Origin of the sequence: Leptospira wolbachii serovar Codice str. CDC (assembly GCF_000332515.2) — a bacterium.
GTDB classification, from domain to species: domain Bacteria; phylum Spirochaetota; class Leptospiria; order Leptospirales; family Leptospiraceae; genus Leptospira_A; species Leptospira_A wolbachii.
Map to the genome: position 1 here is coordinate 460,676 of NZ_AOGZ02000014.1, position 115,343 is coordinate 576,018.

At 40.6% G+C, this 115,343-nt stretch carries 101 protein-coding genes and 2 tRNA genes (2 of these 103 running past the window's edge); 26 read left to right on the forward strand and 77 right to left on the reverse strand.

Going from position 1 to position 115,343, the window contains the following annotated elements:
- The 3 genes from LEP1GSC195_RS07740 to LEP1GSC195_RS07750 form a co-directional block, all read right to left on the reverse strand.
- On the reverse strand, positions 1 to 203 hold the beginning of the coding sequence (locus tag LEP1GSC195_RS07740) for a peroxiredoxin (RefSeq protein WP_002973954.1). Its footprint begins 391 nt before the window's first position; only the first 203 of its 594 coding nucleotides appear in the window; its start codon is at positions 201 to 203; its stop codon lies beyond the left edge, outside the window.
- A 35-nt stretch (positions 204 to 238) separates the two neighbouring features.
- The gene (locus LEP1GSC195_RS07745) at positions 239 to 1,747 is read right to left on the reverse strand and encodes an ATP-binding cassette domain-containing protein (RefSeq protein WP_015681491.1); all 1,509 of its coding nucleotides are present in this window, start codon (positions 1,745 to 1,747) and stop codon (positions 239 to 241) included.
- Between the two features lie 182 nt (positions 1,748 to 1,929).
- A complete protein-coding gene (locus LEP1GSC195_RS07750; protein WP_015681000.1) occupies positions 1,930 to 4,539 on the reverse strand; it encodes a hypothetical protein in 2,610 nt (869 codons plus the stop codon).
- A 162-nt stretch (positions 4,540 to 4,701) separates the two neighbouring features.
- Here LEP1GSC195_RS07750 and LEP1GSC195_RS07755 point away from each other — a divergent pair, with 162 nt between their 5' ends.
- Positions 4,702 to 5,106, forward strand: a complete 405-nt coding sequence (locus LEP1GSC195_RS07755) for a PaaI family thioesterase (protein ID WP_002973585.1) — start codon at positions 4,702 to 4,704, stop codon at positions 5,104 to 5,106.
- A gap of 5 nt (positions 5,107 to 5,111) precedes the next feature.
- Positions 5,112 to 5,198 (forward strand) — tRNA-Leu (locus LEP1GSC195_RS07760).
- Between the two features lie 8 nt (positions 5,199 to 5,206).
- Here the strand turns inward: LEP1GSC195_RS07760 and LEP1GSC195_RS07765 are convergent.
- The 7 genes from LEP1GSC195_RS07765 to LEP1GSC195_RS07795 are packed head-to-tail and all read right to left on the reverse strand — an operon-like array spanning position 5,207 to position 12,642.
- Complete coding sequence (locus tag LEP1GSC195_RS07765) at positions 5,207 to 5,980, reverse strand: hypothetical protein (protein ID WP_015682601.1); 774 nt, start codon at positions 5,978 to 5,980, stop codon at positions 5,207 to 5,209.
- A gap of 8 nt (positions 5,981 to 5,988) precedes the next feature.
- Complete coding sequence (locus tag LEP1GSC195_RS07770; RefSeq protein ID WP_015682469.1) at positions 5,989 to 7,329, reverse strand: hypothetical protein; 1,341 nt, start codon at positions 7,327 to 7,329, stop codon at positions 5,989 to 5,991.
- Between the two features lie 53 nt (positions 7,330 to 7,382).
- Positions 7,383 to 8,129, reverse strand: coding sequence for a hypothetical protein (locus LEP1GSC195_RS07775; protein WP_015680658.1), 747 nt, complete (start codon positions 8,127 to 8,129; stop codon positions 7,383 to 7,385).
- Between the two features lie 58 nt (positions 8,130 to 8,187).
- Positions 8,188 to 8,847 (reverse strand): O-methyltransferase, encoded by a 660-nt coding sequence (locus LEP1GSC195_RS07780; RefSeq protein ID WP_015681661.1) that lies wholly within the window; start codon positions 8,845 to 8,847, stop codon positions 8,188 to 8,190.
- Entirely contained in the window at positions 8,844 to 9,683 is an 840-nt protein-coding gene (locus LEP1GSC195_RS07785) for an MBL fold metallo-hydrolase (protein ID WP_015682623.1), read from the reverse strand. Before LEP1GSC195_RS07785 ends, LEP1GSC195_RS07780 begins: the two co-directional genes overlap by 4 nt.
- On the reverse strand, positions 9,683 to 11,095 hold the full coding sequence (locus LEP1GSC195_RS07790; protein WP_015681422.1) for a M16 family metallopeptidase: 1,413 nt from the start codon (positions 11,093 to 11,095) through the stop codon (positions 9,683 to 9,685). The genes LEP1GSC195_RS07785 and LEP1GSC195_RS07790 overlap by 1 nt, the downstream gene beginning before the upstream one ends.
- Positions 11,092 to 12,642 carry a M16 family metallopeptidase gene (locus LEP1GSC195_RS07795; protein ID WP_040506554.1) on the reverse strand — a complete coding sequence of 517 codons (1,551 nt, stop codon included), beginning with the start codon at positions 12,640 to 12,642 and terminating at the stop codon, positions 11,092 to 11,094. The genes LEP1GSC195_RS07790 and LEP1GSC195_RS07795 overlap by 4 nt, the downstream gene beginning before the upstream one ends.
- Before the next feature lie 21 nt (positions 12,643 to 12,663).
- Between LEP1GSC195_RS07795 and LEP1GSC195_RS07800 the strand changes: the two genes are divergently transcribed.
- Positions 12,664 to 13,350 carry a hypothetical protein gene (locus tag LEP1GSC195_RS07800; RefSeq protein WP_015682520.1) on the forward strand — a complete coding sequence of 229 codons (687 nt, stop codon included), beginning with the start codon at positions 12,664 to 12,666 and terminating at the stop codon, positions 13,348 to 13,350.
- Positions 13,351 to 13,782 carry a lipoprotein gene (locus LEP1GSC195_RS07805; RefSeq protein WP_015680582.1) on the forward strand — a complete coding sequence of 144 codons (432 nt, stop codon included), beginning with the start codon at positions 13,351 to 13,353 and terminating at the stop codon, positions 13,780 to 13,782. It begins immediately after the preceding gene.
- A gap of 8 nt (positions 13,783 to 13,790) precedes the next feature.
- Here the strand turns inward: LEP1GSC195_RS07805 and mpl17 are convergent, their stop codons facing one another.
- From mpl17 to LEP1GSC195_RS07845, 9 genes are all read right to left on the reverse strand, one after another.
- A complete protein-coding gene (gene mpl17 / locus LEP1GSC195_RS07810) occupies positions 13,791 to 14,219 on the reverse strand; it encodes a cell surface protein MPL17 (protein ID WP_015681126.1) in 429 nt (142 codons plus the stop codon).
- Between the two features lie 13 nt (positions 14,220 to 14,232).
- Positions 14,233 to 15,390, reverse strand: coding sequence for a DNA methyltransferase (locus LEP1GSC195_RS07815; protein ID WP_015681836.1), 1,158 nt, complete (start codon positions 15,388 to 15,390; stop codon positions 14,233 to 14,235).
- Between the two features lie 75 nt (positions 15,391 to 15,465).
- Positions 15,466 to 16,422 carry a pseudouridine synthase gene (locus LEP1GSC195_RS07820; RefSeq protein WP_015682254.1) on the reverse strand — a complete coding sequence of 319 codons (957 nt, stop codon included), beginning with the start codon at positions 16,420 to 16,422 and terminating at the stop codon, positions 15,466 to 15,468.
- A gap of 6 nt (positions 16,423 to 16,428) precedes the next feature.
- Entirely contained in the window at positions 16,429 to 17,670 is a 1,242-nt protein-coding gene (locus LEP1GSC195_RS07825) for a PilZ domain-containing protein (protein ID WP_015680586.1), read from the reverse strand.
- Positions 17,671 to 17,672: 2 nt separating this feature from the next.
- Complete coding sequence (locus tag LEP1GSC195_RS07830; RefSeq protein ID WP_015680943.1) at positions 17,673 to 19,925, reverse strand: alpha-hydroxy-acid oxidizing protein; 2,253 nt, start codon at positions 19,923 to 19,925, stop codon at positions 17,673 to 17,675.
- Positions 19,922 to 21,064, reverse strand: coding sequence for a tRNA 2-thiouridine(34) synthase MnmA (gene mnmA, locus LEP1GSC195_RS07835; RefSeq protein ID WP_040507011.1), 1,143 nt, complete (start codon positions 21,062 to 21,064; stop codon positions 19,922 to 19,924). The genes LEP1GSC195_RS07830 and mnmA overlap by 4 nt, the downstream gene beginning before the upstream one ends.
- Position 21,065: 1 nt before the next feature.
- A complete protein-coding gene (locus tag LEP1GSC195_RS07840) occupies positions 21,066 to 21,947 on the reverse strand; it encodes a hypothetical protein (protein WP_015681266.1) in 882 nt (293 codons plus the stop codon).
- A complete protein-coding gene (locus LEP1GSC195_RS19500) occupies positions 21,911 to 22,138 on the reverse strand; it encodes a hypothetical protein (RefSeq protein WP_015681758.1) in 228 nt (75 codons plus the stop codon). The genes LEP1GSC195_RS07840 and LEP1GSC195_RS19500 overlap by 37 nt, the downstream gene beginning before the upstream one ends.
- Before the next feature lie 22 nt (positions 22,139 to 22,160).
- Positions 22,161 to 23,222, reverse strand: a complete 1,062-nt coding sequence (locus LEP1GSC195_RS07845; protein ID WP_015682282.1) for a sensor domain-containing diguanylate cyclase — start codon at positions 23,220 to 23,222, stop codon at positions 22,161 to 22,163.
- 167 nt (positions 23,223 to 23,389) lie between these two features.
- On the opposite strand from LEP1GSC195_RS07845, the gene LEP1GSC195_RS07850 reads away from it, so the two are divergent.
- Positions 23,390 to 23,462 (forward strand) — tRNA-Met (locus tag LEP1GSC195_RS07850).
- A 6-nt stretch (positions 23,463 to 23,468) separates the two neighbouring features.
- Here the strand turns inward: LEP1GSC195_RS07850 and proC are convergent.
- From proC to LEP1GSC195_RS07865, 3 genes are read right to left on the reverse strand one after another with little or no spacing between them, the layout of a single operon-like run.
- Complete coding sequence (gene proC, locus LEP1GSC195_RS07855; RefSeq protein WP_015681049.1) at positions 23,469 to 24,260, reverse strand: pyrroline-5-carboxylate reductase; 792 nt, start codon at positions 24,258 to 24,260, stop codon at positions 23,469 to 23,471.
- Complete coding sequence (locus LEP1GSC195_RS07860; RefSeq protein ID WP_015681550.1) at positions 24,241 to 24,939, reverse strand: YggS family pyridoxal phosphate-dependent enzyme; 699 nt, start codon at positions 24,937 to 24,939, stop codon at positions 24,241 to 24,243. The genes proC and LEP1GSC195_RS07860 overlap by 20 nt, the downstream gene beginning before the upstream one ends.
- Before the next feature lie 2 nt (positions 24,940 to 24,941).
- The gene (locus LEP1GSC195_RS07865; protein WP_015682054.1) at positions 24,942 to 25,748 is read right to left on the reverse strand and encodes a hypothetical protein; all 807 of its coding nucleotides are present in this window, start codon (positions 25,746 to 25,748) and stop codon (positions 24,942 to 24,944) included.
- A 69-nt stretch (positions 25,749 to 25,817) separates the two neighbouring features.
- On the opposite strand from LEP1GSC195_RS07865, the gene LEP1GSC195_RS07870 reads away from it, so the two are divergent.
- The 3 genes from LEP1GSC195_RS07870 to nadE are packed head-to-tail and all read left to right on the forward strand — an operon-like array spanning position 25,818 to position 29,769.
- Positions 25,818 to 26,567: a flagellar filament outer layer protein FlaA gene (locus LEP1GSC195_RS07870; RefSeq protein WP_015682602.1), complete on the forward strand. Its 750-nt coding sequence runs from the start codon at positions 25,818 to 25,820 to the stop codon at positions 26,565 to 26,567.
- Positions 26,568 to 27,845, forward strand: a complete 1,278-nt coding sequence (locus LEP1GSC195_RS07875; protein ID WP_015680750.1) for a 3-deoxy-D-manno-octulosonic acid transferase — start codon at positions 26,568 to 26,570, stop codon at positions 27,843 to 27,845. It abuts the gene before it with no gap.
- Entirely contained in the window at positions 27,832 to 29,769 is a 1,938-nt protein-coding gene (gene nadE / locus LEP1GSC195_RS07880; RefSeq protein WP_015681732.1) for an NAD(+) synthase, read from the forward strand. The genes LEP1GSC195_RS07875 and nadE overlap by 14 nt, the downstream gene beginning before the upstream one ends.
- On the opposite strand, the gene LEP1GSC195_RS07885 is transcribed toward nadE, so the two are convergent.
- A complete protein-coding gene (locus tag LEP1GSC195_RS07885; protein ID WP_015681288.1) occupies positions 29,766 to 30,461 on the reverse strand; it encodes an LIC_20245 family lipoprotein in 696 nt (231 codons plus the stop codon). The genes nadE and LEP1GSC195_RS07885 overlap by 4 nt on opposite strands.
- 42 nt (positions 30,462 to 30,503) lie before the next feature.
- Here LEP1GSC195_RS07885 and LEP1GSC195_RS07890 point away from each other — a divergent pair, with 42 nt between their 5' ends.
- From LEP1GSC195_RS07890 to LEP1GSC195_RS07920, 7 genes are all read left to right on the forward strand, one after another.
- Complete coding sequence (locus LEP1GSC195_RS07890; RefSeq protein WP_015681697.1) at positions 30,504 to 31,241, forward strand: LIC11073 family putative lipoprotein; 738 nt, start codon at positions 30,504 to 30,506, stop codon at positions 31,239 to 31,241.
- Entirely contained in the window at positions 31,231 to 31,953 is a 723-nt protein-coding gene (gene rsmI, locus LEP1GSC195_RS07895) for a 16S rRNA (cytidine(1402)-2'-O)-methyltransferase (protein WP_015682390.1), read from the forward strand. Before LEP1GSC195_RS07890 ends, rsmI begins: the two co-directional genes overlap by 11 nt.
- Positions 31,954 to 31,974: 21 nt before the next feature.
- Entirely contained in the window at positions 31,975 to 32,301 is a 327-nt protein-coding gene (locus LEP1GSC195_RS07900) for a flagellar biosynthesis anti-sigma factor FlgM (protein ID WP_002973649.1), read from the forward strand.
- A gap of 83 nt (positions 32,302 to 32,384) precedes the next feature.
- Positions 32,385 to 33,551, forward strand: a complete 1,167-nt coding sequence (locus tag LEP1GSC195_RS07905; protein WP_002974314.1) for an iron-containing alcohol dehydrogenase — start codon at positions 32,385 to 32,387, stop codon at positions 33,549 to 33,551.
- 6 nt (positions 33,552 to 33,557) lie between these two features.
- Complete coding sequence (locus tag LEP1GSC195_RS07910) at positions 33,558 to 33,803, forward strand: hypothetical protein (RefSeq protein WP_015680818.1); 246 nt, start codon at positions 33,558 to 33,560, stop codon at positions 33,801 to 33,803.
- Positions 33,800 to 34,978, forward strand: coding sequence for a FliG C-terminal domain-containing protein (locus tag LEP1GSC195_RS07915; protein WP_015681378.1), 1,179 nt, complete (start codon positions 33,800 to 33,802; stop codon positions 34,976 to 34,978). Before LEP1GSC195_RS07910 ends, LEP1GSC195_RS07915 begins: the two co-directional genes overlap by 4 nt.
- Before the next feature lie 61 nt (positions 34,979 to 35,039).
- The gene (locus LEP1GSC195_RS07920) at positions 35,040 to 35,711 is read left to right on the forward strand and encodes a hypothetical protein (RefSeq protein ID WP_015681121.1); all 672 of its coding nucleotides are present in this window, start codon (positions 35,040 to 35,042) and stop codon (positions 35,709 to 35,711) included.
- A gap of 27 nt (positions 35,712 to 35,738) precedes the next feature.
- Here LEP1GSC195_RS07920 and glpK read toward each other — a convergent pair whose 3' ends face one another.
- Together glpK and LEP1GSC195_RS07930 are read right to left on the reverse strand one after the other, a co-directional pair.
- The gene (gene glpK, locus LEP1GSC195_RS07925) at positions 35,739 to 37,235 is read right to left on the reverse strand and encodes a glycerol kinase GlpK (RefSeq protein ID WP_015682681.1); all 1,497 of its coding nucleotides are present in this window, start codon (positions 37,233 to 37,235) and stop codon (positions 35,739 to 35,741) included.
- A gap of 1 nt (position 37,236) precedes the next feature.
- Positions 37,237 to 38,193, reverse strand: coding sequence for an MBL fold metallo-hydrolase (locus LEP1GSC195_RS07930; RefSeq protein ID WP_015682430.1), 957 nt, complete (start codon positions 38,191 to 38,193; stop codon positions 37,237 to 37,239).
- Between the two features lie 85 nt (positions 38,194 to 38,278).
- On the opposite strand from LEP1GSC195_RS07930, the gene LEP1GSC195_RS07935 reads away from it, so the two are divergent.
- Positions 38,279 to 38,596: an STAS domain-containing protein gene (locus LEP1GSC195_RS07935; protein ID WP_040507014.1), complete on the forward strand. Its 318-nt coding sequence runs from the start codon at positions 38,279 to 38,281 to the stop codon at positions 38,594 to 38,596.
- Here the strand turns inward: LEP1GSC195_RS07935 and LEP1GSC195_RS07940 are convergent.
- The 10 genes from LEP1GSC195_RS07940 to LEP1GSC195_RS07985 all read right to left on the reverse strand — a co-directional run bounded on the left by LEP1GSC195_RS07940 (position 38,593) and on the right by LEP1GSC195_RS07985 (position 49,554).
- Entirely contained in the window at positions 38,593 to 39,348 is a 756-nt protein-coding gene (locus tag LEP1GSC195_RS07940) for a CDP-alcohol phosphatidyltransferase family protein (protein WP_015680610.1), read from the reverse strand. The genes LEP1GSC195_RS07935 and LEP1GSC195_RS07940 overlap by 4 nt on opposite strands.
- Complete coding sequence (tsaD, locus tag LEP1GSC195_RS07945; RefSeq protein ID WP_015681539.1) at positions 39,345 to 40,370, reverse strand: tRNA (adenosine(37)-N6)-threonylcarbamoyltransferase complex transferase subunit TsaD; 1,026 nt, start codon at positions 40,368 to 40,370, stop codon at positions 39,345 to 39,347. Before tsaD ends, LEP1GSC195_RS07940 begins: the two co-directional genes overlap by 4 nt.
- Positions 40,370 to 41,734, reverse strand: coding sequence for a S41 family peptidase (locus LEP1GSC195_RS07950; RefSeq protein WP_040507016.1), 1,365 nt, complete (start codon positions 41,732 to 41,734; stop codon positions 40,370 to 40,372). Before LEP1GSC195_RS07950 ends, tsaD begins: the two co-directional genes overlap by 1 nt.
- A gap of 1 nt (position 41,735) precedes the next feature.
- On the reverse strand, positions 41,736 to 42,026 hold the full coding sequence (locus LEP1GSC195_RS07955; RefSeq protein ID WP_051122379.1) for an LA_1448 family UV-C exposure upregulated protein: 291 nt from the start codon (positions 42,024 to 42,026) through the stop codon (positions 41,736 to 41,738).
- Between the two features lie 36 nt (positions 42,027 to 42,062).
- Entirely contained in the window at positions 42,063 to 42,671 is a 609-nt protein-coding gene (gene lexA / locus LEP1GSC195_RS07960) for a transcriptional repressor LexA (protein ID WP_002981304.1), read from the reverse strand.
- A 50-nt stretch (positions 42,672 to 42,721) separates the two neighbouring features.
- Complete coding sequence (locus tag LEP1GSC195_RS07965; RefSeq protein ID WP_015682422.1) at positions 42,722 to 43,903, reverse strand: efflux RND transporter periplasmic adaptor subunit; 1,182 nt, start codon at positions 43,901 to 43,903, stop codon at positions 42,722 to 42,724.
- Between the two features lie 6 nt (positions 43,904 to 43,909).
- Positions 43,910 to 45,235, reverse strand: coding sequence for a TolC family protein (locus tag LEP1GSC195_RS07970; protein WP_015680665.1), 1,326 nt, complete (start codon positions 45,233 to 45,235; stop codon positions 43,910 to 43,912).
- The gene (locus tag LEP1GSC195_RS07975) at positions 45,232 to 45,855 is read right to left on the reverse strand and encodes an inorganic pyrophosphatase (RefSeq protein ID WP_015681317.1); all 624 of its coding nucleotides are present in this window, start codon (positions 45,853 to 45,855) and stop codon (positions 45,232 to 45,234) included. The genes LEP1GSC195_RS07970 and LEP1GSC195_RS07975 overlap by 4 nt, the downstream gene beginning before the upstream one ends.
- Complete coding sequence (locus LEP1GSC195_RS07980) at positions 45,856 to 49,152, reverse strand: efflux RND transporter permease subunit (protein ID WP_015681184.1); 3,297 nt, start codon at positions 49,150 to 49,152, stop codon at positions 45,856 to 45,858.
- Positions 49,153 to 49,227: 75 nt separating this feature from the next.
- Positions 49,228 to 49,554 carry a hypothetical protein gene (locus tag LEP1GSC195_RS07985; protein ID WP_002981287.1) on the reverse strand — a complete coding sequence of 109 codons (327 nt, stop codon included), beginning with the start codon at positions 49,552 to 49,554 and terminating at the stop codon, positions 49,228 to 49,230.
- A gap of 151 nt (positions 49,555 to 49,705) precedes the next feature.
- Between LEP1GSC195_RS07985 and LEP1GSC195_RS07990 the strand changes: the two genes are divergently transcribed.
- Positions 49,706 to 50,026 (forward strand): bactofilin family protein, encoded by a 321-nt coding sequence (locus tag LEP1GSC195_RS07990; RefSeq protein WP_002973855.1) that lies wholly within the window; start codon positions 49,706 to 49,708, stop codon positions 50,024 to 50,026.
- On the forward strand, positions 50,014 to 51,966 hold the full coding sequence (gene recJ, locus LEP1GSC195_RS07995; RefSeq protein WP_015681505.1) for a single-stranded-DNA-specific exonuclease RecJ: 1,953 nt from the start codon (positions 50,014 to 50,016) through the stop codon (positions 51,964 to 51,966). The genes LEP1GSC195_RS07990 and recJ overlap by 13 nt, the downstream gene beginning before the upstream one ends.
- On the opposite strand, the gene LEP1GSC195_RS08000 is transcribed toward recJ, so the two are convergent.
- The 12 genes from LEP1GSC195_RS08000 to LEP1GSC195_RS08060 form a co-directional block, all read right to left on the reverse strand.
- Positions 51,963 to 52,496: a cupin domain-containing protein gene (locus LEP1GSC195_RS08000; RefSeq protein ID WP_015681997.1), complete on the reverse strand. Its 534-nt coding sequence runs from the start codon at positions 52,494 to 52,496 to the stop codon at positions 51,963 to 51,965. The genes recJ and LEP1GSC195_RS08000 overlap by 4 nt on opposite strands.
- 93 nt (positions 52,497 to 52,589) lie before the next feature.
- Positions 52,590 to 54,032, reverse strand: a complete 1,443-nt coding sequence (locus tag LEP1GSC195_RS08005; protein ID WP_015682402.1) for an NADH-quinone oxidoreductase subunit N — start codon at positions 54,030 to 54,032, stop codon at positions 52,590 to 52,592.
- 3 nt (positions 54,033 to 54,035) lie between these two features.
- Entirely contained in the window at positions 54,036 to 57,704 is a 3,669-nt protein-coding gene (nuoL, locus tag LEP1GSC195_RS20275) for an NADH-quinone oxidoreductase subunit L (RefSeq protein ID WP_015681890.1), read from the reverse strand.
- Between the two features lie 4 nt (positions 57,705 to 57,708).
- Positions 57,709 to 58,029: an NADH-quinone oxidoreductase subunit NuoK gene (gene nuoK, locus LEP1GSC195_RS08020; RefSeq protein ID WP_015681100.1), complete on the reverse strand. Its 321-nt coding sequence runs from the start codon at positions 58,027 to 58,029 to the stop codon at positions 57,709 to 57,711.
- Positions 58,026 to 58,643: an NADH-quinone oxidoreductase subunit J family protein gene (locus LEP1GSC195_RS08025; RefSeq protein ID WP_015680528.1), complete on the reverse strand. Its 618-nt coding sequence runs from the start codon at positions 58,641 to 58,643 to the stop codon at positions 58,026 to 58,028. Before LEP1GSC195_RS08025 ends, nuoK begins: the two co-directional genes overlap by 4 nt.
- Positions 58,622 to 59,692, reverse strand: a complete 1,071-nt coding sequence (nuoH, locus tag LEP1GSC195_RS08030) for an NADH-quinone oxidoreductase subunit NuoH (RefSeq protein WP_015680518.1) — start codon at positions 59,690 to 59,692, stop codon at positions 58,622 to 58,624. The genes LEP1GSC195_RS08025 and nuoH overlap by 22 nt, the downstream gene beginning before the upstream one ends.
- A 16-nt stretch (positions 59,693 to 59,708) precedes the next feature.
- Positions 59,709 to 60,980: an NADH-quinone oxidoreductase subunit NuoF gene (nuoF, locus tag LEP1GSC195_RS08035; RefSeq protein ID WP_015682202.1), complete on the reverse strand. Its 1,272-nt coding sequence runs from the start codon at positions 60,978 to 60,980 to the stop codon at positions 59,709 to 59,711.
- Position 60,981: 1 nt separating this feature from the next.
- Positions 60,982 to 61,470 carry an NADH-quinone oxidoreductase subunit NuoE family protein gene (locus LEP1GSC195_RS08040; protein WP_015682141.1) on the reverse strand — a complete coding sequence of 163 codons (489 nt, stop codon included), beginning with the start codon at positions 61,468 to 61,470 and terminating at the stop codon, positions 60,982 to 60,984.
- The gene (locus tag LEP1GSC195_RS08045; protein ID WP_198012773.1) at positions 61,470 to 62,690 is read right to left on the reverse strand and encodes an NADH-quinone oxidoreductase subunit D; all 1,221 of its coding nucleotides are present in this window, start codon (positions 62,688 to 62,690) and stop codon (positions 61,470 to 61,472) included. Before LEP1GSC195_RS08045 ends, LEP1GSC195_RS08040 begins: the two co-directional genes overlap by 1 nt.
- 16 nt (positions 62,691 to 62,706) lie before the next feature.
- Positions 62,707 to 63,228, reverse strand: coding sequence for an NADH-quinone oxidoreductase subunit C (locus LEP1GSC195_RS08050; protein WP_015682265.1), 522 nt, complete (start codon positions 63,226 to 63,228; stop codon positions 62,707 to 62,709).
- The gene (locus tag LEP1GSC195_RS08055; RefSeq protein ID WP_002981516.1) at positions 63,225 to 63,785 is read right to left on the reverse strand and encodes an NADH-quinone oxidoreductase subunit B; all 561 of its coding nucleotides are present in this window, start codon (positions 63,783 to 63,785) and stop codon (positions 63,225 to 63,227) included. The genes LEP1GSC195_RS08050 and LEP1GSC195_RS08055 overlap by 4 nt, the downstream gene beginning before the upstream one ends.
- Complete coding sequence (locus LEP1GSC195_RS08060) at positions 63,776 to 64,153, reverse strand: NADH-quinone oxidoreductase subunit A (protein WP_002981657.1); 378 nt, start codon at positions 64,151 to 64,153, stop codon at positions 63,776 to 63,778. The genes LEP1GSC195_RS08055 and LEP1GSC195_RS08060 overlap by 10 nt, the downstream gene beginning before the upstream one ends.
- 401 nt (positions 64,154 to 64,554) lie before the next feature.
- On the opposite strand from LEP1GSC195_RS08060, the gene LEP1GSC195_RS08065 reads away from it, so the two are divergent.
- Complete coding sequence (locus tag LEP1GSC195_RS08065) at positions 64,555 to 66,945, forward strand: SpoIIE family protein phosphatase (RefSeq protein WP_015680715.1); 2,391 nt, start codon at positions 64,555 to 64,557, stop codon at positions 66,943 to 66,945.
- A 13-nt stretch (positions 66,946 to 66,958) separates the two neighbouring features.
- On the opposite strand, the gene LEP1GSC195_RS08070 is transcribed toward LEP1GSC195_RS08065, so the two are convergent.
- Genes LEP1GSC195_RS08070 through LEP1GSC195_RS08115 form a run of 10 tightly spaced genes read right to left on the reverse strand, consistent with a single transcriptional unit; the run spans position 66,959 to position 75,991 of the window.
- A complete protein-coding gene (locus LEP1GSC195_RS08070; protein WP_015682596.1) occupies positions 66,959 to 68,218 on the reverse strand; it encodes a replication-associated recombination protein A in 1,260 nt (419 codons plus the stop codon).
- A gap of 1 nt (position 68,219) precedes the next feature.
- Entirely contained in the window at positions 68,220 to 68,441 is a 222-nt protein-coding gene (locus LEP1GSC195_RS08075; protein WP_015681939.1) for a hypothetical protein, read from the reverse strand.
- Entirely contained in the window at positions 68,442 to 69,026 is a 585-nt protein-coding gene (locus tag LEP1GSC195_RS08080) for a YqaA family protein (RefSeq protein ID WP_015681309.1), read from the reverse strand.
- A gap of 52 nt (positions 69,027 to 69,078) precedes the next feature.
- Positions 69,079 to 69,645 (reverse strand): aminoacyl-tRNA hydrolase, encoded by a 567-nt coding sequence (pth, locus tag LEP1GSC195_RS08085; protein ID WP_015682045.1) that lies wholly within the window; start codon positions 69,643 to 69,645, stop codon positions 69,079 to 69,081.
- Positions 69,642 to 71,177: a (R)-citramalate synthase CimA gene (cimA, locus tag LEP1GSC195_RS08090; RefSeq protein ID WP_015681426.1), complete on the reverse strand. Its 1,536-nt coding sequence runs from the start codon at positions 71,175 to 71,177 to the stop codon at positions 69,642 to 69,644. Before cimA ends, pth begins: the two co-directional genes overlap by 4 nt.
- On the reverse strand, positions 71,174 to 71,449 hold the full coding sequence (locus LEP1GSC195_RS08095) for a Smr/MutS family protein (protein ID WP_002981228.1): 276 nt from the start codon (positions 71,447 to 71,449) through the stop codon (positions 71,174 to 71,176). The genes cimA and LEP1GSC195_RS08095 overlap by 4 nt, the downstream gene beginning before the upstream one ends.
- A 21-nt stretch (positions 71,450 to 71,470) precedes the next feature.
- A complete protein-coding gene (locus tag LEP1GSC195_RS08100) occupies positions 71,471 to 71,887 on the reverse strand; it encodes a response regulator (RefSeq protein ID WP_015681719.1) in 417 nt (138 codons plus the stop codon).
- A complete protein-coding gene (locus tag LEP1GSC195_RS08105; RefSeq protein ID WP_015680901.1) occupies positions 71,884 to 74,613 on the reverse strand; it encodes a sensor histidine kinase in 2,730 nt (909 codons plus the stop codon). The genes LEP1GSC195_RS08100 and LEP1GSC195_RS08105 overlap by 4 nt, the downstream gene beginning before the upstream one ends.
- A 20-nt stretch (positions 74,614 to 74,633) precedes the next feature.
- Positions 74,634 to 75,710 (reverse strand): A/G-specific adenine glycosylase, encoded by a 1,077-nt coding sequence (mutY, locus tag LEP1GSC195_RS08110; RefSeq protein WP_040506559.1) that lies wholly within the window; start codon positions 75,708 to 75,710, stop codon positions 74,634 to 74,636.
- Positions 75,707 to 75,991, reverse strand: coding sequence for a hypothetical protein (locus LEP1GSC195_RS08115; protein WP_015682159.1), 285 nt, complete (start codon positions 75,989 to 75,991; stop codon positions 75,707 to 75,709). The genes mutY and LEP1GSC195_RS08115 overlap by 4 nt, the downstream gene beginning before the upstream one ends.
- Before the next feature lie 139 nt (positions 75,992 to 76,130).
- On the opposite strand from LEP1GSC195_RS08115, the gene ispG reads away from it, so the two are divergent.
- Genes ispG through LEP1GSC195_RS08130 form a run of 3 tightly spaced genes read left to right on the forward strand, consistent with a single transcriptional unit; the run spans position 76,131 to position 81,148 of the window.
- Positions 76,131 to 78,182 carry a (E)-4-hydroxy-3-methylbut-2-enyl-diphosphate synthase gene (gene ispG / locus LEP1GSC195_RS08120; protein ID WP_015681381.1) on the forward strand — a complete coding sequence of 684 codons (2,052 nt, stop codon included), beginning with the start codon at positions 76,131 to 76,133 and terminating at the stop codon, positions 78,180 to 78,182.
- Positions 78,183 to 78,224: 42 nt separating this feature from the next.
- Positions 78,225 to 79,910 (forward strand): DUF2339 domain-containing protein, encoded by a 1,686-nt coding sequence (locus LEP1GSC195_RS08125; protein ID WP_015680636.1) that lies wholly within the window; start codon positions 78,225 to 78,227, stop codon positions 79,908 to 79,910.
- Positions 79,907 to 81,148, forward strand: coding sequence for a hypothetical protein (locus tag LEP1GSC195_RS08130; RefSeq protein ID WP_015681055.1), 1,242 nt, complete (start codon positions 79,907 to 79,909; stop codon positions 81,146 to 81,148). Before LEP1GSC195_RS08125 ends, LEP1GSC195_RS08130 begins: the two co-directional genes overlap by 4 nt.
- A gap of 57 nt (positions 81,149 to 81,205) precedes the next feature.
- On the opposite strand, the gene LEP1GSC195_RS08135 is transcribed toward LEP1GSC195_RS08130, so the two are convergent.
- Positions 81,206 to 81,709 (reverse strand): TetR/AcrR family transcriptional regulator, encoded by a 504-nt coding sequence (locus LEP1GSC195_RS08135; RefSeq protein ID WP_015682565.1) that lies wholly within the window; start codon positions 81,707 to 81,709, stop codon positions 81,206 to 81,208.
- A 341-nt stretch (positions 81,710 to 82,050) separates the two neighbouring features.
- On the opposite strand from LEP1GSC195_RS08135, the gene LEP1GSC195_RS08140 reads away from it, so the two are divergent.
- Positions 82,051 to 82,500, forward strand: a complete 450-nt coding sequence (locus tag LEP1GSC195_RS08140; protein ID WP_015681888.1) for a DUF1499 domain-containing protein — start codon at positions 82,051 to 82,053, stop codon at positions 82,498 to 82,500.
- Between the two features lie 44 nt (positions 82,501 to 82,544).
- On the opposite strand, the gene carB is transcribed toward LEP1GSC195_RS08140, so the two are convergent.
- From carB to LEP1GSC195_RS08200, 12 genes are all read right to left on the reverse strand, one after another.
- Positions 82,545 to 85,865, reverse strand: coding sequence for a carbamoyl-phosphate synthase large subunit (carB, locus tag LEP1GSC195_RS08145; RefSeq protein ID WP_015680895.1), 3,321 nt, complete (start codon positions 85,863 to 85,865; stop codon positions 82,545 to 82,547).
- A gap of 21 nt (positions 85,866 to 85,886) precedes the next feature.
- Complete coding sequence (locus tag LEP1GSC195_RS08150) at positions 85,887 to 88,145, reverse strand: sulfatase family protein (RefSeq protein ID WP_015682313.1); 2,259 nt, start codon at positions 88,143 to 88,145, stop codon at positions 85,887 to 85,889.
- A gap of 41 nt (positions 88,146 to 88,186) precedes the next feature.
- The gene (locus LEP1GSC195_RS08155; protein WP_040506561.1) at positions 88,187 to 93,787 is read right to left on the reverse strand and encodes an alpha-2-macroglobulin family protein; all 5,601 of its coding nucleotides are present in this window, start codon (positions 93,785 to 93,787) and stop codon (positions 88,187 to 88,189) included.
- Between the two features lie 163 nt (positions 93,788 to 93,950).
- On the reverse strand, positions 93,951 to 95,216 hold the full coding sequence (locus LEP1GSC195_RS08160; protein WP_015680545.1) for a porin: 1,266 nt from the start codon (positions 95,214 to 95,216) through the stop codon (positions 93,951 to 93,953).
- Positions 95,217 to 95,369: 153 nt separating this feature from the next.
- Entirely contained in the window at positions 95,370 to 96,053 is a 684-nt protein-coding gene (locus tag LEP1GSC195_RS08165; protein WP_015682646.1) for a response regulator, read from the reverse strand.
- 12 nt (positions 96,054 to 96,065) lie between these two features.
- Positions 96,066 to 98,642 carry a sensor histidine kinase gene (locus LEP1GSC195_RS08170; RefSeq protein ID WP_015681839.1) on the reverse strand — a complete coding sequence of 859 codons (2,577 nt, stop codon included), beginning with the start codon at positions 98,640 to 98,642 and terminating at the stop codon, positions 96,066 to 96,068.
- The gene (locus LEP1GSC195_RS08175) at positions 98,635 to 99,213 is read right to left on the reverse strand and encodes a potassium-transporting ATPase subunit C (RefSeq protein WP_015682290.1); all 579 of its coding nucleotides are present in this window, start codon (positions 99,211 to 99,213) and stop codon (positions 98,635 to 98,637) included. The genes LEP1GSC195_RS08170 and LEP1GSC195_RS08175 overlap by 8 nt, the downstream gene beginning before the upstream one ends.
- Positions 99,210 to 101,264: a potassium-transporting ATPase subunit KdpB gene (gene kdpB / locus LEP1GSC195_RS08180; protein ID WP_040506565.1), complete on the reverse strand. Its 2,055-nt coding sequence runs from the start codon at positions 101,262 to 101,264 to the stop codon at positions 99,210 to 99,212. The genes LEP1GSC195_RS08175 and kdpB overlap by 4 nt, the downstream gene beginning before the upstream one ends.
- Positions 101,265 to 101,273: 9 nt before the next feature.
- Positions 101,274 to 102,911: a potassium-transporting ATPase subunit KdpA gene (gene kdpA, locus LEP1GSC195_RS08185; protein WP_015680627.1), complete on the reverse strand. Its 1,638-nt coding sequence runs from the start codon at positions 102,909 to 102,911 to the stop codon at positions 101,274 to 101,276.
- 88 nt (positions 102,912 to 102,999) lie between these two features.
- Positions 103,000 to 103,788, reverse strand: coding sequence for a hypothetical protein (locus LEP1GSC195_RS08190; protein WP_015682418.1), 789 nt, complete (start codon positions 103,786 to 103,788; stop codon positions 103,000 to 103,002).
- A 3-nt stretch (positions 103,789 to 103,791) separates the two neighbouring features.
- Positions 103,792 to 104,940 carry an LIC10775 family protein gene (locus tag LEP1GSC195_RS08195; protein ID WP_015681899.1) on the reverse strand — a complete coding sequence of 383 codons (1,149 nt, stop codon included), beginning with the start codon at positions 104,938 to 104,940 and terminating at the stop codon, positions 103,792 to 103,794.
- Between the two features lie 3 nt (positions 104,941 to 104,943).
- Positions 104,944 to 106,410, reverse strand: a complete 1,467-nt coding sequence (locus LEP1GSC195_RS08200; RefSeq protein WP_015682016.1) for a hypothetical protein — start codon at positions 106,408 to 106,410, stop codon at positions 104,944 to 104,946.
- 93 nt (positions 106,411 to 106,503) lie between these two features.
- On the opposite strand from LEP1GSC195_RS08200, the gene LEP1GSC195_RS19505 reads away from it, so the two are divergent.
- Positions 106,504 to 106,773, forward strand: a complete 270-nt coding sequence (locus tag LEP1GSC195_RS19505) for a hypothetical protein (protein WP_232227735.1) — start codon at positions 106,504 to 106,506, stop codon at positions 106,771 to 106,773.
- A gap of 25 nt (positions 106,774 to 106,798) precedes the next feature.
- Here LEP1GSC195_RS19505 and LEP1GSC195_RS08205 read toward each other — a convergent pair whose 3' ends face one another.
- The 3 genes from LEP1GSC195_RS08205 to guaB are packed head-to-tail and all read right to left on the reverse strand — an operon-like array spanning position 106,799 to position 109,793.
- Entirely contained in the window at positions 106,799 to 107,479 is a 681-nt protein-coding gene (locus LEP1GSC195_RS08205; protein WP_015680708.1) for a 16S rRNA (uracil(1498)-N(3))-methyltransferase, read from the reverse strand.
- Positions 107,480 to 107,483: 4 nt separating this feature from the next.
- Complete coding sequence (locus LEP1GSC195_RS08210; RefSeq protein WP_015681085.1) at positions 107,484 to 108,257, reverse strand: outer membrane lipoprotein-sorting protein; 774 nt, start codon at positions 108,255 to 108,257, stop codon at positions 107,484 to 107,486.
- 9 nt (positions 108,258 to 108,266) lie between these two features.
- Positions 108,267 to 109,793 (reverse strand): IMP dehydrogenase, encoded by a 1,527-nt coding sequence (guaB, locus tag LEP1GSC195_RS08215; protein WP_015681191.1) that lies wholly within the window; start codon positions 109,791 to 109,793, stop codon positions 108,267 to 108,269.
- A gap of 97 nt (positions 109,794 to 109,890) precedes the next feature.
- Between guaB and LEP1GSC195_RS08220 the strand changes: the two genes are divergently transcribed.
- The gene (locus LEP1GSC195_RS08220; protein WP_015681522.1) at positions 109,891 to 111,045 is read left to right on the forward strand and encodes a DUF1577 domain-containing protein; all 1,155 of its coding nucleotides are present in this window, start codon (positions 109,891 to 109,893) and stop codon (positions 111,043 to 111,045) included.
- A gap of 4 nt (positions 111,046 to 111,049) precedes the next feature.
- On the opposite strand, the gene LEP1GSC195_RS08225 is transcribed toward LEP1GSC195_RS08220, so the two are convergent.
- From LEP1GSC195_RS08225 to LEP1GSC195_RS19830, 3 genes are all read right to left on the reverse strand, one after another.
- Positions 111,050 to 112,987, reverse strand: a complete 1,938-nt coding sequence (locus LEP1GSC195_RS08225; protein WP_015681417.1) for a B12-binding domain-containing radical SAM protein — start codon at positions 112,985 to 112,987, stop codon at positions 111,050 to 111,052.
- Positions 112,988 to 113,032: 45 nt separating this feature from the next.
- Positions 113,033 to 114,292, reverse strand: a complete 1,260-nt coding sequence (locus tag LEP1GSC195_RS08230; protein ID WP_015680882.1) for an EAL domain-containing protein — start codon at positions 114,290 to 114,292, stop codon at positions 113,033 to 113,035.
- A 191-nt stretch (positions 114,293 to 114,483) separates the two neighbouring features.
- Positions 114,484 to 114,648: a hypothetical protein gene (locus tag LEP1GSC195_RS19830; protein WP_015681875.1), complete on the reverse strand. Its 165-nt coding sequence runs from the start codon at positions 114,646 to 114,648 to the stop codon at positions 114,484 to 114,486.
- Between the two features lie 79 nt (positions 114,649 to 114,727).
- On the opposite strand from LEP1GSC195_RS19830, the gene tmk reads away from it, so the two are divergent.
- Positions 114,728 to 115,333: a dTMP kinase gene (gene tmk, locus LEP1GSC195_RS08235; protein WP_015681243.1), complete on the forward strand. Its 606-nt coding sequence runs from the start codon at positions 114,728 to 114,730 to the stop codon at positions 115,331 to 115,333.
- Here the strand turns inward: tmk and LEP1GSC195_RS08240 are convergent, their stop codons facing one another.
- On the reverse strand, positions 115,334 to 115,343 hold the 3' portion of the coding sequence (locus LEP1GSC195_RS08240; protein ID WP_015681139.1) for a class I SAM-dependent methyltransferase. The gene runs 872 nt beyond the window's last position; only the last 10 of its 882 coding nucleotides appear in the window; its start codon lies off the right edge, out of view; its stop codon occupies positions 115,334 to 115,336.

Below are 115,343 nucleotides of genomic sequence, written 5' to 3' on the forward strand. Positions count from 1 at the left end.
ACTTCTGCTCCGATCTTTTTAAAGTCTTCGAGTTTCGCATCGTATTCAATAATTTCTGTCGGACAAACAAATGTAAAATCGAGTGGATAGAAAAATAGAACCACCCATTTTCCTTTGTAATCGGACAATTTGATTTCTTTGAAACTGTCCCCGATCACAGCGGTTGCTTTAAAATCAGGGGCATGTGATGTCACTTGTGGCATAGAGTCACTCCTTAGAATTATTCTAAGTACAATCCTTAGATTCTGTCTAGATGTTTTTGGGTCACAGACAGGTTTTCCAAAGACCACTCTTCCTTTGCAATGGATTCCAAAAACCGCCGATCATGACTTACAACGACCAACGCGGTGCTAAGTGGTTTAAGAGAACTCTCCAGGGCTTCCAAAGATTTTATATCCAAATGGTTCGTCGGTTCGTCTAAGAGAAGAATTTCTGGATTCGCATCTAGGTGGAGAGATAAAAACATTTTTTTGATTTCTCCCGGACTAAAACTTTCTGATTCAAAAACACGTTTCGGATCACTTCCAAGTCTATGCACTCCAGAAAGAACTCTGGCTTTTGCTTCCGGAGATAAGTGTTGAAACTCCCATTTTAAACTTTGAATTTCTTCTTTGGAAAACTCTTGGGGCAAATACAAATAGGAAATTTGTTTTTGTTTTAATTCTTTTACTAAAAACTTTAGCAGTGTAGACTTCCCCGATCCGTTTTTTCCAGTGATGGCAATTTTTGACTCTGGATGGATTTGTATATGGGACTGAATCTGTAATTCCATAAAACCAAAATCGATTTTCTCCCCTTCCCATAAAAACAAATGTTTCCTTTTAGAGTTTTGCGTTTTCCAAACAATTCCTAAATTTTCTTTTTCAGGAAGTTTGGCGAAGATTTCCTTTTCCTTTCGTTCTAAATGTTCGGCTCTTTTATCTAACTGTTGTTTGAGTCTTCCCGCTTGCCCATCCTTCCCACTCACCCTTGCTAAGTTCTTTTTCTGTCGACCATCGTGGTCATGGAGATCCAATCCTTTTTTTGATCTATGTTTGTGAGATAAACTTGCCTCTTCTCTTCTGCGACCAAGTTCTACCTCTAGTTTTTTTCTCACGAAACGTGCCTCTTCCCATTCGTGGGCCCTCTCCTTCGCTTCTCTTTCCATCTCTTTTTTGCCCTCGGAATAGTTTCCGGGCCTTTGAGAATAAAAGTTTTTCTCAAGAAAAACACAATTAGTTACGAGATCATCTAACAAAGACCTATCGTGACTAATTAAAATTCCAATTCCTTTATAATGGGAAAGGCTACTACCAATGATCTGGATACTTTCGAAATCCAAATGGTTTGTGGGCTCATCCAAAATCAAAACTGCAGGAGATTCCGAAAGCGCCACAGCAAGAAGAATCCTTCGTTTTTCTCCAAAACTTAAAGAATCGTAGTCTTCTGACGATGCGATTCGAATCTTCAAAAGATTTTTAAACCGACCTGATTCTTTGGAATCATCATACAAAAAATCTTCCAAAACTTCCTTCGCGATGTAGGTGTCTTGGGAGACGTAACGCACAGATCCATTGCCTTGGATGATTCCGCTATGAGGATCCATCTCACCGGTAATGAGTTTTGCTAAAGTGGATTTTCCACTTCCATTTTTTCCAACAATTCCTGTCCAACCAGGGCCAAAATGAAGGTTTAAGTTTTGGAATAAAAAGTCAGATTGTGATTCGTAAAGAAAGGTTAAATTTTGAATGGTGATATGTTGGGACATGCGACAAGCTCCTGTTGTTTCCAAATGGGGAAATAGGTAAGCAAGTCTCGTCCTAAAGTGTTAGGAGAAGAATGGATTTAGTATTTTTGTTTTTGCTTACCTAGTTTTGGCTTCGCAATCTCATCGGATTACACCTCTCTTATGAATGTTAGACTATGAAATTAGAAAAAAGTTGTCAAGAGTTAGTTTCCCTTAGCCATAAGGAATTTTTCCATAAACTCGGTGATGTCCCGAATGTTTCGGTTGATCATCTTACGTAGTTCAGGTGGGATGTTTTGTGATTTGATCACTCGGTAGTAGTTCAAGGCATTTTTTAACATCTTACGGCGAGCAAACTCTTGTGCCTTCATGAGCATTGGTTTGTATTTATAATACGAATATTCCATAATCGAATAGTTCTTCGACAAACGAAACGCATGCGGTATCTTTCCAAAGTCATAAGTGAGAGTTAAGAAGGGGGCATCATCCGCTTCGGGGGGCTTTAGTTCCAAAACCCCGTGAATGATTTTTTCCGGTTCTTCCTCTGCCGCTTTTTCGGCCATCTCATCGGGGGAAATGGGAGATTCTTCTTCAGCAATCTCACCCAAGTTTCCATCCACGATTTCAATCTCTGGTGCTTCTGCATCTTCGAGGGCTGGTCCTTCACCCGCAGCAGCCGGCCCACCTGCTTCCTCTCTTAGTTTGCGTTCGCGAAAGACTTCGTCCGCATCAGGAAGCCCAATTTTTAGATCTTCACTCGTTAACGGCCGATTGGTGAGTTCTACCTGGATTGGTAGATCCGTTTCGATAATGGTTTCTGATTTCTGTTGGTTTGGATCCTGAGCCGCAGGTAAATCAGCCTTTGGTGAAATTAACTTTTCAGTTTGCGGATCAATAGGATCCGGGAGTTCTAACTCTTTGCGAAGAGCATCGGTTGTGGAGTCAAACCAATCCGGTTCTCCTTCTGGACGGCCTTGTTCCCTTGGATGGAGAGGTGGTTCTTTTTCGTCCCTACGTAAATCATCCGCATCAGGAAGGCCAATGGGTTCTAAGTCCCACTCAGGTAGTTTTAAACCCGGTTGGTCTGGAAAGTAAGGTTTTAGTAAATCATTAAGAGAAGATTCCTCTCCCTTGGCTTCTAATTCCTTTGCTTTCTTTTCTATCTTCTTTAAGGCTTGGTTTTTTAAAAAATCTTCCCGTTCCTGAAAACGATCTTTCTTTCTCCTATCTTCCCCAGACCTTCTGTCTTTCCTTCCAGCAATGTTCGTTCGTCTGTCAGCATTCTTTCTCCGTTCGTCACCACTACGTCTGTCTACAAGAGGAAGGTCTTTGAATTGTTTCCAATCATTGGAAAAGAATGTATCTTCTGGAAGATCAAGCTCGGATACATCCTTTTTCGAAATTTGGTCAGCAAGCGTCTGTAAGTCGAGAGGTTGGCGAGGCCCGCCGGGAGATCCAGTACCTCCCATACCACCCGGCATACCCACGCCCGGCATCTCAGGAGGAACATAGAAGGGACCTACGATTCCTGAACCTGGTGGCGCCATAGGAGCGCCAGGAAATCCTCCTGCCAACCCCCCTGTCGTCAAACCTTGGTTTAGTGATTGTAAGAGTTGGTCTTGGTTTTGGATGACCTTGGGGTCAAATCCTGGCGATTGGGGTGATGATTGTAAAAACTGGTAAACGATTGGATGGACTAATTGGTTTCCACCGGAAACGTTTTGATTAATCTGAGGGCCAGAGATGGGACTGGGACCTTGCCCAGCTGACGGTTGTATTGGTTTTCCTGCAGGTGGTGCCGTCTCTACAGTGTTTGGTGGAAGTGGAGGCAGAGGTAATTGCGATCCCTGCTGTGGAGAAGGACCAGCACTTTGTGGGAAGGATTGTTGCGTTTGTTGAAAGTTAGGTGGTGGAGAACTTTGTGCAAATTGAATGGCACGTGCTATCGATTCTGCAAATAGTTCAGACACTTCTTTTAAGGCACCCACAAGATCCGAAAGATCTTTGTCTGGTTTTGTGCCAGAACCAGGTTTCGGATCTTTTTTCTTTGGTTTCTCTTTTCCTAACGAATCCGGTTTGGGTTTCTCGTCTTTCCCTGGTTCGCCTGGCTTAGCAGTAGGTGGATTGTCTTCTAAAAACTCCTCTAAGTCCTGGATGTTTTTCTTTATTTTTTCTTTGATCTCTTGGTCAGGAATTCGATTCCCTGTCCTTTCAAAAATCTCGATGGCTTCTTCTACTTGTTCGGCTTCGACAAGAGCTTCCGCATTCAGGAGTGGCCTTCTATGAAAAGAATACTTCGAGTTTTTGGAAATGATATCATCTGCAGAAAAACTAATATCTGGTTTTTCCCGTCTCGGTCTTTCACCAGAGGAAGGAGATTCGGAGCTCTCTTCCCCAAATTCACCTAACGGAAGATCGCTGAGAGATTTAGGAGGTTTTTGTTTCTCTCGTCTGTTTCGTCCAGGTTTCGGCTCTTTCTCTGAAAGGGCATCACTAGATTCCTCTGGTTCGTCATCATTATCAAAATCAGATAACCTTTCCGAAAGAGGTTTTGGTTTGGATTTGGGTTCCTTCGGATCTGTTTGGAAATTTAATTCTTGCCCACGACCACCACGAGAGGGCCTTTCATTTTTTTGAGATTTTGATTGTGGTAGTGGTTCCTCAACTTCTGCGGATTGTCTTTGTTTTTGCCTCCGTTTTTGGCGAGGACTTAAGTCAGCATTGGGCCTACCACCCCCTTCGCTCCCAGCGATATCATTGAGGTCGGCACCAGCGCCGGAAAGACCGAGTAACATCATTAGGGTGGTTAACATAAAAGGGTTCTACTCTTTATTTTCGAGGTTTCCTATACAGTAACTTAAGGTATATTCAAAGAATATTCGATTTCCTAGCATTTTACGGGGGTTTTTGAGCCAAAATGACCGCAAGTTCTTTTTCTGCTTGACACAAGAGAAATTCTTGCGTTCCATGGTGGCATGAAATCCGTTGCGAAAAAAAATCTCAGCTTTGCCTCCTCACCGGACAATGCAGACGGGTTGCAGTTAAAAATCACATTCGACGAAGACACAAAAACTGCCTTTGGTGATTATACCTGCCCCGAAAAATACCAGGGTTTACCGGATCAAATCCACCCAGGAATTATATCCACCATCCTAGATGAAATCATGGTTAAGATCAACGAAGCGATGAATTTCGAAACCACAACAGGTGAATTAACTATTCGTTTCTTGCAACCTGCAAAAGTGAATGAACCATTACACTTACGTGGATGGTTTGTGAAAAAGAACAAAAAAATCATAGAAAACAGGGCTGAAATAGAAAATGAGATCGGCAAAATAGTGGCCCGCGGAAAAGGTAAATATATCGAAGCTGAAGACTGATTTATGCCGGTGTGGTGGAATTGGTAGACGCAGTGGATTCAAAATCCACCGATGGTAACATCATGCCGGTTCGATTCCGGCCATCGGTACCAACAGTAATTTAGTTCGAATCCCGGGTGCAAGCCTTTTGATAAAAATCTTCTTCGATGGTATCAATGGCTTGTAAAACGAGGTTTATCTCACTTTCCTTCATCTGATCAAAGATCCCTCTCCCCTCTTTTAGAATCGAAACACCTAAACGAATTCCTTTTCGATCCTCTTCCGTATAAACTCTACCCTTTGATTCCATCTTAACTAGTATATCTTCCATAATCAAAATGATTTTTCGAATGAGTTCTGCATCCGAAAACACTTTGAATAAAGCACCAATGTCTTTTCGAAAAGCATCCGCTTTCTTTTTTTCGACTTTGGCAATAAGTATCTCCATGGCAAATTCCGATTCTAACAAACTGATTTTGTTTTCCCTTCTGTCGAGTTCCATCACAAGCTCTTCTTCAAACTGATGAGCAGTCACATAGGAATGGAGGGAAGCAAGTCCTGCTTTCAATGCCATAGGGAAATGTTTCCCAAAACGAAAGATAGACAAGGTTAGATTTCCAAGAATTCCCCAAATTTTTGTCGGATGGTTTACAAAACCGGATAACGCATCAAAGGCGGCATCTAGTTCCTTCCGTTTGGAATATTCAGGATACAGGTATTCTAAAAAAAAATGAAGGAGTTGGTCTATTTTAGCGCGAGGGATAGAACTAAACTCTGGATAATTTTTAAGATTCTCTTCTGAATACCGCCTCTGAAGAGATTTTTGATACATCGTAATCAATTCTTGAAAGAGAGGGTGGTCTAGAACTTTTGAAGATTCTTTTTTGGGTTTCATATCTTTGTTTAAAGAACCTCATCAAAATAATTTTCATATCGTTCCCAATTGACTTTTTTTCCTTTCGGGTTGTATGGAAGATTTACATTTTTTTTCACATCCAAACCAACAAACAAAGAGTAAATGCCCACAGCTAGGGAAATAGCTGTCTCTTTTTTATTCTGAGTTAAGTATTTCATATCGCGGCTCCGGTTTACATAACCAATTTCGATAAAGGCACAGAGAGCATTCGTATAAGTGGGGAGACTATAGGTAGAAATATAAGGTTTTTGGATGGGGCCAAGTTCTGGATAAGGCGCATCTTTTTCTTTCAGTTGGATGGGAAGGCCATATTGCACAAAACGCATGAGTTCCTTGGTTACATAGTGGTTATCACCACCAAACCCTTCTTTTCCCCCTTCCCTTCTCCATTCCTCTTTTTTTCCTTTTTCTCTCTCCCAAAACTTTCCTGTTTCCAAAAAGTCCGCATGAGTTGTGGCATAGGGTCCTGGTTTCCCAATTTGTTTTTCCCAATTAGCGTCATCGGCATAACGCCAGCTAACCATGTTTTGTCGGTAACCTTCAAACTTGGAAATATCGGTTTCTTTTCCATTCTTTTTGGACCAATACCCGTGCAGGTAAATCCAAGTATCTGCCGTGGCATTCTCCAACTTGGACCAACCCGATTGGAAAACGAGCCAGTCCGACCAAGGGCCATTCAGAAATGAATTCTGTGATTTTTTCTTTTCTGAGATTTTTTTGATTTGGGAAAATGTTTTGAACCCAGGTGTGAGGACAGCCCCCATCCCCCCTGTCTGGCCTTTACTAGCAGGATTCAAATGCAGTGACAAAACAAGATGTGGTTTTTGTTCATTGATTTTGGAGAGCCTTCCCTTCCGACGAACGCCTGTTTTTGGATCAGGAAAATCATACAATCGGTATATGGCATTGGGATCATCGGAGGCCGGATCCTCATCAAAAGAAGTTTCACGAGTGAGTTTACTTTCAAAGGTAACTCGCGGGAAATCGGTTCTTTTAGAAAATAATTGTAGATACCCTTCAAACTCCTTCCAACCCGCATCTGTCTCTGTTAGTTTTAAAATGCGGTGAACTTCTTTGGCTAAGTCGAGTACTACCTTTCTTTCGGTGATGTTTCCGTGTTCCGTTCCTTGTTTGTAAGTTTCTAAATAGGTTTGGGTGACACTGTCATATTTATCGCCATGTTGTGCCTTGGGATCTTTAGCAATTCCCCCGTGGCCTGGATCCACAGCAATACGAAAGACGGGAACAGCTCCTAAGGAAACAGAGAAGAAACCGAAACCAAGTAAGAAGAGAAATCTACGAAAGAATAATGATGATGAAAAAAGCACGATGGGTCATTCTCCGCACCCAGGGGGGCGGAGAAAAGAAAAAGTTTAAAGTTCTATTTTGTAGTTTGGCTAAAGATTTGGTTTCTGTTATCGCTTAAGTCTTTACCGTATTTATCAGTGATGGTTTTTTTGTCCGCTTCAGCTTCTTTGAAGTCAGTAAGGATTTTGATTCCATAGTCTTTTGCAATTCGGTAATGTACGATCGCATCGTAGAACCTGTCATCTCGAGACATGTCCGTTGCCAAACCCATTTGTCCATAAGCAATGCGAAGTTTTTGTTGGCCTTCTGCAATCTCACGGTAAGGAACCACAACCTTCGATCCTTCCCCAGAAGTTTCTACGAGTTGGGATTGTTCTTGGCCTGTAATTAAATCGGCACATTCTGCAAGTAAGTTCTGCGTTTTGGTATCATAGTTTTTTGAAAACTTACCCATGAGAGTAGAAATATCTTTTTCCAAAGCAACCATAGCTTTTCCAGAAGCAATGTAAGCGCGTCGGTAGTAATAACGTAACACCACTTGGTAGTCTTTTTTGATTTTGTCTAGAGCCGTTTTGGAATCAGGGACTTCATCACCAAAGTTAGCTGTAACTATAGTTAATAGTTTGATCGCGTTGATGACACGATCCTTGTTATTTTCAGAAATATTCTTATACTGTTTACGTTCTAAGTTGTTCCCTTGGTCTAGTTTGTCGAGCTCCTCAAAGGACTCTTTCCCCTTTTCAGGAGCTCCGGACTCTTGTGCAGACAAAGACAAACAAAAGAAACAAAACGAAAGGATGATGAAACTATTTTTTAACACGAAACTTGCTCTCCTTAAACCAAGGAGCAGAATAGCCGAGATTACAGAGGTTTGACTACTATTTTTTATCCTTTTGGAAAAAGAGTAATCCATCTCCCACAGGATACAAGGTATAACGGAAAACTTGGGATTTCACCTCATCCCAAAGAGACATGACGGCCAAATCAGATGGTTTCTTCGGATCGGGATGGAGGACTCGCCCATGCCATAACATATTATCAAATAAAAAACTGGCTCCTGGTTTCGCATCTTTCCAAAGAATTCGAAAAATATCTGGGTAGGTAATTTTATCACAGTCTACAAAAAAAAGATCCGATTGTATCCATTCCTCTCGGTTCTCCTGTAGATAATCCATAACTGAAGCGGTGATCCGCTTAACATGGATTTGTTCCCAAATCCCCATTTTTTTTGCATACTCATCCAAGAGGGCAGCTTGTTCTTCATGCCGATCCACAGTAACAAACTGCGAGTTCGGGGAACCGACAGCCATCCAAAGAGTGGAATACCCAAGGCCTGTTCCCAATTCTAAAACTTGACTCGGTTTCAGTAGAGAAAGCAAATGAGACAACACAGCTCCCGTGGCTGCTGTCACAATGGGAATATTCTTTTCTTTGGCGTAAGTTTCCATTTCCGAGAATATAGGATTTGGTTTATAGACCAAACTAGAATCTATAAAAGATTCCAATTCTGGGATATAGATACTTGGTCTTGGTTTCATGATTTGGGAGGTAAAAAAAGTGAAATGCGGTCTTTGAGAATTGGCGGAACTTTTTTACGGAGGATGTCGTTTAACTCGCGATAACTATAACGTTTGGAAGGGTGTATGAGAACAATGGCTTCATTTTCAAAAGCAGTTGCATGTTCGACGATTTCATCAAAATGAGTATGCCCCCATTCCCGAGCCCGACTCACATCCCTCTTCTCGCAGTAGTAAGTGCATTCCATAAAGAGAATTTTACTTTTACGAACATCTTCATTTTCTAATACGTATTCAATTTTTGTATCCCCGGAAAAGGAAACCAAGGGAACAGAAATTTCTTCTGTAGGATCTTCTCCCAAATCTTTTTTGTTCCGAATTTCCTCGGAATTGAGACTTGTCCATTCTTTCTTTAACTTACGTTTGGTTTCATAAACCGTATAACCTTGCGAGGGAACTCTATGAAAACTTTCCCAAGGTTTAAAAAAATAACCCGGTTTTAAATCTACTCTGGTCCCGAACTCAAGGCCGATGAGTTCACACTCGTAATCGAAACCTTCAATTTCGGAATATAGTTTTAGAATTTGCGACATTTTAGGTTCCAATGATTTTGGAAGATAAATTTTCGGAACGGGGAGTTTACGAAGGCTCCGTTGCGACACATAGTATGGGATCCCACAAGAATGGTCTAGATGAGCATGCGATAATAGAATTTTTCCGATATGGATTTTATCAGGATTGATAAACCCAAAATCAAACATAAAGTCAAGAGAAGGACAAATGATGGAGGTCCGAATCCCACCTTCGGACAAACCTTCAAATTTGGTTCCTTTGTATTCGAAACTTGCAGTTAACATCAATCTTCCGGATTTATAACCTTTACCGATCCCTGAAAGGAGGATTCCAAAGTTTTCGGCCCAACAACGGTAACCAGTAGTTTGTCCTTTTGGAAATAAAGTTTGCCAACTCGTTTTAAATCAGAAAGAGTCAATCGGTCAATCTCTCTTCTAAAGTTTTGTAAGTATCCTTCTGGCATTTTATGATCACGCCTACGGACTTCACTCGCAAGAGTTCGTTTATCATCTTCAAATTGAAATACAAACTGGTTGATGATGGCGTTTTTCGCACGTGTCAGTTCTTCTTCTGTTAAGGAGTCAATGAGTTTGGGTTGGATGAGCTCTCGCATCAGAGAAAGAACTTCCTTTGCAGATTCGGTTTTAGTCATCGCAAAAAACTGAATGGTTCCATAGCTTTCTTGGAATTCCGTATTACTTCCCGCCGAATAAGCAAGTCCCCTATTGTTTCGAATTTCTCTCATATAATAGGAGTTAAATCCACCAGCCCCGATGATATAATTCAAAACCTGGATGGCATAAAAATCAGGATGGTTGTGTTCTGGTAGGACTCCTATCATAGAAATAAAAGTTTGGTTTACATCTTTTACTACCAACCGAATTTCCTTTCCTTCTTTTTTTACATTCTCAGATAATAGAGAAGGAGTGATCCGTTCAGAGTCCTGCGTTTTCGATCCTTCGGAAAACTTCGGAAAAAAATTCTCCCAGGATTTCAAATCGAAATCACCAGTCACAAGAAACCTTCGTTTAGGTTCACTTAAGATTTCTTTTTGAAATTGGGCGAGGTCTGCGAGTTTCAGAGATTCCAAAGAAGAAAGTTGCATGGAAGTGCCCGCAATCGTTCCACGAAACAATGCTTCCTTTGCTTTTCTCGATCCGAGTGCCGTAGGATTATCATTTCTACGTTTGATTTCCTCGCCGAGCTTTCCTTTAGTGGTCACCATCAAGGACTCATCCAAATTCGGTTCTGCAAAAAAAGACTGCAATACAGGAAGGACTTCCTTCTCTGTAGATTTAAGATAAGCGATGCTAAATATAGTTTTTTCGTAATCAATAGAAACAGAAAAAGAAGCACCATAGAATTCTAGTGTTTCTAAAAACTTTTCCTTCGGAAACTTTGCCGATCCAGACAACTCCCAACTATCTTCCAATAGTCTAGTAATCTCGACAGAACGATTCCTCAAATGTTTTTTCCCATGGTAAACATAAATGTCCGCATACACTATAGGAAACTCTGCATTTTTTAAAGAGAATACTTCTACACCTGATGATTGTTCTACGGATGTGATTTTTGGGACCTCAAACTCCAATGGTTTGAACTGTAAATCTCGAACAAACTCCCCCATCTCCCGGCCTGAGATTGTTGAGAATGCCGAAAAACTAAGAGCCAATAAAATTAAATAAATACGTTTCATTCTGATTTTTTCCTTACATCTTCCAATACACCCACAACCACTTTATCTTTGGAAAGATAAGTGGGAATGAGGGTTTGGATATCATTTGATGAGGTTTTCATGATGGCAGAATATTGGCGGAAAAGCCCAGTCCAATCCCCATATAACAACTGATAATAACTCAAAAGATCTGCAATACTTCCATTTTCATCTAAGGTTTTGATAAAGTCAGAAACCATCTGGTTTTTTACCTTATCCAATTCTTCTTTAGGAATTCCCGTTTCCTTAATTTTGTTCAGTTCTTCCCAAATGATTTTTTCGATCGTCTCCGGTTTGGCATCCTCTTTGGGTTTGATGAAGAATACAAAATAGTTTTGGTATCTTTCTCCTGGATATCCGTTGGCGGCTCCCACACTCACTGCCAGCTTTTCTTCCAAAACCAATCGTTTGTACAACCTAGATCCCGTTCCTGAAGTCAGTATCGTTGACAATACATCGAAAGAGGAATTATCTTTATGAGGATAAGGGGGCTTTAGCCAACCCACCATCATCTGACTTCCCGAAGGGTGATAGACTTTGAATCGTTTTTCCCCTGGAAAAGATTTTTCTTCCACTTTATACGTAGGCCTTGGTTTGCCGGGTTTTAGGTCAGAAAAATACTTACGAATGATCGACTCTGTTTCTTCAAAATCAAATTGCCCAACGATAGAAATTACCATTCGATCTGGTGTGTAGTTTTTCTGAAAGAAAGCCTTAGTATCTTCAATTTTCAAAAAAGGAAGGCCTGTAGAATATCCAATTACTGGTTTTCTATAGGGATGGCTTTCAAAGGCCAAAGAGAAAAATTTTTCTCGTAAAACACCTGCTCCACTGTCGTCAGTGCGCATCCGACGTTCTTCGATCACAACATCTCTTTCTGTATAATATTCTCTTAAAATAGGATTTTTTAATCGGTCCGATTCAATCTTTGCCCAAACTTCAATTCGATTGTTAGGAAGTTGGATTTGGTAGTTCGTGACATCCTGTGAAGTATAGGCATTGAATCCAACCTCACCATTTTGTTCATAAATATAGGAATCTTCGTTTTTAACAATAAACTCATCCTGGAGTTGGATGAGATTTTTTAACCTTCGATTTAAGGTTTCGGCCTCTTCTTGTAAAGAAGGAGGAATGGTTTCGCCACGGGCCGTGAGGTCTCGAATTTTCAGTTTGAGATCATCTAGTTCTGTTCCCCAAACTTCGATTTGTTTTTGGTATTTTTCTTCTTTCTCAAAGTCTATGGTCCCTACATTTTTTGTTCCTTTGAAAAGCATATGTTCCAAAAGGTGGGCCGTTCCCGCTTCTTCTGGAGTTTCATCCACAGCTCCCACTAGGAATTTGATGTACAAGGCAACTGTCGGCGAAGTTCCCCGTTTCATCAGCACAACGGTGAGCCCATTGTCCAAATGGATGGTTTTTATCTTTTCACGAAATTGGGATTCTGAGGTTCCGAAGAATTGGTCCTGGGAAAAAAGAGGTAAAAATTGTAGTGAGAAACAAAGGAAAAAGATTCGTAATTTCGACATCATCTACTAGTCTTGAAGGTGGAAATGGTTCGTAAACTTCTAATTTTAAGCCTCTTTTGTTCCTGTCGTCTCTTCACGATTGCTGATCCCAATTATGTAGAACAAGCTCTCCTCAATGAAAAAGAGGAAGGGTTTATTTCTCGGGAATTTTTCCAAATCAAAGTCGAAATCCCAGTCACATACAAAGAAGTTTCAGGAATCGCAAGACGCGAAGATTGTAAACGCAGAGCGTTTGTAGAAAGAGAGAAATTGAGTATGCCCTTCCTTCTGCAAATCCAAAGGCAAAAACATAGGTTCGGGGAAGGGTTCGATGAATATGCAGCATCCTTAGAAGGGAAAGATAGACAAACGAGGGTCATTGCCAATACACCTCAAAATACTACAGCCACGGGCACTCAAACGAGTGCGACCACTGCCGCAAATCCAATAAACCTACAAAACACTCAGACTCCCCAAGGGCAATCCACTACAAATCCTTCACAGTCGCCAATTACAGGACAGAACCTAGGCGAAGTTAGGGGGAATCCCCAAGACAAAAAAGAGAACCCTGTTGAAAACTTACACAACTTTGCCTGGTTCTTTGACGGCCTTACCCTATACAAAGAAGATTACACAGATCGCACAAAATGTGCTTTCCTATTCCGCATCATCCAACCTAAATTAATGGAACGTGTGGAAAAAACTCACATTTCAGAACCTAGGAAATTGTAAATGAACAAAACTCTAACAAGGATTATCCTTTCTTTCGCTATTGTAACTCTCGTATGGAATTGTAAGTCCAAAGAAACCAAAGAAGTTGGTCCGCAGGCCAAAGACACAGAAAATGAAGCAGTTTTAGAATTTACTAAAGCAAAAGAAGGATTTATTTCTGAAACCTTGTTTCAAGTAGCGGTGTCCAGTGTTCTACCAACTGAATCCGAAAGAACAGACGAAGCCAAAACTATCGCAGAACAAAAGTCGCTAAACTTATTAAAAACATACACCATCCCCAATCTTTCTGACAAGGGACGTAAAGAACTACGTGAAATTTCTAAAGAAGGCAAGATCGTTGATAAAAACATTTCTATTGGCGGAAGGTATTTTTTCTTATACCAAATTCAAAAATCCAATTTAAAACGCCTTGTTACCAAAGACTTAGAATGATTTAAAACTTAAATAGAAAACGATTTGTTTACTTTTGCTGGGATACAAATGTTTTTTACAAAGTTACAATAAAACAACTTAGCATCTAGTTGTAACTTACCTTTACCTTCCACTTGGAAGGTAAAGGGTTTTAAGTATTCAAAGTATTCTGGTTTTTTAGAATGAACTGGTCCTTTTAGTTTTAAATCAGCATTCAAAACTTTAAGTCCTTCCGTACCTGATAAAAATATTCGATGTGGTGCTTCCATTTGGAACCCAAAGTCTTTCGGCAAAAACAATTCCAACTCATACTTTCCCGGTGATTTCTGTTTAATCGATATTTCAATTGGATGCGAATCCAAAGGATCGGCAGACAACCCAAAGAAAGAACCACTACTGTTAACAAATCCCAAAGAAACTAGAAAAGAGAGTAAGGCAAAAAACCGAATTTGTTTCATACAAAGATTAGACTTATAAAACTTTCCGTAAAACGACACAACGATTGGAATTTGTGCCTTTTTCGTTATTGGAAACTTGCCAACAATTCGAAAGTTTTGTGAAACTTTGCGTATGGACATAGGTTTTGTTCCAAACAAGACCCGTTCCCTCTGCCATCCGTACCACATCCTCATCCAAATACAAAATGGAATTTCCCTTTTTAACTTCCCCTACTTCCATAACCATGTAAGCACCTTTTTTTAGAACCCTTGCCGATTCCTTTAAGGTAGAACGAATGAACTCATTCCAATCGTTCAAATTGCTGAAGATACTCAGCTTTCTATCTTTTGACTTTTGAATGTCCAAAAACCAATGACGTAGCCAATTGTCCCCTTCATAGTCCACCTTATCTAAGAATGGTGGTGAAGTTACAATCAAATCCACAGATTCCGAATCCACATTGGGAACAGAATTTGCTGAATTTAACGAATACAAATTGTTCTTCGAAAATTCATGATAAAACGGAGGAATGGGAAGTGCCAAATCTCGTCTCATCTTTTGGTAAATTCTCGGTTTGATAGGACGATATTCTGGAGTTTGACCTCGTTTGATGTTATTCTTTGCCTGTGATTCAGGGGGAATCGAAACTTGAGGAAAAGTATATACGGAAAAGAATCCTGTGCTATGCCCATGCAACCGAGACAATGCAATAAGAGAAATGAATTTCATTTCTACAGATGGATCTTCTGCCATATACTTCTTCAGGTTTTTAATTTCCTTTAAAGTGCGCGGGTGGAAAAAAGGAAGGAGATTTATATCAAAGGGATCCTCCTCCACTTCCGCTTCTAAATCCAAGGAATTTAACTTCTTTTCTAAATCCTCGAGTCTAGGAACATACTGCCTTGCACTCGCAAGAAAAATAGACAATGGGTGAATATCATTATGAACTGCAACATGCCCTTCAATATTAGCCTGAATTGCTGTAGTTCCTCTTCCACCAAACGGATCATATACGACCCTATTTTTCTTTTTCAAAAATTCCTTCATAAAAAAAGAAGGAAGTTCCGGTTTAAATGATGCTCTATAACTTACGGTATGATGAATTGGATGTCCTTGGCGTTGTTTTGCAGTCCAAAACTCACCAAATACAATCTTATCGGAATCCTTTAATAGTCTGCCTGCTCCTGCCATCCTTTGCAAAAGCCTCCTCTCTCTTTATAGAAAGATCGGAGGAAAGGCGATTCTTGAGTTAGATTTTATTAAAACCTATGGGACATAGTCTTTATAATTTGGGAAGAAGGATTCTATCTCTGCGAGTGGATTCGATCTGATAAGTATATCTTTTCCAATGCGTTCATCCATATAACCAATGCTATGTGCATGTAAGAGTTGCCGATCAAACCCAAGTTCTACAAGTAAGGAATCGGTAAGTCCCGATTGAACAAAATCTAAAAACATTGTTTCTCTTGGTCCATACAATTTATCCCCAAGAATGGGAAACCCTAAATAGAGAAGGCTTGCCCGGATTTGATGAATCCTTCCTGTAATGGGCCGCACAAGTACCAAACTAATATTTTGTGACTCATTGTAGTTTAGTGGGATAAAACGAGTAGAGACTGATTTGGAATCTACAAATTCAGAAGGTGAAAATTTCATTTTTTTGCGAATGGCCGAATCCAAATCACGACCAATAAAACCCTCGAGAGAAACTTCCTTTTGAAGATAACCTCGAACCACAGCCAGATATTCTTTTTTCACAACTCTGGATTCAAATTTTTTTTGGAGCCAAGTGCGACCCTCTTCCGTTTTGGCAAAGATCACAATCCCGGAGGTTTCCCGATCGAGCCTATGGACCGGAATCACTACAGGGTAGATCTTCTCCAAAAGGTTGAGTAGTGTCCTTGTGCGATACCTTCCCGCTGGATGCATAGGTAGGTTTCCCGGTTTGTCCACAAAGAGGAAATCCTCTGTTTCTTTTAGGATGGTGTAGTTTGTATCAACTTCAGGTTCCTCAATCCGACCGGGGATGGGTTCATAGATTAGGATATCTCCTTCTTGAAGAACCAAATGAGGTAAGGCCACTTTGTCTTGGACTTTGACACGACTTTCCCCGAGTAAGAAGGCCCATTCCCCTGGGTCATGGTACGGAAATTTTGTCGTTAAAAATTCGAAAACTGTCTTACCCGTATAGGGATAACGAATCAATGACTTGTAGACAGTCATGATTACTTAAGGTTCGGAAATGGGTTCATCCGTAGGGAAATCTGCATCCATAGCGTCTCCGAAGGGATCCCCAGGTTCATCCGTAGCACCCACCACAGTTGATCCTTCCTCTGGTGTTTCCGAGCCGGCCGCTTGCTCTCCATCCTGATTGGTATCTGCTGATGGTTCCACTGTCGGAGCATTTGCCTCTTCTTCTGCTTTACCTGCATCTAGAAAAATACCGAGAACTTCTAAATCTTTTTCGGTTAGGTTGTAGAACTGGCAACCAACACGGAAATTGGTTTCTTGGTTACGGATGTTTTTTATGATTCCACGAATTGTAACTCGTTTGCCTTCTTCCAAGTTCAAATCAAAAAGAATGGTCCCATTTAAAGTTACTGATCTTGAGAAAGAACGGGATGGAGCATGGATAAAACTAATACCGCCCATACTTAAATCCATTACCTGACAGACATCACGAGATTCCTGGAAAACTCCAGTGCTTATGATATCACGGCTTACTGCATTGGAAAAGTTTTGAATTTGTTTGTATATTTCGAAGTCGAGAGGTTTTTCTGCCAAAACTTGTACGTAACCAAGATGTACATAACCTTTATACTTAATAGGTACGCAGATTTCTGAAGTATATGTATCAGGTATTTTAGAACTATCGAAAATTCTCAAATACTCATCGAATGGAAAAAAATCTGCCGATGCAGTTGATTTTTCCTTACGGTCAACAATGAAAATATCTTTATCATAGTGGTGCATCATGCGCAGACGATTGTCCATACGACCAGCAAAGAATATAGAAGATAAAGGGAATGCTTTGGTGAGTTTAGCTCTGTAAGCAAGAAGGATGGTATCCACCTTTTTATCATCAAATCCAATGGCTTTGGATACGTCGTTTACATTGATGATATTGGAAACAACCATACCAGTTTGGATTTGACTGGCTTCCACACGAGATCCTTGTCTTGATGCGGCTGTGATTTGGATCTTAACAGGTGTTAGGATCTCCACTCCATTTCCATCTCCACCAGCTACAATAAAATGTGCTAAAAACTTACTACCGTTATGAACGACTGTTAGTATTCGATCTCTATTAGGAAATTTAAGAGTCGTATTGATGATTAGGGCTTTATTTTTTAATGCAATGATCTTAGCAGGGTATTCTTTGTCAGAATTGATAATATATGCCGGAAGTTTGCCGAAAAGTGCAGTAATTACCTTTAAAATACCATCGGGGTCTTTGATTTCCTTATCCATAGTCAACCGTGAAGTTTATGAAGCAACATAGATCGCTTGATGTCCACCAAAGTTTTGGCTCCGGTAACACTCATTGATTGTTTTAGTTCTTCCGAATATTTTTGTAAAAGAAAACGAATTCCTGCATCCTCACCACCGACTAGGGAAATGGCTACGGGTCTTCCCAAAAGCACGGCATCGGCACCGAGTGCTAACATCTTAAAAACATCCATACCCGAACGAATGCCACCATCAACAAGGAGTGGAATTTTACCATTTACTACCTCGGCAATTTTTGGAAGGACACGAGCCGTCCCCGGCATTCCATCCAATACTCTTCCGCCATGGTTAGAAACGACGATGGCAGAAAACCCGCCTTCTATGGCTAGTTTTGCATCTTCCGGATTCATGATTCCTTTAAGAATAAAAGGTAATTTTGTTTTTTCTTTCAAACGAACCAAACGATCCAAAGGTCTAGTAATGCTGGATAAATTCTTTTGTACCATGGTTTTAAAATTCACAGCATCAATGTCCATTCCCAGAGCGAACACTCCGTCCGCCTCGGCCTCGGAAAAACGATCCACTAACATCGATTCGTCTTCTCTAGGTTTACAAATCAAAATTCCCTTTCCAGAAGACTTCTTCAATGCCTCTAACATGATTTTGTATTTTTCAGGAGAGGCTCCGTCTCCAAGCCAAGCCAGGCTTCCGTTTTGGACAAACGAACGTACGACCAAATTTGCATAATCTGCATCAGTCATCACAAAGTTCATATTCGTTCCCACCCCAGTCATAGGAGCTGCCATGATAGGAGTTTTTAGATCAAAACCGAGAAACTTAGTTTGGATCTCAGGTATTACATGATCCCGAATATAACCAGGAAGAATTGAATATTCGGAAAGAGCAACACTGTTGTCATGGAAGGTTTCCATTCGGCCTACTCCACCCATTCCCGGAATTCCAGAGGCACAATTGCTACCATCACATTGTTTACAAACCCAACAAATGTCTTTTCCAAAACGAATTCTTGCTTGGTCGCCTATTTCCTTTTCTGTAATGGAAAATTGTTCATCTACTTCGAAACGAATTGTATCTTTTACTTTTTCAAATACAAGTTCTGCATCTTTTAAATTGTCTGCGACAATGATGACATGACCCGACTTATCGATGTTATTTGTTGGTTCTTTAATGATATCGCCAGATTTGGATTGGATAAAAACTTCGGAAACTCCATCGATTTTTTTTGTTTCTTCCACTCCGCCAATCGATACTAGTTTTCCCGGTTTAGATAGTAACGAACGTTCTATAGAGACTCGGGAAAAAACAGGATCTAAATTATCGGGAGTTTCTCCGAGAGAAATCAAAAGAGCAGCCCGGTTTAAATTCACACCGCTGGACAAAGGATAAGTGAACGCTGACATAAATCCACCAGAGAGTCTTGCAGCAATTTCACCAATTTTTACGCCATCTTTTGTGACTTTGATGTCACCTTTTCCGGCTCCCAGATGGATCCCCAGAGCCCGCATTCCACCTGCCATCACACGTTCCACTTCATTCAAAATCTCTTTGGACATCGCAGAAGGCATGTTATGCCCTACTTCAATAAAATATGGTTCTCTTTCTATGATCCGGTCGGCAATTCCCGTCATTCGGATCTGACCTTGGAAAGCTAAGGCATCAACGGAAAGTTCAGGGCCTTCCATATATTCTTCTAATATTAATTCTCCCGTAGGGCAAAACCTTTTGGCATGGCGGAAAGCAGTGGGAAGGTCATCTTTGTTTGTGACTTTGATCACACCACGTGCTCCCATATTGTCAGCAGGTTTCATCACAAGCGGGAAGGTCAATGAGTCGAGGGCATCTTTGGCATCTTGCAAAGACCAAACAGCAGCAAACCGAGGAATGGGCATTCCAAATTCCTTTAGCCTTTGGCGCATCTTCACTTTGTTAGATGCAGCTTCCGCATCCACAAAACGAATTCCTGGAAGTTGTAAGGCAGAGGCTACGGCCGCCACAGTCATACTAGCATCGGTGCCCGCAGTGATCACACCATGAATGGAAGAATTTTGCGCAAACTTTTTCGACTCCCGAACCATACCTTCCACATCCTTTGTGGACATGAGAATGGCTTCATCAGCAATCTGAAATCCTATGGAAGATGGATTCATGTCGGCAACAACCGTATGGAGCCGCATGGTTTTTGCGGTTTGGATGATGGGAACTTGTAACAACCCCCCACCAATGATGAGGATTGTTTTACCTTCTACCGATTTCAAATGGTAACACTCTCCGCCTCTAAAACAGAACTTTTCTTTACCTTACGAGTAATAGAGCCTTTTTGAATGATTCCACCAGCTAAAAGATAATCTCCGTTCGGTGCATAAAAAGTTGCCGATTGTCCCGGAGTGACACTTTTTACATCTTCCAGAAATTCCACCTTCCAAGTATTTCCAAGAGAAGTCACCAAACAATGAACAGGTGCACTCCTGTAACGAATTTGGACTTTCATTTCTTTAGTTTCCCCAACTTCCATAGGACTCAGTGCTTGGTAGGTGATTTCTTCTAAAACAAAAGATTCAGAAACAGTTTCTTCTTCTTCACCAAGTACCACAGTTCCATCATCTTCAATGGACAGAACATAAAGGGGATTTTTCCAAGCAATCCCAAGGCCTTTCCTTTGGCCGATAGTAAATCCTTCTTTTCCTTGGTGTTTGCCAATGATTTGGCCGGATGCCAATTTGAAAAATCCAGGAGTGAACTCCATCCCCTTTTTTTTAAGGAAAGATCTATAATCGTTTTCAGGAATAAAACAAATTTCTTGGGATTCTGGTTTTTCCGCTACAGGCAGACCCATCCGTTTTGCAATTTCACGCACTTGAGTTTTGTCCATTTCACCCAAAGGGAAAACTGTATTTCTAATATTTTCTTGGGACAAACCGTACAAATAGTACGCTTGGTTTTTTTTCATATCCACAGCATTACGAATGGCGAAACGTCCATCCACTTCGATCACACGAGCATAATGACCCGTTGCGATTTTTTCTATTCCTAATACTTTTGCTTGTTCAAAAAGAGCGCCAAACTTTACGAAGGTGTTACACTCCACACAAGGGTTTGGTGTCCTTCCATCTTTATAATCATTAATAAAACGATCGATCACCCGTTCTCCAAATACCTTTTCCATTTTGATTACATAAAAAGGAATGTTTAAAGAAAGACCTACATCCCTTGCATCACGGATGTCTTCTGGAGAACAACAGGACTTTTTAGTGGTATCGCAGGCAGGAGCTTCATATTCCCAAGTACGTAGGTTCACACCTATCACGTCGTAGCCGGCTTCCATCAGAAGTCCTGCAGCTACAGCGCTGTCTACCCCGCCACTCATCGCCACTATGATTTTTTCTTTTTCTTTCACCTTAGTTTTTGGTGTGAACAATTCCCACACGCCCCCGAGAGAAGTCCCAGAACAAGGGACGAGTCCGAAGTATGTCGAGACCGATCACCCAATCCTCTTCCCTATCCTTGTCCCCCGGCAAATGGAAATTCTCAAGTGAAATTCCTGTGAGAAACTGGACTTGTCTATATTCTTCTCGAATCCCTGACTTGGTCACTAAATAGAACGGAGAAGCCGATTCCCTCTGGATCGCTGTTTGGATCTTATTTCCGGCAAGAAATACCTTCTTTTCTCCCAGAAATCGTTCGTTGGAGCCCTTGGGTAAAAGGTTTAAAGAAGATCCGGTGTCGAGAAGTCCAAAGGAGGTATATCCTTCTGGATATTCAAATTGGACATAAAAATGAGCCCCTTTCTTCTTTGTATTCAGAAGTTTTAGATCTGTAGATAAGTAAGCATCCGGGTGTTCACAAAAGGGAGAATCTTCGGGAAATCGTTTTAACTCTTTGCCAAACCAGAAGATACAACTTCCGGAAAAGAAATCGATTCCAAGGAGGCCTGGAATGGATTCCGGAAGGATTCCATTTTTCTTTTTCAAAGTAAAATGGCGACCTCCCAAGCGAAATTCCGAAACTTCCTCTTCATCAGCCGATTCATAAAAACTCAAATCAGATCCAGTGTCCCATAAAAAAGACAGTGTCCTTTGGTTCGATTCAATTCCTGAAAGGAGGAGATGGGTTCCTTTGTCGACTACAGTGATACTTGTATGGGGAGGAAGAGTTTTGGTTGTGGGAAATTGGTATGAAACGGGTGTTTGGTGAGGGCGCACAGGGCCTGGGATACAAGCCCCAAAAAAGGATAAAGTAAGAATTACACTAACTTTTTGATACAGCGAGAATTGGAACATCTTGTGTAATCTACAATACAATCTCGATATTCAATGCCCGTATTTTGATCCTTAGTCTTGTATTCAATAAAACAAGAATAGGGCTGGAAATCATACGAAGAAAGACCCAAAGCTCGATTGCGTATGGATTCATATACATCGGAAGGAACCGATGTTGAGAGGTCGTTGAGTAGGTATGCCGGCTCTGCCATACTCTACCCATCGGCAAATTTCCTAATCTTTATAACAAATTGTGCGGTTTCTACCAGAATGTTTTGCCTGGTACAAGGCTTTGTCGGCCCTTTCGATCAGATCTTTGTTGTTGCGGTCGGTGGTGCGAAAACTGGATACACCCACAGACAAAGTGACCTTAAGGTCTGTTCCATCATTGGGATTTTTGACAACCATGGATTCGACAGCCTTTCGGATCTCTTCTCCCTTCACCATCGCCTCTTCTTCCGAAGCACCAGGCATGACCAAACAAAACTCTTCCCCACCGTATCTTGCAGGTATGTGATGGCGCTGGGCTGCATTGATCACTTGTTTTGCGACTTCAATGAGAACCACATCCCCCGCTTGGTGACCATAGGTATCATTAAAACTTTTGAAATGATCCACGTCGGTAAAAAGCAAACATAACTGAGTTCCTTTTTTACGGCAACGATCCATTTCTTCTTTGAGTTTGGTTTGGAAGTAATGATGAATTTTAAGGCCTGTCATCATATCAACAGTTGCCAACTCATACAAACGAGCGTTATCTACGGCAATCCCTGCGAGGTTCGCAAGGGTGGTCATAAATTCTTTTTCGTCTTCCAAAAACTCTTCGGAAGTCATTTTGTCACCAAGGACAAGTAACCCATTCACCTTTCCCTTAGCATTGAGTGGAACCAGAATCTCGGCTCCCATCTTACGAAGGTAAGTAATGTCAGGAATCGACTTTAAAGAATCCATAAGTAGGATCTGGTCCATGGTGATGGCTTTGGGTTTTTCTTCAAAATAATGGATGAGAGGGCTATCGATTTTGATTTCGTAGTTTTGTTCTTCCACACTTAACTCGAAACCTTTGATGGACTGGGGTTCAAGTTTGAATAAACCTAAGTCAATTTCTGGCTCTAAGTACATGGCTGCATGGAGAGTCTGTAACTGCGCCAAACAAATGTTAAGAATAGCATCAATTAAATATTTATAGTCTAACGTGGAATTCAGGGCACGAGAGATTTCCAGTAGTTGTTTTTGGTCGTAGATTTTTTTTTCGTAATGCTCAAAAACGATATCAGTGTTTTCTTTAAAAGACAAAACGCACCGCCAGAATTCTGTATAAGATAGGAATCATTCGTCTTTTTTGACTACTGTAAAGTAAGATTTTGGCGGAAATCGATAAATTTACCATTGGGAGAAAATAGCAAAGTTTTCATAATGTTTACGTTGACAATTTACCAATCTTTAAAATAATGGTTTTATACCGCGCGGTGGAGCAGCTGGTAGCTCGTTGGGCTCATAACCCAAAGGCCACAGGTTCGAATCCTGTCCGCGCAACCGTTATTATCCTTTCCCTAATTCCTTACTTCTCTCCGTCGCTCGTTTGATTGCATCTCTTACGGCGGTTGAGAATCCTCCCCTTTCCAAAGCATCTAAACCATGAATGGTAGTTCCTCCGGGAGAAGTCACCCAGTTTCGCACTTCCATCGGATGAAGGTGGTTATCTTCCTTACGTAATGTTCTAAAATACACGAGAGTTCCTTCGATAGTTTCCATTGCCAAGGACAAAGACTCCTCGTAACTCAAACCCTCTTGTAACCCCCCTTCCGCCATTGCTTGCAAAAAGGTTAATACATAAGCTGGCCCAGAACCAGAAAGACCTGTGACCGCATCCATTAACGATTCTTTTGTCACCCGAATGGTTGTACCCATTCCGTAAAACAATCGTTCTACGTTTGGAGCAGCAGTATCTTCACAAAAGTACGCTAAGGCTCCTCGTTCAGAAACCAGTGGTAGGTTTGGCATCACTCGCACAGATTGAGATCCTTTGGGAACGGCTTCTGTAATTTGCGAAAAAGAAATTCCGGCCGCAATCGAAACAAAAGTAGATGGTTTGGAAAATTCTTTTAGCACAGGAACAACCAGGTTCGGCTTTACTGCGATGACGATCACCTCGGCCTCTTTACTGATGACCTCAAGTGTATTTACGAGGTTCACACCAGCCACAGGAGATTCCTTTAGGTTCGGGTCAAATCCGTAAACCTTAGTTCCTTTTTTCACAAGCGCTGCTGCAATCGCCGTCCCCATCTTTCCTAGTCCCACAATTCCTACAGTTTCAAATGGATTCCGTTGCATAGTCCCTCTCTCCAAAAATCTTTGATCCGATCCGCAAATAATCGGATCCTAACTCAGCTGCAAGTTCATAATCACCACTCATTCCCATGGAAAGTTTTTTATCAGGAAAATAAGTATCTCGTAATTCTGCCAGGAGCGAAAAAACTTCCCTGGTTTCCGCCAAATCTCCTGTAGACGGTCCCATTCCCATAAACCCCTCCCAAATACAAAATTCGTTTTGGTAACCTGAGAGAGTATCTTTCATTGTACGTAAAGTTTCAAAACCCATTCCATGTTTTGTGTTTTCTTCGGTGAGATTGGTCTGGATAAAATAACGAATGAGTTTTTTTTCCTTTTCGGCACGTTTTAGAAGTTCCTTTAAAGTAGAGATACTTCCTACTCCATGTGTATGGGAAAAAAAACCAAATAACTTTCGTAAGGTTCCGGATTGGACAGGACCAATATGGTGTAAATGAACGGTCGTGGCAGATTCGGGAAACTCTTCTCGGAGTTTTGTGAATTTAGAAATGGCTTCGGGAATGTAGTTTTCCCCAAACTCACGAATTCCCTGTAAATAGGCCTCTTTCAGCACTTCATAGGGTTTGGTTTTGGAAACAGCAATGATTTGGTGAGATCTCTTCGGATATAAATCTTTCAGAGAGTTTTGAATGGAAAAATACAAAGAACCGTAATCGGACACGATTACTTAGCTAACGCTTTTTCTAAAGACTCAATGCGACGTTCGATCTCCACAAAGCGTTTTTCATTTCGATCGTTTTGCGTAGAAAGTTTTTGTTCCACGGTGCGCATCCGAACTTCCATGGTGGAAGATCCCGTTTCCTCATAGTGATTCTTTTGCGACTTTTGGGAATAGGATGATTTTTTTGATTTAGTTCCTTGTCTCTTATCCGTAGCAGAACTAGATTTTTTTGAACGACTTTGTTGTGTTAAGACCTTAGAAGTTTTAGAAACTCTCGACTCTGATTTTTTAGTTTGTTTTACAGAGTCTTTTGTATCGACTTTCGGTTGTTTTGTGGAGGAAGTGGTGTCCACTCCTTCGGAGATTTGGTCTTCTTTCGAAGATGGTTTCTTTGTTTTTTTAGTTTCTTCTTTGGGAGTAAAAGACTCTTCCACTTGGTCCAACTTATCTTGCAAACGAGAAGAAGGATCTGTCTTTTCTTTGGATTTAGTGGAAGCGGCGACAGACACAGAACGTGGACGTTCTGGATCAGGTTCCATATCGTCCAAGCTAGGCAATTCGGGAAGTTTAGAGCGATCCTCTGCTGACTCTTTGCCATCATTTTTGGCAAAGTCTTCTTTGGGTGCGGGGATCTGGGGGGATTCTCTTTCAATTTCCCGATCCACCATCTCCACATCTCGGTTTTTTCCGATGGTTTGGAGCTTTTGGTAAATTTCGTTTCTATAGATAAATGCAAAAATGAACGATGAAAGAAGTAGGACCACTAGAATGGCAGTTGTGAGTATTTTCAAATTGTCGCGGCGGCCCATGACGTGCGGATTCCTTTCCTTTGATAAGAATAGAGTACACGTTTTTGGTCTTTCGAAAAGTGAGAAATCATGAAAACTGCAAAAAAAATCACATTCTCTTTGGGTTTCCTACTCATGATTTCCAGTCTTTTGTCTCTTCCGAGGCCCCATGATCCTGACGAAGCCGGCCGAGTCCAAATTTTAAAATCTGCCCTCACCATAGATTCTAGTTACCGTCTTTTCCTTGTGGAAGATTTTGAAGGAGAAAGGCCTTGGGATTTTTACCGGGTGGATTCCTTTTTGGCAGTGACTCAGTTTGCTGCTTCCGTTCCGAAATCCGAAGCATTTATGCAAGAAACAAATATCCTAAAAGAATCGGGTTATACAAACCTCCAAAACCAAACCAGTTTCCTTTTGCAAAGTTATGTAGAAAATCCCAGGCTTGACCACTGGGAGGTGAGGCCCAAAGAACCCATCCTTCTTCCACTCGGAATGCCCATCCAAGGAATCCTTTGGGTGTATTCAGAAGGTCATCATATCAATTTGAGTATGGGGCTTTCTCAAAAAAAATCCAAGGATTTGTATTTTGATTTGGGCACTTTGAATTTTGTGGGATGGAGACGATTGGAATTTACGATCAGCCTTCCCAAAGAAAACACAAGGCTCATCCAATCCATGTCTTTCCCTATATCCTTTTCTTCGTTTCGATTGAAGAGTTTAACCTCACAAAAGAAAGGAGAGTTTCATTTATACTTTGACAATTTGAGTTTTGTCATTGATAAAAGAACTTTCATCTACCCTGGTTCGGAAGTAAACGATACCTGGGGTAAAAAACGCTAAATGGTATATTTTTTTTACAACATCCTTACCTTCATAGTTTTCTTTGTTTTAAAATTTCTTTCCTTATTCGTAAAACCGGTTCGCAAAGAATTAGAAAAAAGAGAACGGTCTCTAAACAAAATCTTTTCGAAAACGGCAGAGGGGAAATTTGTGGTTTGGCTCCATGCGGCAAGTGTGGGAGAACTAGACCAAGCACGAGCTCTTACAGAAACCATTCGTAAAAAACATAAAAATGTTTTCATCCTCCAATCAGTTTTTTCCTCTTCCGTGAAAGAAACATCCTTCCAAGATCCCTTGGCCGATTTGTATTTTTATCTTCCTTTAGACCTGCCTCATGCTTATGACCAAATTTTTACTCATTTTAAACCCCAAGTTCTACTCGTGATGGCTTGGGATACTTGGCCGAATCTTTTAAAGAGGACATCGCACTTCAAAACCAAGTCTTATCTTGCCTGCGCGAGTTTGTCTTCCCAGTCTTCAAGGAAAAATCCTCTGATCCAATCTTTGACAAAAGCCTCTTTCCAATACCTATCTGGAATTTATCCAAGCCATGAATTGATGGCAAAAGAGTTTACTGGCCTTGTTTCTGAAAAAACAGACTTCTCAGTGTTAGGGGATACAAGATTTGAATCGGTTCTTGGAAAGTTGGAAACTAAATCCCCAAATCCCAGCTTTACCGAATTTGTTTCTGACCAAAAAGAATTCTTAAACAAAAACAAACCCATCATCCTAGGCTCCACTTACGGGGTCTGTGAAGATCGGTTTACAGCTTATTTGAAAACACATAAAGATGATGCCTACTATTGGATCTTTCCTCATAAATGGGAAAGTGATCGAATGGAGGTTTGGATCCCGACTTTAAAACAGTATGGAACCGTAGGAGTTTTTTCCAAACTAGAGAAAGGCGAAGTTTTACCCAAATTCCTTCTCTTTGATCTTATGGGAATCCTTGCTTTTGCCTATCAGTATGGAAGTTTTGCTTATGTGGGAGGAGCCTTTACGCACCGCGTTCACAATACCATTGAACCCGCTGCCCTGGGTTTACCTGTGATCACTGGCCCAAAAATCTCCAATGCACCCGAAGCCATCGTTATGCAAGAATTAGGTGGACTTTTTAAAACCGAAAACGAATCCGAATTTGTCCAACAATTTGCACTTTTAGTCAAAGACAAAACCCTCAGAGAAAAGATGGGAAAAGGAAATCGAAACTTTGTTGTAGAAAATAGAGGTGCGTCGGAAAAGATTTATAACCGAGTTTTCTCTAATGCCCAAAATTAAAATTGCCGCCGTTACCCTGAATACAACTCCCCTAGACTTTCTTGGGAACTATGAATCCATATCTGAGGCAATCGGCAGTAAAGAATCCAAAAATGCAGACTGTATTCTTTTTCCCGAACTTTGTATTTCTGGGTATGGGTGTGAAGATGCATTTTACAAACCTTTTGTTTGGACTCGCTCCGAAGAAATCATAAAAGAACTAAAAACACTAACACCAAACCAAATAGTCATGGTGGGCCTTCCTGTTTTTGTGGATTCATTTTTATACAATTGTATGGCTGTGCTTTATGGCGGTAAGGTGGTAGCCATTGTTCCTAAACTAAATTTAGCAAACACGGGTGTACACTATGAACGAAGATGGTTTCATTCTGAGTCAGAATTTCTAAATAAAACCATAACCTTTGCCGGCGGACAAGTTCCCTTTGGACATTTTATCTTTCAGGCGCAAAACTGGAATTTTGGATTAGAAATTTGTGAAGACAGTTGGTCAGTTCAAAAACCAGCAACTGCTTATAGCCTACAAGGAATTGATGTATTGTTTTCACCGGGGGCATCTCATTTTGCAATGGGAAAACAAAACATCCGCCGTCAGATTTTTAAGGAATCAAGTAGGAACCAGTGCAACTTACAGGTGTTTACCAATCTGACAGGAAATGAATCAGGAAGGATCATCTTTGAAGGTGGGGCTATTTTTGCCTCTCTTGGCAACTTAGTAAAAGAAGGTCCAAGACTTGCCTTCTCTCCCTTTCAAATAACCACCTACTCTTTTGATCCGATGGAGATCCGTGCGGCGAAAGCTCGCTCCTTTCGAGACCCGAAACCAAAAATTCCAACGAATGAGATTTCTAAAATCCAACTCGATTCGATTGCAAATGAAAAAGAATCCTATGTTTTTTCTGTCCTAGACAAACGCATAGAAATAGAGAAAGAAGAGAGTTCAAATTCCCTTCATCTTTCTACCTTTGAAGAATTCACAAAGGCAGTTTCCCTCGGACTCTTTGATTATTTAAGAAAATCCAAAACAAAAGGATTTACTCTTTCCCTTTCGGGTGGAGCTGATAGTGCCACTTGTGCCCTTCTTGTCACAGCCATGAAAGAGATTGCCAAAAGGGAAAATGGTGATTCCATTTTTTCCTCTTTAGGAATTGAGGAAAAAAAACTACTCGTTACCATCTACCAAAAAACAGAAAACAATTCCACTCTGACAGAAGAAATAGCAAAGACCCTTGCCAAAGAACTGGATTGTCAATTTTATTCCATCGCCATTGACAGCGCCGTCGAAACATCTGTGGAACTGATAGAATCGGTTCTTGGCAAAACATTGAATTGGAAAGAACATGACCTACCTTTACAAAATATCCAAGCAAGAGTTCGTTCTCCACTCGTTTGGTTACTTGCCAATATCAATGGACATTTACTTTTATCGACGGGAAACAGAAGTGAGGCCGCGGTTGGTTATACCACCATGGATGGTGATTCTTCTGGATCGATTGCTCCGCTAGCAGGCGTTAGTAAGGAATTCTTGCTGGACTGGTTGGATGATATCCAAAATGGGAATAACAGATTCATTTTACCGAAAGATTCCATTCGAACCTTACGAAATACCAAACCCACAGCAGAATTAAAACCTCTCTCGGAACATCAAGAAGATGAAAAAGACTTAATGCCCTATCCGATCTTACAATCGATCGAAAAAAAACTGGTATTTTTAGCACTTGGTGATTTGGACTGTTTGGAAAGTTTAAAACAAGAATTTCCTTGGGAGACTACGGACAACCTTTCAGCATATCTAAAGAAATTTAAGAAATTATTTATGACATCACAATGGAAACGAGAGAGGCTTCCTCCCTCGTTCCATTTGGATGAGTATGGCCTGGATCCAAAATCTAGTTACCGCTATCCCATCCTATCCAAAGAAAGTTAATTCGAAGAAGGAAGTCCTGCTTTTTCTAAAGCATTTGCTGCTTCTTTTTCGGTTTGTTCGTTTTGAAATTGAATATTCTTCAGAATTTCTTGGAACTTTTTATCCATCTCCGGGTCGTCCCCACCTTGTGTTTCAATCAAGTAATTGATAATTTCCAATCTATCTTTTCCTTGTTTTCGCACATGGTTATAATAGAGAGAAACGTCTGTGGCGTTGGGGGCACCACCAAACACAGAGTTTGTGGCTCTTGATAATTTTTGATTGAATTCAGACTGTTTTTTTTTCTCTTCCGCAGTCAGTCGTTTCGGAATCAAATCATTATCAGGAAATTGTTCCCTAAGTTCTTCAAATGCCTGCATGGCCTCTGGAGGATAAGGTTTGCCTGTTTGCGGATTAATGGGAATTTCACCAGATTCCGAATTCGCAAGAGTGCCATCTTCTTCATAACGCATACCACCTGCATTGTAGTAGTCGGAATCAAAGATGGAACCGGCGTCTTCGCCTCGCACCCCCAAACGGTTGGTTCCCTTAGGATTGTTCGATCCTCCCCCAAAAAGGGCAAGGGCCTGAGAACTTCTTTCTTTTTTACGGCGGACTTCTTCCTCATCATCCCCACCCGTTACGAGTAAAATGAGAAAAAAAAGCCCAATCATTGAAATGGACACAAAGAGTATTTTTTTTTGGATTCCCATAGATTGAATTCCTGAAAACTTGGAAGGGAAACGAGAAATAGAATGCGTTTTCCCTCTTTACATCCAATTTACTTAGTCTGCATATCTTTTCTCTCTTTTTTTCAATGCGGGATCAATACAGATACACCTGTAGCTCCGTTTATATTCCTGGTCCCTCCCAGTGTCCCACAAATCCTTTCAGTGGTCGCAGTCAATAGCAACCTGACTAATGACTTTAAGTCGGAACTTGTACAGTCTCTTGATCCAAGACCAGAATACGTGCTTCGTTATTTTGTGACCAACAGGGAACCCCAATTTCAAGGTTATAATCTCTACGTGACAACGGCCTTTCCTGGGGTCATCCAAACCATCCAAGGGGAATGGCTGGAAGATGGGGTCCAACCAAGTTTTCCACACCTTCCCTACCAAGCTTCCACGGAATCATCGAAGATTGTGACAAAACGAATTCGGTTTGCCGTTCCCCCTCCGGGTGCAGAATTCTTTCAGAAATGCCAAATCTATAATTTTACCCTTCGTTCGATGCTGACGGGTGGACTGATTTCCAATCCATCCACCCCCACTAGTACCTGCGCCATTCCGAATAAGGTAAACGACATCCAAACCAATTGCCCTGTCGGGAAAGGATGTAATACCACCATTTGTGCGAACGCCGCTTGTGGCACACCCACGGCTTGTGCTCTAGGAACTGCTTGTAACCCCTGTACGAAAGGTGACAACGACCTCGGTTGTACTTGTCCCGCAGGTGCAAATCCCCCAGGATGCCAGTACATTGGCCCATAAACGCGAACCCGGCTCTCTCTATGTTGTTGCCACTCCTATAGGAAATTTGGGAGATGTGACCTTACGGGCTCTTGAAATTTTCAAAGAAGTGGACCTTATCCTTTGTGAATCCGCAAAAGAAACTCGCTCCCTATTATCTCGACTAGAAATCTCAACGCCAGTCCTTGCTCTCTACAAAGACAGCTCCGAATCTCCCTACTCGAGTATCCTGGAACAACTTGCTGCTGGTAAGTCCATGGCCCTCGTTTCGGACGCAGGTACCCCGGGAGTCTCCGACCCAGGAAGCCAGATGGTTCGCACGGCTAGGGAAAAAGGATTTCGGATTGTACCGATTCCTGGTGCTTCCGCCTTAACCGCATTACTTTCCGTTTCCGGTTTTCAGGTCAATCCCACGTATTTTTTGGGTTTCCTCTCTGAAAAACCGAGTAAAAAACACCGAGAATTAGAAAGAGCCTCTGAAATCGACGGACTCGTGGTTTTCTACGAATCGGTTCATAAACTTCCGAGGCTCTACCCTATGCTAGTAGAACTTTTTCCAGAAACGGAAGTGCTTGTGGGAAGGGAGTTGACAAAGACCTTCGAAGAGGTACTTTACTACGCAAATCCTAGGGATCTGCTAGCAAAACCGCCCAACGCCAAAGGCGAGTTTGTTTTTCTCTTAAATCATCGAAAAAAAACACTTAAGGGAAATTCAGATTCCACCGATATGTGATGTAGGAAGAGGACTAAATATATGAACGTCGACAAAGTAGGACGAGTTGGTGGTTACGGGTACGAACCAAAAAAACCACAAGGGCCAAGAGAAACGGAAGCACAAGCTCCGGTAGACACCATCTCTATCTCTGATGCTGCCAAAAAAATTGCATCGGAAGCGAAGCTCCAAGCTGAAGTAAAACAAATCGCAAAACAAATTGTACAAGCTCCTCCAGAAGAAGATCGTACAGAAAAAATCAAAGCGATCAAAGAACGATTGAAAAACGGCGACTATGACAACCTCTCCACAGAGATGTTGGATAAAATCTCCGACCAAATCGCGTCAACTTTCCTCGGACAGCAGTAAAAAGGACGGGTGGTGAGGGATCCTTTTTTATTGTCCTCTCCGGGGATTTCTCTCAGTCCGTATATTCATAATTAGGGGATCGTATGCCAGTACTCCCCGAATGGATTAATTTTCAATTTCCTCCTAAAATTCACTTCGAAATCGACTGTGGATACAAACTCGGGTCTTTTGTAAAAAACATTGGATCTCGAGTGGTTCTGATTACCACACAGAAAGAACTAGAAAACGCCGAAGAACTCTCCATCATCAAAACCAGCCTCGAAAAACACGCCGAAGGTGTGATCATCTATGATGATATTGTGGATCGGGTTCATTTTAAGGATTTAGATTCCTGTGCCCACTTCCTTCGAATTTCCAATGCAGATTGTGTTGTTGCTTATGGTTCCTTTGAATCAGTAAACGCAGGTAAGGCGGCTTCTCTACTAGCAACAAACGATTTGTTTGCTGAAGAATTATTAATTGGGAAAAAACAACCAAAGAAAAAAGGTCTCCCACTCATTGTAGTTCCTACAAAACCTCTACTCGGTAACGAATGTTCTCCCTTCTTTTCGATTGTAGATGATAAAGATAAAAACAGAAAGTATTTCGCACACGAGTGGGCTTTCCCAGAACTTATTGTTTCCGACCCCAAAATTGGTGCGGGTATGTCTAGCTCCGAAACAGCAAAAACAGGAATCTCCATTCTATCTGCCGCTGTGGATAGTATCCTTTCTAAATATGCCAACGAAATCACATCTTCCACAGCTTTAAGAGCCATTGAACTTATCTCGAAAAACATTGTACCCGCCATTCGGGAACCGAGAAACCTAGGACCGAAAAACTCCATTTATGCGGCAAGTTTACTTGCAGGCATTGCGCAGTCGACAAGTAGCCTTGGACTTTGTTATGCCTTGTCATTGGCAGTTACCACAGTTACCAATTTAGATATCTTTCAAAGTATGTCGATCCTCCTCCCCCACGTAATGGAATACAACCTAACCTCCTCTGCAGGTAAGTATGTAATGATTGCACGAGCTCTTGATGAAGACGTGACCAATATCTCCGTCATTGAAGCTGCGATCAAAGCCGTGGAAGGGATTCGTAAAATCTATTTAGAACTTCGAATTCCGCAAAGGTTGTCCGAATACGAAGTGAAAAAAATCGATCTACCGGGGATTGCAACACTTGCGGCAACTTACTCGTTTCTTGATTGTCTTCCCAGAGAACTCCCCAAAAATGAAATCGAAACCATCCTTGTGGCTGCGTTTTAGGTTCCCTTGATCCAACTGACGGAATTTGAAAAAAAACTATTAGAAACCTTCGTCTTAAGTGACCGAGATGCCAGACGATTGCAAAGAGTCATCCAAGACCTTTCAATTGTTGTGGGGATGGAACACGAAGAGATCTATGACTTCATGCGTTTTGGAGTCGAAAATGAGTTGGAAATTTTAAAATCTGATTATAATTGGGAGCACTTTAGAATCAGAATTCAGAAAAAACTGAAAAAATCCCCTCCCCTTTGATATACAGACAAGGAAACAATTACCATTTTTTCTTAAGCACTGCGGACTCTGTAGCCAGATTCCAAACATCCATCCAACCTTTCTATCCAGTCTTAAAAAATAAAATTGTAGAACTTCCGTCCGTCACTACAGACCCCATTCTCATTCCTCAGTTTCTCTACACTTTGCAATACAACAGGCAATCGTTCGAATCAAAACCTGTGATTACACCAACTTACCGAGGAAACACGGAGCCTCTAAAAGATTCCGAAACCAAACCAAAGCCTGGATTTGGACCCCTCATTATAGAAATTGGTGGGAGGAGGAATTCTCCCTCCCCACTCTTTCGCACAAAACGAGACAAGTTCCAATCGGCGAAGTATCTCTCCCTTAGAGACATCATCAATCCTGAGCTCTCGGAAACCATGGTGCGTGAAAAAATTGAAACTCTTTACTTCGATGCCAAAAGTAAAACTTATCTCTTTCGACTGGTATCCATTCTTTTTTCAGGAACTCCACGGGAGGAAGAAACCATTGTATCCAATTTATTTCGTCATGAACCTGAATTTGCCAAATTCTTAAACAAACAGATGTTTACAGTAGAAATGATTCCTTTAATTCACGGACCATTTTTACAAGAAATCCTAAGAAGCCATGACGAAAGGTATATCAAATCTATTTTGCCAAAACTTTCTAAACCTGTAATGGATGTAATTCGGTCTTCCCTTTCCAAAAACAAAATGAAACATATTTTGGAAGGCCCATCAGGGAAACCACCGGAAGGTGAGGATTTAGTTACTGTCATTGAAACGGAACTATACAAACGATTTGCAAGAAATGTATACTACGAAGAAGGTTCTATCTTTACCTATAGAGAAAAAGGAGAAGAGGAATTCAAAGAAGAAATTCCTTTTACAAACGCAGAAAAAATCAATTTTTTTACGTTTGGTAATTCTCTTAGTTTCTATGGGAAAACCGAAAGGAAACTTTTTTTTAAAACCAATGATTGGATGGATGTCCTACGATTTGATTTCTTTTTATCCAGAAAAGAAATTGAAACTTCTGAGTTTCATAGACTCCCTCCCGATTTATTAATAGAGATTCCTTACTATGCAACTGGGATCTTTCTTGTTGGTGCTGGCATAACAAAAGAAAGAAGACCTTTTGAATTTTCCCTTCTTTGGTTTGATTACTAAAGTAGATTGCAGAAAGGTTTTTTCACTAGACTTGCGATTCTTTTTTCTCTAAATTAAAAACATGGTACAAATCAAAAATAATAACTCATTTTGGAAGGGATTCCCTTTTTTAATCGCTAGTTTGTTATTTGCCACTTATTACATTCTTTTGTATTTGGTACCTTCCCCACCAAGCGACTCCTCTCTATTAAATGAATGGATTACGAAATGGAAAACCTATCTACAAATCGCCGATGAGATTTTAATTTTTGCCACTCTCTCTTTACTTCCGTCCATTTATAGTTTAGCAAACCCAAAGAAAGAAAACGAGTCACCAGCGGCTTTATTTGCCTCTGGTTTGTTTTTTTTGCTTGTGGTTCCCATGTTTGTACTTGTGGATTTACTTCTTGGTCGGCTCGTGTATCCTGTAAATGTTTACCCTCTCACAGTTGATACTATAGTTTTCCTCTTGAGTTTGATCACAGGAACCTTACATATGATTTCCCTTGTTTTGGCCTTAGCGATTCTATTGTATGGTATTTCGTTTCGAAGTAAAACTGGGGGTGGTTTGGTTTTGTCATTGGGAATCCTTGTTTTTGGATTCCAAATCATTGCAAGTTACCCCTGGCTCCTTTCGCCAAGGGTTCTCCTTTTTTGCCAACTGAGTTTTCCGATTTGGTTATTTTCTACCGGATTCTATTCTGTAAAAAACGAAAACAGATCTTCCAAAAAGAATCAAACCGAACTCAGCTAACAGTCATTAAGCTGAGTTTCTGTTGGTTTAGTTTCCCGTTTTTACTCGAGCGATGGCCCAGTTCCATTTATCAATTTCTTCTTTGCGTTCACTCTCTTTCATCTTAGGAACAAACTGAGTGGTTTTTTGTTCTTCTTTACGAAGGCTAGCCACCGATTTAAAAAATCCTCTTTCAAGTCCCGCAAGGTAAGCCGCACCCAGAACCGTAGTGTCTACGTTACTGGGTCGAATGACTTTTGTTCCTAGAATGTCTGCTTGGAATTGCATAAGCCATGCGTTGGAAGTGGCACCTCCGTCAACTCGTAAGAATTTCAAAGGTTTGCCTGTTTCTTTTTCCATCGCATTGGCAAGTTCATAGGATTGTAAGGCAATGGCCTTGAGAGCGGCCCTTGTAATCTGGGCAGCTGTTGTGTCGCGAGAAAGTCCAAAGATAGCACCACGTGCCTCCTGATCCCAATGAGGCGCACCAAGACCAGCAAAAGCAGGAACAAAAACAAGATCATCTTTTGTTTTGATGGCTTTGACTAGTTTTTCGGAATCTTTAGAATATTCGAAAAACTCTAGATTGTCCCGGAGGAACTGAACTACAGCCCCACCGATAAATACCGATCCTTCTAAACAATAAACTGTTTTTCCCTCTGGACCTAACGCAAGTGTGGTGATGAGTCCTTGGTTCGAAATTCTAAATTCATCACCCACATTGAAGAGTAAAAAACATCCAGTTCCATAGGTATTTTTGGCTTCGCCGGGTTCTGTACAAAGTTGGCCAAAAAGTGCCCCTTGTTGGTCTCCCACAAGAGATGAAATCGGAATTCCATCAGGAAGAGATTTTACATTGGAAGTAAATCCAAATAAATTTTTGGAATTGAATGCCTTAGGCAACATAGACATAGGAACTCGTAAAATATCACAAAGTTCTTCATCCCATTCTTTGGTTTGGATATTAAAAAGCAATGTGCGCGAAGCATTAGTATGGTCTGTTTTGTGTTCTTTATGACCGGTGAGTTTGTACAGAAGCCAAGTGTCGATGGTTCCAAATAACAATTCTCCCTTCTCTGCTTTGGCCCTGGCCCCTTTGACATTATCTAGAATCCATTGAATTTTAGTTCCTGAAAAATAGGCATCCAAAACAAGCCCTGTTTTATTGCGAAAGTTAGAATCTAGGCTTTGTTTTTTTAATTCCTTACAAATATCAGAAGTTCGGCGGCATTGCCATACGATGGCATTGTACACTGGTTTGCCGGTCTTTTTATCCCAAACAACAGAAGTCTCCCTTTGGTTTGTAATTCCAATTGCAACTGCATCTTTTGGATTTAGCTTCCCATTTTTAATGGCGGCCCCAATCAGTTTCTGAGTTTTTGCCCATATCTCTTCTGGGTCATGTTCCACCCAACCTGGTTTGGGATAGTATTGTTTGAATTCTTGGTAAGCAGAAGAAATTACTTTTCCTTTGTCGTTAAAACAAAAGGTACGTATTCCTGTAGTACCTGCATCAATCCCAATGATATAACTTTTTTTTGCCATATTAAACCTCTATTTCCAAACCTTCATAAGCCATAATGATTTCTAATTTTCCATGGGGATCAAACATCTCTTTGTATTTAAGAGCACGCAAATATACCAAATCCAACTTTTCATCGTCATAAGATGGATCGTGATGAAACATCACTAGTTTTTTTACTTTAGCACGAAGAGCAATGTCTGTGGCAATGGATGCCGAACTATGACCCCAGTCAATTTTTTGTAAAGAATCTTCGAAAGTGTATTGTGTATCAAAAACAAGTACATCGGCATCCCGGAAATAATCGATATAGGTATCAATATTTTCCATCTCTTCTAAATTGAATTCAGCATCAGATGCAAAGATGATGGCCTTTCCTTCTTCCATAAACCGGTAAGAAAAACTTCCTCCCGGATGGCGCACCGATTTACTAAAAGCATGGATATGGGGTCCAAGAGAAATGGTTTCGCCTTCTTCTAAGTATTGGAAGGTTTTTTTTGCAGCGTAATGATCAAAGGAAACTGGAAAATGTGTAAATACAAATTGGTGTTCCAATCTTTTTTCTGCATCATTCATACAAGAAATAAATTCGAAATGATTTCCTGGCAAAAAGAGAGGAACAAAAAAAGGAATTCCCTGGATGTGATCCCAATGTGTATGAGTCAAAATCCAATAGGCATGGCCAGCACCCTTTCCAAAATCGGAGGCCATCATTTGGTTTCCGAGTTCCCTAAGGCCTGTGCCGCCATCGATGATGATTAGGTTTCCGTCTTTGTCACGGATTTCGACACAAGTCGTATTACCACCGTAAGTTGATGAGGAAGAAAAACTTAAAGAATCTAGAAAACTATGGATACTCTGTTCGTTTTGAATGTCTGTGGGACTTGCCAAAGAAAGAATTTTTTCGATTTTATGTTTAACACTTTCAGGCCGAATGGGTGAACCAATAGAACCACGGACACCCCAAAACTTGATTTTCATTGCTCTTTTTCTAGAGTCCTTTTTTGAAAAATCAAACGTTTTTTGATTGTATTTGGTTCTTTCAGATGATGTCGTAACCGAAGTTATGTTTCAGTATGAAATCAAACGAGAAAATGAAAAGGCAATAGTCCTTTTGAATGGGTCCTTGTCCCTTCGAGATACTCCTAAATTTCGCACGGACTTAAAGACATTGATTGATACACCAGAAATTCTAGAACTGGTTTTAGACTTTAAAAACTTGAGTTACCTCGATTCTTCCGGAATCGGAATCCTACTGCATTCTTATAGTTGGACAAAGGAAAAAAAGAAACAGGTTCGTATCATCCATCTCTCTGCTGAAGTACGAACCATATTTACCGTAGCCAATCTACTGGATATTTTCCATCTAAAAGAGACAAATTAAACTCGATAGTCTTGGATGGTTTGGATGAGAAAGGATACAATTCCAGAAAATACATAAAACCCCACTGCACCATACATCACATAAGGCCAACGGTAAAATCCAATCGCCAATAACAAAAGACCAAGACCCACAATACTGATTCCTAATTTTTTCCAAGAAAAAAGTCCTCGGATCGCCACTTGTGGTTTGCTGTATCTTAAAGTCGAAACCATTAGAAGAGCCGTGATCACAAAAAATAAAACAGCAGTCCAAACCGGAACCTGAGATACAGAGAATACCAAAGGAAAAATTCCAATCACGACCCCCGCAACAGGGGAAGGAAGTCCGTTAAAAGACTTAGGATCATGGGCTACGTTAAACCGAGCCAACCTATAAGCCGCACAGATCGGATATAAAGCAGCAATGAACATACCTAAGGGAAAGTAGTCCGGTTTGTCAAAGATATCCAATTTGATATCGTAGAAGAACATTTTGTACGACAAAAATCCGGGAGCAATTCCGAAAGTGGTGAGGTCGGCTAAACTATCTAAGTCAGCACCAAGTTCACTTGTACAGTTAAGAGCACGAGCAGCCATTCCGTCAAACCCATCGAATAACGCAGCTAAGATGATAAACACTCCCGCAAGTGTATAAAGTTCATGGGAATTTGTATGGGACGGATTTGTTTCTGCAACAAGGAGCATAGAAACAAACCCTAAGGTTAAGTTTCCGAGAGTAAGGGTGTTTGGAATCCAGGTAAGTTTTAGTTTCATATTATTTGTTCAAAGTTTCGCTTGGGGCTTACCTTAAAGTCGAGCCCCACAAAAGATTTTTGTTTCCAAAGGTGGTATCCAAGACATGCCACCATCGCTCCGTTATCTGTGCAGTAAATTTTTTTGCCAGGATAAAATAGGTCAAATTTTGATCTTTCTTTTTCGGCTTCCAAACTTTCCCGGAGCTTCCCGTTGGCTAGCACCCCACCGGCCGCAACCACTGTTCGGATTCCAGTTTTGGCGATGGCTTTGCGGATATTGCGAGTGACTAGTTCAAAGGCTGTCTTTTGGAAGAAGTAGGAAATTTTTTCCACAGGAGGAAATTCGGAGTTGGCCCTCAGGTAGTAAAGAACGGCAGTTTTTAGTCCGCTATAGGAAAACCGAATCCGATCTTCCCCGTCTTCTTTTAAAAGTTTCGGAAAAGGATTCACCTCCCCCTTTTCCACTTGGTAGGCATTGGCCTTGGCTTCCAAGTAGGGCCCACCGGGATACGGAAGATTTAGAACCGCACTCACTTTATCAAAAGCTTCCCCAAGCGAATCGTCCTGTGTGTCCGCAAGGATCTGCAAATCGCCAAACCCCTTGTAGAGATAGATGGAGGAATTTCCCCCCGAAAGAAGAACCCCAAGCCAAGGGAAAGGTGGAAGATCTCTTTCTAAACCAATCACAGCTAAATGCGCTTCGAGGTGGTTCACGGCCACAATAGGAATCTGATGAACGAGAGAGATACAACGGGCCAATTGTGCTCCAATCATAAGAGAACCAACTAACCCAGGATAACTGGTAACAGCCACGTAATCCAAATCTGAATAATTGATCCCTGCCTCTTCCATAGAAACAGCGAGGAGAGAGTTGATTTTTTCTAAATGGGCTCTGGAGGCAATCTCTGGAACCACACCACGGTAAGGAGAATGCGAATCGATTTGGCTATAAATTTTTAAAGAAAGAAGGTCCTTACCATCAGAAACGATGGCAACGGAGGTTTCATCACAGCTAGATTCGATTCCTAACCCGTAGGTCATTACTTCAAAACACGGATGGCTTCGGTTAGCTGAGTGTCCAAATCCAACCTTGGTTTTGCACTGGAAGAACCGGCTCTCATTTCATTGAATAAAAAAATGCGAGTGACCGAATCCGAAATCGTAAGATTTTCTTTTTTGAGTAGAGCAGAAAAATCCGCAAGAGCAGAGTCATTGTATTCTGGATGAGTTTCCAAAAAGGGACGAATCAAATTCTTTTTAAAAAGTTTTTCCAAAGCATACTTTTCATCTTCGCTGGCAGCAATCGGATTTACGATATAATCAGGTGTGATTCCTTTTCCATGAATGGAGACACCAGATGGTGTATAGTATTTTTGGATGGTGATGGCAACACCCGTTCCCCCCGAAAGAGGAAAAATAGACTGCACACTTCCCTTTCCAAAACTTTGGGTTCCGACTACCACAGCACGTTTGTTATCTTTTAACGCACCGGCTAAAATTTCAGAGGCACTGGCAGATCCCCCGTTTACCAAAATGGCAATGGGGATGTCTAAAAACTTTTTCTCTTTTTTATCTGCCTTATAACTTTTAACAAGAACACCACCCCTACCTTTCACTGATACAATCTCTGCCTCCGGTGGCAAAAAAAGATCCGCAAGATCAATGGCTAAATCCAAAAGCCCACCGGGATTCATTCGCAGATCGATCACCAGTTTTTTGGCACCGGCTTCCTTCATCGCGGTAACAGCTGCCGCAAATTCTTTAGCGGTGGTTTCTTTTCCCATAAACTGCACGAGTTTGATATAACCAGTTTCTGTTTCTGGAAGATAATGGGACCTTACATAACGAATTTGAATGAGTTCTCTGACTAAATTTACTACAAAAGGATCTTTGATTCCTTTTCTTTCGATCTTCATTGAGATAGAGGAGCCCACTTCTCCTCGCATCATGGCGATGGATTCCGATAGGGAAACAGACTTTGTACTTTTTCCGTTGATCTCGGTGATTTTGTCTTGGGGTTGGAGACCCGCCTTCCAAGCAGGAGTTCCTTCGATGGGAGCCACAATGATAAATGCATTTTCTTGAAAACTGATCTCCACACCGATTCCGCCGAAACTTCCTTTGGTTTCATTTTGTAATTCACCAAATTCATCAGTATCTAAAAATCTTGTGTGCGGATCACCTAAACTTTGTAAGGCTCCAAGGATTGCTCCCGTATAGATTTTTTTTTCATCTTGTGGGTCAACATAATCGTTTTCAATATAAGAAACCACTTCATGAAGAATCTGTAAGTATTTTTCCCCATCGGTGGAGATGGCTTTCACTTTCTCCGTACTAACAATGAAAACAAGGATCGCCAAACAGAAGGTTATACTTCCCCAAATCAGACGTTCTGATATTTTGATTTTATTCATTTCCATAAATTGACTCGTAGAGGGCTTTGTTTTCTTTTTTTAACATTTCTTTGGCTTCAGGGATGGACAATCGGTAGACTTCACATGCCTCTTCAAAAAGTGCAATGTCAGTGGGTGTTGGCCTTTTGGTATCTGCCATAAGACCGGTTTGGATCCGATTTTGTGCAAACCGTTCCAAGACACGTTTTAAATCATAGGCATCAATTTCTTGTTTTTTGGGAGCGCAAGAGAGGAGAAGGGAAAGGATAAGAAATGTTGGGAAAGAGAAGAGATGTTTCGACATCCCTTCTAAACTCACTCCCAACCAGGGTTTGGTCAATCAGTAAATGCGATAGAGTCCGATTAGTTTCCCAATTATCGTAGCCTTTTTGGTACGGATGGGTTTTAGTTTCACGTTCCTTGGTTCCAAACGGATCATATCTGGCTCCTTATAAAAAACCTTTAAAGTAGCCTCGTTTTCAATCATAGCGACAACGATCTCCCCATTCCTTGCTGTGTCTTTTTTTTGGATGATGGCAATGTCGCCGTCACTAATCCCAGCTTCCACCATGGAATCTCCCTTCACTCGTAAGGCGAAGGTGCCAGGTTTGGTTGCCAGGTCTTCTGGGACAGCAATGTATTCTTCGATATTTTCTTCAGCAAGGATGGGTGAACCCGCAGCTACTTGACCAAGGAGAGGGATACCAGAGGCGCGAACGAGAAGTGCTTCGTCCCCATTCCCTTTCAAGAGTTCGATAGCACGGCTTTGGTTTTTGGAAGTACGAATATAACCTTTTTTTTCGATGGCCTTAAGATGATCATAAGCACCCTTAGCCGTAATTCCAAACTGGTCCCCAATCTCACGGATGGTGGGTGGGAACCCCTTCTCGCGGACCGTGCCCGAAATGTATTGTAGGACAAATTCTTGTTTTTCCGTGAGGTCTTTCATACTAAACAGATAACTAGGAAATGGGCGTTATGTCAACAAAAAACTAGGCGTTATAACTTTAAATACTCGCTTTTCAAAACAAAACTTCCTTCTTCTACTATGGCTTCCCCTGATTCTACACCATTCGTAATCTCCACCCAATTGTCATAAGTTTTCCCCACTCCAATTTTTTTAGCAGAGAACGATCCGTCCCCATTACGAACAAAGATATAATTCTCCCCTTCGATTTTATGGATACATTCAGCCGGGATCACCTTCGCTTTGTTTACCGAAGATTCGACCATAGCACCAACGACGGTTGCTGTGACACTTTGTCCCGGGCGAAGCCTACCTTTCGAATTTCTAACTTCCAACCGTATCTCTGCTGTTTTCTTAATGGGATCAATCACATCTCCTACGTGAGATACCACAGCCTTTAAAGACTCATCTTTAGAACCAATCGGAATGACTTTAGCTTCGTTCCCTACGCGAATGGAGGCTAAATCTTTTTCGTATACTTCCAGATTGATCCAAAGGACACTTAAATCGGCAACAGTAAATAAATTATCCCGAGCATTAACCGCCTGACCAATGATAGCTTCTCTTTCCGTCACTGTTCCTGAAATGGGAGTTCTGATGTATAAGTTTTTGGAATTGTATTTTCCACCTTCAAGATTGGTAATTTCGGCATCATTAAGGCCTAAATTTTCCAAAGCATTTCTTGAGGTTTCCATTTCTGCTTTTACAGATTTATAATCCATAAGAGACATTTCATATTCTTTTGCAGACGTTACCTTTCTTTCATACAAATCTTTGGCTCTATCGGCTTGCACTTTCAGTGCCTCGAGTCTCGCCCTTGCTTTTAAATAATTGGCTTCTGTGGTTCCAAGTTCCACTGATTGGATGGAGGCAAGAGCTGTGCTTTTTTTTACGTGTTCCCCCTCCTTCACAAATACTTGTACAATTCGTCCGCTAACACGAGACCCTACTTTGGCCACACTATTCATATCATAAGAAACAGTTCCAGGAAGTTGGAGTTCTTCTTCCAGGGCTTTTTCTTCCAAGTAGACAATCGAAAACGGATGATTCTTTTGAATTTCTTGCGAGATCATGAACTTTGACTTATCATCAGTCAGTGCTTCTGTTTTTTTACCTGCACCAAAAAACTTGGAATACCCGAAGTATGCTACACTTGCAACAAGCACCAGTATACTTAAAGATCTAATATTCTTTAAATTGAATTCTGTTTTCATATAAATTTAAAACTCCGAGCTATCCATCTTTCCGATAGAAGCCTTGTATCCTTCCAATGCATTGTAATAGAGATAAATGATTTCATAATAACTCCGAAGGACACTGAGATAGTTTTTCTCAGCTTCCAAAAAGGTTACTAAATTGGATGCACCGCGAATGTAGGCAAGCCTCGACTTTTCTTGAACTTCTTTGTTCTTTTCAAGAAGTCCCATCTTTTGGTAATCCAATAATTGAGATTCACGAGCTTGTAACTCTTTGATCGCCGCAGAAATCTCTGACATGATTTCATTTCGTTTGGCATCTACATCGAATCCTAGTTTTTTATAAGACTCTTCTGATTTTAAAATTTCCCCTTGTTTTCGATCAAATAAAGGAAGAGGTGTTGCCGCATAAATACCCGTAACATTTTCATTTCCTTTGTTTAAAAACTCCACACCGAGTGTCAGAGGAGGAATGATTTCTCGTTTTTTTAGTTCGATATTCATTCGTTCTCTTTGTTGGCGAATTTTCAAAGCAACTAAGTCCGGCCTTTCTTCAATATCAAAATCGTTTAGGTCGATTCCAAATTCACGAGTGGATATAAATTCAAGCCTTCCTTTGATACTCAAAGGAGAATTCATATCAGAGATTCCAATAAGAATCCTCAAATTTTTCACCACTTGAGCCCGTAAAATCCGTGCGTTCCGATATTCCCGTTCAATTTGTACGCGTTCCAATGCTAAACGGTCATATTCCAAAAAGGAAATATCACCTTTTTCGGCTCTTAGTTTCGTAAGATCCAAAAGGTCTTGGTAGTTTTCCAAAAATTCTTTTTGGTAATTGATCTGCTCTGTTACGTAGAGATAAGTCCAAAAGTTCTGCCTGAGGCGCAAACGGAAAAGACGATCAAAGTCCCGGAAACTAGCAATAGTTCCCAAAAACTCTTGTTTGGCGACTTTTTCTCGTTGAGGAATCACCCCACTCATATCAAAGGGTTGATTATAGATAAAGGAAGTTTCCGGTCTACCTGTTGCCGCATTGGCAGAAGCTCCTATAAACTGCTGTTGCATGTTCATAATCGGGTTATAATACAAACTTGCAGTGATTACATCTCCCCTAGCCATACCGATATTTTGTTTTTCACGAAGGTAAAGAGGATTACTTGTAACAGCAAAATCCTCTAATTCATCCAAGTTCCATTTTTCTTTCGAATCTTGTGCCCTAGAATCTTCACCAAGGAAAAACAATTCTTCTTTAGAATGCAGTTCATACACTGCTTTTTCTTTCGAAAAAACGGGGACTGAACTGATCCCTAAAAGTATAAAAATCGAAAACTTCCTGACATATTTCATACAGTTACAAATTTCTTTATATAGTCTTCAATTCCAAACTGGATGACTTTGATTGCTTCGACCCGGTCATACACTTCTGTGATTTCAACGGTTCCTGTAGAAGGAGAGTTCGGATCCAGTTTGTAAGTTAAAAAGTAATGGTGGAGTTTATTGATAAGAGCTTTCGGAACCTCAGAAATATCTTTGATTTGACCGAACACTTCGTCCCCTTTAAGAACCGCGACTATTTTGTCATCCGCTTCCCCTTTATCGATCATTCGAAGTCCACCAATAGGAATCACTGTTAGAATCATATTTCCATGAGTGATGGGATTCACGCTGAGAACACAAATGTCGATAGGATCTCCATCACCAATGATGTCTGGTCTTCCGACTACATCCGAACAATGTTTTCCAGAAGCTTCCCCGGAAAAAGTTCTTGGAATAAATCCATACAGAGTCGGGGAACGGTTGCTATATTTTTGAGGTCTGTCTACACGAATGAATCCCGATGCTTTATCGATCTCATATTTTACTGTGTCTTGTGGAGTGAGTTCAATGAATACATCTAACTCATCGGGAGCTTTTGGTCCCAGTTCCAATCCATGCCAAGGGTGCGCTACGTAATAATTCGGTTTCATTTAAGACCTCTTTTTTTTAGATTTTTGATTTTGTTTGTTTGTTTTGGAATCATCTTCGTTATGAAAATCATGACGTTCTGTTTCTTCATGGTGTGAGTGACTATGAGAACTCTGGAATTCAGAGGCTTTGTATTTTCTCATCTCTTCTACAAAGTAATCATTCATTTTACGTTCCCTTTCCATTTGTCGGATCTCTTGTCTTTGTGCGAGTTTCACTAAAAACTCAAACGCAATTGGAAGAAGAAAACGAGATAGAATGGTCGCAACAAGAACCCCACCCATTACCACCGTTGCCAGTGGTCTTTGGACTTCGGCCCCTGCGCTAGAGGCAATGGCCATTGGTAAAAATCCAATGATGGCTACAAGTTCCGTTGTGGCTACTGCCCGGAGTGTATAAACCGCAGCCTCCACGACCGCAATGGAAGGATCTCTTGTGACTTTCAATTGGTCCTTTAAAGCCGAAGCATAGACCACTCCGTTTAACACAGATATACCGGCAGCGGCAATAAACCCAACCCCTGCAGGAATCGAAAAGGGAAGACCCCGAATCACAAGAGATAAAATTCCCCCAGAAAGTGACAATGGCACTAAGATAAAAACTCCCAATGCATAATAGACACTTCCAAAGGCAATAAAGAGCATCGCAAAAATAATGGCTCCCGCAATCGGGATCACAATGGCCAATCGGTTTTTCGCACGAGTGAAGTTTTCAAACTGCCCACCCCAATCCACATAATACCCTTGGGGAAGACCTGATTCAATCGACTGGGTGGCGGCTTGCACATCATTCACAAATCCAATCATATCTCGCCCACGAACGTTTACTTCCACGAGAATCCTACGTTTCAGACCTTCGTGATACAAAGCGGCCGGCCCTTCTGTCATCATAATGTCTGTTACTTGTCCAAGTGGAACCGTTCCCCCTAAGTCAGTCATGACGGGAACGTTTTCAATGACCCCAATATCGGTCACATCGGCATCCAAACGAACAATGAGATCAAATCGTTTGTAACCTTCGTAAACTTTTCCAGCATTGGCACCCACACGGAGAGTTTCAATAGTGGTGAGCACTTCTTCAGCCCGAACCCCATAACGAGCCATATTTCCCCGATTCATTTTGATCTCAAGTAAAGGAAGACCGAGGAGTTTCTGGACCCGTAGATCGGCAGCTCCTTGGATTTTTTTGATTTTGGAAGCATAATTATCAGCAATGGACTTTAATGATTTTAAATCATCACCGTAAATTTTAATTACGATATCGGCTTTGGAACCGGATAACAGGGCATTGACGCGGTTCTCAATAGGTTGCGACAAACTGATGTAAGACGATGGAACATTTTTGTTCACAGAGTTTTTCATCACTTCCATAAGCTCCTCTCGGTCTTTTGCCGAAACCCATTCTTTGCGGGGTTTAAGTTTGACCATCATCTCGCCCTCTTCTGAACCAATGGGTTCTGCGGCGGACTCTCCCCGGCCTTGTTTGGAAACAACACTCACTGCCTCAGGGAATTTTAAAATTACCTTTTCCATCTCCAAGTTTAAGTCACGCGAATGATTGATAGCAGTGGAAGGAAGGCGTTTGATATCAATGGCAATCTCCCCTTCATCGATCCTTGGTAAAAATTCCGATCCGAGTGTGGAAGCAAGAGCAAAGGACAACAACACAACACCAATTCCCGCATAAGTAAACTGGCGTTTAAATTTCATCCCATAGGTGAGAACTTCCGCATATTTCAATTGGAACTTATGCCAAAAAGCAGATTCATGTAAAATCGGCTTTTTGTAAATATACGACATGAGGGCCGGAAATGTGGTAATGGAATATAGAAGTGCCGCACCTAACGCAAAAGCTACGGTGATCGCCATCGGACGGAACATTCTTCCTTCCACACCTTCCAGAGTCATCAGTGGTAAATATACGAGTAAAATAATTCCCACACTAAAAGCAGAAGCCCTTACCACTTTGATACAAGACTCCATGATAACTTCTTCCATCCCATCTTCCATGTCCTGGGCCGATGTCTTCGACAGGAGAAAACTTTTACGAAGTAAAAATCCATGCAGGGTAGATTCCAACATCACAATGGAACCATCCACAAGAAGACCAAAGTCAAGAGCTCCTAGTGACATCAAGTTTCCCACAATCCCAAACGCATTCATAAGAATGGTGGCAACCATCATGGAAACGGGAATCGCTAACGCGACAGCAAAGGCTCCCTTCACCGTTCCTAATGTCAAAATCAAACAAACGAGTACAATGATGGCCGCTTCAACTAAGTTCGTAAATACAGTAGAAAGAGTTCGGCCAATGAATTCAGACCGATCATAATACACTTGGATTTTCATCCCTGGTGGAAGTCGGGCTTCAATTTCTTTCATCTTCTCTTTCACTCGGCTCACCACTTGAAGGGAGTTACTGCCGAGTAACATCATGGCAGTCCCACTGACTACTTCACGTTTGCCATTCATGGTGCTGAGTCCAAAACGAAGGGCCGGTCCCGTCTCTACTCTTGCAATTTGACCGAGAGTGAGTGGAATTCCATCTCTTGAGGTACGAACAGAAAGTCTTGAGATATCATCGATGGACTTAAATTGGCTTTCGCCCCGAATCACAAACTGTTCTTCCCCTTTTTGGATGTAGCCACCACCCAGGTTGACGTTGGCACCTTCCAGAGCTTCTGTGATATGAGAAAGTGTCAGATTATGAGATAACAAACGTTTGGGGTCAATTTTGATTTGAAACTGTTTGGCATCCCCTCCCACAACATTCACATCAATGATTCCCTTAACCGAACGGAGTTGTCTTGCGACCTCCCATTCCATAACGGTTCGGAGTTCTTCGGGAGTATGGCTTTCGGAAACCAAAGTGAATTCATAAATATCGCCAAGACCAGTGGCGATTGGTGAAAGTTCCGGTCTTCCGTAAGATTTGGGAATAAAGCTCTCTGCTTGTTTTAACCTTTCGTTTACAAGTTGCCTTGCAAAATAGATATCTGTTCCATCTTCAAAGATAACAGTAACAGAACTTACTCCCGTTCTTGAGATCGAACGAATTTCGGTAACCTTAGGCATCCCGTTAAACTCAAGTTCGATGGGATAAGTGATAAATTGTTCCACTTCCAGTGGTGAAAGACCAGGGACAGAAGTCACAGCTGACACCTGGACGTTGGTTACATCCGGAATGGCATCAATAGAAAGATGAAGCGCATTATAAAAACCAACAATGGTAAGTACTGCTGTCAAAACGAGAACTGTGGCTCGTTTGTGAATGGAAAACTGAATGATTTTTTCTAACATAATTCCTATTTCAAATTAAACACATTGCAGAGGCCAAACTTGGGCTCTACTACTAGACTAATCTACATGCAACGATTAAGCCAAAAAAGGAGGTGGGAGGTAAAGAAAGTGAAATAAGATAGGAATTTCAGTAAAAAAGACAGGTTCTGTGGAAATGGTTGACCAACGCAGGACAGAAATCTTCACAAGGGACTGTTCCCTGCGAGAAGGAACCAATTTTAAAACTTGGTTGGATTCTTTTGAGGAAGTAAGCACACGAGTCGTTTCTTCCAACTCGTAGGATTGGTATTGAAAATCCAAATCTTCGAGAGGAGAAACAAACCGGTCATCGACCAGATTCAGATTGATGAAAACCGCTAAAAGTAGGATGAACCCTGACTTCCAGAAGCGTCTAATTTTCACTATTTTTTCTACTCTTGAGACCCAGGTTCAAGAATTGAAGTGGAGACACAAGAGAAAACACTAGAAAATATGAACTTTTTTCCATTTCCTTTTCGTTACAAATGCGATAGAGTTGCCAAAACTCAAGGATCACACAAGACTATCCCTACCGATGAAAGACGAATCTATAGACACCATTATTAGCGACGACATCACGTTTCGCGGAACCCTTTCCTTCAACCAAACTTTAAAAATCAAAGGGCAATTCAAAGGCACAATCACATCCCAAGGAAAACTCATCATCGATGAAACTGGTGATGTAGAAGCCGACGTAGAAGTAGGAAGCCTAGTGGTTCACGGAAACCTCAAAGGAAACGTAGACGCTAAAGAGAAAGTGGAACTTAAAAAAAATGGTAAGGTCGTTGGTGATATCAAAACACCGGGACTCGAAGTAGAATTCGGTTCCAAAATTATTGGCAATTGCATCATGTAACAAAGGTTCACTTCGGACCACTGCTGGCCGAAGTACGAACCAAAGTTGATTCCAAAAGGCCCTTATTACGTTACTTAGTTGATAAACGAGAGGGCCTGCGTAATATCCATCCCAAGGAACTTATCAGTTCCGACTTTTCTTGTCTTCATTCTCCTTTTTCTCTCCCCGATCTCTTAGATGCCGTGGAACTTATTCTAAAGTTTGCAAAAGATGAAAAAAAAATCCTTTTGTATGGAGACCGTGATTCGGATGGAGTGAGCTCCACTTGCCTTCTTGCTTTCTTTTTAAAATCTCATCCAGAGTTTGCTAATATCAACTTAGAAGTTATGGTCTCTTCCGAAAGTGATCCTTATGGACTTTGTAAGGAAGCTTTGGTTAAAATCAAAAAAGCAAAACCAGACCTACTTGTCACTTTAGATTTTGGTTCGAGCCAAGCGGATGAAATTGAAGAACTTACAAAAACTGGGATTCGAGTCATAGTTCTTGACCATCACGAAGTGCCTGTACGAATCCCAACTAACTGTGCCTTGGTGAACCCAAGAAGAACCGATTCTGTGTATCCAGAAAAAAAAATCTGTACAGCAGTTTTATCGTTCAAACTGGTTTCAGCGATTCTTTTTCGATTGAGTGATGAGTTCAATAAGACCTATACAAAAACAACAACTCATCCAGACAGTGGTCATAAAGAAACTTTCTATTTCCAAAATGGTTTGATCATTCCCAAAGAATCTACTGAAAACAAAGATTTCGAAGAGAATTCCCTTCTCCCTTATCCAGAAGATTTTGTCACCCCCATCCCCGTGGATGAAGAAAGAAAACTCTTCTACTATCAATGTACGAAGATTCCTGATTTTTTTTCCGGACTAGAGGAAGAAACAGATCTTGCTGGGATTGGAACCATCACTGATATGATGCCCCTCACGGGAGAGAACCGCCATTTTGTCAAATTGGCACTCAACTCACTCACCAAACTATATGTAGGTGATAAAAAAAGAAAAGGCCTGTCGGAACTTTTAAAAGAACTAAAACTCAATCCGCATGGAATCACTACTAAAGATTTAGGTTGGTCGATTGGCCCTGTTCTCAATTCCGCTGGAAGAATGGGTAAAACAGAAGAAGCCGTCTCCTTACTTCTCTCCGAGACGACCCAAGATGCTAAAACAAAAGCCAAACAGTTATTATCCATCAATGAAGAACGAAAAGAAAGAACCAAGCGGAACATGGACCGAGTGGAAAGGTATTTTGCACGTAAACCCGAACGAACCACCAATGAAATTGTATTTTGTTACGAACCAGATATGGAACCTGGTGTCAGTGGAATTGTGGCTACAAGAATGGTGGACACGTATAAAAAACCCGCAATCTTTTTAGCACCTGACAATGGTGATGCGAGAGGAAGTATTCGTTCCTACGGGTCAGAGAATGTTCTGGAACTTTTAGAATCTTTATCCACTCATTTTTTGCATTTCGGAGGTCATCCGGAAGCTGGTGGATTTTCTATCCAACTCGACAAAATCCCCGCATTCGAATCCGCTTTGTATACAACCGCCAAAGAGTGGTTATCTAAGGACAAAGAAAGATCCACCGTCCATTCGATTGACACAGACTTTACTGTCCTCGCAGAAGAAATGGGAGAAAGGCTTCTAAAAGAATGGAAGGACCTAGAACCCTTTGGACAAGGGAATCCCGATATCAAACTTGCGATTCGCAATGCAAAAGCCATCCACCTAACACCTCTCAGTGCGGGAAAACATGTTCGGTTTCATTTGATTGGAAGTGGATCTCTAAAGTATATGATTTGGAATAAGGGAGAAGAATTCCAAAAATTCATGTCGGAACATGGAAGTTTTGATCTTGTGGGCAGTTTGGAAGAGAACTTCTACCAAGGAAGAACCACCCTCCAATTCATTGTAGAGTGGTTTGGAATTGCGTTGGATTAAACGTTAATCAATACTTTAGATTCATCTACATACACAGGAGTCCATCCTGAATTGTCTTTGAAATAACGAACTGCTTTGATCCGTAAATTTTTATCCAATGTAAACCAGTGGTTGGTATTGGCTGGGATAGAAAGGAAATCTCCCTTACCCACATGAACTTCAAATCTTTCCCCATCAATGATAAAGCCAAAAATACCACTCCCATCAATGATATAACGCACTTCTTCATCCGTATGGATATGGAGTTTATCAAATTTAGCTAACATGTCTTGGATTCCAGGCACTTCATCATGAAGGACCACAAGGTCATTGGCTTTGTAGTTATGTTCTTTTTTTAGCTGGTCAAAGCGGTATTCCAGTCCAGAAAGGACCTCGTTTTTTTCGGCATCATTTAAGCCCTTTTGACCCAGGATTAAATCCAAAGCTTCTGGTGTTTTATAGAATTCATACACAAGTCCCTTGGAAACAAGGAACGCCTTGATCGCATCTGCATCTTGGAGAGTTTCTGTCTTTCTTTGAATGGTTGCCATACGAAATTACCTACCTATGGACAACCCTCTAGATCCCAGAAAATGGATCAATCCGTTTTTCGCTATCCTGGAACTATTTCTGCTATAGCAGATTTACAGAAGGGCCCCTGGCTGGAAGAAGAGCCAACCCGCCGCAAAAAACACACTGAGTAAAAATACTAGAAATCCCAAGGTCGGCATCGCAGGAAGATCTCGAACCCCCGCAACCGATCCTGTTTCTTGTTTCATATAAGATTGGATGGTGATCTTCATGTAATAATAGAATGCCACGCAGGAGTTTGCCACAGCCCCAAAGAGAAGGATCCGGTTGAATAACAAATCCGATTCTGCAATCTTTTGCAAAAGGAAAAGTTTGGTCCAAAATCCAATTAGGGGTGGAAAACCAGCAAAGGATAAAAAGATAATAGAAAGGGAAAGTGCAGTTAATGGATGTTCGCCGCTTAAATGAGCAATTCCATTGACAGTCACTTCATGTTTTCCTTGTTCTAAATAAGAAATGATGGCAAAGGCAGCCAAATTCAAAAGGGAATAGGAAAAGAGATAATACAAAGCCTCAAGGCCTGCCCCACAAGTAATTCCAGCCACAATATAACCTGCGTGTGAAATTGACGAATAAGCTAACATTCGTTTGAGATTATCTTGCTTTAGGGCTACAATGTTTCCCCAAGTCATGGAAACAAGAGCAATCACTCCCATCAGGTATTTCCATGAATTCCCAATCTCACCCACAGGGATATGATTGAATAATACAATAAAAAGTCCAAGAGCTGATGCTTTCCCCGCACTAGCCATAAAGCCAGTGATCGGTGTCTGAGCACCTTCATAAACATCAGGTGTCCAGGAGTGGAAAGGAACAAGGGCAGCCTTAAAAGAAACTCCCACGAGAAAGAGTCCAAATCCTAATTTAGAAAAATTGGATTCATACCCTTTTAAAAAAAGACCCCTAAGGGCACCGTCCAAGTTTGTGGTCCCTGATCCACCATACAAAAAAGCAATCCCAAGTAACATAAACCCAGAACTAAAGGTTCCGAGCAAAAAGTATTTCATCGCACTCTCTAAGGAAGAAACAGAAGTTCTCGCCATTCCAATCATCACATAAAGGGAAAGGGATAAAATTTCTAAACCCACAAAGATAACAATAAAATCATATCCTGAAGTTAAAAACATCATCCCAGACAAACAAAACAGTACGAGAGGAAAGAACTCAGGGAATAAGGTTTTATGTTGCGCTAAAAAAGGAGGGGCAATGAGAAGAGTGATAAGTCCCGCAATCAAATAAATCCCACTGAGCCAAACAGTCAAAGGACTAATGGAAATTTGTGACCCGAAGAATTTGCCATAACCTGGAGAGTTAGTGGTATGATACAAAGCATACATGGCTCCAAGAATTCCTAAAACAGAAAGAACCCATAAAGGTTTGGAGTCTTCTTCTTTAGGGATGAGGAATTGAACCACAAGAGAGAGTAAGGCCACCCCACAAAGAATGAGCATGGGTGAGATAGCAATTAGGTCATTGGAAGAAGGAGTATATGACATGGGTTAGTTTCCTATTGTCTCTTTCGGTGTTGGTTCCAATTCAAAATCAGACTCAATGGATTTTTCCAAATTGTCTAAGTTTTCATTCAAATTTGGTGGATTTGTTTTTAAGGAAACAAATGTAGGAAGTGCATATTTCGATTGGAAAGATCCCAACCTTTCTTCAAACGAAAGTGGCTCTTTTCCCAAACTAGAATAATCGGAAAACTGCCGGCTTGTAGTTCCGCCAAGAAAATCTTTTTGTATGTCTTTTCTTTCTGCTATGGATTGGATCGAAGCCGAATTCAAATATACATTCGATGAGGATTGTAAAATATCTAAGAAAGGTTTTGGGTAGATTCCAATCCAAAAGATAAAGAGAACCAGTGGAGATAGAATCCCTACTTCGCGAAAACTTAAATCTTTATATGGTCTTGCTTGAATGGTTTTACTCACTCCAAAGAGGAATCGTTTGACAAACCAAAGAAGGTAGAGGGCACCAAGAACCACTCCTGTAGCGGCAATTCCACCTAACCATACATTGGATTTGATGGCCCCCATAAGGATGAGAAACTCACCCACAAATCCGTTGGTTCCGGGAAGGCCCACAGAAGACAATATAGCAATCAGAAAGAAAGTGGAAAAGACGGGCATTTGTTTGGCAAGTCCACCAAACTCAGCAATGTTTCTTGTATGGGCTCTTTCATAGACCATACCAATCATAAGAAAGATCATACCAGTGGAAACACCATGAGATACCATTTGTAACATTCCACCCACAACCCCTTCGTTCGTGAAAGAGAAGAGTCCCAATATACAAAAACCTAAATGAGACAAGGAACTATAAGCAATGATTCGTTTGATATCCGTTTGGACTAGAGCAGCCATCGAACCGTAAACAATACCAATCACAGCAAGAATTTGTATCCAATTTTGTGATAACAAACTTGGTTCTGGGAAAAAAGGAATACAAAACCGAATGAAACCATAAGCTCCAATCTTAAGTAAAACTCCAGCTAAGTCCACAGAACCCACAGTAGGTGCTTGGGTGTGAACATCAGGCATCCATGTATGAAATGGAAAAAGAGGAATTTTGATAGCAAAGGCTAGAAAAAAACTAAAAAACAAAAACCATTGCAACGGTTCCGAATACATTCCGAGACTCGCTGTTGCCAAAGATTCAATAGAGGTTTTTCCCGTTTTGAAGTAAAGGGTGAGTATACCACCTAACATAAACAAGGAGCCGGCCATAGAGAATAAAAAGTATTTGAGGGCAGCTTTGGTTCTCTCTTCCCCGCCCCAAATTCCAATCATAAGAACCATAGGTAATACCATAAGTTCCCAGAACACATAGTAAAGAACCAAGTTACCCGCAGCAAAAACCCCAAGGACCGCAGTTTCTAAAACGAGCAGACAAATGTGAAACTCTTTGATTTTTTTTGGAATATTGGACCAAGAGGCAATACTCGAAAGAAAAAACATAAAGGCAGTGAGGGCAAAAAGGAGAAGAGAAATTCCATCAAGGCCCACATGGTAGTCGACACTGAGTTTGCCAGATAAAATCCAATCCGGAATCCAGTGGACAAATTGTAATCCTGATTGCGAGGAATCAAAAAAGAAAAAAAGACCCACAGAAAGAATTGTTGTGAATGCAGAAGAAAGAGCAGAAATCACAACCACAGTCCCTACTCGTTTTTGAAATACTATGAGTAAAGAGGAAACGATTGGTAAAAAGATAATGATGGAAAGAATTTGTTCCGGCACCTTACACCCCCTCGTTAACAGATACACTAAAATACAAAATGTACCAATGACTACATACAAAGCATAATCTCCAATAAAACCTGACTGGAGCCGACGAAGGCCGTTGGCAATGATTCCAAAACTTCCCCCGATGCTTAAAAAAAATCGATCGATCACTTTGATATCCACAAAAAAAGCCACTCCCCGGGAAAGAAAAAGAAAGGGACGAACAAAAACAAAATCATAGATTTCATCGATATAGTATTTATGAAATAGTATCTTTCGAAATCCTGTATGTTCTTCTGAAACTTGCGTTCCTTTTCTTTGGTAAAGAAAATATGCGAGGACAAGACCCACAGTTCCAATCGCCACAGAAAAACCAGCAAGAGAAAGTTCTACTTCATGAACTAGAGATTTGTGTTCGGCGAGACTTCCTTGTAGTGAAGCTAACTCATAACCTTTGCTTAATACAGGTGCAAAAAATCTTTCTAAAGTATCAATATGTAAAAAGAAATGAGGTGTTTGTAAAAACCCGGCAACCACCGCACCAACTGCCAAAACAACCAGAGGTAAAGTCATAGTCCATGGAGATTCATGAACTTTATGGTGCGGATCAGTGTTGTCTTTTCCAAAGAAAACAACGAATACAAGTCGGAACATATAAAACGAAGTAAAAAAGGCCGCAACGATTCCCATAGTCCAAAGGATGGACCCATAAGCTCCATAAGTGTAAGCTTTTTCTAAAATCAAATCTTTGGAGAAAAAACCAGAGAAGGGAAAAAATCCTGCAATGGCTAAAGTCCCGAGTAAAAAAGTAAAGGAAGTGATTTTGATTTTACCAAAGAGCCCTCCCATCTGTTTGATATTTTGTTCATGATGGAGAGCATGAATTACAGAACCGGCACCAAGAAATAACAAAGCTTTAAAAAAGGCGTGAGTCATTAGGTGGAAAAGCCCTGCCACATAACTCATACTTCCCATTGCAAGAAACATAAAACCAAGCTGTGAAACCGTAGAGTATGCCAGAATTTTTTTGATATCGTTTTGTAAGGTACCAATGGTTGCCGCAAAAAGCGCTGTCACGGCACCAATGATGGCGATAAAAAGCGAAGTTTCTGGTGCGAGTAAAAATACAAAATTGAGTCTTGCAATAAGAAAGATACCCGCAGTCACCATAGTGGCTGCATGGATTAGGGCTGATACAGGAGTCGGACCTGCCATGGCATCGGGAAGCCATACATAAAGTGGGATCTGAGCTGATTTTCCCATAGCAGCAATAAAGAAAAACAAAGCCACAATATTGGCGTAACCTGCAAACTCACTCATCTCACTTAAGTTAGTTTGTAATTCTAAGTATTGTAAACTTCCCCCAATCCAAAAAAGAAATCCAGTTCCTAAAATAAAACCCACATCTCCAATTCGGTTCAGAATGAAAGCCTTCATCCCAGCTTCTGCTGCCGAACTTTTGTCATAGTCAAAGCCAATGAGTAAATAAGAACTAAGCCCCACCCCTTCCCAACCAAGGAAAGTAAGCACTAAGTTATCACTTAACACCAAGTTTAGCATACAGAAAATAAATAGATTCAAATAGGCAAAGAATCGGTTGTATCCTAAATTCCCTTTCATATATCCCATAGAATATAGGTGGATGAGAGAGCCAATCCCTGTGATGATAAGAGTCATATAAAGAGAAAGTTGGTCGATTTGGTATCCAAAGGAAGATTTAAAATTTCCAACCACAATCCAATCAAAAACAGGAACCAAATGGGGAGCCGTTCGTTCCATAGGACGAAATTCGTTAAACGCGCCTAAGGTGATAAGAAAAGGAATGAACACAGCTAAGGTTCCAATCGCACCGGCAAACCGATGAGGAATCCGATCCTTTAATAGACCATTATGTAAAAAACCAAGGAGAGGGAGAAGAACAACTAACGGAAATAAATCTAACATAGGATTACCATCTCATCGATTGGAGTTCATCCACATTGGTGGATTTTTTATGCCGAAAAATGGCAATTACAAGGGCAAGTCCAACCGCTGCCTCTGCCGCTGCAATTGCCATCACAAAGAAAACAATCGTCTCACCAGAAATATGGGAAAGAGCTTTGGAAAATGTAACAAAAACTAAATTCACTGAATTTAGAATCAGTTCCACAGACATAAAAATAATCACAATGTTTCTGCGGATGAGGACACCTAGGACTCCAATGGAAAACAAAATTCCAGCAAGTCCAAGAATGTAGGAAATAGGAATGCCGTTTACGATTTGGTTCATAGGACTGTATCCTTAGTTTGTTCTACTTCTGTTAATCGCTTTTTGGCAAGGATCACCGCGCCAAGAACGGCCACAAGTAGAAGGATTGATATCATTTCAAAGGGAAGTATATAATCTAAATAAGTGGAGGCACCAACTGTTGCCACATTCCCTTTCACATTGACTGTACCCGTTCCTTGGATAGGATAAGAATACTCAGTGAGTGCATATCCTTTCCCCATTTGGTCCGAATGAGGGACACCTGTAGTGAGAGCCGAATACAATAAAAAGAAAAAACCAAAAACGAAAACAGAAAGTAAAACCAATCGAATGGGATACTCTCTATATCGGGAAAGGGTTTCTGTTCTTTGAGAAAGTAACATCAAAACAAAAACAATCAAAACCATAATGGCACCGGCATACACTAACACCTGCATTGTGGCTATAAAAAGGGCTCCCATAATCCCGTAAATCCCTGCGAGGGCGAAGAAGGTAAACACAAGAGAAACCGCAGAAACCACCGGATTTTTTTGGAAAATGACACTAAGAGCCGTAATTACAATGATAGTTCCAAAAAAGATAAATAATAAAAAGGAAGGAGAAGATTCTAGGTTCATATAAATAATTTCATCCATCCTTCTTTCCAATATACAGTGTAAATCGCTGCAAACATAACAGCAAAGAGCCCCCAAGGAATCATCTTCTTCCAACCAAGTTTCATGAGCTGGTCATAACGAAAACGAGGAAGGGTCCAACGAACCCAGATAAACAAAAAGGCAAAAAAGAGAACTTTTAAAATAAAAAACCCAAGGCCAATAAATGCTTGGTAGTGAGAACCTGCTCCCAATTGAAACGGAACATTGTATCCGCCAAAAAAGAGTAAGGTGGTGAGACATGACATGGTGATCATATTCATATACTCAGCCAAAAAGAAGAGTGCGAATTTAAAGGCACCGTATTCGGTATGAAAACCCACAACAAGTTCTGATTCCGCTTCCGCCAAGTCAAAAGGGAGACGGTTGGTTTCAGCAAACATAGCAGTTACATAAATAAAAAAAGCAACAAACCCAGGTGGAGATAAAATGTTCCACATATCCTTTTGGGAATCACTAATATCTGTTAACTTCAAAGACCCAGTCATAATGACAATCACAACGATGGAAAGTCCCATAGGAAGTTCGTAACTAATCATCTGCGCCGTGGAACGAACACCACCTAACAAAGAGTATTTATTGTTACTAGACCAACCCGCAATCATAATTCCATATACGGATAGAGAAGAAATGGCAAGCATATACAAAACCCCAGAATCGGGATTGGCAATTTGTAAATCTATTGTAGTCACACCAGTTAGGGCCGCCAACCATTCTGGTGCAGGAAGTGTTCCCCCGAAAGGAATTACGGCCCAAGCCATAATCGCACAGGTCATCGAGATTGTAGGTGCTAAAAGATACATTCCCTTCGATACATTTTTGGGAAAAATTTCTTCTTTGGCGATGAACTTAATTCCGTCAGCAAGAGGTTGGAAAAGACCAAAAATGCCGGCACGGTTTGGACCGGGACGGTCCTGAATGAATCCAGCAAACTTCCGTTCGGCGAGTGTATAATAAGCTACACCAGTTAGGATTATAAAAAATAATGAGAGGATTTTAATTCCCCAAGCAAGTAATAGAGCCCAGTCCATAATGTTTCGATGACCTTTAGTGAGAGATGCTCACTTCCTTTTTCAATCGAGCCGAGAACTCTCCTTTAAACTTTGTCATGGTAGGACGAACAGCCATCACACAAGCATCCGCTAACGGACAAATGGTGGTTCCCCCTTCCATATTTCTGGACAAAGAAAAAATGAGTTCTACATCTTTTTCTGTTCCCTCTCCATTTTTTATTTTATGAAGAAGGTCTTTTACCCAATGTGTTCCTTCACGACAAGGTGTACATTGGCCACAAGATTCATGAGAATAGAATTCTGCCAATCGGTATGTGGTTTCCACAAGATCAGCAACCTCAGAAAGAATGATAACAGCACCAGAACCTAACATCGATTTAAGTGAGGCAATCGATTCATAATCCATAGTTGCAGTCATTGCTTCTTCTGCTGTGAGAATGGGAGAAGAACTTCCTCCAGGAATCACAGCTTTTAGAGTTTTATCGTTTTTGATTCCACCACAGATGTCATAAATGAGTTCCTTCATCGGAGTTCCCATTTCGACTTCATAAATCCCCGGTTTTTTCACGTGCCCACTGACAGCAAACAACCTGGTTCCGGGAGATTTTTCTGTTCCAATCTTTTTGTATTCTTCACCCGTCATACGAATGATATGTGGGACATTACAAAAAGTTTCGACGTTGTTTACAACCGTGGGGCATGCATAAAGACCAGAAACCGCCGGGAATGGTGGTTTTAAACGAGGGTGGCCCCTCCTTCCCTCAAGGGAATTGATGAGTGCTGATTCTTCACCGCAAATATAAGCACCGGCACCGGAGTAAACCGCCAAATCAAAGTCATATCCAAGGCCCATAATATTTTTACCAAGAAGGCCCGCTTTGTATGCTTCTTCTACGGCTTCTTCCACTACTCGAATTCCTTTATGAAATTCGCCGCGAATGTAAATATAACCTTGGTGGGAATCAATCGCCTTGGCAGCAATGACCATACCTTCGACAAGCATATGAGGAAGTTTTTCAAGGAGGAGTCGGTCTTTGAATGTTCCCGGTTCTCCCTCATCCCCATTACAAATTAAATACTTAGGTTTGTCTGTTTTGGGAATGAATCCCCATTTGTTTCCCGTAGGAAAACCAGCACCACCACGACCACGAAGCCCAGAGTTCTTCACATCGTTTACGATTTGTTCGGCGGTCATCTCAGAGAGGGCTTTTTTTTGGCTTTCATACCCCCCAACAGAACGGTAATGGTTTAAGGTATGGGAATCAGGGGCACCAATATGAGTTGTGAGTAGGTTCTTTAGTCCCATCTTATACCTGCTTGTCCAATTCAGAGAGGATGTTTTCTATGATCTCTGGAGTAAGGTTTTCATAATATTTATCGTTGATTTGTGCCACAGGACCAAACTCACAAGCACCGAGACACTGCACTTCATCCACAGTGAATTTTTTGTCTTTTGTGGTTTCGCCGGCTTCAATTCCCAATTTAGAACATACATGTTCCGTGATGGAATCAGATCCCGAGAGATAACAAGAAATGTTTCCACAAATTTGGATATGGAACTTACCTACGGGTTTTTTATTGTACATGGTGTAAAAGGTAGCTACCCCATGCACTTGTGCGAGAGAAACGGGTGCGCCAATACGTTCGGCAATGTAGGACATTCCTTCCTGGTCCACAAAACCCTTGTCAGCTTGTAACAAAAAAAGACATGGTAGAATTAACGAACGTTTACTTGGGAACTGCGGGATCAACCTTTGGAATCTTTTTTCGGAATCTTGTGAAAATTGATAAGCCATTAACAATCTAACTCCCCTGCAATGACATTGAGTGAAGACATAGTGGCAATTGTATCAGCAAGTAACCCACCTTTGACTAGTTCAGGAAATGCCTGGTAATACCAAAAACAAGGGCGTCTTACATGGACTCGCCAAGGAGATTTTTCTCCTTCCGATACCACATAGAATCCGAGTTCTCCATTGGCGGCTTCCGTCGACATATAGTATTCCCCGGGAGGAACCTTCACGCCATGCATAATGATTTTGAAATGGTAAATGAGTTCTTCCATATTATGGTATACTCTGTCCTTCGGGGGGAGGAAGGTGTGCGGAACATCAGCATGGTATGGACCTTCAGGAATTCCATCTATCAGTTGTTCGATGATGCGCATGGACTGGCGCATCTCTTCCATACGGACAAGAGTTCGGTCTAAGGCCGAGCCGTCCCCACCAACGGGAATATCAAAATCCACTTTGTCATAAAACATATAAGGATCGTCTTTTCGAACGTCCCAAGGAACTCCTGCTGCCCGAAGGTTCGGACCAGAAAATCCGTAAGCAATGGCTCTTTCAGCAGACAGCCCACCGATCCCTGCGGTTCTTTCATTAAATATTTTATTGCGAATGAGAAGTTGTTCAAATTCATCCAATGCAGGTTTTAGACCTTTGATGATGGTTTTGATTTCTGTTTGGAATTCAGGGTAGATGTCCCTCTCCATTCCACCAACTCGGCAAAACGTTGTAGTCAACCGAGCGCCTGTTAGTTTTTCTAAAATTTGGTAAATATTTTCTCTATGATGGAATAAATGTAAAAGACCAGAAAAGGCCCCAAGATCCACACCCATAATTCCGTTACAAATAATATGGTCCATGATCCTAGAGAGTTCCGAAATGATCATACGCACATATGTCACACGGTCAGGAACTTGGATCTGCATCATCTTTTCGACTGTAAGAATCCATCCAATATTATTCAGTGGAGTGGATACATAGTTCATACGATCCGTACAAACTAAGAATTGGTTATAATCGTATCGTTCACCTAGTTTTTCAAAACAACGATGGACATAACCAATTACCGATTCTGTGTCAACAACACGTTCTCCATCAATTTGGATTACGTTTTGTAAAATTCCATGTGTGGCAGGATGGCTTGGCCCGAGGTTGACAAGAAGATGGCCTTCGGGTAAGTCTTTAAATTTTTTACCAAAGTGTTCGGCTGTTTTTTCGTACATTACCATAATGATTCCCTACCGCCTAACCGGCAATATCCTCGCTCACATGAATGGTGAGTAAGTCTTCGATAAGATAATCTTGGCCGGGGCCTTCTAATGGATAATCCTTACGAAGTGGATGGCCGATAAAGTTGTCCGGCATAATCAGACGTTCCATTTGCGGATGACTAGAGAAGGGAATTCCCATTAGGTCATATACTTCCCTTTCTGGCCAATTGGCTGCAGGAAAAATACCCGCTAAACTCGGCACCTCTTCCCCTTCGCCCACGGGAACTCGGAGTTGCAAACGAAAGTGTTTGTTTTTCGGAGAACGAAGTAGATAAATCATTTCGAATCTTGGTTCTCGTTTTCCAAGCCAATCCACAGAAGTTAGGTCATTCAAATAAGTGAAGGCAAACTCGGGATGATCCTTTAACGTTTGTACCACGGTGGGAAGTGCTTCTTTTTGTATGCTAAAATAGAGTAAATTGGTGTTTATGTCCCTTTGCGGGAGTAATACATCAGAAAACCGTGAGTTTATGTATTCAGTAATTGTTTCTTTCATGCGACTACGAGAGGTTTGTTGCGTTCGTTGATTTCTTCGATTTTTCTCATCACTTCTTGGCGTCTTGCTTCCAATCCTTGGCCTTGCACTTTCTTTTGCAATTTGACAAGGGCATCAAGAAGAGCTTCCGGTCTTGGCGGACAACCAGGAACATATACATCCACGGGAAGAATACGGTCCACACCCTGTAACACACCGTAGGTGTGAAACATTCCCCCAGAAGAGGCACAAGCACCAACAGAGATAACAAATTTTGGTTCCGCCAACTGATCGTATATTTGGCGTAATACGGGAGCCATTTTATAAGTAATGGTTCCGAGTACCAAAATCATATCTGCTTGGCGTGGGGAAAAAGAAGGACGTTCTGCTCCGAAACGAGCGATATCATAATCAGCACAAGCTGTACTCATGTATTCGATTCCACAACAAGCAGTGGCAAAAGGGTATGGCCATAAAGAAAAACTTTGTCCCCACTGAACTACATTGTCGAGTGTTGCGACTTGAAACATATCGCCAAACATCTCTCCAGGTTTGGATAGTGTTTCTGTTAATCCCATTCCAGTGCTCCCTTTTTCCATATATAGTATAGACCGACAACGAGTATGAGTAAAAAGAAAAACATTTCTACAAGGAAGAAGGTTCCAAGCCCTGCTTCTTTGAAACTGATTAAGTTCACAGCCCAAGGATATAAAAATACGGCTTCAATATCGAAGAGGATGAAAAGGACAGCAACAAGGTAGAACTTAATGTTGAAGAGTCCTCGGGCATCACCATAATAAGTTACGCCACACTCAAATGTGTCTTGAGGTTTCGATTTTTTCTTCGGGTTGATGAGGAAGGCAAGGGTCAAGATCAGAGCAGAGAAACCGACTCCGAGCAAAAGTTGTAGAAGGATTGGTGCGAAACTATCTGGAGCAGAACCCATTCCTTGAATGATCTCATCCTTATTTTGAATTGTCAAGGCGAGATTATTTTCAGACCATTTTTATCATTCAAGGCTCAGAAAAACATTAGATTTGAGAATGGCTCTCAAGGAAAAACCGATCCGTCGCTACTTTGCTCTCCACCTCCCTGACCAAGAATCACGTCGGGAAAATGATCAGGGTTAGGAATGGAAACTGGAAGTAAAAGGAAAAGTAACCACAGAAGGCAACCCACTATCCACGAGGAGAGCGAGTATTTTCTTACCGCTACCGACTTTTCATTAGAATCTTTGCCATTTACACAAGCAGATATACGCTATAGCGAACTATTCATCTGCAATAGTGAATTTGACCTTGCCTCGATCCCAAGGAACTCCTTTCCTATTCAGAAAGGAGTGAGGCCATGTTTACAGAAACTAGACCCAGTTACAACCCCTACGAAATTTCCAGAGAGTCCCATGAGATTTTAGATTCTCTCTCTTCTGTCATTTTATCTCCCGCTTCTGGCGATTTTTTCCAAACCCGGGTGTTAAGGCTTGCCCATGTCTTCCACCTATCAACTGTTTGGATAGCAGAGTGGAAAAAAGAAACCTCCCAATTTCAAACTATGGCTTTGGTTCATTTGGGGGAACTCTCTGCACCCAAATCTTATAATGGCAAAATTGCTCCTTGTTCTGAAGTCATCGAATCAAAGTCTTTTTTCCATACCTTAAGCCTGGAAGATCGGTATCCAGGTTTCGAATCAGTTTTATCTGTCAAAGGAGGTCATTATCTAGGGTATCCTTTGAAATCTAGATCGGGAGAAATCATTGGAGTCATCGCCATTCTCAATCGAAAACAAATCCCACATCTCGACCGAGTGATTCGAATTTTAGAATTACTCTCTGTAAGAACGGCGCAGGAATTGGAGAGACGAAAATCTGATACATATATTTCTCATGCTATCGAATCTGTATATGCACTCAGTCATTCCCTAAAAGAAATTCACAGGTTAACAACTTCCCATTTCGAATCCATTGAAGATTTATTTTCAGGTTATCTCAAAACTGGATTACAGTTATTCCATTTTCCTGTGGGGATCATAAGCCAGGTCAAACAAGACAAATACAAAATTTTAAAAGTTGAAGGAGATACAAAAGGACTGGAACAGGGAGATAGTTTTCGAGTGGTTGATACATTTTTTTCGAAAGCAAATCAAACTAGGAAAACAGTTTTCTATGAAGATATTTTTTCTTCGGAAGAAAACCTACAAAAAACTCCGTTTTTTAAAGAGTTAGGATTCGTAAAATCCATCGAAGTTCCTATTCTCATTGATGGTAAAGTGGAAGGATCCATCGGATTTTTCTCTGAAGAAGTGGGAGGAATCCCGATTGAAAATCATTTTATAGAAGTGATTGAGGTGATGAGCCGAAGTATCGCTTATGAAATTGAAAAGAGAGAAGCGGCTGAAGAACTCAAAAAAATCAAACTCCACCAAGATGGAGATTATTATTTAACTTCTCTACTTGTGAAACCTTTGGGGGGAACAACAATCGAAAGTACAAATGTTAAAATTGAGTTTTTAACCAAACAAAAGAAGGAATTTTCGTTCCAAGGGAAACAGGGAGAAATTGGTGGAGATCTTTCTGTAGCTCATACGATCCTCTTACGAGGAAAAAAACACACTGTCTTTATCAATGCAGATGCTATGGGTAAATCTCTCCAAGGTGCTGCTGGAGCTTTGGTACTCGGAGCTGTATTTCGCTCTATTATAGAAAGGACAAAAAACAGAGAAGAATACCAAACCAGATATCCCGAACAGTGGTTACGTGAAGTATTTGATGAACTAAACAAAACATTCGAAAGTTTTGATTATACCATGCTTGTGTCACTAATTCTTGGTTTGGTAGAAGATAAGTCGGGTTTATTGTATTTCGTAAATGCAGAACACCCGCATATAATTTTATATAGGGATGGAATTGCCAGTTTTATCAAAACTAAATACAGTTATCTTAAAATTGGTGCCACCCTTCCCCAAGAACGATTTGCGATTAATATTTTTCAATTACAAAAAGGAGATGTTCTCTTTGGTGGATCAGATGGAAAAGATGATATCTTAGTTCATGGTGCTTGCAGCGGAGAACATTTTCTCAATACAGATGAAAAGTTATTTTTAGAGCATGTAAGAAGGAGAGAAGGAGATCTTTCGGGAATTGTTCGCTCCATCCAACAAACAGGTGACCTTACGGACGATTTGTCCCTTTTTCGATTGGAATTTAGTCCGGAGACAGAGAACCACGAAATAAACATTCTAAACCAAGAAGGTTTAGAACAAATCACCAAATTCAAACAAGAAATTCGAAAAGGAAACTTAATAGCAGCACAAACTCTTTTAGAAAGTGCTTATGAACTGAATGACCGTAACTTAGAAGTTTTACAAAGTTTGGTAAAATTTAGAATTGCAAATAAGGAGTATGAACAAGCCATAAAATATGGGGAAGAGTATTTATCTTTAAAAGCAGATAGCAATCATATACTGTTATCCTTATCCTTTGCGTATCAAAAGTTAGGGAAAATAAACAAGGCAATTGAATATTCAGAAAGACTCATCCTTCGAGAACCGCAAAATCTAAAAAATACAACTCATTTGGCTGTATTGTATGGTAAAAAGGGAGAGTTCGAAAAGGCGAAGGAATTTTTAGACTTTGCCATCGAATCCACAACAGACAAAATCCAATTGGAAAAATTAGAAAAGTATCTGGCGCGGATTGAACATGTTCATGCCAAACAAAAAAGAAAACTTCTATTGGAATAATGTTGCGACGGTTTTACTTCTTTTCGCCCCAGAGTTTTCGCAACTGGTCTTTTAGATTCTTCTCCATTCCTTGGTTTGTTGGTTCATAAAACTGAGGGGGATTTGGATAAAAAGAATCAGGAAAGTATTTTTCCCGAACAAAATGTTCAGGATAGTCATGCGGGTACTGGTAATCTTTACCTGCCCCTTCTTTTTTATGAGTGGCAGTAGGTGCATTTCGCAAATGGTTTGGAATTTGGAATTCTCTTTTCCTTTCTCTGACAAGTTGTAGTGCCTTGTCAATCGCCAAATAACTAGCATTAGATTTTGGAGCCGATGCAAGAAAAGTTGTACATTGCCCCAAAGGGATCCTTCCTTCTGGCATCCCCACTCTTTCCACTGCCTGCCAAGTGGCAATAGCGAGAGGAAGGGCATGGACACTAGCATTCCCCACATCTTCACTCGCAAAAATCACAAGCCTTCTCGCTATAAAAAGTGGGTCTTCTCCCCCTTCGATCATCAGCGCCAAATAAAATAGTGCGGCATCAGGATCACTTCCTCGAAGGGATTTGATAAAGGCAGAGATAATATCATAATGGCTTTCACTATTTTTGTCATAAAAAATAACATTTTCACCCAAAATTTCAGCTAACTTTGATTCGGTGATCTTGTCAGTTTCTTCCGTAGCATTTAAGATACGTTCCAAATACCCCAGAAGTTTTCTCGCATCCCCAGAACTTCTACGGAAAAGTTCTTTTTTTAAATCTTCTGGGAAAGTTCGTTTGTGATTTAGTTTGGTTAAGCAGGATTCAAAAATAAAGTTTTCGTCTGCCTCGGAGAGAGAGGTGAGCCGATACACAAGCATTCGGGAAAGAAGAGCTTTATTCACACGAAAACTAGGGTTTTCTGTGGTCGCCGCAATTAAAATAATTTCCCCTTCTTCTACTGCAGACAGAAGTGCATCTTGTTGTGAGGAAGAGAAACGATGGATCTCATCTAAAAACAAAACAATAGTTCCTCGGCGTTTGGCTTCCTCTAAAACCTCTCTCACTTCTTTCAAACCACTGGTCACACAACTCAAATACCGTTTTTCCAAACTCCAAGTTTGTGTGAGCAGGTGTGCCAAAGTAGTTTTGCCAGAGCCTGGTGGGCCGTAGAACAGAATAGAGGTGGGTTTAGGGATGGATTTGAGAGATTGAACCACTTGGGTTTGGCCCACAAACTCGGACCAATTTTTGGGTCGCACTGCATGGGCTAAGGGAACTTGTTTGTTTTGAGAAAAGAGAGAATCCAATTTAACTATTTTCCAGTTCTTTTTTCACGGCCATATAACAATTGTATATGGTTTCATTACAAACATCACAACCAGAATTGCAACAGATTAAAGACCTCTCCGACACCTTGCCATCCACCAAATTTCTGACAAAGGCAGCAGTACGATCCGGCAAAAAGAAAAACCTGACCTTCTCTAAAATAACTTCATCGACAGACTTTGGAAACAAACGTTCTTCTGACATCTATCCTCCGGTGATCCATCCTAGATACATAGCGTAAAAATAAACGGTGACACGAACAAAACGAAAGAGGGAACCAAACAAAAATAGCGAATAACGCATCTTAAATGTTCCCACAGTATAGGCCATCCAAGAATACGGAATTGGTGTAAGAGCACTTAAAACCACAGCCCCAAAACCGTATTTGCGAAGATAAGGAAGGAGTTTGTCTTCATAGTGCAAAACCATCTGCCTTCCCAAATGAAATTTTGGGATGAGATACAATCCGATAAAATAAGCAAGAGTTCCCCCAAGAATACTTCCGAAGGACATAGAAAGGATGGTGAAAAGTGGATCCATCTCCCCTGTGATTGCTAACATAAGAAAGGCGTCGGGTGGAACAAAAGCAGGGAGGCTGTCCGAAAGGATCATTCCGAAAAAAAGTCCCCAATATCCAAAAATTCGGACAAAGTGTTCACTAAACCCAAGAAGTTCTGTGCGAAAAAAAAATGCTAATCCGAATACAATCACAAGAACAATAACAATCGAAAGAATGGTTTGAAAGATTAGGTTACGAAGGTTGATGGAAGTTTCTTTTTCTTTTGTCATATTTTTTTATCTTAATGTCCGTTAGTTTTACTTATCTAAGAAATAATATATTCTAAGTTCCATTCTCTTTACGGATAAGATTTCGGTTGGTTCGGATCCAATCCTCTACTTTGGCAGTAGATTCTTTGATGAGAGTATCCAACTGATTGCGTTCTTCTGAATTGAAATTTTGTAATACAAAGTCGGCCACTTCCATTCCCCCCTTCTCCGGTTTTCCCACACCAAATCGCAATCGGTGAAACTCTTGTGAACCCAACTTTGCGACTATATCTTTTAGTCCATTATGACCGGCAGTTCCGCCTCCAATTTTATTTTTTATCTTACCGAAAGGTAGATCCACTTCGTCTTGGATCACAAGAATTTGGGAAGGAGGGATTTTATACAAATTGGCAAGGGTTTGTGTGGATTTTCCAGAAAGATTCATAAACTCAAGAGGTTTGAGAAGATGCACTTTGTCTCCTTCCCAAGTATAAGTAGTTTCCATATACTTTTTTGAATCTTTAAACGAAACGTTGAAACTTGCAGCCAATGCATCCAAAACCATAAAACCAATGTTATGGCGAGTGTTCTTGTATTTATCCCCTGGATTCCCAAGGCCAACAATGAGAAAATGAATCATACGTTTCCGAGTAAAATATGTAATAATCGTTCTGTGGCTTTTATGGCGGCCACTTGTTGGTCAGAGTCAATTCCAATCGTTCTGATGGGATGTGTATCTCCATCCCCTTTCCAAGTAATGACGGTCTCAACAAGGGCATTGGTATTCCCACCTGGCGGAATCCTCACCTCATAGTCATAGAGTTTTGGAATTTTGATATTGAGTTCTTTTAAAATTTTACCTAAAGCATTCATGAAGGCATCGTATCCACCGTCGCCTTCACCACTCGCTTCAAAATACTTTCCTTGGTAATTGACCTTTACTTCGGCCTTGGGTTTCACACCGAGCCCGCTTGTCACAGTGCAAGTTTCGATACGAAAACTAGCTTCTAAATTTTCGCCAGTGATATCGGAGATGATATAAGGAAGGTCTTCTTTAGTGACAGTTTTGTTTTGGTCACCAAGTTCAATCACCCTTTCTAAAACCTTTTTTTCGATTTCAGGAGAAAGAACCATTCCCAACTGTTTTAAGTTTTCAGTGATGCTTGCTTTACCAGCTAACTTTCCTAATGCGTAAACACGGCTTCTCCCAAACCTTTCTGGTAAAATAGGATTGGCATATAAATTTCCTTTTTTGTCACCATCGGCATGAACCCCAGCCGTTTGTGTGAATACATCTTCTCCCACAATCGGGCGATTGTCAGAGATTCGTTTGCCGGAAAAAATTTCGACAAGCCTCGACGCATTTGTGATTTCTCTTTCTACTACCGAAGTTCTGAATTTTGTTTTGTCATGAAGTGCAGTGACCACAGCTTCTAAGGGTGAGTTCCCTGCCCTTTCTCCAAGTCCATTTACGGCCACATGAAGACCCTGAACCCCAGCTCGCACCGCTTCCAAACAATTGGCAACCGCCAAATCATAGTCATTGTGACCATGAAACTCAAACCATAATTTCGGGAACTCTTTCACAAGATCTGTGATGGCAGTTCTCACTTCCAAAGGAGACAATACACCCAGTGTATCCGCTAAGTAAAATTTACTCACAGGAAACTTTGATACAACACTCAAATATTCTAAAACATAATCACGAGAATGCAAATATCCATTGGACCAATCTTCCAGATAAACATTCACTGCAATTCCAGAAGCACTTGCATTTTCTACTGTCTTTTGGATGTCTAAAAAATGCTCGGCAGGTGTTTTTCGTAGTTGGTTGGTTAGGTGGTTTAGCGAACCTTTTGTCAAAAGGTTAAGGACTCGAACTCCCGTTCCTTTCATCCATTCCACCGTTTTATCAATATCCACGAATCCTAAAATTTCGATACGGTCGAGTAGGCCTTCCGATTTAGACCATTCCACAATTTTTTTTACAGCTTCAAATTCGCCCGGGGAAACACGAGCACTGGCAATTTCCACTCGATCGGTTTTTAGATCTTTTAATAAATGTTTGGTGATATTTAATTTTTGCTGCCAAGAAAAAGAGACACCGTTGGTTTGTTCCCCGTCACGCAAAGTGACATCCAGGATTTCAATAGTAGAGTTAGATTCGGTCATGATTTCAATCGGTTGATGTATTCTTTGGACGGTGCGAGAATTTCCACAATCGTTGCGCCCGGATTGGACCGAAACATCGGATCGGTCTCCACTAATTTCAGGAAATCGCAGGTCGCTACGTAGTCAATCGCCATTCGCCGAAGAATTCCTTCCCCGATTCCATGCAGAATCTCCACATAGGTTTCCCCATCCATATAGGCATCATGAATTTCTCGCTCTAATTTGATGCGAGCTTCTTCGAATCGGAGTTTGCGGATGTAGATGGTACGCACCTTACGTCCAGAAAATGGGACTTAGGTCAAATTGCAACAGAAACGAACTGCATCTAGAAGTTCTCTGGTGTTCCAAGGTTTGGAGAAAATGGCATAAGTTTTGGCTTCTTCTTTCACTCGGTTGATAGCGTCTCGATCCGCATGGCCGGAAATCAGAATGGATTTGATATGAGGGTATTTTTGGTGGACTTGGATGAGAAATTCGTCCCCACGCATCCCTGGCATCAGCCAATCGGAAAGAATGAGAATCACTTCCACTCCCGAATTACAAAGATCATCGATGACTTCCATAGCTTCTTCAGGATTTTGGGCAGTTTCGTACGTATAACTTCCGCCGATCTCCCGTTTTAGTTCTTGTACGAGGGAAAGAAGAAGAATAGGTTCATCATCAACACATAGGATTGCGTTTTTCTCATGTTGTAGTTGCGTAATATTCAAACTCTTTCCCCTTCTACTACCTTTGGTAAATACACTCTGAATTCGGTTCCATGATCATCTGACGAGAATTCGATTGTGCCCTTCATTTTTTCTACGATTTGTTTACAAATGTCAAGCCCAAGCCCAATCCCTTCTCCATGTTTTTTTGTAGTAAAAAAAGGTAAAAAGATCTTATCGCGAATTTCGGGCGCAATTCCTTTTCCAGAATCCAAAATGGATGTTATGACAGATTTCGCATCCGATGTCACGGAAATTTTTAATTTTCCGCGATACTCCATGGCTTGTAATGCATTGTTGATAATATTGATCCAAACTTGATTGAGTTTATCTCTTTCCGCCAAACAATAATCAGATGTGGAATAGAATTTTATAATTTCAACATCGTTTTTTATTTTTGCCTGATACAATGTTAGAATTGAATCTATTTCCGTAGGAATGTGAACATTTTGAAACTTTGTTTCCGTTTCTAACCGATCGGTATGTAGATAATGTTTGAGGGCGTTGATTACATGCGATGCTTTTTCTGTTGCCGTTTGAACCACATACACCAAACGGTATAAACTACCTAGAATCAGAACATTTTGTAAAATAATTCCAGACCTTGGTTTCTTTAAAACGTTAAGAAGTGGTTCATCCAATTGTAAGATCCCTAGTGAAGTTAGATCTTCCATTATCTCTTCTGGATTTTCAATTTGATGCGAATTCAAAATTCCTAATCGTTCTTTTTTCTCTGCTCGGTTGAGTAGTCCCGAATTACGTGATCCAAAAGATACACTTAAATGTAGTAAGTATCGGAAGTCTTCCCTTTCTGAAAGATTCAACGATTCTAAAAACAATGGTAAGTCAGTGATATCATTTTTTAAAATCTCAGACATGGCGCGGACACTAGAGGTAATGGCTCCAAGCGGAGTGTTGAGCTCATGAGTAATCCCAGCAGCAAATTGCCCGAGAGCTGCTAATTTTTCGCTCATCAAAAGCTGTGTTTGTGTATTGTGTAAATCGATAAGGATTTTTTCCTTTGTCTCTATCATCTCTACAAGACTACGATTGCTTTCAATTAAAGCCTCCGTCCTTTGTCCAATTTTTTCTTCCAAATTGGAATTGGTCTCCATCACCAGACGTTGGCTTTCTTCCACACGCTCAAAACTTTGTTTGAGTTCCGAGGACATAAAACGAAATGCCTCCGATAGATCTTTGAGTTCTGCAATCATGCTTTCATCAACGGGATAATTCCAATCTCCCCTCGCAAGAGATTTCGATGCTTTTGCAAAAGAAAGAACAGGTCTTGTCACAAACTCAGCCATCACAGCTGCCAGAATTAAACTAAGGAGGATGGCCCACGCAAAAACCATGGCAGATTTACTATTTCCAGTAATGACTCCACTCAAATAAAAAGAGTAAGGAAACAATGTGATTAGATAGGTTTTTTCTTTTAAATTAGGATGAGTGTAGATGGTGACCATGGCATTCCAGTTCTCTCGGGAAAGTGGTTTTTTGGTCACTACTGCAAAACTAAATCGTTTTTCAGAAGTATTAATTTCGTTTCCCAGTTTCTTTAGCTCTACTCGAACAATTTCGAGTAATCTCGATTTTCCAGTCTCCGAAGAAAGAGATGCTAATGGATACAAATGTTCATCGAGCAAAAATGCTCGGCCTTGTGCATTGACTTTGGAATCATCTAAAACTTTTCCTAAACTACTGTCATCACTGACCTCTTTGTTAGTCGAAGGACCTAAAGATAAATACCGATCCAAACTAAGGCCAATATTCTTTGACCATTGTCTGTGTAAGACCTCTACCATTTGAAAGGCAGATTCTTCTGCATTTTTAAGAGTTATATAAGCAGTAAAACCGACTAGAACCAAAACCAAACAAACAAAAGGTGTAACAATGAATAACTGCAATGAAATTCCCGACCTTAGATCCGACTCAGTTTGAAAAGGATCCATCTTTGGTCCCGACTTCCAGATAATTTGAGGATCGGAAAGAGTGACTTCTTTGACTTGGCCCGGAACTTCTGCCCAAAACAATCCAAACCTTCTAACAACAGGGAAAGTGACTAACATCACAAACGGGGCCAAAATCCAAGTAATGCCTGTAGTGAAAAGAAGAGCTGAACTTATAGTGTGGTAGGAAATTTCAGCTCCAAATTGTTCCGAACATAAATAACCCCATAAAAATGGTTCGAGAAATAAAAAGAGTAGGACAAATAAAAAATAATAAACCCAAATTCGAAACTTACGAAAGTCAGGTGACTTTCCAATCATTTGGTATGATAGCCAAAATAAACTTGGGTTGATAAAGTAACCGGGTAACCAGTCCCAGAGAAATTCTGGTGGCACACCCTCAATCAAATCAGAAAGGCCATAAGCAAAAGGAACTGCTAGTAAGGCAGGGTATCCGAAAAAATTCAAACAGAGGAAAACAGAAAGGTCCTTTAGGCTTTCGAGAGTTTGGGCCCCGGGGATCAGGACAATAGAACTTCCTAAATATCCAGTGAGAAAGATAGTAACAAAGGTGATGAGAAACCAATAAAAACTCGTGAGGTTCCAATTCCAGACCTCTCTAGAAATTCGAAAGGTTTTTCCATTCCGGAAGGTAAAACCAGTAAAGGCGAATACAGAAATGATAGAACCGAGTAAAAAAGAGAACCGGCCCCATACCTCCAAAATAGGCAATGGGATGTTTGAAATAACAAGTTCGATCCAAACAATAATCTCAACCATAGCCCATGAATGGTATCGAACTATGGTTCTAAGTAAAGCAAAAACTTTTTTACCTTAGACGCAAGGGAGGAGGGAAATTCAGAATCCAAAGTGGAGAGAGTGACCCACTTACTTTCTACAGCAAATTCCTTAGCCAGAGTTTCGACTCGGGACTTCTCTTCTAATTGAGAAGTGAGAACGGAAAAATTCATTTTGTGATGAGTGATCGTATGTTTGAACTGCCCGATCGTTTTTGGATCTGGGCCCAACAAAGATTTTCTTAAGGCTAAAAATAAGGAGGTGGGTTCATACGCTTCGGCAGGAATTTCTCCAGTAAATCCATAAGGTAGATGGAACATTTCTTTCAAAAAACGCATCTTAGGTTCTCGCACAAGAAGGATGTCTTTCTTGTAGAAAAATACTAAAATCTCAGCTGTGAGTTGGATTTGTTTTTTGTCCTTTACTCTCAGCGGAATCTCGGAGGTCATTTGGTGGATTCTTGCAAAACAAGAATCGGTCAGAGGACATAACAAACACTTAGGTGACTCTGGGAGACAAATTGTGGACCCAAGTTCCATCACTGCTTGGTTGTGGTCTCCGGGATGATCTAAGTTTAAAAAACCATCAGCTAATTTTTGTAAGTCGATGTCGGCTTTTGAGGTTAAAATATTCTCTGAGTATCCATAATAACGAGATAAAACTCGTTTTACGTTCCCATCCAAAACAGCAAGAGGCAGATCATAAGCGATGGAGAGAACAGCCCTTGCTGTATAATTTCCAATTCCTGGAAGTTTCAAAACAGAGGTCAGATCTTTTGGAAAAGATCCGTTGTAATTTTGAACTAAAAAAATGGCGGCCTTTCTTAGATTGCGAGCCCGGCTATAATAACCGAGTCCTTTCCAATGGGCAAGCACCTCCGCCTCTTCTGCGGAAGCTAAAGATTCTGGAGTGGGAAATCGTTTGATAAACGATTCATACAAAGGAAGCATTGCGTTAACGCGAGTTTGCTGAAGCATCACTTCGGAAACCCAGATAGGGTAGGCTTGTTTTTTCTTTCGAAACGGGAGGTCCCTTTTATGAATTTGGTACCAGTCGTGTAGTTTTTTTTGAGGTATCAAGTTTCCGAGTCTTGTATGCTGTAACGAAGGTAAGTATTACAACTCCCCTCTTCCGTATACCTTACAAGGTCGTAGTCCAAACGAGTGGATCGGAAGAATCTGGAATGTGCTAATCTTTCTCGAATTTCTTGGCGTATATGGTCCCTAGCTTCTTGGCGTTTGTCATAATAAGCTGGAGCTAGGATTTCACTTTTATAGGATAAACTTCCCTCACGGTAAATTGCCACCGTGACCTGCACCCGGTATTTTCGCTGTAATCCTTGTTTTACTTCAGTATTCATCGTATCTAAAAACCAGGTGTTCTTCCTAAATAGATTTTCGGTCCCTGGAGGATGGAAATTGAAACCATCAGATTTTTTTCATACTGCTTGCCCAAAAATTCGAATTTAATTTTCTAGATAATGAGAACATAAGATTCAAATGAGCACCAAATATAACGAATCGCCATTTTACTACAAAAGACGTCCTACACGCGAAGTGATGGTGGGTGGTGTGGGAATTGGAGGAAAAAATCCAATTCGGATCCAATCCATGATCACATCTAACACAAGAGATACGGATGCGAGTATCCAACAAATTGCCGATTTAGAAAAAGCTGGTTCAGAAATCGTTCGCCTAACAGTACCAAGCCAAGCTGATGCAGATAATTTACCAAACATTCGCAAACGAATGAAAGAACTGGGACTCACCGTTCCCTTAGTGGCAGATATCCATTTCACTCCACAAGTTGCACTAAAGTGCGTAGAATGGGTGGAAAAGGTAAGAATCAATCCAGGCAATTTTGCAGACAAAAAAAAATTTGAAATCATCGAATATACTGATAAAGACTATAACGAAGAGTTAGAAAGAATCGAAGAAGTATTCACACCCCTTGTCCTTCGTTCCAAAGAATTGGGTGTCGCCATGCGGATTGGAACCAATCACGGAAGCCTATCCGATAGAATTATGAACCGGTTTGGGGACACACCTCTCGGAATGGTAGAATCGGCCTTAGAGTTCATTCGTATTGCGGAAAGAAATTCTTACAAAGATATAGTCGTTTCCATGAAAGCCTCCAATCCACAAGTTATGATCCAAGCCTATCGTATGTTAGTTTCTAGGTTTTATGATTTGGGGATGGACTATCCTTTACACTTAGGAGTCACAGAGGCCGGGGATGGGAAAGATGGAAGGATCAAATCCGCCATAGGCATTGGAAGTTTACTGGAAGATGGACTTGGTGATACCATTCGTGTCTCCCTTACAGAAGATGCGGTATTTGAAATCCCTGTCGCGAAGGAACTTGTGCGTAAATACAATGAATCCTTTCGAAAGGAAATGGAATCTTCACAGAAAGCGGATACCGCCACTTCGCAAACAAATCCAACGCAAAGTCGGGAAACGATTTATACAGAATTTCGTGACCCTTTCCAATACTCTAGATTCTATTCCAAAGAATTAAACCTAGGTGAGACAAAACTTGGAGACACAGCTCCCGTTCGAATCGAAATCTGTTTTCCTTTTTTTGGATCGGAATCAGCAGAGGAAGTTTTAAATCTCATCCAAAGAGAAACCAAATCAGGCCGGATTCCAGAAATGCTCCACTTTGCGATTAGTTCTGAATTGGATCTAATTTCTCTGGGAACCATGGTTCGTCGCGGTTCGTTTCCCTTACCCGTTTCGGTGGAACTGTCACAGGAACTTACCTACCAATATGATAGTTTGGCAGAAGACCTCTACCGAGTGCAAAAGTGGGTTATAAATCCCAATCTATTTTTCCAAGAATCAGAAGAATCCTGGGATGACCTTTTGGATTTTGTGACTCGTTATGCCAAAGACAAACGTTGTATTGAATGGAGTATCGATGCTAAAGATATCCACCTAACAGAAAAAATTGTTAAAGAATCCAAAAAAAGAAAAATAGAAAACCTACTCTTTTCTGTCAAAAATGGAGACTTACTTACAGTTCGAAAACTGGCTTATCATTTAAGAGAATCAGACTATCCCATCGCCCTTATCACTCAATCAAAAGAGAAAGAACAACTCCTCTACGAATCTTCCATCAAAGTGGGAGGAAGTCTCTTGGATGGAATCGGGGATCTGATTCGTTTGTCTTACGGAGACGGGGAACCAGAAGAATCCCTTACTTTAAGTTTTGATATTCTACAAGCCACACGACTTCGCCTAACAAAAACAGAATATATATCTTGTCCCTCTTGTGGTCGCACTATGTTTGATTTACAGTCCACGACTGCGATGATCAAAAAGAGGACGGGGCATCTGAAAGGTGTAAAGATTGCGGTTATGGGTTGTATTGTGAATGGCCCGGGAGAGATGGCAGATGCTGATTTTGGGTATGTCGGTGCCGGAATTGGTAAGGTTCACCTCTACAAAGGGAAAGAAATTGTAAAAAAAGGTGTATCGGAAGAGGAAGCGGCAGACCAACTCATTGATCTCATTCGCGAAAATGGGATGTGGAACGATCCAGAATAAAAAGTAGTTCCCCTCTGTCCATGGATGTGAACCATTTCCACCGTGGAAGAAAAAGAAACTAAAGAAATCCTCTCAAGGATTCAATCTATGGAGAGGGAACTTTCTTTTCTAAAAGAAAGAGTCCTTTCCCTCGTTAGTCCCCAAACGCCGAAACAGGCAACTCCGCCTGTTTCCAAACCGGTTCCAGTAGAATACCACCAAACGGAAGTTCCATTAAATGATGGACCGAATTGGTTTGTCCAATGGATCGGTGAAAATTTATTTGTAAAACTCGGAGTGCTCTCACTTCTACTCGCATCTATATGGTTTTTCTATTTAGCCATTGAAGAGTATTGGATCAATGAATCCGTTCGGATTTGGATTGGACTTGTTTCTGCCATTCCCGCCCTTCTCTACGGATACCGGGTTAGAAACACAAGACCTTATCTTTCTCCAAGCCTTTTGGGCCTCGGGATTGCTGTGCTCTTTTCCGCATACTATTCTGGGTATTTATGGTATGACCTGTATTCTACAGAAACCTGTTTTGTGGGCCTACTCATCCTCAGTTTGACTGCGGTGGCCATTGCCCATGCAGAGAAAAGTGAAGTGTTATTTGGATTTGCCTCTCTTGGTGCTTTTTTAGTCCCCATCCTCCTTTCTACGGGCCAGAACTCTTATCCATTTCTTTTCACATACTTACTTTTATGGAATGTTCTATTCTTTTGGGTAAGAAAAGATACAGGTTGGAAGGTAATCCCCCTACTCCTCCTTGCGGCAAACCACCTAATCTTTGTTGGCTGGGCAGATGACAACTTGGTAGATGCGAAACCATTTTTCCCAATAGCTTTCCAAATGGGTGTTTTTGTTCTGTTTTTACTTCGAGAATTTCAGACACTAGAAACAACTAAGTCTAAGGAACCAATCCTAACTCTAGTTTCCATTGGGTTTACCTTGGGTCTCGGATTTGTTCAATCCTTTTGGGCTTTCTCTGTTTTCTATCCAGTCGCAAAACCATTTTTGCTCACACTGTTACTCATTCTATTTTATGGATTGTATGAACGTTCTCTCAGGCGAAGCAAACTGAGTTTAGAGAAGAAAAAAATCTATGATCTGATTGGTTTATTCGGCCTACCTTTTATCGTTAGTTTGGTCGTGATTGGAACTACAGGAAAACTTTTAGCCTTTAGCCTGATCAGTTTCGCTTTTCTTGTGACCATTGCTTCCACCTATTCCAAACAACTTTATATGTATTGGGCGGCCTTCCCCGTTTGGTTTTTTGCACTGTTTTATATCTTTGCATTCACCTATCGTTCCCAAAACGAAATTCCTTTTCTCAATGGAAGGTTTTTAGTTTTTGCAACTGGATCGGTTTATTTGGTACTTTCTTACCTCTATAGCAGAAAGTTTTCTGAGTTTTCAAAAATCTTTTTGTATGCCGCCTACCCATATTGGTTACTTGGAACCTTTGTTGAAATCTACCTTGGATTTCCAGAAGAGAAGAAGTTATTCCTCTATACACTCAGTTTGATTCTATATGGACTGGTTGCTCTATCAGTCGGATTTGGTAAAAAAATCCAATCTCTACGTTATGTAGGATTTGGATCTCTTGCCCTAGTCATAATCAAATTCTATCTTTATGATTTCTGGAATTTGAGTTTAGGATATCGAATTTTGGCAGGTTTATTCTTAGGTGTGACTCTTATCGTCACAGGAACATTATACAATCATTTCAAAAAGGAAACAAAATGAAGCTCAAATACTTACTCCCCATTCTATTTTTTATTTCAATCACAACGCAAGTAGTAAGTAGACCACTTGCCGTTCAAAACTTTAAATACAAAAAGGATTTAAAGATTTCAGGAAATCTTTCGCCTAACGGAGTTGTAAAACTCATGTTAGATGAAGATATCTACAAACATTCTTTTTATGGGGATCTACGGATCACATACAATGGAGAGATTGTTCCTTACCATATTCAAAATGCCGAAGAAATTTCCAAAAACACAGAAAAGGTAAAACCAGAACTTCTGTTTTCCAAAAAAGACGATTTGGAAATCTATGTATTGGAACTTCCTAAACTACCGGAAGGTATGAATTATACCAAACTTTCTGTATCTAGTGCCTATGACTACGAAACATCCATCACGCTAAAGTTAGGTGATAACCCAGACAATTTTTTAGATTCAAAAACAGTTTTTCTCTATAAATATGGAAGCCAATCTTCGGGAGAAATTGACCTAGGCGGCACAAAACACCGCTTTGTGCGATTGGAAGCAGAGCCAGGTTCTGATTTAAAATTCCCCACTGCACTTCGTGCGAAACAAAACAAAAACTTATACTATGAAAAACCTCACACCGTGCCAAACCCGATTCTCGCAGAAAACGATTGTCAGTTTTTATTTCCTAATGAATCACAATCAGCATTTCAAATTTTGAAATTACAATTCGAAGAGGGGAACTGGGAACGAAGGATCACTGTTCGCGGAAAAATTGATAAAAAGGAATGGGATACTGTATTCGAAGGGACTGTCAGTCACAACAAATCGGAAGGTGTTTACACGGAAATTCCTTTATCTCGGACCATCAATTCTGAATTTGAAATTCTCATTTATGATGGGGAAAATGAAACACTCCACCTAACAAACGTAATCACAGTGCAACCACTTGAGGAACTATACTTTTTTGCCAACGGGGACGGGGAAAAAAGCGGATATTCCCTTTACTATGGAAACCCCTACCAATGGCCGGCAAGTTTTGATTCTTACTCTTACCCCTCAGGTGACGAAATCAAGAGCGATGATATAAAACTAGGAACTCTACTTCCAGAATCAGAAAATCCTGATTTCGGTTTTAGCATCCTATACCCACCAATTTCTGGTTATCTGGCGTCTGGATTCTTTTATTTGGGAGTTGCTGCTTTGTTATTCCTACTTTTTTCGATTCTAAAAACAAAACGTTCTGTTCTTGCAGAATCTGAATCAAAATAAAACTCTCTAACGGCTCACGAAGAATTTATTCTTCGTGAGAGTAGTAATCTTATTTTCCTAATCTTTATTTTGAAATAATGTTTTTAAATTCTCCAATCCTTCAAAAAGTGCAGGCCAGTCGGTTTCTTCTGTCGCTTTATTTTTTAAAAACAAAGCTCCTAAAAAAAAAGATAAAAAAGCCATTCCACTTTTTCCTTTGGCATCACCGGGAAAAAAACGATCCAATGCTCTTCTATAAGAAGCAAAGGAATCCTCAACTAACTCTGCCAGTTCATTGGATTCACTTAAGTGTCTTTTTACGTCCACAGCCAGTAACATCAGGTTGATAAAATGAGTCTCACGTGCGGCAACAAAGTTCATGATGTCCGTTAATCCAGAGTGACTTTCTGAAAGTTCTGTAATCTCTTTTGCGTCCATGGCAACGACCTGTTTTACCATGGATTCAAAGAGAATCTCTTTTGTAGGAAAGTAATGGTAAAGCGTTCCTGTAGAAACTCCCAGTGCACTTGACAACTCACGCATGGAAACCGAAGACACTCCCTTCGCCACAAAGATGGGCATACACTTCGTCAAAAGCTGTACCCGATATAGATCGTGATCGACTATCTTGGGCATACAAGGTAACCCTGTTTTATATTGAACGATTGGTATTTATAATTACTTTTACCACGGAATGACCATACTATTTTCTTAACTGTGGCCGATTCCCATCTTTTACGTTTTTTCTCCATAAAACCTTGGTCCTTCCCCTAGCCTTAAACACTCTGCTCGTAGCGTTTAGGGCGAATAGGCATAGATTCGAAGCATTAATGGGAATGTTCAAGCGAGAAAAGGGATTCGATTTTTGTCCCACAAGGAAACGAAAACCGTCCAATACAAGGAACTTTAAAGCCAGGTAGCAAATGAATCGAACCATCCATATCCTCTTCGTTACGACCCTCCTCTCGTTGTTTTTTGAATGTACCGGAACAAGGCCTGACCTGCTTGGAGTCAAATCAGAAAGATTGGCAGATTGCCCACAGACACCCAACTGCATCAGTAGTTTTGCGAGTCCAACTGATAAAGAACACTATAGAAGTCCAGTTCCGTACAAAAAACCCCTGAAAGATGCTTATTTGGTTTTGAAGGGAAAGTTGGAAGTTTCCTCTCGAACCAAGATCATTCAGGAAAATCCAAATTATATTTATGCGGAGTTTACATCACGGATCATGCGTTATGTGGACGATGTGGAATTCTATTTCGATGAGAAAAATAAACTCCTTCACTTCCGATCTGCATCCCGATTAGGTAAATCAGATTTAGGTGTGAACAGAAATCGAATCGAGTTGATTCTCAAGGATTTAGAAATCTAACAGATTAGAAGATCTGTTAAACTTTCTAAATCCCATTTTTTAGTTTAAGATTTTTTGTGATTCGCGTGAATTTCCTGAAGGGAATTCACTGAGAATCCTTTGTCCTTCATTTCCGCCAAACCATGAATTAACGCCTTAGCCGCTTGCGCCGTTGTCAAACAAGGGACCTTATACTTAATCGCTGCTTGGCGGATCGTAAAAGCATTCTCACGAGTGACTCTTGACAAAGGAGTATTGATGATCAAATGGATTTTTTTCTCTTTGATATAATCAATCACGTTTGGAAAATATCCATCGTAAATTTTGTTAATTTTACTGGATAAAATTCCGTTATCAGAAAGAAATTTATGAGTTCCTTCTGTTGCGATAATATTATAACCTAAGTTAGATAAGGATCGAACCGATTCGAGTAATTCTTTCTTTGTTTTATCATTGATGGTTACAAAGACCGTTCCGTGTTTCGGTGGCTCTTCCCCAGCCATAATCTGCGCTTTAACAAACGCTTCCCCTTTTGTAGTAGCCACACCCATTACTTCCCCTGTGGATCTCATTTCTGGGCCAAGGATTGTATCCACACCCGGAAATTTACTAAAAGGTAAAACTGCTTCTTTCACAGTTATCATTGGTGCAGAAAAACGTTTTCCAAGTTTAAAGGAAGCCAATGGCTCACCTAACATCAATCGAACGGCGATTTTTACCACAGGAATTCCAATTGATTTTGCAACAAAAGGAACAGTTCTTGAAGCCCTAGGATTAACTTCTAATACATACAAAGTTTCTTCTTTAATAGCATATTGAACATTGATTAAACCCTTCACATCTAACTCTAAAGCCAAACGATGGGTTGCTTCTTCGATTTCTTGCAACATACGTTGCGAAATGTTCTGTGGTGGCAACACACAAGCAGAGTCACCGGAGTGAATTCCTGCTTCTTCAATGTGTTCCATAATCCCCGCAATGAATACGTCCTTTCCATCACAGAGTGCATCTACATCTACTTCAACAGCATCTTGCAAAAAGGAATCTACTAAAAGCGGTCTATCTTCCGACACTTCTTCTGCTTCTTCCATATATTTGTCTAATTCAGACTCTTCGTTAACAATAAGCATCGCCCTTCCCCCCAACACATAGGAAGGTCGAACAAGTACCGGATAACCAATTTTTCTCGCGATCTCTCTTGCTTTGTCTTTAGAGGCAGCAATTCCGTTATCAGGTGACTTCAAATTCAGTTTTTCTAGAACTTCTGCAAAACGTTTTCTATCTTCTGCTCGGTCAATGGAATCAGGACTTGTGCCCATAATGGGAACACCACGTTTTTCCAGTGATTTAGCTAGTTTTAAAGGAGTTTGCCCACCTAACTGAACAATGACGCCATCTGGCTTTTCTTTTTTGAAAATGGCCATTACGTCTTCCAAACTCAATGGTTCAAAATATAACCTGTCTGAAGTATCATAGTCAGTAGACACCGTTTCAGGATTGGAGTTGACCATAATAGATTCCACTCCTGCTTCCTGTAAGGAAAAGGATGCATGGCAACAACAATAATCGAACTCGATTCCTTGACCAATTCGATTAGGCCCACCACCAAGAATCATAACTTTCTTTTTAGAAGTTACATCAGATTCATCTTCTTCATCATAAGAAGAATACATGTAAGGAGTAAATGCTTCAAATTCTCCGGCGCAAGTATCAATTCGTTTGTAAACTGGACGGATGTTCTTTTCTTCTAAGTATTTTTCAATAGATTCCTCTTCTTCCCGAAGAGTTTTCTCAACCTTGGCTTTAGTGATTTCAATAGCAGCACCACTTCGCACTTGGGACAGAATCTGCTCTTCTTTGGAAAGAAAAGCAAGTTGGCGGTTGGAAAATCCTGCCTTTTTCATTTCTTCAATGATGGCTTTCCCCTCTTTCCTAAACCTGTTTTCTAACTGGTATAACTCTTCGAACTGATAAAGAAACCAAGGATCTATTTTGCAAATCTCAAAGATTTCCTCTACACTCATCCCAAAATCAAAAGCCATCTTTACATAAAAAATACGTTTGTCTGTTGGGCGTTTCACTCTAGCAGTAAGCCAAGTTTTTCTTTCTTCTTTAGGGATGGATTCCCATTCCAAAAGTTCTTTTAAATATCCATCACTTCCAAATCCAAACCGATCCGTTTCCAAAGAACGAAGTGCTTTTTGAAAACTTTCTTTGAAGTTACGACCGATGGCCATCGCTTCCCCTACGGCTTTCATTTGAACCCCTAAAGTATTATCGGAACCTGGGAATTTTTCGAAGGCAAACCTTGGTATCTTTGTCACCACGTAATCAATGGATGGTTCAAAACTTGCTGGTGTGACTCGGGTGATATCGTTTCTGATCTCATCTAAAGTGTAACCAATCGATAATAAGGCGGCGATTTTAGCTATAGGAAAACCTGTAGCTTTAGAGGCCAAAGCAGAAGATCTGGACACACGAGGATTCATTTCAATCACAATGACATCGCCATTTTCTGGATTTACTGCAAATTGAATATTGGATCCACCTGTTTCCACACCAATTTCTCGAATGATATCAATCGACATATCACGAAGTCTTTGGTATTCTTTATCACTTAACGTCTGTTGTGGTGCCACTGTGATAGAGTCCCCTGTATGAACACCCATAGGATCTAAATTTTCAATAGAACAAATGATGACTACGTTATCAGCGAGGTCTCTCATTACTTCCAATTCGAACTCTTTCCAACCCATCACCGATTCTTCGACTAATATTTGTGATATGGGGGATGCCGAAAGACCTTGTTGGGCAATTTCTTCAAACTCAGATTCCTCATAACAGGTTCCACCACCGGTTCCCCCTAAGGTAAATGCAGGTCGGATAATGATAGGAAATCCAATTTCATCTTTTGCTTTCCTCGCTGCATCCATATCGGATACCATAAAGGATTTTGCGACTCGTATCCCGAGTTTTTCCATCGCTTGTTTGAATAGTTCCCTATCTTCTGCTTTACGAATGGCCTCAACCTTAGCACCAATGAGTTCGACATTGTATTTTTCTAAAACACCTTCTTTATGAAGTGCTAGGGCCAAATTGAGAGCCGTTTGTCCACCTACTGTTGGTAAGATGGCATCTGGTTTCTCTTTTTTGATGATTTTTTCTAATACTGGTACTGTGAGTGGTTCGATATAAGTGGCATCGGCAAGATCGGGATCCGTCATAATCGTTGCCGGATTTGAATTTACGAGGATAACCCGTATTCCTTTTTCTCTGAGGGCTTTGGTCGCTTGAGTCCCAGAGTAGTCAAATTCACATGCCTGCCCAATGACGATAGGTCCGGATCCGATGATCAAAATTGATTTTAAGTCGTTACGTTGCGGCATAGTTTCCTCTTTTTTCCTTATTTAGTTTTCATTAATTTCTGATAAAGAACTTGGTATTAAATACTCTCCTGCGAGAGTCGCATCTTCCCATTGGATCACCGTTTTGTATAAAAGATCTTTCATTTTTGCAGAAACGGGGTGATGGGGGTAAAGATTCTTCCTATTGAGAGGATCTGTTATTCGATCATACAATTCAAAAACCACACCTTGACGTGTGGGAATATATATTAATTTATAATTAGAATTTTGTATAGATCTATGTTTTGAAAAAGCAATGGTTTCTCTATAGATGGGATCAGTGATCATAATCTGGTAGTCCTCTTCAGGAACCACTTGGTGGAGAGAAAGAATGTTGGGATAGGGAATTCTTTGTTTTTGAAAGAAGTGGTCACCCGTATCAGAAAACCAAATTCCGGTTTCTGCATAAACCGATCTTTCCTCATCCCAATTAGTTTTTCCAAGGATCGGTAGTAGCGATTTACCCGGAAACTTTGATTTGGCGGAAATTCCAAAATATTCCATAAGGGTCGGATAGATGTCCACACTGGATGTAATTCCAAAAAAATCGTGCTCTGCCTTTGTTTCTATGGCCGACTTGGGAAATTTAATCAGTAAAGGAACGTGAGTGACTGCTTCCCCTCGTAAGTGTTCGCCGTGCCCTTGCCCATGTACATCTTCATACAAAGCCTCGCCATGGTCGGCGGTGAGAATGATGATGGCTTCGTCATAAATTCCTCGGGCCTTTAGTTCCGAAATAATCTCACCAAATTCAGCATCAAATGCATACACGGCACTATCAAATAGTCCGCGAATTTGTTTGGTTTCCTCTACATTGGGAACGGCAGAATTTGTAGGATCTACAAACTTTAAATACTTATACTTCCCATAGTAGTCTGGACTAGTAAATGATTTGTAGTAAGGATAAGCCGGTGTGTAAGGGAAGTGGATGACACTAGAAAAATAAGTTACCGAATACGGAGCATCCCCTTCTCGTTTTGTGATGGAACGAAACCGATCAAGGATGCGACTCCCATCTCCCCAAGTGGATAGCCCGTCCATTTCCTCTAGATACATCCCCCCAGAAAACCAAGAACCAGTAAGAAAGGGTAACAGGAATAACTGCGATTCTGCAGTCCTTTGAACCGTCATAATACGTGCGTTAAAGTTCGGTGCGAGAACTTCATCAAATCCAAAGTTTGCACGGGGAAAAATATCTGCGGCAAAACTTCCTACCGCATAACTTCTATAACCCAACCCCTTTAACATCTGTTGGATGGTAGGGAAAGAAGCAGATCCAATTCTTTGTTTTTCTTCCAGGGAGGGGAACATATCGCGAACCTTATGGCTCATGGAATATTGTCCCGTCAATAGATCTGCCCAACTAGGAAATGTGCGTGGAATGGTTGTATGGTGGTCGTGAAATATAAAACTATCTTTGGAAAAGGAATCAATATTTGGTGTGATACTTTTGCCACCAATTTTTAAACCAATTTTATCATAACGCAAAGAGTCAGCCGATAGAATAAAAATAGGAGGTTTGCCTTTTTCTTTAGAATGTGAGAGAGCCTCAATTTGATTCCAAACACTAGGCACTAAATAAATGAAAACAAGTAGAATAAGAATCAGGCCATACGACTGGATATGAATCCGTTGGTATTGTTTTCCTTGCAAAAACAAAACAGCAAAATAAAGAATTCCTACCAGGTAATATCCGGAGGAATGAACGAGACCAAGTATAAGCACATGTACGAGAGCAAAAAAACTTTCTTTGTTTTTATAAAGATAAATTTGCCATAAGAGTAAGGCTAAGAAACCCAAAAGAAGAGAACCCAAAACCAAACTAAAGTATCCAGGACTTGTATGGTCGGTTAAAAAATATAGAAAGGAAGCAAAAGAAGGATAACGAAAGAAAAAGAACTCACCATAAATTTGTGGAAAACTTACCATAGAATGGCAAAGAGCCAAACATTCTATGACTAGAACTAAAAGTGACAAAACGTACCAAGAAACCTCTCTTCTATTAATAAAATGATACGCTAATGATACGATTGAAAAGAGTGCGAGATGCAAAAAAAGAGAAACTGAAAAAACTTTGAAAGTTGTGGAGAGATATACCCCGAAAAAAGCACCTAAGTATTGTTTAAGGAAGTCACCTACATCGACTCCCATAATGGTAAAACTTGTATTAAAGATTAAAAAAAATAGATAAAAAAAAACCGTAAACCAAAGGGAGATTTTTAGGATTCGGATTGGGAAAAGAGGGGCTTGGTTCGGACCCATTAGAGTCATAATTCCAGAACCCCTGATTCCGTAAACTTTTCCTAGTCCCCGTTTTCCGAAATCCTCACAGTTTCGTTCGGCCATTCCGCGTGGGTTTCGGGAGAATACATGGCCTCGACACGAGTGGCCGGCATCTGGAAATTCCCCGAATGGTTCAACCGAAAGGTATGCTCCAAGGTATGAGTTCCCTTAGGCAAATATTCAAAATACGCTCTGTACTGTGACAAGGTCTTTTCTTCAAAACTCAAGTAATAAGAAGTATCACCTACTTTTCCTTCCTGTTGGATGAGGGACTCGCGACCAAAGCCACGGCCGAGAGGGAGGGATCCCGGTGGAATGGGATCTTCCACCACCACCCAAGTTTTATCGGAGTCCGCTTGGATCTCGATAGTCACTCGAACAATATCTCCTTTAGAGAGAATTCCTGGTTTTGCCACTTGGATCGGCTCAAAAGTTCGCTTCAACCGGTATCCACTAGAAATCGGAGTTTTCAGGGGAAGGATCGAGTTCACAGACCACTCCACCCAAGGTTTTCCTTTTCCATCGTAACTCACTGTGACAGATTCCGGTGTGGTTCCAATGGTTTGTGTTACCGACTGTTTTCCGTTAGGTTCCAGACTCAAAACTTCTTTTGACGATTGGATTTTTAATTTTCCACCACTGACTTTTTCTGATTCCAGAAGTTTACTCACTCGGTCAAAAACCAAAATAGAATAGGCATTGCCGAGAGTCGTATCATAACTTCCCCTCTTTTGCATTTTGACAAACCCTTTGATGAGGCGTGGCATATCTTTTTTATAACTTGGTTCCGAGAATGCCCAAAGTAAAAGTTTTGCCATGGTATAATCACGGCTTCCTAAAATCCACCAGGGGTTGGTAAAACTAGCATCAGCTACGACAAGTTCAGAACCTTGGATATTAAGCCTTGATCGCAAAGTGCTTGTCAGGCGAGATTTCACAGAACTATCTCCCCCATTCACTCTTCCCCAAATCTCAGCTAGGTCAATGAGGGAAGCGGTTGGTAAAAATTCAATCCCCTCAAATATAGGACGCACCTCCTCCCATTCATAAGTTTGGTATCTGGTAAGTGCTTCCCAAACAATGATCTTCCTCACCACAGCATCTGCCCCAAACTTATACCGGTCCCCACTCACACGACCTTCCAAATATCCTTGCAGACCAGCCATCATTCGTCCCAATGTATCATCAGGAATTTTTTGATTGGCCAGTTGGGCCGAGGTTAACACATAAGCGGTTAGAATTTCACTTCCATGTTCCATACGAGCAAAGTATTTCACAAGCCCATCATAATCCAAAAAGGAATTTAAGTCACTGAACACATCATTCCATTGTGCATCCGATTTGAGTCCGATGGCTTTGGAAACACGTTGTTCCATACAATAGTAAGGATAGTTTTGGAAATAAGTTTGGATTCCACTAAGGCTTGTCAGAATGGTAGGCGAAGCCTTCCATACCATCTTACCAGAGTTTGGTTTAGAGCCTTCTGGCACCTGCACAGATTCTTTGATGGGAGATTCATACAAAAAGAGACCAGCTTGGTAAACCCTTTCTCTATCCACAGGCAAAACCTTTTGTTCTACGGACATTTGGTCAAGGACGGCGCCATTGGGTGCAGACACCTCCAAATAAAACTTCCGTTTGGTGGTATTTTCCGGAACCGTGAGATCCCAAGAAACTACCTTTGTTTCCCCGGGTGCTAAAATAGCAGATTTTGTTTCCAGCTCCTCTTTCACATCCGTTCCATTCTTTAAGTCCGTAACAGAAAGACGCAAGCGAAGTTGTTCTTTTGTCTCTCCGGCATTCCGAATAGTCACTTCATGACGAAGCTCATCACCTAACCTAACAATAGGTGGGATTCCAGAAAAGGATTGGATTTTTTGAGTGGTTTGGATTTTGGCAAAACCCGTTCCAAATTCCTTGGCTCCTGAAGTTGCCACCGCCACGATTCGAAAACTAGTTAGCGAATCATTCAAAGGAAAACTAAACTTTAATTTTCCATCTTTTCCCACGATGGCTTTTCCTTTCCAATAGAGTAAGGTATCAAAAAGAGAGCGGGTGGATTGTTTTCCCCCGCCTCCCCCTTCCGGTTTTGCTTTCAGACCAAAATGTCGTTTTCCAATAATCTGCGACTGGGCCGTGGAAGTTCCTACCGAATGGGGCCTTGTTCCCATCATCACATCGAGTAGATTCCAAGTAGGGTTGGGGGAAAGTTCGAGGAGAGCTTCATCCACAACTGCGAGTGTAACTTCCGTAGATTCTAATGGAACTTTTCCATCAGATGTTTTGATTTCGAGTTCGACATTGGCCGTTTCTCTCACTTGGTAGAGTTTTTTCTCTGGGTTTACTAAAACGGACAAACTGTACGGTTTGGATCCAACCTTTAACATGGCGAGACCAAACCTGTATCCCGGTTTTGCTAAGTCGACAAGCCCTGTAGGTTTTGGTTCTCCTACCCGACCGCGAACTAAAAATACCGATACAAAAACATTGGGTGCATATTCCTTTTTGATAGGGATGGAGATCACAGGATCTTTTCCTGAGACCGGTGTGACAAAATAATCCAAAACACCTTCCCTTTCTAAACTAACAAGGGCAGTCGCTTCACGAAATGGTGAGCGAATTTGTACTTTGATAGTCTCTCCAACATCGACGGAACGTTTTTCTGGAAGGATGTCCATTCGGTTGTGATCACTCACATCAAACCAAGCTTCTTGTTTGGAACTCACCCAAACACTGTATCCAGAATTCGTAATATTTCCTTGGGAATCTTTTGTTTCCGCAAGAAATACAATATCACCCACAGCAGGAGATTTCCCTTCACAAATTAAGATCCCTTTGGAATCGGTTTTTCCTTCGCAGAATTCGCCGAGTTTTGTGACTTCTTCGTAATGTTCGTAAGCATAAAATCCACCTACGAGGCGTTTGCGATTGGAATAAAATTCTCTTTTGTAGGCAGTGACTTTTATTTTTTGGGAACCAAGAGCCTTGTCTTTTGAATCTAAAGCAACTAACTGAAGTTTAACGTTATCTTCCGTAAATAACCAACCATCCGGTAAAATTCCCAAATGCACTTCGGCAGGTGATACAGGAAAACTTCGAGATACAGTTTGGATTTCTCCTGATGGATCGGCGTATTCCATTTCCACTTGGAAACTTCCATACCCAGGAACGGTTTTTAATCCACTAAACGTATACTGTAAAAATCCCTTATCATCAGTTTTTAAAGCTGTAGAAAGAATGGTCGGCTTTGATTCTTCTACCTCTTCTTCGTCATACCCACTAGCCTTCGACTTTCCTTCTCTCATTGTTTCTGGGGAAAAAGAAAATGCAGAGTATTCTTCTTTCGGGGAATAATGACTTGCGACCACTTGCGAGCGAATTTTGACAGGAAAACTCCCTGCCCCTCCCCCAGATAAATATTCAAGTCCAAATAGAACTTTAGATTCTTTTGGAGAAACTAACTCTTGTTTATTGCCAGCTAGTTGGATATTTCCTTTGACTACGGGAAGACGGAATTCCTCAACTCGAAACTCTGCGGCCGTATCGCCATAACTCGAATTATCATTCGAATAAGGATAATAAACGATATACACTCCATGTTTGGCATTCTTTGGAATTTTGAATTCTGATTCGGAATGGCCAGGAAAAGACCAAACGAGTGGCAAAGGATAGGCCTCGCCCGAACCTTCATGTTTGATGATGACTTGCGATGGATAGTCTTTGGGATCTGCAGGAGTAAGGCCTTTGTTTCCAAAACCTCGAAGAATATGTTTTAGGTGGACTGTTTCCCCTTTTTTAAATAAAGTCCTATCGAGCACAATGGATTTGAGTTCTTTCGAATGACCGGCAGTGGCTTGTGGCAATTGATAACGCCAACTTTCTATCCCTTTGTCCCAGGTGCTTGAGGTAAAACTGATATCATCATTTTTTTGGACAAAGATGGTAAGACCAGAACCTAACTCATAATAACCACAGTAGGGAACCTCTTGGAAACTTAAATTTCCGAAGAGCATACTCCCGTCTTTCCCCGTGATTCCGGCTCCCCTTAAATTTCCCTTACAATCCAGAATTTTAATCTGTACTCCCGCTTCAGGAAGGCCTTGGTCAAGGTTTGTCACCCAAACAAGGCTTGTATCCTTTCCCCATTTGAAATGGGCCGAAAGATTTGTGACAAGAGCAGAACTTGATACATACATCTTTCCTTTTTTTTCAAGAAGACTATTCCCAAGAATATCACTGGCAAGTTCTACCACATAAAACCCAGGAGTTTCGAGAGGAATCCCCACCACTTCCATTGGTTTTTTGCCATTGGGTTTCGGAAGAGAAAAGGAAGAAATCCCTGCCGATGTCGGTGGATTTTGAAATACAGATTGTTCGCGTTCCCGAGAAGAAAGGATTTGGAACCATTTTTGGATCTCTAAAATATCCATTGTCTTCTGGCTTTTTCCGCCTACACCAAGAGAAATTGATTTCATGGGAAGGTTGATTTCTAAATTGCGAAGTGTGACAGGTAACGCTGGTTTGGCTTTCGATTCTAAAATTCCAAACTTGGCACCAAACTTAGCAAGTGGAGGAAATTCATCGGTTTTAAACTTTAGAGGAAAAGACGCGGCATTCGACAAACTTCTGTTTGTATCATCTTCTAACTCAGGAATTCTAATTTCGAATTCGCTATTTTCGGGAAAGGGACCAGGAAAACTCACCCACTCATAGAATTCGTTTCCTTTTTCTGCCATCGGAGATTGTGGGTATTCTTTTCCATCTTTGGAAACTAATTTGATTTTTTGTAATGAAGAGCGAGACACCGCCGAACTAAATGAAAGCGAAACGGGAAGGATAGGAATACAATCCGCTTTTGCATTCACTCTTTCGCAGGTAAACCGAACAGAAAATACGGGTCTTACTGTAAAAGAAAGAACTTCGTCCTCTCGGATCTCACCACCCCAAATTGACTTTGTTCCTTTACCGAGAACTAATTGGATTTGCCTTTCGGGTAAAAAAGTTTGTTTGGATTTGATAAGGACAGTTTCTTCAAGGTCCGTATCACCCGTTGATTTTAAGATCGATTTTCTTTCTGCACCAGTGACAAGAACAATCGGGATCCGGTTTCCCAGTTCTTCAGATCGAAAGTAAGTATACTTTTGGAAGGAAGTTAGATCCGGTTTTGCATCTAAGTGCAAAACAAAAATTTGGTCTTCTGTGATCGAGGATCCCTGATAAGGAGACGAATACTGAACCGAAGGGCCTCCTGTATGGAAGGAAAAGTTTCGTTCGCCTTGCACCATTTCCCCACTCAGAGTTTTGGTTCCCTCTTTCAATTGGAAAGAACAGTCCACCCCACCAGGCACTTCCTTTTCAAATTCATAAACCCAAGTGGTGGAATCGATAAAACGACTGGCTCCCGGTAGAGGGCATTTGATTTGGAAAATATCGACTTTTGGCCGAATGTCCCCGAGAGAAACCATGGGTTTTGTGAACCGAACGGTCACTTGTTTGGGTTGTTTGACAAATCCATTGGGAGTGAAAAATTCTATTGTTGCGGGAAGAGTTTGGGAGTCATCAGAACGAACCAAAAACAAGGAAAGGAGGAGGAAAAGAAAAAGCCGGCGCTTTGCGAACATAAGAGAACTTGAAAACAGGGAAGCGGCTTGGAAAGAAAAAAAAGAAAATCAGGGATATTGACCCCTCCCTGCGGGTATCATAAGGAGAAACATCTATGAACAGAATTTAGACCCAAAGGAAAGGGAAAAGGTTCCCCTTTTTATTCAAACTAAACCTCGGGTATTAAAATTTCATTGAAAATGCTACGACAAAGAAATCTTCTTTTTTCGAAGTTTGTGAATCTCGGTAGGCAAACAATGAATCAGCAGACCGACGGTAAACATATTCGAATCGAAGTAAACCCTGCTCAAAACTGAGAATATCGAACGTAGTGGTATAACCATTACTCATAAATCCATTTGGAGTTCCGGTTGTCGCCATCACTTGCTTTGGGTCATAGAATCTCTCTATTCTAAAACTTAATCGATATTCAGGGGATAAAAGGAAACTCGCCCAAATTGTGCCATGATACCAATGACGAAATGCATTTGATGCTGTTTCTCTATATTCACCCAAACTAGGATCGTAATTACCTAACCAAGGTTCATAAATAAAACTTTGTTTTTCCTTTTGAGCACCAGCATCAAATTGACCAACTAACTTGACTCGATCAGATACAATCCATTCCAAAATTGTATTATTATAGTATCGCATCTGTTTCCTTTCGGAATTAGGAGCTTCATTGCCAGCAAATTGATTGAGTGTCAAAATAAAATGGTCATTAAAACTATATTTTAATTGGCTACCAAAAGATTTATCTTTGTTGTTATCGGTAATATTCTGCCAACCATTCAATACCTGGATTTGCCCACTCAATTTATCAGTAAATTGATGTGACAATCTGACTCCAGTAGAATAATAAGGTACATAATCTAGCGCAAATGCCCTCGTATAATTTACATTATTGTGTGAGATCCAAGATTCATGTCCTATATTACCAAAAAAAATCCCGGCATCCACCCAAGTATCACGACCAATTTTAAAACCCGTATAAGCTTCTTGAATATTTTTGACGGAGTTTTGATTGGAATATTTTTCTGTCGAAACTTCTGCCGCATAATTTGCGTTTACCGAAGTGCCCCACTGGAAAGCAAGTCGACCGCGATATTTTTTCTCTTCTACCTTCGCATCAATATATGCTAAGTTTACGTTGAATTCTCCGTTTCTTACAGCTTGTGTAGTAAAATTTCGCTCCGTATCTTTTGGAAGATTTCGGTTGAATACGTAATAGGAATCAATTAGTCCGCCAAACTGCAATGACTTGGGCAATTCGATCGATTTTGGAACCGAATCCGTTTCGGGAATAGGTTTTTCGGAAGTAGTTTCCTCCGCAAACAATGGAGAAAAAACAAAAATAAGAATCAAAAGAAATATTCTCAGTAGAGATTTTGGATAACCGCTAATAATAATATTCCCAAAAGACAATACACTAGTTTGATCAAACATCATAGTATCAAATTATCATAAATCGATACAAGTGGCAATGTTTGGGAAATTATGGTTTTGGAATTTACCTTAAGAATTGATTAAGATTAGAAGAAGTAATTTCAACTTAAATGATTAAGTTAGGATGTACAATTTGAAACTTGAAAGTTAAAATTTTTAATTTCCAACCCAGCGGTAACCAATCCCAGGTTCTGTAAGTAACAAGTGGGGATTACTGGGTGAATCTTCAATTTTTTTTCGGAGTTGTGTGATATGAACTCGCAAAGAATTCATTTCATTGAGTGCTTGATCTCCCCAGATTTTTTTAATCAATACATCATGAGTGATTACTTTACCGGAATTTTTAATGAGAAAGGTAAGGATTTGGAATTCCGTTGGGGTCAGCCGAATCGGGATATTATTTTTAATGACCTGGTAGTTTACAAAATCTACACTTAAGTTTTCTCTTTCCCAATTCGATGGCGTCTCTTCTACGGGTAGGCGACGTAAAGCAGTGCGAATCCTGGCTAACAGTTCCCCCATACTAAAGGGTTTAGTAATGTAATCATCAGCGCCTGAATCAAGTAAGGCAATTTTATCTTCTTCTGAACTCATCACAGATAAAACAATAAAAGGGATTTCAGAAAAGGTTCTTATTTCCTTAATGACTTCCAACCCACTTCCATCTGGTAGTTGTAAATCGAGTAAAACTAATTTGGGTGAATTTAAAGCAACGGATTCAATGGCTTCTTTTTTAGAAACAGCTTCGATAGTTTCGTAACCTTTTGCCTCCAATGCAATATGAAGCATTTTTCGGATGGCGCTGTCATCATCTACAAGAAGAATCAAATCCTTTAGCATAATCATTCTATATTATGATAAGTATGGAATGTCAATGAGAAAGCTCGCCCCTCCTTCTTTTCGATTCGTCGCTTCAATACTTCCGCCATGTAGTTCAATGATTGACTTAGAGATAGCAAGTCCGAGACCAGTGCCAATTTTCCCCGAGGATTCTCCTCTATAAAATTTTTGGAAAATACGTGAGGAATCAAGAGGAAGGCCATTTCCATTATCCTCCACAATCCATTGTAAACCATCTCCTTCTCTTTGCAATGAAACCCAAATGATTGATCCAGAAGGAGTGTACATACAGGCATTATACAAAAGATTAAAAATTGCATGAGAAAAGAGCACTCGATCAAGTTCAATAGGTAAATCGCAATCATTCAAATTAACTTTTATCGAATGATTGGTTTTATTTTTTCCTAAATAGGAAATCGCATCCTGGATAACATCAGATGGATATACTTTTTCTTTCTTTAAAGTTAAATACCCAGATTCAATACGACTTATATCTAATAGATTTCCAAGAAGTAAATTCAGCACAAGAGAACTTTCTTGGATTTCTTCCAACAATCCCTTTCGTGCAACTGGATCGGATCCAATATCTGGATCAAGTAAAGCAGATGCAGATCCTTGTATCGATGTCAGTGGAGTTTTTAATTCATGAGACAAAGAATTAAAAACTAAATTGTATAATTTTTCTGACTCTTTTAATAAAAAATTCTTTCTTGAGTCTTCTGATAGTATATCTCGATCCAATGCTAACGCTACCTGGTTGGCCACAGTATTCAAAAGTATTTCCTGCTCTAAACTTGGTTCGGTGGATGTGGTTACATTGATAACTCCTGTGATTCCTCCCGGAGATAATAACGGATAAAAGGTTGCTTGGGATAACGGCAAAGTCTCCGTATACTTTCCTGCGGGTTTTGCATTTTTAATGGTCCAGGATGCCACAGCCAAATCCTTGGAATCTGCAATTATTGGCGTAAATTCCCCTCCTTGATAAAAATGCAAATGAACAGGAAAAGGAAAAATACGTTTAAAAAATGAATCCCCCGTTTTGATAATCTCAGAAGCTGAGGAAGTTTTTGATAAATTTTGAGTGAGCTCATAAAGAATAGAAAGTTTTTCTTCTCGCGACCTAAGTTTAGATTCATTTTTTTTAAGCCTTGCCGTAAGTCCTCCATTGATGAGTGCAATCAACATAAAGATCACAAACATCAATGCGTCTTCCAATTTAGAAATATAGAATGTATAAAGAGGCGGAATAAATAGAAAATTCCAGAAAGAAGCGGATAAGATTGCCGCAAGTAATACGGGACCACGACTAAAAAACATCCCTAGTAAAGCAACATAGAATAAATACAAAATCGAAATGGTCCAATAGCCTATGTAAGAAAGTAAAAATTGGTTACATAAGGTAACAACAGATGTCAGTGCAAAAACGGCTGCGTATTGTCGAATTCCCGAAGACGGGATTAACTTTTTATAAAAATCAAACTGAAAAGACCGATTGTCCGAATAAGGAACGATAATTATTTCCACATCGCGAAGTTGTTTTATAATCTTTGAAGCAATATTTTTTTGAAACAAACCCTGAAAAAAACTCTTTTTGGCACCGCCTATCACCAAACGATGAATGCGTTTTTCATGAACGGCTGCCACTATTCCAACAACAGGATCCGATTCATGTGAATGAACTACTTCTGCACCTAATTCTTTTGCAAAACGAATATGCGCTCGGATGGAATTTGCAGAGTCCAAATTTCGATCTTCTTCATTTTCAGAAAAAACTGCATACAATTCGGAGTTTCTTTCCAATGCCAATCTTTTTGCATTTCGAAGAAGTGTTTTCGAATGGGGACTTGCCGAGATAGCAACCATAATCCTTTCTCGGCCTTGGGGCATTCTTTTCTCTACATATTTTGCCGTGTAGGTTAACGATAATTCTCGAAGATAAGTTAAATTCTCTTTACGGAAAAAATTCTCCTTCGCAGAAACAACTTTCTCTGAAATGTATACTTTCCCTTCAGACAATCTTTTTAATAATTCATCAGGGATAATGTCAATTAACACCAGCTCATCTGCCCTCTCCAATATACTATCTGGAATGGTTTCTTTTACTGGGCTTTGGATGATTTTTTCGATAGAATCAACTTGGCTTTCTAAATGTTGAACATTGACTGTAGAAAGAACATGAATCCCAGAATCGAGCAATGAAAATATATCTTGGTATCTTTTTTTATTCACTGAGCCAGGAATATTAGTATGAGCCAATTCATCAACTAACACATAACTTGGTCGGTCTTTTAGAATTCTTTCAACATCCATTTCCTCCCATACTTTCCCACGATACTCAATTTTTTTCAAAGGCACCCATTCGAGGCCATCAATCAATGCCTTGGTATCCACTCTTCCGTGACTTTCCACGATTCCAATCCGAACATCTTCACCTTCTTCTTTTAAATGATGGGCCTCAGTTAACATGGCATAGGTTTTGCCCACACCGGGAGACATTCCAAAATAAACTTTCAGGATACCCTTTTTCTTTGGCTCTTCTTGGTTGGCTATTGAGAGAAAGTCTTCCGGGCGTTTTCCTTCATTCATGGATTATTTGTCTCCAAGATAGATTTAATTTAGTAACATTGATTCTTTCGCGTCCTACAAAACCCAAAAGTGGGTATTCCGTATGTTTCAAAATCAATTCATTTATTTGATCCAAAGGAACCTTCCCTTCTTTCGCGAGTACTTTTGCCTGCTCGTATGCGCAAATTGGAGTAATATGGGGATCTAACCCAGATCCTGATGTATAGAGTAATTCATTACATTCATCTTTACTAATCCCCGCAGCTTCCAAATCAAGGATTCGTTCCTCAATTAATTTCTTTAAATCCAAACTGGAAGGACTTAAATTGGAGGCACCACTGGGAAGAGTTCCATAAGAAGCTGCACTGGGACGATAGCGAAACATCGCTTTGGATGTTATGTTTTGCGCAAGTAACTCCGAACCAACTACCCTTCCTTTTTCAACTAACAAACTACCATTTGCCTTAAAAGGAAAAAATGAAGAAGTTAAACCAGTGACCGCAAGTGGATAAAAAAATCCTAATATTAACAAAGATAAAAATCCGAATCGGATCGCAAGTTCCCATTGATTTGCTGTTTCATTCAATTTCATAAAACTCCTCCTGATAAAATTAGGTCGATAAGTTTGATTCCCAAAAAAGGGAAAATCATTCCCCCTCCTCCATAGATAATAAAGTTTCGAAGTAATGCTTGGTCTGGTGACTTAGGCACATACTTCACACCTCGAAGTGACAAAGGAATAAGAGCAGGGATCACAAGAGCATTGAAGATCACTGCAGATAAAATGGCATTGTCCGGATTTGATAACTGCATGATGTTTAAGGGAGCTAAGGGTAAAAACAAAGCAGGGAGAATGGCAAAATATTTTGCAATGTCATTGGCGATACTAAATGTAGTGAGTGCCCCTCGTGTCATTAATAGCTGTTTACCAATTTCCACAATTTCGATAAGTTTACTTGGATTACTATCCAAATCTATCATATTACCAGCTTCCCTTGCGGTTTGTGTTCCTGTGTTCATGGCCACACCCACATCGGACTGTGCGAGGGCCGGTGCATCATTGGTTCCGTCACCAATCATGGCGACCAAATATCCGTTAGCTTGTTCTTCTCGAATCCGTTTCAACTTTGCCTCAGGAGTGGCTTCTGCAATAAAATCATCCACTCCTGCTTCCGCAGCAATGGCGGCAGCTGTGAGAGGATTGTCTCCAGTGATCATTACTGTTCGAATTCCCATCCTTCTTAGATAGGCGAATCGTTCCTTTAGTCCACCTTTCACGATATCTTTCAATTCAATGATTCCTAATAATTGGTTTCCTTCAGAAACAAGAATGGGAGTACTTCCCTTTCTAGCAACTTCATCTGAGATCATTTGCATAGTTTGCGGAATGGATCCACCTAACGATTCGATATGTTTGCGAATTGCATCAAAAGCACCTTTCCGGATGTTTCGAATTTCTTTCCCATTTTCAGAAATCTCAACACCACTCATACGAGTTGAAGCAGAAAAAGGTATCCAATTCACTTCCAAGGATTTTAAGTTCCTTTCTCGAATGGCAAATCTTTGTTTGGCGAGAACCACGATTGATCTCCCTTCCGGTGTTTCATCAGACAAGGAAGAAAGTTGAGCCGCATCTGCTAATTCTTCTTCGGTGATACCCACAGAAGGAAAGAAGTTATTTGCCTCCCGATTTCCCAATGTTATCGTACCGGTTTTATCCAACAACAAAACATGAATGTCACCTGCAGCTTCGACTGCCTTTCCACTTTTGGCAATGACGTTGTATCGAATCAACCGTTCCATTCCAGAAATTCCGATGGCACTTAGTAAAGCAGCGATGGTTGTCGGAATCAAACAAACAAATAATGCGAGCCATACGGAGAAATGAAAATTCCAATTTTGTCCTAATTGATTTCCGACAAAGTGGGCAACTGGGATCAAAGATAATACTCCCAATAAAAAAAGGATTGTGAGTGCAAAAAGAACAATCCCGAGTGCCACTTCATTGGGAGTTTTTTGCCTTGTGGCTCCTTCAATCATTGAGATCATCTTATCAATAAAACTTTCTCCAGGTTTTGTTGTGATTTTAATATACAAATGATCGGAGATCACACGAGTTCCACCCGTAACGGCGGATCTATCCCCTCCGCTTTCTCGAATCACAGGTGCAGACTCTCCCGTTACGGCTGATTCATCTACACTGGCAATTCCAGAAACTACTTCTCCATCACCGGGAATTGTAAACCCTGCTTCCACAAAAACAATATCATTGATTTTTAATTCGTTAGAAGGAATCTCGATAAAGCTCTTATCTCCCACCAATTCTACTTTTTTTGATATCGTTGAGGATCTGGATTTTCGTAAACTATCTGCTCGAGCCTTACCCCTACCCTCAGCAACGCTCTCTGCGAAGTTTGCAAAGAATAAAGTTAAAACTAACCAAAAGAAGATGGGAAGTTCCTTATGGAAGGGAATCCCAACGAACGAATAGTATATAATCTGCAAAAAAAGAATCAGAGTTCCAATCCAAACCGTCGCCATCACTGGATTAGAAAATGCATATTTTGGAGAAAACTTTTGTAAAGCATTCCAGAATGAAATGTTTAAAAGTTCTTTAGATATCATATTTTTAGTATTTCCCATACAATCCTCTTAAAAGAAAATTCCCTTCCCTATCAGCAACTGCTCCAAGATGGGACCCAGCGCTAAAACGGGGAAAAATGACAAACCACAAACGATCAAAATCACACTGAAAACCAAAACTCCGAATAACAAAGTATCTGATTTAAAGTTTCCATCAGTAGCTTTAGTCGTAATTTTTCCACCTAAACTCCCTGCCACAAAAACTACCGCATAAATCACGCTAAACCGTCCAACTAACATAGAAAATCCGAGAGATAAATTTCCCCAAAGGGAATCAGCTGAGAAACCTGCGAACGCTGATCCGTTATTGCCAGAAGCCGAACTATAAGCATATAGTATTTGCGATAAAGCATGAGGCCCCTTGGCGGTATAACCAGATTCTAGAAATATCGTGATTGTAGTTCCGACTAAAATACAAACGGTAGGTGCCAGGATTCCAAATAGAGTCCATTTAATTTCATAACTTCCTATTTTCTTCCCAAAATATTCGGGAGTCCGACCAGTCATGAGCCCTGACAAAAACACTGTGAGTATTAGAAATAAAAACATTCCATACATACCTGTGCCAACTCCCCCAAAGATAATCTCACCTAACATCATCTGAAAAATAGCAATCCCTCCCGCTAAAGGCGAATAACTATCATGCATAGAATTGACAGATCCATTGGAAGCAGCCGTTGTAGACGATAACCAAAGGGTGGATTCAGTTAAGGTAAACCTGGTCTCTTTACCCTCCCAAAAACCGGGATTGTTCCATTCTGAATAGAAAACACAAACAAAACCTAGTATAAAAAAAGCCAACATCACAAAGAAAATTACCCAAGCATGGCGAAATGAATTTGTGATTTTGCCGTATAAAAATACGCAAGAAGCTGGCAAAAAGAGAATCGAAAACATTTGAATGAAGTTTGATATAGGTGTTGGATTCTCAAAAGGATGAGCACTATTTACGCCGAAAAATCCACCCCCATTGGTACCAATTTGTTTGATTGCAATTTGAGAAGCAGCAGGTCCCATAGGAACGGTCTGCGGTGATCCATCGATTCCCAAAGCTTGTATTGGCTCTTGGAAGGATTGAATGACACCCTGACCCACCAAAAGAATGGCAACAAAAAACGAAATGGGTAGAAGTATATAAAAGGTAGAACGGAATAAATCCTGCCAAAAATTCCCAAACTTAAGTGTCGAAGAAGCTACCATCGATCGACTTACGAATGTTAATATTGATATTCCAACCCCTGCACTAAGAAAATTTTGCGGAGTGAGTCCTAACATTTGCGAAAAATTACTAAGTTGACTCTCACCAGAATATGCCTGCCAATTTGTATTTGTGATAAAGGAAATGGTTGTGTTTAAGGCCAAATCCCAATCCATTCCCGAAATACCGAGTGGATTCATTGGTAAAATATTTTGATATTTTAGGATCAAAAATAAGATCACTCCTCCTAGAAGATGAAACACAAACATACTGCTTAAGTATTGTTTTGGAGTTTGCGAGGGGGGATCACCGGAATAAAGGAAACGATTGAATAATGATTCAAACGGTAAAACTTTTGCATTTAATACAAAAGCCATATAGTAGCCGACAAAGGGTGAAACTAGTATCAGTAGCCCAACAAAAAAGGGGAAATAGAGTAACTCAACCATAAGTAAATTCTCTCATGGTTTACTCTGAAGGTAAAGAGCCACCGGCTTAAGGCAACAGGTTAAGACATTAAGAAAAGATTAAGTTTTTTTACTCCTTCCAAGTCGGAAAATAAACTACAAGAGCCCAAACCAAAATAAGAAAAATAAAAAACAAAATAGAAAAAATTCCCTTAGTAAAAAATTCGGAATCCAAAGATCCTCGCCAAACAAGAAACACTGAGTCTTTGGCTAAAGGTAGCTCCTCCCCATCCCAGATGGGATCTTGTAAAACCACTCCTCCCGAAAACAAACTAGAAAGGTGGCATTTACTATCCTCTTTAGAATAACAAAGGGCATATAACGAAGGTTTGATTTCCTTACCTGAAACAGAACGAATCCGTTTGTATTGGAACCGGATTACCGGTCCATACACAACTCCTCCTGACCTACGCCGAACGAGAAGCGGTGAACGAAATTCTCCCGCATCGACATCATCTAAATAAAAATCGCGGAGATACAAGTAACGGTAGTTAAGGTAATGAGACACCTCTTCGGGCAGGACTTCCATTTTTGCAGTGATCCCTAAACTATAACCAATAGAATCTCCCAAAAACAAAACGGAATTTCCTCCCGCAAGTAAGGACAAAAAAACAGCCAATAGGATTTTGAGACCGGCCTTCTTGGAAAGTAAGATTCCTAAAAACAAAACAGGTAAAAATAAAAGTAGGATGGCCCAAACAGAAATGGAGAGTGGGAAGAAGGCTCCGAAGGGGAGTAAAAAAATACCAAATCCCAAAATAAGAGAAAGTCCTGTCCAAAATATAAAAAAGGAAGAAGCGGGTTCTTCATTAGGCTCCGGTTTTTTCCGACTTTGATTTTCAACGAAACCAACAAACATCCATTACTCCTTTACTTCAAATGAACTGCGAATGGTTTGCCAATAGAGGTCTGCTGTTTCCTTTTCCCTTTTGGGATAAGACAAGGAAAGAAAGTATCCACGAGGTGCGTTATAAAGATAATACTCTTTCATTTCCATTTCAACTGTATTTCCAATTTCATCCACCTCGGTCCACTCACTCAAATACTCCGATTTTGATTCTGTCCTTTTATAACCCAACTTTCGGATTTGGGTAGGTGTGAGAGAACGCATGGAATCCCAAAATCGAAAGTAATTTTTGGTATCACGTAGTGGCCTTGTTTTATCAAAACTAGAACCAATGGATAAAATAATTTTAGGAAGATTTTTCTTTTTTTTTCCAGAGGTTTGTAGTTTTAAGGCTTCATCCCATTCGGTTTGACCGGCCGGAAGGTAGTTAGATAGAAACTGTACAAAACGTACCATTCGATAAATGGAATCTCTGTTTTCGCCATAAATTCCCAGTCGATCTCCAAATAGTCCCTCATAACGGAGTTTCGAGGAAAATCGAATCCGGTAACGAAAGGATTCGGACTCTAAAACCAGTTGGTCTTTGGGTTTTGATTTTCCCACATAACATCCAAAAGGTTCACTCACCAAATCTAAAGGGATGGTTTGGTCTGACCATTCATTGGCTGCTCTGTTGGTAATTTCATTGGAACGAACAAGCCAATTCGGAAAAAAGCCAGGGTCGGTTTCTAGTTTCAATCGGTAACAGAGATGAATCCCTTTTCCAAGAAATACTGCTTCTTTTTCTTTACGAACCTCATACAAAGCCTCTAGTTCCTTGGCAGCAATATCGGCTTCATCCTCAACTGGAAATTCTTTATAGTATTCATCATCGATAAGAAAACGCATTTGTCCTGATGGGGAGACTAAATAGTTTCTGCCATGTGCGTCTTTTTTTTTGACTGTGGATTGTTTGTTTTTGAATTCAGAAAGGAATCGATGGAAACTACGGCTCTCCTCTTCTTCCGCATCAGAAATCCACGCCCTTTGTAATAACGGATCCAGTATGACTTTAGAATTCGATTCTGAAATGATAAAAAAACTAGGAAAAAAAGAAAGAATCAGGAAAATTCCAATTTGAAAAGATGGGGTAAGGAACCGAAGAGAGAAATTCCCTCCTGACATCTGTTAAACCTGAAATTTGGATTGGATAAAATTGAGTGCCATAGTAAAGATTTTAGAAAAATCTCTCTTATGGTTTTCGTCATTCACTCGAGACAAAATCCCTTTCAGAAGTGTTTGCACTTGTGTGTAATTGGGAACTTCAAAAAATGATTTTTGGATATGAGGCCAAGCCATCTTTACCATTTGCATAAATTCAGGACTTCCTTTTTTAAACTCCTGAATCATACGATCTAACGTAAGTTTGATGATCTGAAAATTCTTTATTTTTTTAACAGTTCCAACCAAAACCTCTCGGCTTAAATCAGATTTGGAGCTCATCATTTGGAACAAAGAATTCCAATCGACAGGTTCATTTTTCTGTTCTTTGAGTACTTGAGTGCGTAAAGAAACTACTGCCTTCTCAAATTCAGAAAGACCACGTAACCAGTTTTGGTATCCCACTTGGTCAGCTTTCGTTTGGTACCCCGTGATGGTTTGCACAAGATCCATAAATTCTTTTACACCAAAGGCCTCTAGTCTTGCAAGGTTTGGATCTATCGGAATTACGGACTCAGGTTCTTCAAAATCAACATCGATGTCCTGAGAAAAGTCGTCATCTTCCGTATTTGCATTGGAATCATTGGATCCACTTGCAGAAGAATCCGAATCATCAAACTCCAAATCTTCAATTTCATATTCTTCCGAAGAAGTGGAAGGTGCGTTTTTTGAAGTTGGTTCTGGAAGGGGGTTGTCTTTGGGGTCAGGGCCAATTCTTACTTCTAAGAGTTCGCCAGTGAGAGACTCAGCAAAGGTCTCTACAATTTCCAATAGAATGGATTTATCTCTGTCGGGAATGAGGGATTGTTTTTTAGCAACAGGTACAGGAGGAGCGTTGGCAACAGCCAAGGCATCAGTAAGTGATGCAGGTTCTTTTTCTGATTCCGCACTGGAAGGCATCGCCAAAGCTGCTTTGGCCGATTCTGCCATAAGGCCTTTGGGTTCAATGATCTCGCCAGTCAAAGGGTTTTCCAGAACAGTCAATATTCCTTTTTGTACAAAAACAAAATCCGTGGGATGAGTGACTTGCAATCGTTCTACGATTTCTTCTGCTACAGAGGAAAAACTAGGAGCTGGTGCATTGGTGAGTTTGTCTAACTCCTGGGCCTTTAGTTTTTCTTGTACTTTATTTAGAACTTCGATAAAATTAGAATTTAAATAAGTAGAAACTTCATTTTGAGGAACGCCTAACATGGTCGCAAATTGAGGCAGGTGTTCAAAGAACTGATCGGTCTTTTTGATATTCCCAGTCATGTAGGATTTGATCTGTTTTGCGACCTCTTCCACTTTGGCTGGATCCATTTTACGGGCTTTGAGAAGTTTTTTGAAAATATCGATATGGGCGTGGAAATAAGACAAGAATTCCCCATAAGCGGTAAATTCAAATTCTCCGTGCGCTTTTTTTTCTAAAACCTTTTTAGAACCGTCTGACATAGTAGGATCTCATCCAATGCATAGGAAAAGTCACAAGGGTCAAGATTTTTACGAACCGATTGACGAAATGCAGGGAGAACGGAGTTTAGGAATATGAATCGTTTGTTAGTTTTGGCTGTATTGTGTTTTGTCATGATCTTCTCTACATCTTGTCAAAAAAGACAAGACAAAACCCTGGAAAGAAACCTGTTTACTTTCCTAATTAGTTGTACAGGTGGGAGTTTAGAAGCTTGTAATGCCGACTGCGCTGCCAAGTATCCAGACGTGACTGGGGTGAATTACCCTGCAGCTTCCACTTGTTTTAGCGCTTGCTCTACAAATTGTAACCTATCGACCACTTTACTTTTACTTACGAACAAATAGTAAACAGAAGTTTTTTCTCTAGAATTTAAGTTCCATACACAAGGAAACTGGCGGCGACAATGCCTGCCGTTTCTGTACGGAGCACCCCACCGGGAAGAGTAAGCCTTGGGATCTGGTTTTTTTCCATCCATTCTTCCTCATCGGTATGAAATCCCCCCTCGGGTCCAATCACAGGAATCTTATTTATCAGTCGGTTGGCTTGAAAGACCTCTGATCTATGCGGATGGAAAACCACCAAACTATCTTTATGTGCATTCATCCAATCATTCGCCGACTCAATCGAAAGTGTAAGTAGCTCGGTTTGTTTAGACTGGGCTGCTGCTTCCTTAACTATTTTTTCAGCACGATCCAAATTGAATTCTTTGCGAATGGAATGCCGAAAAACAAGAAAAACTACAGCATCAAGACCAATCTCCGTTACCTTCTGTAAAAAAAAATCAAACCGATTTCCTTTCGGAAGGGCAATGGCTACCGTTTTACGTTCAGTTTTCCTTGGGTAATGAGTTTGGTTTATGAATTTTAATTCTTTTAAATGAGGAGAGAACTGGTAATCATAAAGACCGCCCACACCATCCCGAATTTGGACGGTTGTCTCCTCTTTGCTGAGTCGTAAGGCCCGAAGGTGAGCCAACTCTTCCGGAGAAAGAACGATTGTAGGTTTTGGTGAAAATCCAGTGCGAAAGAGAATGAGACCAGGCTCTAACAAGGGTTTAACGGCTTAAGTTATCAACAGCAAACAAAGAAGCATCAGGATTCACTGATTTATCCACTTCTTGAATTTCCCAAACAGTGATACTACCTGTATTCAAATCTAACATCTCGAGCCGAGAGGCTTTTTGAATCTCTTCTACCTTTCCAGAAGTTTCTTTAACTTTTACAGGCCCGTATTTTAAGTTCAAAGTTTTGAATAAAATTCCATCCCGATCATGAAAGTCAACGCGGTAGGGTTTTAAATCTTTTTTACCAACGAGTAAAACTAACTTTTTATAAAAGTATGGAAGGATGGGTTTTAGAGAAATGCGGTAATACACTTCTCCACCAATTTCCAAATCAGCATTCACAAGTGGGTTGTAATTGGCCTGATAGGAATACCCAGAAAGATCCACATAGAAAAACCCAGTTCCCATCAGTGCTTCATACTTTTCATCATCTGTTTTTCGAAAGAGTTTGGCACTGAGAACATTGAAGAAAAATACATTTTCCCCTTCGTCTTTTGTTAAAAGTTTGGATTCCAGTCCTCGACCTTTTCTATCGAATAGGAGGAGAGCATCTTCCCCATTGAAAAACCGATTGATCTTCCAAGTTTCCGAAGTTCCGTTCCGACGGATGAGGACGTAAGTCCCTTTAACAAGACCCTTTCCGAAATCCATTTCCCGATCAAGCCTTGCCAAAAGTTCTTGCGCCGACAAACTGGCATCAGGTGACCCTTGAGCCTCTATCGAAACAAAACTAACAAAAAGTAATAGAATCCAAATTTTACGCATGTATGATTTTTATTCCGCGCGCATAGAAGGTTTTGTATAAGAATACAATCCATGAACACTACCTTGTGCTTGGGCCGATTCTGTCCTTCGTTCGAAACGAAGTTTTCCTTCCCGCAAAGCTTTATGAATGTCTGGAATGTTTCGGAATCCCATATCTTGAAAACTTTGTCTGAGTCCTTGCACCAAGTAAGGAATGAGGTTTAAAACGGAACCTTTATCCACAACATATCCAGAAACACCTTGTGCCACTTTGATCTTTTGTGATTCAGAGAAATACCGTTTGTCTCCACCTTTACTCATTGCTTCTAAACTTGCCATTCCTCTATATTTCTTTAGACGAATTCCATTTTCATAAAAATACTCACCCGGAGCTTCTTTTGTTCCGGCAAACATAGAACCCATCATACACATAGAAGCACCAATCGCAAGAGCATTGGCAATATCTCCAATATTGGAAATTCCTCCATCGGCAATCACAGGAACTCCATGTGCTTGCGCATACTCCGCTGTTTTGAATACGGCTGTGGCCTGAGCACGACCGACTGCCATTGTATCTTGTGTGATACAAATGGATCCAGGACCCATACCAATTCGAAGTCCGTCCGCACCCGCTGCAATAAGGTTTGCTGCTTGTGCTTTAGTCACGACGTTTCCGCCGATGACATCGATACTTGGGAAATTGGATTTGATCCATTGGATCATTTCCATTTGGTAACTAGAGTTTCCTTGTGCAGAATCAATGATAATGGCGTCCACTCCAACACCTGCAAGAGCTGCCATTCGTTCGCGTGACTCAGGTAAGGTGGAAAGGGCCGCACCTACTCGGAGTCGTTTTTGATCATCTTTTGAGGACTGAGGGAATTCTTTATTTTTTTTCAGGTCACTGCGACAGATAAGAGCCACAAGTTTTCCTTGTTTGTCCACAATCGGAAGTTTTCCTTTTTTGCTAGTGCGGAGAATATCGTTCGCTTCGAGTAAACTAATCCCAACATTTGCTGTGATTAGTTCTGTAGTCATCACCTTACCTAGTTTGACATTACGATCTTTTTCAAAATCTACATCGCGGTTGGTGACGATACCAACTAACTTGGATCCAGCAGTTCCATTTTCAGTGATCGGAATTCCACTGAATCCATATTTTTCTTTTACTGCATCTAAATCAGCAACCGTATGTTCTGGTGAGAGAAGGATGGGATCCTTAATGAATCCATTTTCATATCGTTTAACTTTGCGAACCAGGTCCACCTGTTCATCGATACTGTTGTTATAATGTATAATTCCTATTCCACCCATGAGTGCTTGCGCAATTGCCATCTCAGACTCAGTAACTGTGTCCATGGGCGAGCTCATGAGTGGTCTTTTGAGTGAAATATTTTTGGAAAGTTTGGTTTCTAGTTCTACATCACTAGGGTTAAAGTCTATAAAACCGGGTAATACTAAAAAGTCACGATACGTGAGTCCCATGTTGACCGAGAAGAGCTCTTGTCCACTGACTCCATCGAGAAGCTCCGATCCTGGTAGGGGGTGATTTGACATAATTATCCTTCCTTTTTCTACTTTAGGTAAGAAAACTCTCCTTGCAAGAGAATTTCAGGAGAAATTCGTCCGATAATAGTAAGTAACACGACCTTTTATGGAAACCCTAGAAAGAAGTAAGCGATCTTTGGACGTTTTTTCCGACAAAGAAAAAAAGCTCCATGTTTTGACGAAATTTTTATTAAACCAAGAATTAAGTCTAAAGGACAATATCCATTCCGGGGAAAGTTGTTTTCTAAAAAAAGTTTCAGCGGATGGAAACAAAGTCCTAATCAACGTACGCCCTCCCTTGACCCTCTCCGTGGGCCAAAAAGTGACTCTCTATAAAATCTTGGGCAGATACCTACATCTAGAATGCACCGTCGAACAAGAAAAGGCGGAATCTCAATACGTACTCCATTTAGACAAAATTGCCATTGCCAAAAAAGATAGGGAAAGTTCGAGAATCCCTGTTCCTCCAGGTTCCGCATGGATCACCAATGTGGTTTCCAGTAAGGCAAAAATCGAGACGGATATGTTCCACGTCCCCACTGCCGTGAAAGTGAACTTTCAGGACTATGAAACCAAACTAAAAGACTCAGTTGATTTTATCAAAATTGCGACCTTTAACTCTAGCGAAGATTCAGAAATCATCCGCCAAATCAAAAAAACCAAAAAAGGCCTGCTACTGGAAGATGCCACAGATAGGAAATGTTACGAAACATCACCTAACGAAGATTTTTTGGTATTTTCGGAAGAAATCGAAGAAGATATAGATAAAGAAATCAATAACAAACGTAACCAAAAAATCAAATCAGAACTCATCCTTCCGATCCTTTACTTAACTGATGATGAAGAGTCCATTCCTATTGGTTACATCCAAATGCAAAGTAAAACAGAAACCTTTGATTTACTGAAAGCCATGGAGATGAAAACAATTTGTTTCGAAATGGTGGATCGGATCCGTAATTCGAATATGATCAAATCCGATGGAAAGTTTCCGGTCATTGATATATCCGAAGGGGGGCTAAAAGTCATTGTCGACCATCCCGATTTAATCAAAAGCCTTCCCAAACTTTCGGGATTCCAGTTTGATATTTTCTTTAAAATGCAATCTCCCCTCACTGCATTTGGAACGATCAAAACCATTACCAAAAACGAAGAAGGCCACCTAACAGTCGGCCTTGCAATTGCTGGTCACTCTTCTCGTTCTGGTGAGAAAAAAAGATTTTTAGAAAACGTAGAATTTTTTCGCAAACAAAATCACAAATAGTAAACTATAGTTCGCCGTAACCAAGAACTTCCACGGACCATCTCTCTTCTAATTTTCTGGAAGAAAAGGTGATGGCTTCTGGATCCATTTCTTCTTTTAGAAAATCAAAGTCTGAGCCATCGATTTCCTCACCTTCCACTAAGTAAAATGCTTCTTGGGATGGATTTAATTTTTGGATTCTATTCGTAGGAATTCTTTCGTAAATTAAATAAGAAGTGGAATTCAATTCCCCATCTCTCCAATTTTTTAGTTCCAAATGGTTTCCATCGAAGACAAAAACCAAACGGTGTTGGAGGTTCTCTCCTCTGTGAGCGAGTGTTCGAGAAAGATAAGAGTTCCTTTGAGTTTCGAGAAGGGAAACGAGTCGTTCTGTCTCTTGGGGTTTCGGAACAGAAACCAAGGGCAAAACAAAATCAATGGTGCAAAATGGTTCGGCTGTGATTCGTTCCTTCATCAAAGTAAGGATACGGCTGAGGTCATTCGAAAGATCTTCTGTGTGGAACCAAATGCTGTGATGGCGACTCCCCGACAAACTGGCCGAATGGGTTTCCTCTATTGGGTTCATCTCGGAGTTGGACGGATTTCTGGATGTCGTTAACACCAAATCGAAACGATCGTTTTTCTTCTGTAAAGCCGCACATAAAAATGGTCTTGGAAATTCATCCAAACGGCGTTCTAGTAAGTCCTCTGCAAAGAACAAGGATTCTGTTAAATCACGGGCACTAAAAGTGGGAGTTTGGATGATACGATAAGGAGGCGTTGGCATAAAAGAAAGCCCTTCTTTTTCGGCATCCCTACGCATAGCAGTTCCAGGAAGAACAGACAAAGGAAAAGCCTGCACCCATTCACCGAGTCCATGTTCTAAAAAGAAATGAATTCCCCTTTCCACATCATCTGGTTTGTCACCTGGAAGTCCAATGATAAGATCAAGGAGTAGTTCCATCCCTTCGCCAGCAAGCATCTTTGCTACTTCTGCGACTTTATGGGGGCTACCGAAACGTTTCACACGTTTCAGAGTTTCTTCGTTTACCGATTGAAGTCCCAGTTCCACACGAGTGAATCCCGCCTTACGAAGTTTAGTTGCTAGTTTCGGAGTCACACCTTCCGAACGTAATTCGGCAAACATAGACATACTTCCATCCGAATTCACTTCCGCAATCGCATCTAAAAAATTTTCAAAACCAGGTCTATGATTGAAAGTAGGATCAAGGAATACAAGCTCCCGAGCTCCCTTTTCTTTTAAGTTTGAAATTAACTTTATGGTTTCTGGAATGTCGAGGGTGCGGAGGTTTTGTGAAGATTTAGGATAAAAACAATAAGTGCACTGCGACTTACAACCCCGCACTGTCTCTAAATAAGTAGAACGTTTGGGATCCACTCGTAAATGTCCCGTTGTATAAGGGGATGGAAAGTCTGTCAGAGGAAAGTCCGCGGCTTTTTGTTTTCCAAAGGAAGTGAGAGTTCCATTTTCCTTCCGGTAAGCTACATTATCCAATCCTTCCAAAGAAGACTTAGAAAGTAACGTGCGCATCAGGTTGCGAAAACTATGTTCTGCTTCCCCCGATACCGCAATGTCATAACCACCTTCGCCTAAAACATAAGGGTTGTCTTCATTGACCTCAGGCCCACCAATTAGGATGGTCGTTTCTGGATTTCGTTTTTTTACTTCTTTTGCAATGTAAAGGCTACGTTCGGTATTCCATAAATAGAGAGAGAGTCCTAAAAAGTCAGGACCTTCTTTGGTGATACGATCAATGAGCTCCCTGTCTCCCAAAGAATCCGTATCTTCTGGAGACACCACATAGGGACTTAGTCCAAGAACTGGGTCTTCTTTGGATTCTAGACAACTTGCCAAACTAGCAGCTGCTAAAGGAACATTTCCAGTGGCAGCATAATAGGATGGTGGAGGTACTGGTAATTGCAAAAATTGTATTTTTGCCATAGCTCTTACCAGTATCCATTCGGAGACTGTTTTTCGCAAAACCTTTCAGGAACGAGAAACTACTACATCGATAAATAATATCAAATTTTCAGAGAGGTTTCTCGCAAATGTCCGCAACATCATCCGTTCCGAAATGTCGTGATACATTTGCGAAAGAGTCCAGGCATCCCGACTGGTTTTGGATTTGTGAAGGTGTTCAAAAAAATAAGGCCGAAAAGACCAGTTTTTACCCAAAAAAGAATAGTCTGGTTCCATTTTTCCCGATTGGTCCCTGGAATAGTTGGGAGAAACCTGAAATCCAAGTGGGTTTGTGATGTACATCCGAAAGAAATCTCCGTCACCAAAGACACTAGTTTCAAAACCACCCTTCCATTCCCAAATTCCATTCTCTTCGGTAAACCCCATCATGATTTCAGAAAGTTTGTCCTTCCAGATGGTCTCCCATTCAATCTGACGGTTCATCTCTCCTTGTTTACGAGCATGAAAGTATTGTAGTGAGGATTGCATTTCTGTTCGATACTCAAACCGTTTGGCAAAAAAAGGTTCCGGTTTGGCAAAGTAGAATCCTTGGATGTATCTTGCCCCGTAGTTGAGAGCATTGTAGAGTTCATCCTCCGATTCAATCCCTTCAAAAAGAAGACTACTTCCGAGAGATTCACCTAACTTGGACAAGTTGAGTAAAATTTCTTTGAAGTTACGTGAGAAGGTGGACCTCCGTAACATCTGTAAATCGACTTTGATAATTTCTGGATGGAAAAGCCCAATCCGATCTAAGTTACTGGCTTCAGAACCGGCATCATCGACGGCTATGGAAAATCCTTCTTGCCTGTACATATTGAGCACTGGCCGCAAAAGTTCCAGGTTGTGTGGAAACCGTTCTTCCGTAATTTCAATGACAATCCGTTCAGGATCCACACCCACCTCTCTTACCATCTGAATGGTCTGAGGAAGCGCAGTTTCCAACTGTAAGAGAGCATGGTACATTACGTTCGGCGAAATGTTTAAAAATAACTTGGTTTCGGGTGGTGCTTCTTTTGCGAACTTTTGTAAGGCAGCCAAACGAATTTCTTCATCGACTTGTTTTTTGAGAAAAAAGATTTCATCGTAACCAAAGGTTTGGGATAAAAAGAATTCTCCAAGACTAACTAGTCCTTCCGGTGTGGAAAGACGCCCGAGTAGTTCGTAGCCGTAAATACCAGTGGATTCTGACGAGAGGATGGGTTGGAAAACAGGAACGAGAGTTCCGCCACTCAACCAAGCTTTCCACTCGCGGAGGAATTTATGACTTTCTCTTTCTGTGATCATAGATGGATACAATCTTATATTGCAAGATCGGTACCAGTAAGCATTGTAGGGAATTTTACTGCATTATGCGCATTAAATGGGCAATTAGGAACGACGGATGTGAAAAAATGTGATTGCTGCTTATTGATTAAGCAAAATGGTATAAAAAAACCACCCAAGTTGCCCAGGATGGCTTCCGCTTTGAGTAGTAATTACTTAATGTCTCTAGCTTTTGTTTTGAATGACTCATCCAATTTTGGCTTTTTAGAAGGTTTTGGTTCTTCCACAACTGGCGTTTGTTTAACTTCTTCAGAGGCACAGTTAATCATAAATACAGCCAAAAAAGCAATGATCAGCATAGACGAAATTTTTTTCATGTTTTTGCTCCTTAGACTAAATTGCCGAGTTTAGTAAATAAGTCGAGGAAAAAACGACCTTTCTTAAAATGGAGGGGATATGCCCCAAAATAATCAGTTCTTCGTATTTGAAGGGATCGATGGTTCCGGGAAAACCACCGTCTCTCGTTTGGTTTCTGAAGTGCTCCTAACAAAATCCATCCCGAACCTCTGGCATAGAGAACCAACAGACAGTGTGCACGGAAAAAAGATTAGAGAGTTTGTACAAGGAAAACTCAAACTATCAAAAGAAGAACAAATTGAAACCTTCATTGCCGATCGTGAATGTTCCGTGAACGACGTCATCTTACCAACGTTAAAGAGTGGTAAATCCGTCATACAAGATAGATACTACTTTTCGACAGCCGCCTACCAAGGTAGGGACGAAGAACATGCTGCCGATATTTTATACAGAAATGAAGACAAAGGATTTCCTGAACCGAACAGAGTGTACTTTTTAGATCTCTCTCCAGAAGAAGCACAGGAACGTCGAACAAGCCGCGGCGGTGCCGAAGAGGTATTTGATGAGGATTCCGAACAGGCTCGTATCTACCAAAATTATTTGGCAATTTTGCCTGAGTCGACCATCTTTGTAGATGCCACGGCTGAACTAGACGAAGTAGTTGCCTTTTGTGTTGAGGATATACTCAAGTCTCTAGAAGGTTAATTACTTTTGT

Excerpts from the sequence above, each read along its gene's own strand:
- lexA (WP_002981304.1), bottom strand. The coding sequence starts at position 42,671 with ATGAAAGACCTCACGGAAAAACAAGAATTTGTCCTACAATACATTTCG.
- LEP1GSC195_RS08135 (WP_015682565.1), bottom strand. The coding sequence starts at position 81,709 with ATGCCCATCTTTGTGGCGAAGGGAGTGTCTTCGGTTTCCATGCGTGAG.
- LEP1GSC195_RS07900 (WP_002973649.1), top strand. The coding sequence starts at position 31,975 with ATGAACGTCGACAAAGTAGGACGAGTTGGTGGTTACGGGTACGAACCA.
- LEP1GSC195_RS08065 (WP_015680715.1), top strand. The coding sequence starts at position 64,555 with ATGTTTACAGAAACTAGACCCAGTTACAACCCCTACGAAATTTCCAGA.
- LEP1GSC195_RS19505 (WP_232227735.1), top strand. The coding sequence starts at position 106,504 with ATGAATCGTTTGTTAGTTTTGGCTGTATTGTGTTTTGTCATGATCTTC.
- LEP1GSC195_RS07975 (WP_015681317.1), bottom strand. The coding sequence starts at position 45,855 with ATGAAACCGAATTATTACGTAGCGCACCCTTGGCATGGATTGGAACTG.
- LEP1GSC195_RS07825 (WP_015680586.1), bottom strand. The coding sequence starts at position 17,670 with ATGGATAAGGAAATCAAAGACCCCGATGGTATTTTAAAGGTAATTACT.
- LEP1GSC195_RS07980 (WP_015681184.1), bottom strand. The coding sequence starts at position 49,152 with ATGTTAGAAAAAATCATTCAGTTTTCCATTCACAAACGAGCCACAGTT.
- LEP1GSC195_RS07865 (WP_015682054.1), bottom strand. The coding sequence starts at position 25,748 with ATGGGCCGCCGCGACAATTTGAAAATACTCACAACTGCCATTCTAGTG.
- tmk (WP_015681243.1), top strand. The coding sequence starts at position 114,728 with ATGCCCCAAAATAATCAGTTCTTCGTATTTGAAGGGATCGATGGTTCC.
- LEP1GSC195_RS07965 (WP_015682422.1), bottom strand. The coding sequence starts at position 43,903 with ATGAAAACAGAATTCAATTTAAAGAATATTAGATCTTTAAGTATACTG.
- nuoH (WP_015680518.1), bottom strand. The coding sequence starts at position 59,692 with ATGGACTGGGCTCTATTACTTGCTTGGGGAATTAAAATCCTCTCATTA.
- LEP1GSC195_RS08220 (WP_015681522.1), top strand. The coding sequence starts at position 109,891 with ATGGAAACCCTAGAAAGAAGTAAGCGATCTTTGGACGTTTTTTCCGAC.
- LEP1GSC195_RS07790 (WP_015681422.1), bottom strand. The coding sequence starts at position 11,095 with ATGAAACGTATTTATTTAATTTTATTGGCTCTTAGTTTTTCGGCATTC.
- LEP1GSC195_RS08115 (WP_015682159.1), bottom strand. The coding sequence starts at position 75,991 with ATGAATACTGAAGTAAAACAAGGATTACAGCGAAAATACCGGGTGCAG.
- LEP1GSC195_RS07755 (WP_002973585.1), top strand. The coding sequence starts at position 4,702 with ATGAAATCCGTTGCGAAAAAAAATCTCAGCTTTGCCTCCTCACCGGAC.
- LEP1GSC195_RS08170 (WP_015681839.1), bottom strand. The coding sequence starts at position 98,642 with ATGAATGAAGGAAAACGCCCGGAAGACTTTCTCTCAATAGCCAACCAA.
- LEP1GSC195_RS08005 (WP_015682402.1), bottom strand. The coding sequence starts at position 54,032 with ATGTCATATACTCCTTCTTCCAATGACCTAATTGCTATCTCACCCATG.
- LEP1GSC195_RS08130 (WP_015681055.1), top strand. The coding sequence starts at position 79,907 with ATGAAGCTCAAATACTTACTCCCCATTCTATTTTTTATTTCAATCACA.
- LEP1GSC195_RS08200 (WP_015682016.1), bottom strand. The coding sequence starts at position 106,410 with ATGTCAGACGGTTCTAAAAAGGTTTTAGAAAAAAAAGCGCACGGAGAA.
- LEP1GSC195_RS08165 (WP_015682646.1), bottom strand. The coding sequence starts at position 96,053 with ATGCTAAAGGATTTGATTCTTCTTGTAGATGATGACAGCGCCATCCGA.
- LEP1GSC195_RS07795 (WP_040506554.1), bottom strand. The coding sequence starts at position 12,642 with ATGATGTCGAAATTACGAATCTTTTTCCTTTGTTTCTCACTACAATTT.
- LEP1GSC195_RS08060 (WP_002981657.1), bottom strand. The coding sequence starts at position 64,153 with ATGGGTTCTGCTCCAGATAGTTTCGCACCAATCCTTCTACAACTTTTG.
- LEP1GSC195_RS08025 (WP_015680528.1), bottom strand. The coding sequence starts at position 58,643 with ATGGATGAAATTATTTATATGAACCTAGAATCTTCTCCTTCCTTTTTA.
- tsaD (WP_015681539.1), bottom strand. The coding sequence starts at position 40,370 with ATGACCTACGGGTTAGGAATCGAATCTAGCTGTGATGAAACCTCCGTT.
- LEP1GSC195_RS07820 (WP_015682254.1), bottom strand. The coding sequence starts at position 16,422 with ATGACTGTCTACAAGTCATTGATTCGTTATCCCTATACGGGTAAGACA.
- LEP1GSC195_RS19830 (WP_015681875.1), bottom strand. The coding sequence starts at position 114,648 with ATGAAAAAAATTTCGTCTATGCTGATCATTGCTTTTTTGGCTGTATTT.
- LEP1GSC195_RS08230 (WP_015680882.1), bottom strand. The coding sequence starts at position 114,292 with ATGATCACAGAAAGAGAAAGTCATAAATTCCTCCGCGAGTGGAAAGCT.
- LEP1GSC195_RS07800 (WP_015682520.1), top strand. The coding sequence starts at position 12,664 with ATGGTTCGTAAACTTCTAATTTTAAGCCTCTTTTGTTCCTGTCGTCTC.
- LEP1GSC195_RS07840 (WP_015681266.1), bottom strand. The coding sequence starts at position 21,947 with ATGTTCCAATTCTCGCTGTATCAAAAAGTTAGTGTAATTCTTACTTTA.
- LEP1GSC195_RS08055 (WP_002981516.1), bottom strand. The coding sequence starts at position 63,785 with ATGGGATTAACAGAAACACTATCCAAACCTGGAGAGATGTTTGGCGAT.
- LEP1GSC195_RS07885 (WP_015681288.1), bottom strand. The coding sequence starts at position 30,461 with ATGGGAATCCAAAAAAAAATACTCTTTGTGTCCATTTCAATGATTGGG.
- LEP1GSC195_RS07955 (WP_051122379.1), bottom strand. The coding sequence starts at position 42,026 with ATGTCGAAACATCTCTTCTCTTTCCCAACATTTCTTATCCTTTCCCTT.
- LEP1GSC195_RS07940 (WP_015680610.1), bottom strand. The coding sequence starts at position 39,348 with ATGAAACTAAAACTTACCTGGATTCCAAACACCCTTACTCTCGGAAAC.
- LEP1GSC195_RS08080 (WP_015681309.1), bottom strand. The coding sequence starts at position 69,026 with ATGACAAAAGAAAAAGAAACTTCCATCAACCTTCGTAACCTAATCTTT.
- cimA (WP_015681426.1), bottom strand. The coding sequence starts at position 71,177 with ATGACCGAATCTAACTCTACTATTGAAATCCTGGATGTCACTTTGCGT.
- nuoK (WP_015681100.1), bottom strand. The coding sequence starts at position 58,029 with ATGAACCAAATCGTAAACGGCATTCCTATTTCCTACATTCTTGGACTT.
- LEP1GSC195_RS07920 (WP_015681121.1), top strand. The coding sequence starts at position 35,040 with ATGGTACAAATCAAAAATAATAACTCATTTTGGAAGGGATTCCCTTTT.
- LEP1GSC195_RS07750 (WP_015681000.1), bottom strand. The coding sequence starts at position 4,539 with ATGTTAACCACCCTAATGATGTTACTCGGTCTTTCCGGCGCTGGTGCC.
- LEP1GSC195_RS08225 (WP_015681417.1), bottom strand. The coding sequence starts at position 112,987 with ATGGCAAAAATACAATTTTTGCAATTACCAGTACCTCCACCATCCTAT.
- LEP1GSC195_RS08160 (WP_015680545.1), bottom strand. The coding sequence starts at position 95,216 with ATGATGTTTGATCAAACTAGTGTATTGTCTTTTGGGAATATTATTATT.
- LEP1GSC195_RS08050 (WP_015682265.1), bottom strand. The coding sequence starts at position 63,228 with ATGAAAGAAACAATTACTGAATACATAAACTCACGGTTTTCTGATGTA.
- LEP1GSC195_RS07780 (WP_015681661.1), bottom strand. The coding sequence starts at position 8,847 with ATGAAACCAAGACCAAGTATCTATATCCCAGAATTGGAATCTTTTATA.
- LEP1GSC195_RS08075 (WP_015681939.1), bottom strand. The coding sequence starts at position 68,441 with ATGTCAGAAGAACGTTTGTTTCCAAAGTCTGTCGATGAAGTTATTTTA.
- LEP1GSC195_RS19500 (WP_015681758.1), bottom strand. The coding sequence starts at position 22,138 with ATGGCAGAGCCGGCATACCTACTCAACGACCTCTCAACATCGGTTCCT.
- nuoL (WP_015681890.1), bottom strand. The coding sequence starts at position 57,704 with ATGTTAGATTTATTTCCGTTAGTTGTTCTTCTCCCTCTCCTTGGTTTT.
- LEP1GSC195_RS07870 (WP_015682602.1), top strand. The coding sequence starts at position 25,818 with ATGAAAACTGCAAAAAAAATCACATTCTCTTTGGGTTTCCTACTCATG.
- LEP1GSC195_RS07805 (WP_015680582.1), top strand. The coding sequence starts at position 13,351 with ATGAACAAAACTCTAACAAGGATTATCCTTTCTTTCGCTATTGTAACT.
- LEP1GSC195_RS08150 (WP_015682313.1), bottom strand. The coding sequence starts at position 88,145 with ATGGGTCCGAACCAAGCCCCTCTTTTCCCAATCCGAATCCTAAAAATC.
- LEP1GSC195_RS08045 (WP_198012773.1), bottom strand. The coding sequence starts at position 62,690 with ATGGTAATGTACGAAAAAACAGCCGAACACTTTGGTAAAAAATTTAAA.
- glpK (WP_015682681.1), bottom strand. The coding sequence starts at position 37,235 with ATGGCAAAAAAAAGTTATATCATTGGGATTGATGCAGGTACTACAGGA.
- LEP1GSC195_RS07815 (WP_015681836.1), bottom strand. The coding sequence starts at position 15,390 with ATGGCAGGAGCAGGCAGACTATTAAAGGATTCCGATAAGATTGTATTT.
- LEP1GSC195_RS07890 (WP_015681697.1), top strand. The coding sequence starts at position 30,504 with ATGCGTTTTCCCTCTTTACATCCAATTTACTTAGTCTGCATATCTTTT.
- LEP1GSC195_RS08190 (WP_015682418.1), bottom strand. The coding sequence starts at position 103,788 with ATGTTTGTTGGTTTCGTTGAAAATCAAAGTCGGAAAAAACCGGAGCCT.
- LEP1GSC195_RS07905 (WP_002974314.1), top strand. The coding sequence starts at position 32,385 with ATGCCAGTACTCCCCGAATGGATTAATTTTCAATTTCCTCCTAAAATT.
- LEP1GSC195_RS07990 (WP_002973855.1), top strand. The coding sequence starts at position 49,706 with ATGAAAGACGAATCTATAGACACCATTATTAGCGACGACATCACGTTT.
- mpl17 (WP_015681126.1), bottom strand. The coding sequence starts at position 14,219 with ATGAAACAAATTCGGTTTTTTGCCTTACTCTCTTTTCTAGTTTCTTTG.
- ispG (WP_015681381.1), top strand. The coding sequence starts at position 76,131 with ATGAGCACCAAATATAACGAATCGCCATTTTACTACAAAAGACGTCCT.
- LEP1GSC195_RS07875 (WP_015680750.1), top strand. The coding sequence starts at position 26,568 with ATGGTATATTTTTTTTACAACATCCTTACCTTCATAGTTTTCTTTGTT.
- pth (WP_015682045.1), bottom strand. The coding sequence starts at position 69,645 with ATGATTCATTTTCTCATTGTTGGCCTTGGGAATCCAGGGGATAAATAC.
- proC (WP_015681049.1), bottom strand. The coding sequence starts at position 24,260 with ATGCAACGGAATCCATTTGAAACTGTAGGAATTGTGGGACTAGGAAAG.
- LEP1GSC195_RS07745 (WP_015681491.1), bottom strand. The coding sequence starts at position 1,747 with ATGTCCCAACATATCACCATTCAAAATTTAACCTTTCTTTACGAATCA.
- carB (WP_015680895.1), bottom strand. The coding sequence starts at position 85,865 with ATGCCGCAACGTAACGACTTAAAATCAATTTTGATCATCGGATCCGGA.
- LEP1GSC195_RS08105 (WP_015680901.1), bottom strand. The coding sequence starts at position 74,613 with ATGGTTGAGATTATTGTTTGGATCGAACTTGTTATTTCAAACATCCCA.
- LEP1GSC195_RS08000 (WP_015681997.1), bottom strand. The coding sequence starts at position 52,496 with ATGGCAACCATTCAAAGAAAGACAGAAACTCTCCAAGATGCAGATGCG.
- LEP1GSC195_RS07765 (WP_015682601.1), bottom strand. The coding sequence starts at position 5,980 with ATGAAACCCAAAAAAGAATCTTCAAAAGTTCTAGACCACCCTCTCTTT.
- kdpA (WP_015680627.1), bottom strand. The coding sequence starts at position 102,911 with ATGGTTGAGTTACTCTATTTCCCCTTTTTTGTTGGGCTACTGATACTA.
- LEP1GSC195_RS07930 (WP_015682430.1), bottom strand. The coding sequence starts at position 38,193 with ATGAAAATCAAGTTTTGGGGTGTCCGTGGTTCTATTGGTTCACCCATT.
- LEP1GSC195_RS08195 (WP_015681899.1), bottom strand. The coding sequence starts at position 104,940 with ATGTCAGGAGGGAATTTCTCTCTTCGGTTCCTTACCCCATCTTTTCAA.
- guaB (WP_015681191.1), bottom strand. The coding sequence starts at position 109,793 with ATGTCAAATCACCCCCTACCAGGATCGGAGCTTCTCGATGGAGTCAGT.
- LEP1GSC195_RS07970 (WP_015680665.1), bottom strand. The coding sequence starts at position 45,235 with ATGAAATATGTCAGGAAGTTTTCGATTTTTATACTTTTAGGGATCAGT.
- LEP1GSC195_RS07785 (WP_015682623.1), bottom strand. The coding sequence starts at position 9,683 with ATGTTAACTGCAAGTTTCGAATACAAAGGAACCAAATTTGAAGGTTTG.
- LEP1GSC195_RS08155 (WP_040506561.1), bottom strand. The coding sequence starts at position 93,787 with ATGTTCGCAAAGCGCCGGCTTTTTCTTTTCCTCCTCCTTTCCTTGTTT.
- kdpB (WP_040506565.1), bottom strand. The coding sequence starts at position 101,264 with ATGGGAAATACTAAAAATATGATATCTAAAGAACTTTTAAACATTTCA.
- LEP1GSC195_RS08140 (WP_015681888.1), top strand. The coding sequence starts at position 82,051 with ATGAATCGAACCATCCATATCCTCTTCGTTACGACCCTCCTCTCGTTG.
- LEP1GSC195_RS08040 (WP_015682141.1), bottom strand. The coding sequence starts at position 61,470 with ATGGCTTATCAATTTTCACAAGATTCCGAAAAAAGATTCCAAAGGTTG.
- LEP1GSC195_RS08175 (WP_015682290.1), bottom strand. The coding sequence starts at position 99,213 with ATGAAATTGAATGAAACAGCAAATCAATGGGAACTTGCGATCCGATTC.
- LEP1GSC195_RS07935 (WP_040507014.1), top strand. The coding sequence starts at position 38,279 with ATGTTTCAGTATGAAATCAAACGAGAAAATGAAAAGGCAATAGTCCTT.
- nuoF (WP_015682202.1), bottom strand. The coding sequence starts at position 60,980 with ATGGGACTAAAGAACCTACTCACAACTCATATTGGTGCCCCTGATTCC.
- LEP1GSC195_RS08210 (WP_015681085.1), bottom strand. The coding sequence starts at position 108,257 with ATGCGTAAAATTTGGATTCTATTACTTTTTGTTAGTTTTGTTTCGATA.
- nadE (WP_015681732.1), top strand. The coding sequence starts at position 27,832 with ATGCCCAAAATTAAAATTGCCGCCGTTACCCTGAATACAACTCCCCTA.